This is a genomic window from Agrobacterium sp. LY4 (genome assembly GCF_001526585.1).
In the GTDB taxonomy this organism is placed as follows: domain Bacteria; phylum Pseudomonadota; class Alphaproteobacteria; order Rhizobiales; family Rhizobiaceae; genus Agrobacterium; species Agrobacterium leguminum.
The window spans coordinates 56,584-154,673 of sequence record NZ_ASYA01000010.1; the positions used below are offsets into that span (position 1 = coordinate 56,584).

Here is a 98,090-nt window from a genome sequence, read left to right on the forward strand (position 1 = left end):
GCCGTCGTTCTCGTTCCCGGCAAGATAAACCCGCGCGTTCTCGAACGCCTCGAAGGCAAGGTCGAGATCGTGGCAGTGCCTGCCGGTGCCGAGCCGGTTCTGCCTGAGGGTGCAGCCGAGCGCGTCAATGCCATCGCCGTTTCCGGCGTCGTCAACGCCAAATGGATCGATGCGCTGCCGAAGCTCGAGATCATTGCCAATTTCGGCGTGGGTTATGACGGCGTCGACGCCAGACATGCCGCCACGCGCAACATCGTGGTGACCAATACGCCTGACGTGCTGAACGACGAGGTGGCCGATACGACGATTGCGCTTTTGATCAACACCGTGCGCCGGCTCTATCAGGCCGAGACCTGGTTGCGCGATGGCAAATGGGTTGGCGAAGGTCCGTTCGCGCTGTCGCCGTTTTCGCTGCGCGGCCGCAAGGTGGGTCTCTTTGGCATGGGCCGCATCGGCCAGGAAATCGCCAAGCGGCTGGAGCCCTTCAAGGTGGAGATTGGTTATCACACCCGCAGCAAGCGCGATGGCCTCACTTACACCTATTACGGCTCGCTGAAGGAGATGGCGGAAGCCGTCGATATCCTGATCTGCATCGTGCCCGGCACGCCGGAAACACATAAGGCGATCAATACTGAAATTCTGACGGCGCTTGGGCCTGAGGGCGTGTTCATCAATGTCGGGCGCGGTTCCAGCGTCGATGAGGATGCGCTTTTGCAGGCGCTTAAGAGCGGTGCTGTGGGTGCTGCCGGTCTCGATGTGTTCTATGCCGAGCCGAAGGTGCCGGAAGCCTTCCTGTCGCTGCCGAATGTCTCGCTGCTGCCGCATGTCGCCTCCGCCTCGGTTCCGACGCGCAACGCCATGGCCGATCTGGTGGCTGACAATATTCTCGGCTGGTTCAGGGACGGCAAGGTGCTGACGCCGGTGCCGGAAACGCCGGTCAAGGGGTGAGGCCGGAACCTCCACGCACCGTCACCCCGGACTTGATCCGGGGTCCAGCATGATCAAGTCTTTGATCATAAAAGACTCTTCCACGGCGCAGACGCGCCGTGGCTGGATGCCGGATCAAGTCCGGCATGACGGAGGAGACGTTTTCGCCCTTTGTGGACGTTCTATTCCGCAATCTCCGCGCTTCCCACCCATCGCCCTTCGGCAAACGACCGGGCCATGGCGTGGATGCTGCGCTCGATCTTCAGCCCTTCCTCGAAATCGATGATATGCGCCTTTTTCCCCTCGATTGCCGCGATAAGCTCCCGGCATTCGATCACCTTCAGATCGTTGAAGCCGAGGCCGTGGCCGGGGGCGGGGATGAAGCGATCATAGGGCTTGTGATGCGGCGCGGTGAGGACTGTTCTGAAACCCTGCTCCTCCGGGCGTCCGTCCGTGGTGTAAAGCTGGAACTCGTTCATCCGCTCCTGATCGAACAGGATCGAGCCGGTGGAGCCGTAAATCTGGATGGCGATGCGGCCCTTGCGGCCCCAGGCGGAGCGGTTGGCGATGAGCACGGCGGAAATGCCGCCTTCGAGCTTCAGCAGCACGCTGGCGAGGTCATGTGTTTCGACGGCACGGTCGCCGCCGCCGGCAAGCGGGCGGGTCTCGTAAGGCTTCACCATGTCGGTGATGGCGCTTTCGGCATGACCGAAAAGGGCGAAGAGCAGCGACAGCGGGTGCACGGCAAAATCATCCAGCGCGCCGTAACCGGAGGAAGCTTCGCTCTTCCAGTAGAAGGGCTGGGTAGCATCCGCCATGAAGTCCTCGTCCATTTCGGCGCGGACATGATAGACCCTGCCGATGGCGCCTTCGTCGATCAGGCGGCGGATATGGCGGATGACAGGGTTCTGGATGTAGTTGTAGCCCATCGCCGCGGCCTTGCCGGAACGGCGGGCCGCATCGCGCATCTTCACGGCATCTGCAAAGGCAGGCGCCATTGGCTTTTCACACCAGACATGTTTGCCGGCTTCAAGGGCGGCAATCGCCATTTCCGGGTGGAAGGCATTTGGTGTGGTGACCGAGATGACGTCGATCTCGGGGTCGGACAGCAGGTCGCGCCAGTTGCCTGTCGAGCGGGCAAAGCCGAATTCGGCGGCTTTCTTCGCGGCAAGCTCGGGATTGACTTCCGCGAGCGTCACGAGGCGGGGGCGGTCCACATCGCCGAAGACGCTGGTGACATTGTTCCACGCCAGCGCGTGGCATTTGCCCATGTAACCGGTGCCGATAAGGCCCACGCCAAGAGCGGCCATGGTATTCTCCTCCCGAGAGTTTTTAAATTAATTCAATTGTTTGGATGCGTTGGTTCAGCTCCAACGCAGAGTCGAGACGTACCTCCGCAGACCCCTCATTCCTGTGCTTGTCACAGGAATCCAGCCGACGCGGCTCTCGCGCGACGGAAAGACTCCTTTCAGCCCAAGGATTTGGGCTGGCTGGATCCCTGTGACAAGCACAGGGATGAGGAGGCGGCGGTGTTTGCCTGAAATGCCTTACGGATTATCCCGTTTGAAAATCCAGTCGTGATCCGGGTGGTTCTTGAAGCGCCATTTGCGCATCGGCCCCGCCATCACGTTCAGATAATACATCTCATAACCATAGGGAGCGCCGCAGGGGTGGTGGCCCTTGGGCACCAGCACGACATCGCCGTCCGACACCGCCATGGTCTCATCCAGCGAACCGTCCTCGGTGAAGACACGCTGGAAACCGAAACCCTGCGCCGGGTTGAGGCGATGATAATAGGTCTCCTCCAGATAGGTCATGTCGGGATAGTTATCCTCATCATGCCGGTGCGGCGGATAGGAGGACCAGTTGCCCGACGGCGTGAAGACTTCCGTTACCAGCAGGCTGTCGGCCACGTCGCGTTCTTCCATGGCGATGGGGAAGATGTAACGCGTATTGGCGCCCTTGCCACGCTCCGTCAGCTGCACGCCATTGGGCCCGATCTGCTGCGCCTCGCGGCCGCTTTTTTCGCCGGGTGCGGTGCAGACGCCGACGGTGCAGTCGGTCGTGGCGCTCAGCGACCATTCGGAGCCGGCGGGGACGTAGACGCAATGCGGCGGCTTGCGCTCGAACACATTCATGCGGTCGCCGAGTTCACCGAAGTCCTTACCGCCTGCGGAAATCGTCGCCTTGCCTTCGACCAGCACGAGGATGACTTCCGTATCGCCGGTGTTTTCCGCCGCCGTCTCGCCCGGCTTCAGGCGGTAAAGGCCGAAACCGACATAACCCCAATCCGCGCTTTGGGGCGTGATATCGTGCACCTTGCCGCTGGTCGCGACCGGCTTGCGCAGAAGTGAGGTCATGGTGGTGTTCCTTTTTGGTCAGTCGTTCAATTTATCGGGCGGCTATTCCCGCGTTTCCCTCATCCCTGTGCTCGTCACAGGGATCCAGCCAGCCCAAGTCCTTGGGCTGAGAGGAGTCTTTCCGCCGCGCCGACGCGCGTCGGCTGGATTCCTGTGACAAGCACAGGAATGAGGGAGGAGGGGTTGCACCGGAACATACGATTCTAGGACGTATGGACGAATGCCCTCCGCTCAGCTCAAGCAGCCTGAGCCTTGTCCAGCCCCGCTTCGCGCGCAAAAGCCTTCAGCGATTTCAGCCCGAGGCTCTGATATTCGAACGGGTTGCGGACGTCAGGGTCCTGTTCCGCCTCGATCACCAGCCAGCCGCTGTAACCATGCTCGGCCGCCACCTTCAGCACCGGCGGGAAGTTCACGCCGCCTTCGCTGTCGCCGGGAACGGTGAACACGCCGCGGCGCACGCCTTCGAGGAAGGAGAGCCGCTCACCCCGAACCTGATCGGCAATGGCAGGGCGCACGTTCTTGGCATGGATATGGCCGACACGACCCATGTATTTCTGCGCGACGCGCACGGGATCGCCGCCGCCGAACAGGCAATGGCCGGTATCGAGCAGCAGATGCGTCTTCGGGCCGGTATGCTTCATCAGGAGATCGATTTCCTCTTCGCTCTCGACTACCGTTCCCATGTGGTGGTGATAAACGAGGGTGATACCCTGTTCGGCGGCAAAGGCGGCCAGCGCCTCGACGCCCGCGCCGAATTTCGCCCAGTCCCCGGCCGCAAGGCGCGGCCGGTCGACCAGCGCCTTGTTGTCATCGCCATGGATGGCATTGGAGGTCTCGCAGACGATGATGACCTTCGAGCCCATGGCTTTCAGCAGGTCAAGCGCCGGCTGCATCGCCTTCTTTTCGGATTCGATGTCGTCGGTCAGAAGGTTCAGCGAATGCCAGCCGGAGACGAAGGAGAGGCCGCGCGGCGAAAGCGCGCCCTTCAGGCCTTCCGGCTCCGTCGGGAATTTGTGGCCCTTCTCGATGCCGTCGAAACCGATCCTGGCGGTTTCATCGAGGCATTGTTCGAGGCTGATATGCGCGCCCAGCGTGCGGTCGTCGTCGTTGGACCAGGCAATCGGGTTGGTTCCGTAACGGATCATCTTACTGTCTTTCCTTGACATGGTTTTCATAACGGACGCGGGCCGGGCCGATTTCGGCGCGGTCGGAAACTTCAGGCACCGCGACATCCCACCAGTGACCGCCGGCCTGCGGCGTCGGGTAAGGGTCGGTATCGATGACGATGACGGTGGTGCGGCTGGAGGCGCGGGCCGCGGCAAGCGCCTCTTCCAGCTCGGTAATGGTGGAAACCTTGCGTGCATCCGCCCCCATCGAGCCGGCATGGGCCACGAAATCGATGGCGATCGGGTTGACGTTGGTGTGGGCGTAGAGATTGTTGAACTCCGCGCCGCCGGTTTCCATCTGCAGGCGGTTGATGCAGCCGTAACCTCTGTTGTCGGTGATGACGAGCGTGATTTTGACGCCCATGGCAACCGATGTCGCAAGCTCGGAATTCATCATCATGTAGGAGCCGTCGCCGACCATGACGATCACGTCCCGGTCCGGTTCCGCCATCTTGATGCCGAGGCCGCCGGCCACTTCATAACCCATGCAGGAGAAGCCGTATTCCATGTGATAGGAGAGCGGCAGCTTGGATTTCCACAGCTGGTGAAGCTCGCCCGGCATGGTGCCTGCGGCGCACATGACGACGGTATTGTCACGCGACTGGCGCTGCACCGCGCCGATGACCTGCATGTCGGTGGGCAGGCTGTTGGCATTGTCCTCGCCCGGCGCCGCCGTATCGGCATCGGCCTTTTTAAACCATGCCGCCTTGAGACCGGCATCCGGCGCTGCAAAACGGTGGCTGCCGAGGGCGGCCGACAATTTCTCTAGTCCGATCTTCGCATCCGCCGTCAGGCTGATCGCATCGTGCTTGGCGCTGTCATAGGGCTGAACGTTAAGCGCCAGGATTTTGCGGTTCGGGTTCTTGAACAGCGCCCAGGAGCCGGTGGTGAAATCCTGAAAACGGGTGCCGACGCCGAAAACGAGATCGGCCTTTTCGCTGATGATATTGGCGCTTTCCGCACCGGTGACGCCGACGGGACCGAAATTGAGATCGTGATCCCAGGCCAATGCCGATTTGCCGGCCTGCGTTTCGACGACGGGAATGGAGTGGGTTTCGGCAAAGCGCTTCAGCGTTTCGGTCGCGCCGGCAAAATGCACGCCGCCGCCGGCGACGATAATCGGGTTCTTCGCCGCCTTGAGCGTAGCGACGGCTTCATCGAATTCCACCACGTCGGGCTCGGGACGGCGCTGACGCCAGACACGCTTTTCGAAGAAACTCTCGGGGTAATCATAGGCTTCCGCCTGCACATCCTGGCAGAAGGCGAGCGTGACCGGGCCGCAATCGGCCGGGTCCGTCATGGTGCGCATGGCGCGGGGAAGCGCTGTCAGCAACTGTTCCGGCCGCATGATGCGGTCGAAATAACGGCTGACAGGGCGGAAGCAGTCATTCACCGTCATCGTGCCGTCGCCGAAATCTTCCAGCTGCTGCAGCACCGGGTCCGGGCCGCGATTGGCGAAGACGTCGCCGGGGATCAACAGCACGGGCAGGCGGTTGACATGCGCAAGGGCAGCCGCCGTTACCATATTGGCGGCACCCGGGCCGATGGAGGAGGTGACCGCCATGGCGCGTCTGCGGCGCAGCTGCTTCGAATAGGCAATGGCCGCATGGGCCATGGATTGCTCGTTCTGGCCGCGATAGGTCGGCAGTTCGTCGCGGATGCCATAAAGCGCCTCGCCGATGCCGGCGACATTGCCATGGCCGAAAATGGCCCACATGCCGGCGATATAGGTTTCGCCGTGTTCATTCATCTGCGCTGCCAGGTAACGAACCATGGCCTGCGCAGCCGTCAATCTGATTGTCTTCACGCTGCCTCTCCCTTTTTGGCGCGCGCCTCATCCCATATGCGGCACAGGCTGGTATAGCGCTGCGCCATATCCTTTACCGCTTCCTCATCGGTCATCTTGCCACCGAGCCAGCTGCGGGCGGCATCCGCGAAAATCGTGCGGCCGACGGCGAAACCTTTGACCAGATCGAAACCGGCGGCAAGGCGGAAGCTCTCCTCCAGTTCGCTTTGCGGTGCGTCGAGACCGAGAACGACGATGCCCCGCACGTAAGGATCGTTGCGATGCACCGCGTCGCAGGCGTTTTTCCACGCAGCACGGGTCTTCATCGGCTCCAGCTTCCACCAGTCGGGATAGACCCCGATCTCGTAAAAGCGCTCGATGATGCGGGCGGCGGTCAAATCGTCGGTCGGGCCGACCTTGGAGGGAATGACCTCCAGCAGCATTTCCAGCCGGTTGCGGCGTGTCGCCTGGAACAGGCGCATGACCGTCTCTTCCTGCGTGGCGCGCATCTCATCCGTATCGTCGGGATGATAGAAACACAGAACCTTGACGACATTTTCAAGCGGCCATTCCGAAAGCCCGCCAAAATCCTTGCCGAGATCGGGTTCCAGCGTCAGCGGGCGCGAACCCGGCCATTCCACCGGGCGGCCGATCCACAGGCCCGAGCCGCTGGCGGCAAACAGGGCGTCACGGCCGAGGCGGCCGTCGCAGAGAATACCGTAACCCGGCCTGTCGCCGGCAACCTGCTGCGCGGCCTGAAGGCAGAGTTTCTTGAAAGCGCCGATCTGCTCGTGCTTCACGCCAAGCTCGTCGGCGATGGCTTCCAGCTGCATGCGGTGGTCGAAGGCGAAGACGCGCATCGTGTCCCAGTCGCCCTTGCGGTTGGTCGACCAGTGCACCTGTTCCAGCGCCTCGTCCTTGCGCAGCGCCCTGTTGCGAATCCCGGCCTTGAAGAAATATTGCAGTTCTTCCCAGCTCGGATAGGCGGGCGTGCAGCCATGGCGGGAAACGGCGAAAGCGCCGCAGGCATTGGCGTATTTCAGCGTTGTCGGCCAGTCTTCGCCGCGCAGCCAGCCACGGAACAGCCCGGCCATGAAGCCATCGCCCGCACCGAGAACATTGAAGACCTCGATCGGGAAACCCTCGCCAGTTTCGCCATCATCGAGACTGGAAGGAATTTCACCGGCGAAAACCGAAGCACCCATCGGCCCGCGCTTGCACACCAGCGTCGCATTCGAGACCTTGCGCACGGCGTTCAGCGCCGTCAGCGTATCGGTGGAGCCGCCGGCAATGTGGAATTCCTCTTCCGTGCCGACGATGAGGTCGAAGAGATGCAGGGTGGATTGCAGCTTGGCGGTGACCTTCTGTGATTCGACGAAACGGCTCTCGCCATCGCCATGGCCGGCCACACCCCAGAGATTGGGGCGGTAATCGATATCGAGCGCGGTCTTCGCGCCATTTTCGCGGGCGAGTTTCAGCGCCTTCAGCACGGCCGCTTCCGTCTTCGGATGCGACAGATGCGTGCCGGTGGCGCAGACGCAGCCGGCTTCGGCAATGAAGGCGGGATCGATATCGTCTTCGCTGAGCGCCATGTCGGCGCAGTTTTCGCGATAGAAGATCAGCGGGAACTGGTTCTGGTCGCGAATGCCGAGCAGCACCAGCGCCGTCAGCCGCTCCGGATCGGTCTTTACGCCGCGCACGTCGACGCCTTCGCGCACCAGCTGTTCGCGGATGAAGCGGCCCATATGCTCATCACCAACGCGGGTGATGACGGCGCTGTTGAGCCCGAGGCGGGCAGCGCCGGCTGCGATATTGGTGGGAGAGCCGCCGATATATTTGGCAAAGGAGGCCATGTCCTCCAGACGGCCGCCGACCTGCGAGCCGTACAGATCGACAGACGAGCGCCCGATCGTGATGAGATCAAGTTTTTTCAAAAGGTTCCTCCTTAGCACCGCACCTCGGTACGGTCTGCCTCACATGTCTGGAGCAGCATTCAGGCGACGATCGCCCGCATCTTTCGCCATCCCGCTCCGATGAGCCTCCTCCGCTCATTTTCGTTCGTCACGAGACGGACGATTATGGAATGCCCGTTTCATGGATTTGGATCATAAATTCTATTTTTTCCGTTTTCAATAAAAATATTCAGGCTGTTTTGCGAGTTCCCACAGCCACGGCCAGCGTAATGGCCAGACAGAGCGTGGCGGAAAGCGAGCGGAACGCGCCGAAATCGATCTCGGTGACGGTCAGCAGCGTCGCGCCGGATTTGCGCAGCGGATTGACGGCGGAATCGGAAAGGGCGACGACCGGAATACCGTTGGCGCGGGCGTTTTCCGCCAGCTCCAGCGTTTCTGCGGAATAGGGAGAAAAGGTGATCGCTATCAGCGCATCGTCACGGGAAATGGCGCTGATATTGCCGAGCCCGCCGACCGCACTGTGCAGAACCGCCGGCACCTTCATCTTCTCGAAGGCGTAAGCGAGATAGCTGGCAATTGGGAAGGACCGCCGCAGACCGATGATATGCACGGTGCGCGCCTTCGCCAGCGCCGAAACCGCCTCGTCAAGCTGGCGGGTATCGACCGATTTCAGCAGCATTTCCAGTGAGGAACGGCCGGCCTCTACGAATTCGGCAAGCAGGCCGGATGCGCTTTCATCGCCCTTCTCCCGCAGATGGTCGAGCCGCGTGGCATAATCCGGCCGCCGCCGACATAGGAATCGCGGAACAGCCGCTGCATTTCCGAAAAGCCGGAAAAGCCCATGATCTGGCAAAAACGCATGAAGGCCGAGGGCTGCACGCCAGCCCCTTCCGCCATTTCAGCGACGGTGGAAACGGCGATGCGATCCTGATTGGAGGCGACATAATCGGCGCATTGCCGCAATCGTTTCGGCAAACCCTCCGCGACCTGGAGCAGCCGCTCCTCAAAAGCCTTTACGGATTCTGGCGCCTCGATTGCCGTCATTGTCGTTCCTTTGTGCAGACTGAAATCGTGTGCACTTTAACTGCAGTGGAATTTTTATTCCATTGGGTTTTTTAAGGTATGAGTGATGGACGGCATTTGGGGCAGTAATGGCCAGCATACTCTCCTCATCCCTGTTCCCCGGAACAAGCCCGAGGATGTCACAGGGATCCAGCCGCCGCGCGTCCGCGCGGCGAGGGGATTCCTTCCAGCCCAAGGACTTGGGCTGACTGGATTCCTGTGACGAGCACAGGAATGAGGGGAGCGCGGGTTTTCCCTTGTGAAGTAATCGAGAAAGATGCACGTTCATTTACATGAAGGGTTACGTTTATATTTTAGCATCCAAACGAAACGGCACGCTCTATACTGGTGTGACGAAGGATTTGCCGAACAGGATTTTCGAACATCAGAATGAACTAACACCCGGCTTTACTTCGCGATATGGCGTGAAGATGCTCGTGTGGTTCGAGGAATACGACCTGTTGACGAGCGCTATTACGCGCGAAAAAACAATCAAGAAATGGCCGCGGCAATGGAAGCTCAATCTGATCGAAAGCATGAACCCGGAGTGGGATGATATATCCGCTCATTTGCATGGCCTGTGACCCACGCACTATGATCAACCATTGACGGTCACCACACACTCACCTCATCCCTGTGCTTGTCACAGGGATCCAGCCGACGCGCGTCTGCGCGGCGAGAGACTCGTTCCAGCCCCAGGACTTGGGCTGGCTGGATTCCTGTGACAAGCATAGGAATGAGGGTGGTGGTGGGGACTCAATGCAACCCGCCAACGCCAAGATGCGTATCGATAATATCCGGGTTTTCCGCAAGGTCGCTGGATGGCCCCTCCCAGACGATGCGGCCGCGTTCCATGATGATGGCGTGGTCGGCGAAGTCGATGGCCATCTGGATGCGCTGTTCGACGAGGAGAATGGTCATTTCACCCGATTGCGCCAGTTTGGAGAAGGCGGCCATCAGCTCCTCGCAGATGACGGGGGCGAGGCCTTCCAGCGGTTCGTCGAGAAGCAGCACGCGCGGTTGGCCGAGAATCGTGCGGGCGGTGGAGAGCATTTGCTGTTCGCCGCCGGAAAGTTGCGAGCCGAGATTGCGGCGGCGCTCCTTCAGGCGCGGAAACAGCGTGTAGGCTTCCTCGATGGCCGATTTCGGCCGGGTCTTGAGGCCGACGAACAGGTTTTCCTCGACGGTGAGGGTGGGAAACACATCGCGGGTCTGCGGCACGTAGCCGAGGCCGGCTTTGGCGCGGGCAGCGCTTGGCAAAGCGGCGATGTCCTGCCCGCCGATGCGGATATCGCCGGCAAAGCGTTTCGTCTGGCCGGCCAGCGTGGCGAAGAGGCTGGTCTTGCCGACGCCGTTGCGGCCGAGCACGGCGAAACGCGAGCCCGACGGCACGGAAAGAGACAGGCCCTCGATGACGCGGGTGGGGCCATAACCGGCGGTGAGGTTGACGATTTCAAGCGGCGCTGCGGGCATCGGCGTAACTTCCCAGATAGGCTTGGCGGACTTCCGCATTGCTGGTGACGTCTTCCGGCGAACCGTCGAAGATGACGGCGCCGGCCGCCAGAACGACGACGCGTTTGGCGAAACGGAAGACCAGATCCATGTCGTGCTCGATCATCAATATGGCGAGATCGGCCGGCAGCCGGTCGAGCGCCTGTTCGATACGCGCGGTTTCCGTGGAAGGCACGCCGGCGGCCGGTTCGTCCAGCAGCAGGATTTTCGGGCGAAGCGCCATGGCAAGCGCGATCTCGATCAGCCGCTGCTGGCCATAGGCGATTTCGCGCACCTTTGTTTCGGCAAGTGCGAGAAGGCCAAGCGTGCCGAGAATGTCGCGGGCTTCGCTCATCACCGCAGGCATGGCGCGGTAACGGCCGAAAATCCGGCCAGTCTTGCCTTCGCGCTGGAGAATGGCAAGCGCTACGTGTTCCTCCGGGGTCATGTCCTGAAACAGCCTTGTGACCTGGAAGGACCGCACGAGGCCGCGCTTCACCCGCTGGCTGGCGCTGAGGCCGGTCACGTCTTCGCCAGCAATGCGCACCGTGCCGGCCGAGGGCTTGATATTGCCGGTGACGAGATTGACGAAGGTGGTCTTGCCGGCACCATTCGGGCCGATCAGCACCGTGCGGTCTCCCGGCGAAAGCGACAGCGAGACATTGTTGGTGACGACGAGGCCGCCGAAATTCTTCTTGAGGCCGGAGACTTCGAAAATGGCGCTCATTTGCGACCTCCACGGATGCGCGCAATGATCTGTTCACCCGCGCCATAAAGCCCGCGCGGCGCAAAAAGCACGACGGCAATCAGCAGCAGGCCGACAATGGTGAGCCAGTGGAACGGATTGGCGGCGGAAACGACATCTTCGAACCACATGAAGGTGACGGTGCCGATCAGCGCGCCGTAAAGCGAGCCCGCGCCGCCGAGCACCAGCATGACCAGTGCTTCGGCAGAAAGCGTGAAGCTGAGGCTGTCGAGGCCGACGACCTGGGTGGAAATGGCGTTGAGCGCACCGCCAATGCCGGCGACGATGCCCGATATGACGAACATCTTCAAAATCGTGCCGTTGACGGCGCCGCCCATGGCCTGAATGCGGATGCTGTCCTGCTTGACGCCACGGCACAACATGCCAAAGGGCGAGTTGACCACGACCCTGAGGGCGAGGAAGACGACGAGCAGCAGACAGACGCCATAAATATAGGCGGTGCGGCCGAAAAGATCGAATTCGAAGGTGCCGAACAGCGCGTCTGGGGAGACGCCGGCAAGACCGTCGCTGCCGCCCGTCCAGCCGGATGCCTTGTTGGCCGCCTCATGGAACAGGTGGATGACGGCGATGGAAAGAACGAGCTGCGGCAGGCCGTGGGCACGCAAGAGAACCGTGCCGGAGACCAGCCCGGCGACGCCGCCCGCAGCCGCGCCGATCACGGTCATCAGCAGCGGATCGGTGATCTCGAAATGGGCGGCGGCGATGCCGGCGGCATAGGCGCCCGCACCGAAGAGCGCGGCATGGCCAAGCGTGGCGACGCCGCAATAGCCGGTGACGAGATCGATCGACAGCACCAGGAGAGCAATAGCGATGATGCGGGTCAGAAGCGCCAGATTATCCGGAAACAGGTAATAACCGGCAATGGCGGCGATAATGATGAGGAGCGGTCCCGCAAGCGTGCGCAGCGGCGAGCGCGCCTTCGGGATTTCTGCCGTTTCAGTCACGTCGTTCATGAGCACCGCCATCTCATTTCGCCCTTCCGAGAAGGCCGCGCGGGAACAGCGTGATGATCACGATGACCGCCAGGTAAAAGAAGAATTCGCCATATTCCGGCGCGAGGTAACGCCCGGTCGTATCGATGGCGCCGAGCAGCAGACAGGCGATCAGCGCGCCGGGAATGGAGCCCGCGCCGCCGACCGAGACCACCACGAGGAAGGTCACCATGTAGCGCAGCGCATAATAGGGTTCGACCGGCAGCAATTCCGCGCCGATGACGCCGCCCATGGCGGCAAGGCCGACGGCGATGGCGAAGCTGACGGCATAGATAACCTCGGTGCGAACGCCGAGTGCGGCCGCCATGGCGGCATTATCGACAGCAGCGCGCAGCTTGATGCCGAAGGCGGTCTTTTCGAAGGTGAACCACAGCGCGCCGGCCACGGCGAGACCGCAGGCAATGGCGAAGATGCGATGCGTGGCGATGGTGCGGAAGCCAAGATCGGTGGGGCCGGCCAGCTGCTGCGGCAGGGGAATGGTCTTCAGCGTCGGCCCGAAGACGAAATTGGCGATGCCGATGATGCAGAACGTGATGCCGATGGTCATCAACACCTGCGTCAGCTCCGGCGCGCCATAGATGCGGCGATAGAGAAAACGCTCAAGCGGTATGGCGATGACGATGGTGCCGACGATGGCGACGAGGATCGCCACGGCATAACCGAGACCGAGGCCATGGGCGGCATAGGAGGCGAGATAACCGCCGATCATGGCGAAGGCGCCATGCGCCAGATTGACCACCCGCATCAGCCCCATCGTCACCGAAAGGCCGATGGAGATGATGAACAGGACCATGCCATAGGCAAGCGCATCGACAAGGATGCTGAAGACCGTCTGCATGCTGAAAAGCTCCTCCCGGTGCTGCAATACCCATCCGGGCCGGAACCGGGCCGCGACGGGCGGCCCGGAAAGTCTTTACAAACTGCCGTTATTTTGTGGCGGCGAGGCCCGTGTCGCCGGTTACTTCGCGGCGGCGAGGCCCGGATCGCCCTGTTTTTCGAAGGTCTGGACTTCCTTGTTGTAATAATTGCCGTTATCGCCCTTGGCCACTTCGCGCAGATAGATGTTCTGCGTGATGTGGCGGCTTTCCGGATCGATGCTGACAGGGCCGCGCGGGCTTGTCCAGGAAAGACCCTTCACCGCGTCCACCGCCTTTTCCGCATCCTGTTTGCCGCCGGTGGCCTCGATCATCTTGCTGATGACATACATGCCGTCAAAGGCGCCGACGGAAGGGAAGGAGAGTTCCTTCGGATTGCCGATGGCCTTGGCGGCGGCCTCCACGAAGGTCTTGTTCTCAGGCGAATCATGCGAGACGGCGTAATGGAAGGTCGTCTGCATGCCGAGCGCGGCTTCGCCGAGCGCCGGCAGGTCGGATTCCTGCGTCAGATCGCCCGGCGCGAAGAGCTTGACGCCTGCGGATTTCAGGCCGTTATCGTTGAAGGCCTTGACGAAGCCGAGCGTGGTCGGGCCCGACGGCAGGAAGGCGAAAACGCCTTGCGCGCCGGAATCCTTCACGCGCTGCATGATCGGGCTGAAATCATTGGTGGAAAGCGGCATGCGGATGCTTTCGACAACCTCGCCGCCGGCGGCGGTGAAGGCCGCCTTGAAGGCATTTTCGGCATCGACGCCCGGACCATAATCGCTGACCAGCGAGATGACCTTCTTCACGCCGCCATCAAAGGCCACCTTGGCGATGGGGGTGGAGGTTTGCCAGGTGGTGAACGAGGTGCGCACCACATAGGGGCTTTTCGTCACGATGGCCGATGTGGCGGCATTCATGATAACCATCGGCACATTGCCCTGCTTCAGCAAAGGCGTGACGGCCATGGCGTCGGGGGTGAAATAGAAGCCGGCGAGATATTGCACGCCTTCCTTGACCACCAGCTCCTGCGCCAGCGCCTTGGACTGCGCCGGATCGGCCTGCGGCACATCGCGATAGACGACCTCGACCGTATCGTCGCCGACCTTGTTGCCGTGAAGGGCGAACCAGGCATCGATGCCGGCCTTGAAGTTCTTGCCCTGCAGCGCGAAGGGGCCGGAGAACGGACCGACCACGCCCACCTTGATCGTATCGGCATAAGCGGCAGTACTGAAGCAGATGGCCGCGATGGCGGCGGTGATCCGTAATTTCATGATTTCCTCCCAATTGACCCGTGGCTCCCATCCACCGATCCAGACTGCCAGATTGATGAGTGCGGTGGCCAAAGTAAAATGAAATAAGGGGGGTGATAAATAACCTGACGGTTATCAATACCCGTCTCGCCGGGTTTGTCTCATGTAAGATCGCACAATAGTGATCATCCCGTGATTCTCAATGTATAGCGCCGCCGCAGCCATCACGACCGGTGTTTTCGCGGCACGTGGTATCGAAATGCTTCCTCATGAAAACCAGCTTTTGTGACATGTTTCGAAAATGACGGTCATACCCGCGCAAGCCTCGTGCCTTAACCAGTTCTAAGGGGATTGTTTGTAGCCTCGCGAAGCATATTGTGAACTTTATTTGGTGTCTGATGGGCGAATATCAAAATAGAGTTGTTGAGTTGATGCGAGATCGCGTTGGCGAAAGTATACTCAACAATAAGATCGAGCGCCGTGAAGCATTTCTTCGCAAGGCGCTGGCGCTGTATCACGTCATGGGCGGAGACGCGCAAGGCATGCATGCTGCGGTGGAGGATGTGGTCAACCTGCAAAAGCCGAGTGTCGATGTCGCTATTGGCGACGTGATGCATGAGCTGGCAGCAATCGGTCACGTTGCTGATCTCGATATTATTCAGGCCGGGTACAACAAGCTTGATGCCGCTAATCTGCATATTCTGAGCAAGGGCAAGAGGCTTTTGCAGAAGCAGCGGGACCAAAAACTCGCCGGCACGGCAGGAAAATAGGCCGCCCATCGAGGGCGGCCTGCAATATCAGGCCACTTCCCCGACAAGAATCTCCTGCCAGGCATCATAGGCGGAGAGAACCGTTTCCATCTGTGCGGTGTGGCCGGTGATGAAGTCGTTGCCGTAGATCGTCTCATCGGGATATTCGGTGATCAGCGTCATCGGCACGGTGTGGCGGTCGTCGACGGAGGACAGGCACGGGAAGCCGTTGATGATGCGGAAACCGGTTTCGCCGGCGTGGATTTCATAAAGAGCGATCTGTCGGTTGTTGTAATCGAGCAGGCCGGGAATGGCGCCGAGATGGCGCGTCACCCGGTCGAGCAGGGCTTCGGCCTGCCTTTCCCAGTCCGCATGGTGGCGGATGATGAGGAAGAAACCCTTCGGCAGCGTCCACATGGCGAAATTGCGCGGGACATAGCCGGAAAGCGGCCGGGTCCATTCATGCGATGGATAACCGTGCAGGTTCACATGCAGGCTGGCGCCGCTCATTTCCTGCGCCCTGAAACGGATTGCCTTCTCGTTGAGATGGACACCCGAATTCTCCCGCGTGCGATATTCGAGATCGTCGCCGAGCGCCGTGTAACGCGCCGCGTGATGCATGTGGCGCGGATTGTCGGCTCTCAACCGCTGATGCAGGGCGTAACCATCCGGATTTTCCAGCGGAGAAATGGTGAAATGTGCGCCCTTGCGCTCTGCGAGTTTGCGCGCGGCGCGGATGGCGCCGACGATGCCTGTCGTCTCGTTGGGATGCTGGCCGCCGCTGATCATCACCGCGGCATCGCTGCCGGCGACATAACGGGCGGCAAGAATGCGGCCGGAACGGGAGCGGGCCTCGAAGGCCTCGCCGCCGATTTCTTCAAGCAGCTTCGCGAGCTGGCCTGCCGCAACCGGTTCGCTGGCCGTATCGATCTGCTGTTCACGGCCATCGAGAAAAGCGGTGGTGAGCGTGCGGGCCTCGATGCGGACGGAGACTTCACCTTCGCTTTTCACGATTTCCGGTACGATCTGGCCGGGCTTCAGGCCCCGGTCACCCAGCGGCCGGCCGGATTTCTTCTGGAAGAACTCCAAAAGCGAGAAATAGAAATCCTCATGCAGGGCTTCGCGCAGGCTGACGACCTCATCGCCGAGGGAGAGCGGCAGATCTTCGGCCGGATGCGCGACGTGGATGTTCAGTTCCTCGAAATAGGGCTCTTCATCGCCCCAGCCATGGTTGGCGACGGCATGGATCGCCGCTTCGAAAAGCCGTTCGTAATCCGTTTCCAGCCGTTCACCCACAGCGTCGCCGGCAAGCCGGAACCAGCCCGTGGGTGAAACATTGGTTTCGCCGACGATATCGGTGTGCACCCGGTTTGGCGCCAGAATCTTCAGGGTTTCCTTCTTGCCGTTGCGGTTCAGGGTAACATCATAATGGAAGGCGTCATCTTTTCGGGCGACGAAGTCGATCTTCGCATCGCCCACCAGAGCCGCCAGCGGATAGGCTTCCAGCCGGAAACGATTGGCGGGCGCGTTGGTGTGCACCGGGTAACGCACCTCTATGGTGTCGACGCCATCCAGATTGATCTCTTCCAGAAAGGTGAAGAGAAGCGGCTTGTAGGCGCTGCGGATGCGGGCGCTGACGCCTTTTTTCTTCAGCCGGTTTTCGGCTTCGCGGCGGCTTTTGGCATCATCGAAGCTCCATGCCTCGAAGGACTGGCCGGGCTCGGCATTGGCGAGAAGCGCATCCAGCGTGCGTTCGAAAGTCTGGTCGAAAATCTGGCTCATCGCTGTTACCTCGAGGTTCTGCCGGTGGGGTCGAGGCTGTCGCGCAGCCAGTCGCCGAGAAGGTTGAGGCCAAGCACCGTCAGAAGGATAGCAAGACCCGGGAAGACGCTGACCCACCATGCCGTCTGCAAATAGGTCCGTCCATCCGCCAGCATGCCGCCCCAGCTCGGAATGGTCGGATCGACGCCGAGGCCGAGAAAGGTGAGGCTGCTTTCAAGCAGGATGTTGTTGGCGACATTGAGCGTCATCAGCACGATGACCGGGCCGATGAGGTTGGGCAGCAGATGCTGGAGAATGATGCGCCAGTCCTTCACGCCGATGGCGCGGGCGGAAAGGATGAACTCCCGCTCTCGCAGCGTCAGCACTGAGCCGCGCACGAGGCGGGCATATTGCACCCATTGCGAGACGATGAGGAGGATGATGGTGTTGGTGAGGCTGCCGCCGACAATGGCGATGAAGGTGATGGCAAGCAGAATGAAGGGCATGGCGAGCTGGATATCGGCAAAGCGCATGACCAGCATATCCCAGAAACCGCGATAATAACCGGCCACCAGTCCGACCGCGACGCCGAAGATGACCGCGCCGATGACCGAGGTGAAACCGACCAGCAGCGAAATCTTGCCGCCGGCGACGACACGGGCGAGCACGTCACGCCCCAGCGGATCGGTGCCGAGCGGATGGGCGGCATTGGCGAAGGGTTTGGCAAGGCGTGCCATCAGGTCGATCTTGTCCGCGCCGCCCGGAAACAGCACGTCGGAAAAGACGACGGCAAGGCAGATGACTGTCGTGAGGAACGCGCCGAGGACGAATTCGAGATTGGTGAAGCGCGCGAGACGCGAGGTTTTGGCAGCCATCGTCACTTACTCCGTGCGGATGCGCGGATCGACAAGCCCATAGGCGATATCGACCAGAAGGTTGATGCCGACGATCATCAGCGACAGCACGGTGATGACGGCCTGAAGCACGGGATAATCACGCGCGCCGACCGCATCGAAGGCCAGCGTGCCGAGGCCCGGCCAGTTGAAGACACGTTCGATGACGACGATGCCGCCGAGCAGCCCGCCGAATTGCAGGCCGAAATAGGTGATGAGCGGAATGGCGCAGTTGCGCAGCGCGTGTTTGTAGAGAACCTTGTTTTCGCTGAGACCCTTGGCGCGCGCCACCATAACATATTGCGAGCGCAGCGTATCGAGCATGGCCGTTCGGACAAGGCGGACATTGGTGGCGGTGAGGATGACGCCCATGGTGACGGCGGGCATGATGTAGCTGGCAAAACCACCCATGCCGCTTGGCGGCAGCCAGCCGAGCGTGATGGAGAATAAGAGCACCAGCATGGTGGCCAGCCAGAAATTCGGGAAGGACAGGCCGACAAGCGAGAAGATGCGGATCACCTGATCGGCCGCCTTGCCGCGCGAGGTCGCTGCCTTGATGCCGAGCGGGATGGAAAGCGCAATCGACACCGCCATGGAAATGAAGGCGAGCAAAAGCGTGGCGGGCAGGGCATCGGCGATGAGGCGCGAAACCGGCGTGCTGCCGGTGAAGCTGCGGCCGAAATCGAGCGTCACGAGGCCCTTCAGGAAGCTGAAATATTGCACGAAGAACGGCCGGTCGGTGCCCAGCGCCGCGCGAATGCGCGCCAGATCGTCTTCCGTCATGCTGCCGCCGCCCTGGAACATGGTGACAGCCGGATCGCCGGTGAGGCGAATGGCGAAAGAAACGAGAAGGGTGATGGCGATGACGACAAAAATCGCCTGCAGCAATCGCTTGATGAGGAAACCGGCCACGTTTTTTACCTTGCGAGGAAACGGGGGAAGAGAAATCCCGCCTTGCCCGCGAGAGGCGGACAAGGCGGCGTGTCAGAGGATCAACCCGCTTATTCGACGGTCACGTCGGTCAGCTTCAGGCGGTTATCCGGCGGTGCGACGAAACCCTTGACCCGCTTGTTGATGCCGTAAATGGCATTGGTGTTGTAAAGCGGGATTTCCAGCGCGCGGTCGGCGGTATAGCTGCCGATTTCCTTGAGGATTTTTTCGCGCTCGGCACGGTCGGTCAGCGGACGCTGGGATTCCAGCAGCTTGTCCAGCTTCTCGTCCTTGTCATAGGGGTTCCACTTTTCACCCGAGTGGTACATCGAATAGGCCGTGTTGTCGTAGTCGAAGGTCCAGCCGCCCCATTTCTGCTGGAACATCGCGCCGGTCTTGCCCTGCGGGATGATGTCGTTCAGCAGCACGTTGGTTTCATAGGGCTTGATGGTGGCGGTGATGCCGACCATGGAGAGGTAGCTGGAAATGACCTGCGCCACCTCGTTCATCGTCGCGTCATTGCCGCGGATATCGATCTGCAGCGCCGCGCCTGCCTTGACGCCGGCTTCCGCGAGCAGCTTCTTTGCACCTTCCGGATCGTAAGGCAGCGGCTTCAGTTCCGGGTCGTAACCGAAGGACAGCGCGCTCTGGAAGCTTGCGATTTCCGATGCCTGGCCGGCAAGGATCGACTTGACGATGGTGCCGCGGTCGACGGCCATGATGATCGCCTTGCGCACCTTCGGGTCGGCGGTGATGCCGTCACGGGTGTTGAAACGCAGCGCATCGACCGTCGGGCCGGGAACGCTGACGATCTCGAGCTTGGAATCGCCTTGGATAACCGGGATCATGCCGATCGGGATGGTGGGCGGAATGACGAGATCGACGCGGCCGGCCTGCAATTCGGCAACGGCGGTCGCCGGCTCGGCGATGAAGCGATATTCAAGCTCGGAAAGTTTTGGCGCGCCGCCCCAATAATCGGGGTTGGCTTCGAGCTTGATGTTGGTCTTCGGTGCGTAGGAAACGAATTTGAATGCACCGGTGCCGACGGGGTTGAGGTTGAAATTGTCCTCGCCCTTTTCCTGAATGTACTTCGGCGGAACGATCATGCCGCCATAACCGGCAAGCTTGGTCAGCAGCACGGGATCGGGCGCTTTCAACTTCATGTCGACGGTGTAATCGTCGATGACATCGACGCTTTCGATGGCGACATAGTTGGAGCGCTGCGGGCCCTTGGCGCCCTGTTCGCCGAGAAGGCGCTCGAAGGTGAACTTGACGGCGGCGGCGTTGAAGGGCTCGCCATTATGGAACTTGACGTTCTGGCGCAGCTTGAAGCGGATGCGCTTGCCCTCATCCAGCTCTTCCCAGGATTCGGCAAGGCCGGGCACGACCTTCAGGTCCGGGCCGCGATAGGTGAGGCCATCGAAGATGTTGGTGGCGACCGCCGCCCATTGCACGAGGAAGGTGTCGATCGGATCCCAGCTACCCGGGTCCTGCGGGCTGGAAATGGTCATCTTGCCGGCAGCAAGAGCCGGTGCGGCGGTAAAGGCCGTGGCGGCCATGGCAAGTGCGACGAACGTTGTCGTCATCCCCTTCTTGATCATTGTCATCTACCTGTTCCTCTTCAGATGGTTGTGGGTCTGGTTGTTATTCAGGCGCTCTTCGCGATGAAGTGGCCCGGATTGATTTCCTCATGGGCGAGAATGGCCGGCTCATCGCCGACACGGCGCACGGGATTGGGGATTTCGCCCTCGATCATGGCGATGCGGCGCTCGATGGTTGGATCGGCGACCGGCACGGCCGAAAGCAGGCGGCGGGTATAATCATGCGTCGGCGTTTCGAAGACCTGCCGGCGGCTGCCCATTTCCATGATCTGGCCGAGATAAAGCACGGCGACGCGGTGGCTCATCTTTTCCACCACCGCCATGTCATGGCTGATGAAGAGATAAGCGAGCCCGCGCTCGGCCTGCAAATCCATGAACAGATTGATGATCTGCGCCTGAATGGAGACGTCGAGCGCTGAGAGCGCCTCGTCCGCGATGATGAGCTTCGGATCGGAAGCCAGCGCACGGGCAATGCAGACGCGCTGGCGCTGGCCGCCGGAGAACTCATGCGGATACCGCGCGGCATGTTCGGAGCTGAGGCCCACACGCTCCAGCAATTCATCCACGCGCCGCTTTACGGCCTTCTGATCGTTGATCAAACCATGGGTGTTGATCGGCTCGGCAATCGAAAAACCGACCGTCTTGCGCGGATCGAGCGAGGCGAAGGGATCCTGGAAGATATATTGCACTTCCTGGCGCATGCGGAAGCGTTCCGCCGCCGACATCTGCGAATAGCTGCGACCATTGAAGGCAATTTCGCCTGATATGGCCGTCTGCAGTTGCTGGATGGTGCGGCCGATGGTGGATTTGCCGGAACCGGATTCGCCCACCAGCGCCAGCGTTTCGCCGGCGTGAATATCGAAGCTCACCTTCTGCACGGCGCTGCAACGGTGCGTCGCCTTGCCGAACAGGTTCTTGCGGATATCGAAACGCACGAACAGGTCCTTGACCGACAGAAGCGGCTTGGCGTCATATTTCGCGGTGTTTTGCACGCGCTCCTCGCCGACCACGACCGGCTGGCCGTCCTGCAACACGGTGAGCGGCAGGCGCTTGGGAAACTCTTCGCCTTCCATGCTGCCGAGGCGCGGAACGGCGGAAAGCAGGGCGCGCGTGTAAGGGTGCTGCGGATTGGCGAAGATATCCTTGACCGGACCTTCCTCGACCTTCTTGCCCTTCCACATGACGACGACGTCATCGGCCATTTCCGCCACCACGCCCATGTCATGGGTGATGAAGACCATACCCATGCCGAGCTTCTTCTGCAGGTCGCGCATGATGTTGAGGATCTGCGCCTGAATGGTGACGTCAAGCGCCGTCGTCGGTTCGTCGGCGATCAAAAGCTTCGGCCGGCAGGCGAGCGCCATGGCGATCATCACGCGCTGGCGCATGCCGCCGGAAAGCTGGTGCGGATACCGTTTCAGAAGTTCGGCCGCATCGGGCAGGCGCACCATTTCGAGCAGCTTCTGTGCTTCCGCCAGCGCTGCCTGCTTGCCCATCTTTTCATGCAGCACAAGCACTTCGCAGATCTGGTCGCCGATGGTGAAGACGGGGTTGAGCGAGGTCATCGGCTCCTGGAAGATCATGGCGATCTCCTTGCCGCGGATCGCGCGCATCTCTTTCTGAGATGCCTTCAGCAAGTCCTTGCCTTCAAAAAGGATTTTGCCGGTGGGGTAGGTCGCGCCCATCATATCGGCAAGGCGCATGGTGGAAAGCGAGGTGACCGATTTCCCCGATCCGGACTCGCCGACGATCGCGACCGTGCTGCCGGGCTCGACGCTGAAGGAGATATCGTCCACGACGCGGCTATTGCCGAACTCGACGCTCAGGCCTTCGACCGAGAGGAGGGCGTTTGCGGGTGCGGCAGTCATGTCAGCGTCTCCGGCGTGGCCTGCGCGGCAAAGCTGGCGCGGCCATGTGAAAATGAGGAAGGGAAAAATGTCTCGGGCAGGCGCGTGCTGGGCGACGCCATGGGCAAGGACGGGGATGTTGCGAAGAACTGCATGTCTTCAGGCCGCTTTATCGGCAAAATGCGCATTGGACGTCGCCCGCGGACACAGCACATTCGATGTCACCGAAGCGCCGCAGGCAACCTCATCGGTACCGGCCGGATGATTTGCGTCGGCCGCAGATTCGACGATGCGCATGTAACTCTAATTCCCCACCCTTGTTTTGCGAAAAAGCTAACAAAACCGAACAATCATGTCCAGAGTGTTGAACAATTTTTGTGTACTGCTCTACAAATGCGCAGCTGCACCGATTTTGAGCGCGCATTCCTGAAGAATGCTTCGCAATGATGCGTGTATTCCACGATTATTGTCGCTAAAAACCCTTGGGAAGAACGATGAGGAATGGGAATGCCGGGCATGAACAACAAGGCAGGTGCAGTCAGGCTGAGGGGCTTTTTACGGTGCTTGTCCAAGGATGATGTCGAACTGGTGCGACGCCACCTTCCCGAACATCTGCGTCTGACCAGAGCGGAACCCGGCTGTCTTTCCTTCGAGGTGTCCGAGACAGACGATCCCCTGATCTGGCAGGTAGATGAGCTTTTTGCCGACCGTGCCGCCTTCGATTTCCATCAGCAGCGGACACGGGCGTCCGAGTGGTTCACGGCGACCTCCGCCATTCCACGCGACTACGAGATAACGACATTGGCGTGAATGAGAACAGGCCGCAGCGGCATTCCTGCCGGCTGCGGCCTGATCGGGTTTCCCAGATCGTATTTCGGTGCCGGGATTTATTCCTTCGGCATGCCGACCGGCGGCGCAAGCCGTCTTTGCGCGGCGATGCGGAAGGGGGCGTTCATCGCGCCATAACCGCCATAGGCTCCGCGTCTTTCGATGATTTCGAAGAAGAAACCCTCGCCGAAGGTGCGGCTGTAGATCTGGAAATATTCGCCATTGTCGTCGCGGTCATAAAGAATGCTCGCGGCCCGGAGCGCGTCCGAAAACTCCGGCTCCAGCCCGAAACGGGCTTCCAGATCGTCGTAATAATTGCGCGAGATCGGCAGGGCGTGGAAACCGCGCGCCTGCAAGGCTTTTGCGGTGGCGAAGATATCGTCGGTGGCAAACGCGATGTGCTGGATGCTGGTGCCGAAGCCCTCGGCCAGAAATTTGCCGGCGAAAGTCTTGCGATTGTCCGCACCGTTCATTGTCAGGCGGAAATGCGGTGAGGGCATGCTTTCAATCGCCTGGCTGCGCACCAGCCCGCCCGGATCGACCACATCGACCATCGGCGTGCGCCGCGTCGCAAACAGCGAGGTGTAAAATAAAAGCCAGGTCAGCATTTCATCGTAATGCGTTGTTTGCGCAAGATGATCGATCCGCCTGAGGCCGGCGTCGCCTTCCGGCGTTCGGCCTTCCGTCGGCACGAATTCATTGTCCCATATGGAGGAAAGCTCTGGTGAAGCATCGAGGAAATAGATGACGCCGTTGCCCACGCCCTGAATGGCGGGAACGGCGACTTCGCCTGACTTGCGCGGTTCGGCGAAGGTTGGCGCACCCAATGCTTCGGCCCGCGCCAGTGCTGCTGCGGCATTATCCACCTTCAGCCCGAAGGCATAGGCATTGGTGCCGTGGATGGAATAGGAGGCTCCCGCGAAGCTGTCGCCGCCATCGCTTGTATTGATGACGATGCGAATATCGCCCTGCGTATAAAGATCGACATCGCGATTGCGGTGCCGGGCGGTGTTTTCAAAGCCGAGCGTGGCGAGAAGGGCTTCCAGATTGGGCTTTTCTTCCGGTGCTGTGGTGAATTCGACGAATTCCACGCCTTCCGTCTCCACCCGTTCCGGCATGGCGGGCACATCGATGCGGATATCGGGTTCGAGACGGCGCACCTGGTCCATCAGGTTGATGAGCGAGCGGTGGCCGTCTTCGGCCAGCAGCCGGGCCGAGCCGCCACGGAACTGGTCGTTGAAGATTTCGAGCGACAGCGGGCCGTTATAGCCGGTTGCGGCCACGGCGCGCATGAAATCCACCACCGGCAGATCGCCTTCGCCCGGCATGTTGCGGAAGTGGCGGCTCCAGTAAAGCAGGTCCATGTCGATCAGCGGCGCATCGGCAAGCTGCACGATGAAGATTTTGTCGCCAGGAATGGAGCGGATCGAATTCGGGTCGATCTTGCGCGACAGCGTGTGGAAACTATCGAGGATGATGCCGACATTGGCGTGATCGGCGCGGCGCACCACTTCCCAGGCGTCGCGGTGATCGCTGATATGGCGGCCCCAGGCCAGCGCCTCGTAACCGACGCGCACGCCATGTTTTGCCGCAAGCTCCCCGAGCTGATGGAAATCGGCGGCGGCGCGGTCGATGCCGCCGAGCGAGACCGGCGAGACATTCGAGCAGATCAGCATCAGGTCGGTGCCGAGTTCGCCCATGATGTCGAATTTGCGCTCGGCCCTTTCAAAAGCGCGGCTCCGGTGCGGCTCCGGCATGCCCTCGAAATCGCGGAACGGCTGGAAAAGGGTGATATCCAGCCCGTGATCGGCGGCCAGCGCTTTCACCTCGCGCGGCGAGGCGTCGTAGGTCAGGAAATCGTTTTCGAAAATCTCAACGCCGGAAAAGCCCGCTTTGGCGATGGCCGCCAGCTTTTCGGGGAATTCGCCGCTGATCGATACGGTTGCAATGGATGTGCGCATTGGCATGCCGTGTCTTATTGTGTCATAGCTCGCCATATTGCCTTCCTTTTCAGCCTTATGTACTGATTGGTTAATAAAGGGGACGCAGCCAGAGGCCAGCCCCGTCCAGGGAATGAAGCATGAGCAAAAGCACGACCTCCAAAGGCACCCGCGATACCCGGCAGGCGAAGCGCGATCCGGAAGGGGTGCGCCGGGATATTCTTTCCGTCGCGATGGAGGAATTTTCGCAGAATGGCCTGTCTGGCGCCCGCATCGATGAGATTGCGGCGCGCACGCGCACGTCCAAGCGCATGATCTATTATTATTTCGGCGACAAGGAAGGCCTTTACAAACGCGTGCTGGAGGAAGCCTATGCGCAGGTGCGCGGCGGCGAAGGTAGTCTTGAGCTGGATGATCTCGAGCCGGTCGCCGCACTTGAGAAGCTCTGTCGGTTTACCTTCGAGCACCACCGCCGCAACCCCGCTTTCGTGCGGATGGTGATGACGGAAAACATTCACCACGGCAGGCACATCAGGGTTTCCGAAGCGATCCGCAACGTCAACCGACCGGCCATTGAAATCATGCGCCGAATATTGAAGCGCGGGCAGGATGCCGGCGTGTTTCGGCCCGGACTGGACGCTCTTGAACTGCATTGGCAGATCAGTGCTTTGTCTTTTTATAACGTCTCGAACACCGAGACTTTTTCGTTCAATTTTGGCGACACGCTTTTTAGCGAGGCCGGCCAGGAAGCGCTGTCTGCGCATGTGGCGGAGATGTTGCTGCGCTATGTATTGATGCCCGAGCATATTACGCGGATCGGGAAAGGCGATTGATGAGGTGGCGCAGCGCCACCTCATAGCCATCGACGCCGAGGCCGGCGATTACGCCTTCGGCGCGGGTCGAGATATAGGAGTGGTGCCGGAAAACCTCGCGTTTGTGGATGTTGGAAATATGCACCTCGATCACCGGCCCCTCGAAGGCATTGAGCGCATCGAGGATCGCGACCGAGGTGTGGGTAAAGGCGCCGGGATTGATGACAATGCCCGCGGACTTGCCGCGGGCTTCGTGAATCCAGTCGATCAGCTCATATTCCCGGTTGCTCTGGGCAAAAAACAAATCGTGGCCCGCGCTTTCGGCGATCCCACGGCAATTGGCCTCGATATCGGCGAGCGTTTCATAACCATAGATTTCCGGCTGGCGCTGGCCGAGCAGGTTGAGGTTGGGACCGTTCAGAACAGTAAAAAGGCTCATGCGACGCCCTCCGCCATACAAAGCTCGGTGAAATGCGCCGTCATGCGCCCGGCATCCGGCTCGCGGCCGCAGAAGAGGCGGAATGCACCGACGGCCTGAAACACGGTCATGCCGCCGCCGGGCAGGGTGCGACAGCCCTTTTTCGCCGCCGTCGCCAGCAATTCGGTGACAAGCGGCATATAGACGATATCGGCCACCCAGTGCCGCCGTTCGATGAGATCGGCCGGAACCGGCATGCCGGGATGGGCCGGCATGCCCATCGGCGTGGCGTGGATCAGGCCATCGGCAAAGGGCAGGGAGGCGGCGGGGTCTTTGACGGCAAGCGCGCGGCCCTCGCCGAAGCGGGCATTGAGTTCCCGGGCCAGTTGCTCCGCCCTTGGGAAATCCCGGTCGAAAATGTCGAGGCGGGCGATATCGAGCTTCAATGCGGCATGGGCCACCGCAACGCCAGCGCCACCCGCGCCGACCAGAAGCGCCCGGTCACGCCGCGCATCCGGCAGGCCGCGCACGAAGCTTTCGTAAAAGCCGTACCAGTCGGTGTTGTGGCCGATGCGGCGTCCGTCCCGGAAGACGACCGTATTGACTGCGCCCAGCATGCGGGCATCGTCCGACAGTTCGTGCAGATGCGGAATAACGGCCTGCTTGAAGGGATGGGTGATGTTGGTGCCGGAAAAACCGCGCGCTTCCAGCTCGTCCAGCAGGTCGGGAAGGGCGCTCGACGGCAGCTTGCGGGCGGTGACATCCACCAGCTCGTAGGAATAATCGAGGCCGTGCGCCGCCCCTTCGCGCATGTGCAGCGCGGGCGATTTTGAAAGCTGTATATCGGCGCCAATCAGGCCGACCTTGAAGGAAGTTTTCTCTGTCATGATCACGTGTCGCTCATCGGACGGTGTGGGAGAGGCGGGATTATCCCCGCCTGTCTTAAGAGCGCGCGAACCTCAGTGGTGGGCGAGAATTTCGCCGAGGAACGTGCGCGTGCGCTGGTGCTTGGGATCGCGGAAGAATTCTTCCGGCGGGCCTTCCTCGATGATCTCGCCTTCCGACATGAAGATCACCCTGTCGGCCACCTGCCGTGCAAAGCCCATTTCATGGGTCACGCAGATCATCGTCATGCCGTCGCGGGCAAGGCCGATCATGGTGTCGAGCACTTCCTTCACCATTTCCGGGTCGAGCGCCGAGGTCGGCTCATCGAACAGCATGGCCTTCGGCTCCATGCACAGCGCCCGGGCGATGGCCGCGCGCTGCTGCTGGCCGCCGGAAAGCTGGGCCGGGTACTTGTCTGCCTGGTTGAGAATGCGCACGCGCTCCAGATATTTGCGCGCCGTCGCCTCCGCATCGGCTTTCGACAGGCCCTTCACCCGCATGGGCGCAAGCGTGCAGTTTTCCATGATGGTCTTGTGCGGGAAGAGATTGAAGCTCTGGAACACCATGCCCACCTCGCGGCGAACCGCATCGATGGCCCGGCTGGAATCCGACAGCGTCGTTCCCTCGACCGTGATCTTGCCCTCCTGGATTTCCTCCAGATGGTTGATACAGCGGATGAGCGTGGATTTGCCCGAACCGGACGGCCCGCAAAGAACGATTTTTTCGCCTTTGCGAACCGTCATGTTGACGTTTTTAAGCGCGTGGAAGGCTCCATACCACTTTCCCACCCCTTCAAGGGCGATCAGCGGAGCCTGAGCGGCGGATTGCGGCATGGAACTTTCCTTCATGCTTTGGCAGCAGTGTTAGTTGACGGTGTAGGGAATGTCGGGAAGCGAAGCCGGGAACTGCGGCACCGGGCGCTTCATCCATTTGGCGTAGACTTTTTCGAGGTCGCCATTGGCCTTGATCTTGTCCAGATAGGCGTTCAGCGCTTCGTTCCAGTCCTTTTCGCCGGGGCGTGTGGCGGCGCTGTTGTAGAGGGTCACGAGGTCGAACTTCACCTCGTAATCCTTGCCGCCGGCAGCCGCGAGACGGTCGCCATAGAACTGGTTACCGCCGATCGCCTCGATCTGGCCCGACAGGATCGCCTGAATGGTGGCGGCATCGTCATCGAAGCGAAGGATATTCGCCTTGGTGCCAGCCCCTGCGGTCAAGGCCGTATCCATCGGGCTGGATTTCGGTGCGCCGACGGTCATTCCGGTCAGATCGTCGAAACCGGCGATCTTCTTGTCCTTGGTGGCATAGACCGACATGACATTATGCGCGTAGGGCTGCGCATATTGCACGTTCTTCGCCCGCTCCGGCGTCATTCCCATCGATGCGAACAGCGCATCGACCTTGCCGGTGCGAAGCGAAGGGATGCGGTTGGCGACGGCAAGCGGCACAAATTCCACCTTCAGCCCCAGATAATCCGCAAATCCCTTTGCGAGATCGGCGTCATAACCCTCCTGAACGCCGGTGGAATTGATGAAACCCCAGGGCGCATTATCGCCCTGGATACCGATCACGACCTTGCCGCTGGCTTTTGCCTCGTCAAGCGTTCTCGCATCTGCCGCCACCGGCGTCAGAACCGGCAGCAAAGCTGCCGTCAGTCCCGCTGCAAGGGTTGCTCGCCAACCCGTCAGGGTTTTCAAGATTCTCATTGTTTGCTCCTCCCAAATCCAGACGGAACCCGCCGTTACTTCACGGTGAACGGGATGTCGGGCAGGCTGTCCGGGAAGGCCGGGACTTCGCGCTTCATCCACTTGTCGTAGATCTTGGCGAGCTGGCCGTCGGACTTGATCTTGTCGAGGAAGGCGTTGACGGTCTCGTTCCAGTCCTTTTCACCGGGGCGGGTACCGGCGCCGTTGTAAAGCGTCGTCAGGTCGAATTTCGGCTCATATTTGCCTTCGGCAGCCTTGTTCAGGCGGTCGCCGTAGAACTGGTTGCCGCCGACGACCTCGACCTGGCCGGAGATCAGCGCCTGAATATTGGCGGCGTCATCGTCGAAGCGCAGGATATTGGCCTTGGAACCTGCGCCGGCGGTGATCGCCGTATCCATGGCGCTGGACTTCGGAACGCCGACGGCGATACCGGTCAGATCGTCATAACCGCCGATCTTCTTGTCCTTGGGGCCGTAGACGGAAAGCACGTTGCCGGCATAGGGCTTGGAATATTGAATGGTCTTGGCGCGTTCGGCCGTCATGCCCATGGTTGCGAACAAGAGGTCGACCTTGCCGGTCAGCAAAGCGGGAATGCGGTTGGCCACGGCGAGCGGTACGAACTCAACCTTGACGCCGAGATAATCGGCAAAGGCCTTGCCGATATCCGCATCGAGGCCATCCTGCACACCGCTGGAATTGACGAAGCCCCACGGCGAGTTGTCACCCTGAATGCCGATGACGACCTTGCCCTTGGCCTTGGCCTCTTCCACCGTGCCGGCGAAAGCATCGACCGGTGCGACGAAGGGCAGGGCAACCGTTGCCGCGGCAAGCGCGAGCAGGGCGCGACGAGAGAATTTCATGCTGGTGGTTTTCATCTTTTGCTCCTCCTTACAAAGCTGATGAGGTCTTCATGGATTTAGCGGGTTGCGGTCTGCAGCCGCTTTTCAACGCTGGCGCCCCACAGGGAAAGCGGCCAGCAGATCAGGAAATAGATGACGCCGACGAGGGCGAAGACGGTGAGCGGGCGGAACGTCTGGTTGGAGACGATCTGGCCGGCGCGCGACAGCTCGACGAAGCCGACAATGGCCGCAAGCGAGGTGCCCTTGATAAGCTGCACGAGGAAACCGATGGTGGCCGGCAGCGAAATCTTGAAGGCCTGCGGCAGAACCACGTCCTTCATGCGCGAGATATAATGCAGGCCGAGCGCATTGGCGGCTTCCGTCTGGCCCTTCGGCACCGCCTGGATGCCGCCGCGCCAGATTTCGCCGAGGAAGGCGCTGGCATGCAGCGTAAAAGCGATGGCGACCGCAATCCAGGCATCGACATTGAGGCCCGCAAGCGCCACGCCGTAATAGACCACGAAAAGCTGCATCAGGAGCGGCGTGCCCTGAAAGACGGCGATGTAACCGGTGCTGGCGCGCTGGATTGCCGGGCTGTCCGCGACGCGGGCAAGCGCCACGCAAAGGCCGAAGACGCCGCCGCCGATAAAGCCGATGATGGTCAGCGCAAGCGTCCATTTCAGGCCTTGCAGCAGGAAGAAGAGTTCGTTGGGACCGATGGATGCCATTGTCTTTTCCTCACTTGACCGGATAGCTGAAGGATGCGCGGGAGATGAGCGAGAAAATGCCCATCATCAGCGAGGAAATGACCAGATAAAGCAGCGTGATCGAGAAATAGACCTCGAAGGACCGGAAGGTATCCGCCTCGATCTTCTGCGCCACCGAGGTCAGCTCGTAAGCGGCGATCGAGGTGCAGACCGAGGTGGTCAGCGTCAGCATGATGAACTGGCTGGTGAGCGAGGGATAGACCGCCCGCAGCGCCGGCTTCAGGATGATGTGCCGGAAGATCTGCGCACGGTGAAGGCCGAGCGCAAGCCCCGCCTCCACCTGGCCCTTGGGAATGGAATCGACCCCGCCGCGAATGATTTCAATCGCATAGGCGCCGCCGTTCAGAGCCAGCGCAATGATGGCCGTTACCGTCGGGTTGAGCTTGATGCCGATCTGCGGCAGGGCGAAGAAGATGAAGAATATCTGCACCAGAAACGGCGTGTTGCGGATTGTTTCCACAAAACCGATGACGAGGCCGCGCAGCAGCTTGAACCGCGAGCGGCGGGCGACGACGCCCAGAACGCCGATGACGGTGGCGAGCGACATGCCGGCAATCGCAAGGCCGATCGTCGCCAGACAGGCTAAAAGCAGCTCGGGAAGGCGCTCTATGACCGCCGAAAAATCGAGACTGTAAGACATTCTTCCTCCCAACCCGTTCGGGTCCGGACAGGCGTTTCGCCTTGTCCGCATCGCTTTGGAAACCTTGCGGCGCCAAAGCCCTCCATTTGTCGTTCACTGCCGCTGCAGGCTTCAAAACCCCTGTCGGCGGCAGGCTGTTAATCTTAATGTTTGTACCAGTTAGTTCATTTTTGTGTCAAGCGTCATGTCCGGTTAAAAAGCAGCTTTCATGCTGTTTTTTCATTTTCTGGATTTCTGAATAAAGTCTTTTTTATCAATGACTAATGCGGAAAAGCGCAAGCGCTTTCCACGCGTCGTCATGCTGCTTCCGGCCCGCCGTTCGGCAGTGCCCGAAAACCCTGTCTGCGCACGAAATCGACCGGCCCTGCGGCTGGAGTTTTTTCGCTTTTCTTCGAACCGCGAAAACACTCCACCTCTTTGTTTTGACGCATTTCCGGACGGAAAACCGGGCTCCACTTTTCCTGGAAATGCTCTAGTTTTCGCCTGTGCCCAGCCTGTCTATCTGCTCGGCCAATCGCTCGGCGATCAGCAGCGAGGCGCCCGTTGCTGTCACCATTTGCGGCAGCGACAGCCATTCCAGCATCCAGCCCGCGCCGGATCTTTCCTGTTCGTGCACGAGCGACTGGTGCAGGGCGGATATCTGCACGGCATTGAAGCGTGCGAGCGTCACCAGCGCTTCGGCATTGACCGGGTTCTGTTTGTGCGGCATGGCCGAGGAGCCGCCGCCGCCGGAGAGGCGGATTTCCGCACCGAGCTCGGCCATCAGCGCAATATCCTGCCCGAACTTGCCGAGCGCGCCGGTGATCAGCGAGAGCAGATTGGCGAATTCGGCGATGCCGTCGCGCTGGCTCTGCCATTGCGGCCTGTCGGCAAGGCCGAGCCGTTTTGCGAGATCGGCACGCACCGCTGCGGCATTGTCGCCAAGCTTTTCCAGCGTGCCGGCCGCCCCGCCGAATTGCAGGGCGAAGCCGCTCTGCGTAAAACTTTCGAGCCGCAGCAGGTGGCGTTCCAGCGGCGCAGTCCAGCTCGCCGCCCGGTCGGCGACGGTGATGCCGATGGCGGCCTGCATGCGGGTATAGCCCGTCAGCGGGTTGTGGCCGTCGCGGGAGGCAAGGTCTCCCAGCGTATCGATCAGGCGGCCGAGCCGGGCCGAGATGATTTCCGCCGCAGCCTTCAGCCGCAACATCAGGCTGGTATCGATGACATCCTGGCTGGTGGCGCCGAAATGCACGCTCTCCGCCGCCTGACCGGCGACCGCCGCGCGCATCTGCCGGATGAGTTCGGGAACCACGACGCCGTCCTTCGCGACGCCATGGCGAAGCGCCGTCATATCGGCGGCAAAATCCGAAAGCCGCGAAATGATCGCTTCCGCCGCCTCCTCGGGGATGATGCCGGCCTGCGCTTCCGCCTGCGCCAGCCCCGTCTCGAAACGGACCATGGCGTCGATATCCGCTCTTGCCGAAAACAGCTCGACGATCTCGCTGTCGCCGAAGAGGCCTGACAAAAACGGATGCTCGAAGGGGGAAAGGCTCATCTTCCGTCTCGCTTTCTTTTGCGCATATCGTCGTCGCAAAACCGCTGCACACTTTTGCGCGATATGCGTCAGATATCGAAAAACACGGTTTCGCCTTCGCCCTGAAGGCGGATATCGAAACGATAGACGTTGCCTTCCTCTTTTTTGGCGACAAGCGTGGCGATGCGGCTTTTCTGCTCGATGCGGGCAAGAACCGGGTCGGCGGCATTGGCCTCCTGTTCTTCCGGGAAATACATGCGGGTCTGCAAGCCGATATTGATGCCGCGGGCGACGATCCAGAAGGTGATATGCGGCGCCATCGGCCGGCCATCACGGAACGGCACTTTGCCCGGCTTGATGGTTTCGAAGACGAACTCGCCCGTATCCATGTCGCCGGGCGAACGGCCCCAGCCGATGAAATTCGGATCGGCCTTGCCCCGCGTTTCGCTGGGGCTGTTATAATAACCGTCGGTATCGGCCTGCCAGATTTCGATCAGCGCGTCCTTCAGCGCCATGCCCGCACCGTCATAGACCGTGCCGCGCACGCTGATGCGTTCGCCGCGGGCCTTGTCGCTATAAAGCGGACCGGAACCGAGATCCTTCTCGAACACGCCCTCGATACCGACGAAATTGGGCGTGCAGCCGATATGCACGTAAGGGCCGGCCGTCTGCGAGGCGGTTTCCTTGAGATAGTTGAGCGGCTGAACCATGGTCAGTTGCCCTCCATGCGGTTTTCGAAAAGGGTCGAGCGGCGGCCGCGCAGAACGATATCGAACTTGTAGGCCAGCATGTCCATCGGCAGCGTCGCATTCATGTCCAGCGGCGCGATCAGTCTTCTGATCGCATCCTCATCCGGAATGGTTTTGACGATCGGACATTTCCAGATCAGCGGATCGCCTTCGAAATACATCTGGGTGATGAGCCGCTGGGCGAACCCGTGGCCGAAGACCGAGAAATGGATATGGGCCGGCCGCCAGTCATTGACGCCGTTCGGCCAGGGATAAGCGCCGGGCTGGATGGTCTTGAACCAGTAATAGCCGTTCTCATCCGTGATGGTGCGGCCGACGCCGCCGAAATTCGGATCGATAGCGGCGAGGTAGCTTTCCTTCTTGTGGCGGTAACGGCCGCCGGCATTGGCCTGCCAGAATTCCACCAGCGCGCCATCCACGCCGCGGCCGCGCTCGTCCAGCACCCGGCCGTGCACCAGAATGCGCGGACCGACCGGCATTTCGCCGGGGCGGGCATAGTTGAGGATGAGGTCGTTATCCAGCGGGTTCAGCATTCCATGGCCGAAAACGGGGCCGGTGATCTCGCTTTTTGTGCCCTCAAGCGAAATCAGCGCGCGCTGCGGCGAACGCAGGATCGAGGTCTTGTAGCCGGGCGCATAGGCGAGCGGATGGATGTCGCGGTTGCGTGCGAAGAACGGTCCGGTTTCCGGCGGCTGATTGCTCATTTCGTCTCCTCCTCATCGCCAGAATTATAGGTGCCAGAATTATCAGGGGAACTATCGGCTTTCATGCTGGCCAGGGCAAGCTTGGCGATTTTGAAAGCGTGGTTGGCGGCGGGCACGCCGGCATAGATCGCCACATGCAGCAGCGCCTCGCGAATATCCGCCTCGGTGGCGCCGGTATTGGCGGTGGCGCGCACATGCATGGCCAGCTCTTCGTCCTGCCCGAGTGCTGCAAGCAGGGCGATGGTGACCATCGAGCGCTCGCGCTTCGTCCAGTGGTTGCCCGACCACACCGTGCCCCAGGCGGCTTCGGTGATGAGCTGCTGGAAAGGCTGGTCGAAACCGGACGTCATGGTTTGCGCCCGGTCGACATGGGCGTCGCCGAGCACGGAGCGGCGGGTCTTCATGCCCTGTTCGAATCTTGCGTTCTTGTCGATATGGTCCGCCATCGGTCAATGCTCCGGCAAGGTCTTGAGAAAAATGGAGGCTGCCTGCGCGTAGGCGAGCGGCTGTTCAAGGCAGGGAATGTGGCCGCAGCCGGCGATGGTGACGAGACGGCTTGCGGGAATGAGGTCCGCGAGCGACCGCACCAGTTCCGGTGGGGTGGAGCCATCCTGATCGCCCGCCACGCAAAGCGTCGGCACGGCGATGCGCCCGGCGGCTTCGGTAAAATCCGCATCGCGGATGGCGGCGCAGGTGCCGCTATAGCCGGCTTCCGGCTGTTGCGAGAGCATGTTGCGCGCGCCGGCATAGGCGGCATTGTCAGGCTTACGGAAGGCGGGTGTAAACCAGCGCTCCATCACGGGATCGACCAGCGAGACGAGGCCATCTGCGGCGATCTTGTCGATACGGGCGTTCCACATCTCGGCCGTGCCGATCCTGTGGGCGGTGTTGCTGAGCACCAGCGCGCGCACCAGATCGGGACGGCGGGCATAAAGCCCCTGCGCAATCAGGCCGCCGACCGACAGGCCCCAGATGATCGCGCTCTTCACGCCAAGATGGTCGAGGAGTGCGGTCAGATCGCCGGCATGATCGTCGATGGAATAGGGAGCGTGCCCGACATCCGAGAGCCCGTGGCCGCGCTTGTCGTGCAGCACATAGGCATAATCATCGCCGAGTGCTTCGATCACCGCATCCCAGATGCGGAAATCGGTGCCGAGCGAATTGATGAAGGCGATGACCGGCTTGCCTGTGTCCAATCCCTTGACGCGGTAATGGATCACGGTCTCGCCGCAGCGCAGAAAATGCATGATGTGCTCCTCCTGCCGGGGATATTGCAAGCGGGTTCCGGTTAAGTAAAATGACATTATCGATGAAAATCATAACCTGTGGATTATATGAGCGATGGTCGATCAGCGTATCAAGTTCCGCCACCTGCAAACTTTCGTGGAGGTGGCGCGGCAAAAGAGCGTCATCCGCGCTGCGGAAATCCTGCATGTCAGCCAGCCGGCGGTGACGAAGACGATCCGTGAACTGGAAGATATTCTCGGCGTCTCGCTGTTCGACCGGGAGGGGCGCGGCATCCGCATCAGCCGTTATGGCGAGGTGTTCCTGCGCCATGCCGGCGCGACGATGACGGCGCTCAGGCAGGCGGTCGATTCGGTATCGCAGGAGGCGGCGCGCGCCGGTCCGCCGGTGCGGGTTGGCGCGCTGCCCACGGTGTCTGTTCGCATCATGCCGAAGGCGATGGCCGGTTTTTTGGCCGAGAGAACCGGCAGCCCGGTGAAGATCGTGACGGGCGAAAACGCCGTGCTGCTGGAACAACTGCGTGTCGGCGATCTCGATCTTGTTGTCGGCCGTCTGGCCGCACCGCAGAAAATGGCAGGTTTTTCCTTCGAGCATCTCTATTCGGAAAAGGTGCGCTTCGTGGTGCGCGCCGGGCACCCGCTGTTGTCACCCGGCCTTTCGGTGTTCGATCACCTGCATGAATATCCCGTGCTGATGCCGACACGCCAATCGGTCATCGGCCCTGTCGTCGAGCAGTTTTTGATCGCCAACGGCGTGCCGGCCCTGCCGATCCGCATCGAAACCGTATCCGACGCCTTCGGCCGCGCCTTCCTGCGCACCAGCGATGCGATCTGGATCATCTCGGAAGGCGTGGTGGCGGCGGATGTGGCGGATGGCATCCTCGCGATCCTGCCGGTCGAGACCGGCGATACCAGCGGCCCGGTGGGGCTGACGGTGAGGACCGATATGCAGCCCTCACTGCCGCTTTCGCTGCTGATGCAGGCTATTCGCGAGGCGGCGGGTGAGTTGCTGGATGGTAGGGCGGAGGTTGGTTCTTGAGATGAGGGTGGGGGTCGGAAAAGTCTGAGAACCTCTCCTCCGTCATTCCGGCCTTGAGCCGGAATCCAGCCATGGTGCGTCTGCGCCGTGAAAAGAGTCTCTTGCGATCAATGACTTGATCGCGCTGGACCCCGGATCAGGTCCGGGGTGACGGATGGGGAAACGGTAGAGATAAAAGCCGCGTGTCTGGGGCAGCCCCTAATAGGGAAGCCCCACATAATTCTCCGCAAGCGCGGTGGAAGCGGCGCGCGATTGCACGAGGTAGTCCAGCTCCGCCTCCTGAATGCGCTGGCCGAAATCTCCCGTGTCAGGGAAGCGGTGCATCATCGTCGTCATCCACCACGAGAAACGCACGGCCTTCCAGACGCGGGAAAGCGCCTTCTGCGAATAGCCGTCGATGCCGGCCTCGGAACGGTCGCGATAAAATTCGATCAGCGCCTCGCTCAGATAATGCACATCGCTGGCGGCGAGGTTGAGGCCCTTGGCGCCCGTCGGCGGCACGATATGGGCGGCGTCTCCGGCCAGAAACAGCCTTCCGAACCGCATCGGTTCACAGACGAAGGACCGGAGCGGCGCGATGGATTTTTCAAAGGACGGGCCGGTTACCATCACATCCGCATGGTTTTCCGGCAGGCGACGGCGGATTTCGTCCCAGAAACGCTCGTCGCTCCAGTCCTCCGGCCGGTCCTCCAGCGAACACTGAATGTAATAACGGCTGCGGGTGTGCGAGCGCATGGAACAGAGCGCAAAACCGCGCGGGTGGTTGGCATAGATGAGTTCATGGTTGACGGGCGGCACATCGGCCAGAATGCCGAGCCAGCCGAAAGGATAGACCTTCTCGAATTCCTTGATGGCGCCTTGCGGCACCGATTTTCGGCTCACCCCGTGGAAGCCGTCGCAGCCGGCGATGAAATCGCAATCGATCCGGTGGGTTACGCCGTCTTTCTGATAGGTGACATAGGGGCTTGCGCCATCGAAATCATGCGGTTCGACATTGCCGGCGTCGTAGATGGTCACAAGGTTTGCCGCTTCGCGGACATCCATCAGGTCATGGGTCACCTCGGTCTGGCCATAGACCATCACATGGCTGCCGCCGGTCAGGTCGAAGAGATCGATACGGTGGTCGCGGCCGTCGAAGGTCAGCGAAAATCCGTCATGCGGCAGGCCTTCCCGGTGCAGGCGCTTGTCCGCACCGACCTTTTCCATGAGCTGCACCGTGCCTTCTTCCAGCACGCCGGCGCGGACACGGCCGAGAATGTAATCCTTGCTGACCCGGTCGAGAATGACGGTCTCGACGCCTTCTCTGGCCAGAAGCTGGCCAAGCAGAAGCCCCGAGGGGCCGGAGCCGATGATGACGACCTGGGTGCGCATTGTTTCCTCCCGAACTTGTCTCCTATCAAGAAATTGACCAAGGGATGCGGCAAGCTCAATGGACTTTCTGATCGGCAAATTGCACAATCCGACCATTGTGCGGAGGAGCGAAGGAACATGCGGCTTGCTGCGAGTGAGGGTTTGTATGGCGAAGAAGCGGTGCAAGGCACTGATTTCCGCTTTCATTGCGAGACGCTTTTTTCCAGAAGCAGCCTTCACCGCTTTGAAATCGGCCTGCATCGTCACGCTGCCTTTCAGCAAATCTTGTACATTTGGGGCGGCGAGGGCGATGCGCTGCTGGATGGTCGCATCGAGGCGATCCGCCCGCCGGTCGCCATTGTCGTGCCGCCGGGTTTCGAACATGGCTTCCGGTTTTCGCGCGATATTGGCGGGGTGATCGTTACCGTGCTGCCGGGCGCCCTGCCGGCATCGGTGCAGGCGCTGTTGCTGCGGAATTTCCACCGGCCTGTCCTGTTGCCGTTGCGGGATTTTGCCGATGGCGAACGCCTGCGCAGCGGGTTCGAACAGATTTCCGCAGAATATGAAACACGCGAGACAGGCCGGGATGCCATCATCGAAGGTCAGTTGGCCATCGTGACGGCGCTTCTGGCGCGGGCGGCGCGGCCGCTCCTGGAAGGAACCGGCGAAGGTCTGGCGGAACAGCGTTTCGAATTTTTGCTGTCACTGATTGCACGCCATATTCGCGAGCCGCAAAAGGCGGAGTTTTACGCGAAAAAGCTCGGTCTTTCCGAGACGCACCTCAACCGTCTGGTCCGTTCCGTTTCCGGCCTCAGCCTGCAGCGGCTGATCGCTAAGCGTCAGATCGAGATCGCCCAGCAGGAGCTGATCTTTACCGTTTCCAGCGTGCAGATGATTGCGGAGGGGCTGGGTTTTGCCGATCCGGCCTATTTCAACCGGTTCTTCAAGCGCGAGACCGGCATGACCCCGCGCGCCTGGCGGCTGGCGGAGCAGCGGAAAATGGGGGATTCCGGCGCGCGGCAGGTGCCCCTTCAGACCAGCATTCTTGCCAGTTCCCGCTGAACGGCAAGAAGGGCGGGCAGGTATCGCGCCACGAGGTCCTCCATCGAGGCGACCGAGGCGGCAAGCCCGACATTAAGGGCGGCCACTGTCTGGCCGCGCATGGTTTTCAGCGGCACTGCGATGGAGCGAAGGCCGATCTCTACCTCCTGATCGATCAGCGCATAACCGCGATGGCCGGTCGCCTCGATTTCGGCGAGCAGGGCGTCCATCCTGGTGATCGTCTTTTCCGTGCGCGCCACCAGCCGGGAGGCTTCGAGAATGTCGCGCTGCCGCTCGGCCGTCTGCGCCGAAAGAAGAACCCGGCCCATGGAGGTGCAATAGGCGGGCAGGCGCGAACCCGGCATCAGCGCAATCGACATGACCCGCTGCTGCGCAGCGCGGGCGACATAAACGATCTCGGTCTCATCCAGAATGGAAACGGAGGTGCTCTGGCCGATCTCTTCGGAAAGGCGGTCGAGCAGCGGCTGCACGATGCGCGGCAGCGGCATGGTGGCCAGACAGCCGGTGCCGAGGCGCAGCACCTTCGGCGTCACGGTAAAGAACTTGCCGTCATAAGCGGCATAACCGAGTTCCGAAAGCGTCAGCAGACAGCGCCGCGTCGTGGCGCGGTCCAGCCCGGCAATCTCGGCTGCATCGGAAATCGACAGGCGCGGCCGTTCGGCGCTGAAGGCCTCGATCACCCGCAATCCCTTGGCGAGACCGCCCATCATGTCTCTTTCGCTGACGGCCATGTCGAAGCTCCATTTGTGCGATATACGAACAAAAATTATATAACGCACAAAACCCTTGCCGTCGAGCCGGTTTCGGATTTACCTCACGGTCAGGCAGCCTTGCGGGTTCCATCCGTCCGGCTGGATGGAGGTTTTAATGGACAAGACAATCAAGAGCGCTAGAGAGGCGCTTTCCGGCATCGGTGACGGTGCGACGATCATGATCGGCGGTTTCGGCGGCTCCGGCGCGCCCATCGAGCTGATCCACGCACTGATCGACAAGGGCCCGAAGAACCTGACGGTCATCAACAACAATGCCGGCAACGGCCGCATCGGCATTGCCGCGATGATCGACGCTGGCATGGTCAGGAAGATGATCTGCTCCTTCCCGCGCTCTTCCGATCCGCGCGCTTTCACCGACCGGTATCTGGCCGGCGAAATCGAGCTTGAACTGGTGCCGCAGGGCACGCTTGCCGAGCGCATCCGCGCCGGCGGTGCCGGCATTCCGGCCTTCTACACCCCCACCGGCTTCGGCACGGAACTGGCCGAAGGCAAGGTCATCGCGGAATTCGACGGGCGGTCTTACGTGCAGGAACGCTGGCTGAAGGCGGATTTCGCCATCGTCAAGGCGGAGCTTGGCGACACCTATGGCAACCTCACCTACAACAAGGCAGGCCGCAATTTTAACCCGCTGATGTGCATGGCCGCGAAGACCACCATCGCGCAGGTCTCGAAGATCGTCGAAGCCGGCGAGATCGATCCGGAGCATGTCGTCACGCCAGGCATTTTCGTGAACGGCGTCGTGGAAATCCCCGATCCGCAACAGGAAGAAGTCCTCATTCGCGCGGGAGTAGCCTACGCATGACCACGACCATCGACACCCGCGAAGACATCAAGCTTTCCAACGCCCAGATCGCATGGCGCGCGGCGCAGGACATCGAGGATGGTGCTTACGTCAATCTCGGCATCGGATTTCCCGAAATGGTGGCGCGCTACCAGCCGCCCGGGCGTCAGGCGATCTTCCACACCGAAAACGGCATCCTGAATTTCGGCGAAGCGCCGCCGGAAGGCGAAGAGGACTGGAACCTCATCAATGCCGGCAAGAAGGCCGTCACATTGAAGCCGGGTGCGGCCTTCTTCCACCATGCCGACAGCTTCGCCATGGTGCGCGGCGGGCATCTGGATGTGGCGATCCTCGGGGCCTATCAGGTGGCGCAGAATGGCGATCTCGCCAATTGGCGTGTCGGCTCCAAGGGCGTGCCGGCCGTCGGCGGCGCCATGGATCTGGTGCATGGCGCCAAGCAGGTCTTCGTCATCACCGAACATGTGACCAAGAATGGCGAGCCGAAGCTCGTTGAAAAATGCGCCTTTCCGCTGACCGGCGTTGGCTGCGTCACCCGCATTTATACCAGCCATGCTGTCATCGACGTGGTGGATGGCCGTTTCGTGCTACGTGAAAAACTGCCGGCGATGACCTTCGATGAATTGCAGGCCATGACCGGAGCGCCTTTGGCGGTCGATGGCGAGGTCGCAGATCTCGTCGCCCCGGAACTTTGAGGAAAAACCGATGACCGACGCATTCATCTGCGACTATATCCGCACGCCCATCGGCCGCTTCGGCGGCGCGCTTTCTTCGGTGCGGGCCGACGATCTCGGCGCGGTGCCGCTGAAGGCGCTTGTCGAGCGCAACCCGTCCGTCGACTGGGAAGCGGTCGAAGATGTGATCTTCGGTTGCGCCAATCAGGCGGGCGAGGATAACCGCAACGTCGCACGCATGTCGCTGCTGCTCGCCGGCCTGCCGGTTTCGGTGACCGGAACGACGATCAACCGGCTGTGCGGTTCGGGCATGGATGCCCTCATCGCAGCCGCCCGCGCCGTGAAATCGGGCGAAGCGGAATTGATGATCGCCGGCGGCGTGGAAAGCATGAGCCGCGCGCCCTTCGTTCTGCCGAAGGCGGAGAGCGCCTTTTCGCGCAATGCCGAAATCTACGACACCACCATCGGCTGGCGTTTCGTCAACCCGCTGATGAAGGCGCAATATGGCGTCGATTCCATGCCGGAGACCGGCGATAACGTCGCCATTGACTATCAGGTCTCCCGTGAGGATCAGGACGCCTTCGCCGTTCGCAGCCAGCAGAGGCGGCCGATGCACAGGCCAATGGTCGCCTCGACAGGGAAATCGTGTCCGTGACCATCCCGCAGCGCAAGGGCGATCCGCTGGTGGTCTCGAAGGATGAACACCCGCGCGCGACGAGCCTTGAAGCGCTGGCGAAGCTGAAGCCTGTCAACAGGCGCGATGGCGCGACGGTGACGGCGGGCAATGCGTCAGGCGTCAATGACGGCGCGGCCGCACTCATCGTTGCATCGGCGAAGGCTGCGAAAAAATACGGGCTGACGCCGATTGCCCGCATTCTCGGCGGTGCCGCCGCCGGCGTGCCGCCGCGCGTCATGGGCATCGGCCCGGCCCCGGCCTCCGCGAAGCTGCTGGCCCGGCTCGGGCTGAAGCAGGAGCAGCTCGACGTAATCGAGCTGAACGAGGCTTTCGCCAGCCAGGGCCTTGCGACGCTGAGGCAGCTCGGCATTGCGGATGACGATGCGCGGGTGAATGCCAATGGCGGCGCCATTGCGCTCGGCCATCCGCTCGGCATGTCCGGTGCGCGCATTGCCGGCACGGCGGCGCTCGAACTTTCGCTGACCGGCAAACGTCTTGCGCTCGCCACCATGTGCATCGGCGTCGGGCAGGGTATTGCCGTGGCGCTGGAACGGGTCTGACGGGATAGCGGCTTCAGCATCGTGATAACGGTGCTAATGCCGCCGTAAAACGGTACGAATGCCCGCTGCCGCAGCTTCCTTACGTGTGACAGTTGCCATTCAGGTTACTCGGCAGGTGATTTTTTCGCTCTGACACATCCCAGCCCCCCTCATTCCTGTGCTTGTCACAGGAATCCAGCCGACGCGCGTCTGCGCGGCGGAAGGACTCCTTTCAGCCCAAGGACTTGGGCTGGCTGGATCTCTGTGACAAGCACAGAGATGAGGGGAGGAGGCGTGCTGGGCCAAGCAAGCCGGCCCTGCGATGCGGGCCCCGGTCGATTATTCCCTGATAAAGTACTCCACGCTCTTATCCCTCTGCACATGTTGGATTCCATCACGATCCGTGACATGTTTTGCGAGATATGACAGGAATCTTTCCGTCTACGGGGTGCCCGCATGAAACGTCCGACCATTACAGATGTTGCGACAGCCGCCGGCGTCAGCGTCGCCACCGTCGACCGGGTGCTGAACGGTCGCCTGCCGGTGCGGGAGGAAACCGCGCGGCGGGTGTTCGAGGCGGCGGAGAAGATCGGTTTTCACGCCACCAACATCATTCGCCAGCGCATGCTGGCCGATCTGCCGTCCTATAGTCTCGGCATCATCCTGCGCAAGGAACGGCACGCCTTCTACCAGACCTTTGCCGACGAGCTGGAGCTTGCGGCGCGCAACGTCCGGGATCGTCATCTCAATCTGCGCATCGAATTTGCCCAGTCGGGCGAGCCGAGCGAGCTTGCGACCCTTCTGACGGGCATGAAGGGCCGCGTGCAGGCCGTGGCGGCCACCGGGCCGGACCATCACGATGTCACCGCCGCCGTCGAGGCCCTGAAGGCGAAGGGCATTCCGACATTTTCGCTGCTTTCGGATTTCGCGCAGGGGGTGCGGGAAGCTTATCTCGGTGCCAACAACATGAAAGTCGGGCGCACGGCGGCCTGGATGATCTCGCGGCTGGCGCGCAGCAGGGGTAAGGTGCTTTTGCTGCTCGGCGGCCACCGTTTTCACGGTCATTCGCTGCGCGAAACCGGCTTTCGCAGCTATATGCGGGAATATGCGCCGGAATTCGAGGTGATGGACGCGCTGATCACGCTGGAAACCCGGCGGCTGACCTATGAGCTGGTGATGGATACCATCGCCAAGCACAAGGACCTGGTCGGCATCTATTGCATCGGCGGCGGCATGGAAGGCGTCATCGAGGCCCTGCAGCAGGAAAACCGGCAGGAGGCCATCGTCTGTCTTGTGAATGAACTGACGCCCGAATCCCGTCAGGCGCTGCTGGAAAAGCGTATCAGCGGCATATTCCAGACGCCGCTCCGTGAATTATGCACGGACCTCATCGCCACCATGGTTCACAGCATCGAACATGGCATGGCGGAAACGCCGGGACAGCGGTTTGTACCCGCCCATCTGTGGGTTCCTGAAAGCCTTTGATGGTTTGATAGATTCTATCATAAATTCCGCGTCTCTTTCTATCAGCCTTGATGGTTTCGGTTGCCGCTGACCCGTTGACGCCGGGCCGGGACTGGGAAATCTTGCCTGCGTGTGGAGCGGGCAGGAGGCTGATCCACGATAATAACGATGTTTCAGATTGCTTCAGGCCGCGGACTTGTCTTCGCGGCGACGGGTATTTTTGCCGGAAAACGGTGGCGGCGCGATGGGCGCTGGACCGTGCAACCGGTTCTTTTCAAGGGTTTTGGAGGAGAACGACATGAAAAGACATTTTGCGATTGCAGCGCTCGCCACCATGCTGGCGACGACCGCCTCGGCGGAAACCATCGGCGTTTCGATGGCCCTGTTCGACGATAATTTCCTGACCGTGCTGCGCAACGGCATGATCGATTATTCCAAGGGCATGAGCGGCGTTTCGCTGCAGATCGAGGATGCGCAGAACGATGTCGGCAAGCAGTTGAGCCAAGTGCAGAACTTCGTCGCCGCCGGCGTCGACGCCATCATCGTCAACCCGGTGGATACGGATGCGACCGTGGCGCTTTCGCAGGCTGCCGCTGCCGCCGGCATTCCGCTCGTTTATGTCAACCGCCAGCCGGTCAACCTCGACAGCCTGCCGGAAAAACAGGCTTTCGTTGCCTCCGATGAAAAGCAGTCCGGCACCCTGCAGACGCAGGAAGTCTGCCGCCTGCTGAAGGCCGCCGGCAAGGCGGAAGCGAAGGCGGTGGTGATGATGGGCGAGCTTTCCAACCAGGCGGCCCGCATGCGCACGCAGGATATCAAGGATGTGGTGGCGACGCCCGATTGCAGCTTCATCAAGCTTGTCGAGGAACAATCCGCCAACTGGTCGCGCACGCAAGGCTCGGACCTGATGACCAACTGGCTTTCGGCCGGGGTGCAGTTCGATGCGGTGATTTCCAACAATGACGAAATGGCCATCGGCGCGATACAGTCGCTGAAGGCGGCCGGCCGGTCGATGGATGACGTCATCGTCGCCGGCATCGACGCCACGCAGGACGCGCTTGCCGCCATGGCGGCGGGTGAGTTGGATGTGAGCGTTTTCCAGAATGCCGCCGGTCAGGGCAAGGGCGCGGTTGATACGGCCCTGAAACTGGCAAAGGGGGACGCGGTGGACAAGAAGGTTTTCGTACCCTTCGAACTGGTCACACCTGCAAACCTCAAGGACTATCAGGCCAAGAACTGAGACTGTTCGGGCCCGACAAGACGTGACAGACCGAAGACGCTGAAGGCGGGGGGAGGATATTCCGGCTTCAGCGATATCAGTGCGATTGAACCAGCGGAGGTTTTCCGCGGGAGGAAAGACTTTGAAAAACCTGTTGATGGCGACTGCGCTCTGCATTTTCGCAACGCCTGCCCTTGCCGAGACCCGTGTTGCGGTCTCCATGACATCGTTCGACAATCCGTTCCTTACGATTTTGCTGAACGGTATCAGGGCTGAGGCCGGGCGTGAGAAGAACATCGAGCTTCTGGTGGAGGACGCCCAGCTCGATCCTTCGAAACAGCTCAATCAGGTGCAGAATTTCATCGCCAACGGTGTCGATGCGATCATCGTCAACGCGGTCGATGGCGATGCCACCTCGGCGATCACCAAAGCCGCGTCCGCCGCAAAAATCCCGCTCGTTTATGTCAATCACCCGCCGGCAGAACTCGAAACCGGCCTGCCTGACGGCACGGCCTTCGTCGGTTCCAACGAGCTCGATTCCGGCACCATGGAGGCGGAAGCCGCCTGCAAGCTGATGGGCGGCAAGGGCAAGGCCGTGGTGCTGATGGGACCTCTGGAAAACCATGCGGCGCTGGTGCGCACCAAGGATGTGGAAACGGTGTTTGCCCGGCCGGACTGCAAGATCGAAATCCTCGAAAAGCAGACGGCGAACTGGAGCCGCACGCAGGCGCAGGATCTCGTTTCCTCCTGGCTGACGGCGGGCATCCAGTTCGATGCCGTCATCGCCAACAATGATGAAATGGCGATCGGCGCCGCGCAGGCGCTGAAGGCGGCGGGCGTTTCCATGAAAGATGTCGTCATCGCCGGTATCGACGCCACGCCGGACGGCCTTGCCGCCATGCAGGCCGGCGACGTCGATATCACCGTTTACCAGAATGCGACGAAGCAGGGCGAGGTCTCGGTTCAAACGGCGGTGAAGGCCGCTGCCGGGCAAAGCACTGAGAAGACGCTTTGGGTGCCCTTCGAACTCGTCACCCCGGAAAACATGACCGCCTACGCCAAATAAGCGGGGGCTTCGGCCCCGGCCCATCTATCACTCCACTGGAAACAGCCATGAAACATACGCTCGACCCCCACATGTTCCGGCACCTTTCGCTGGCCGAGACCTGCCGCAAGGTTGCCGATCTCGGCTATGATTACGTCGAACTTTCACCCCGTCCGGATTTCCTCTCCTGGTGGACCCGGCCGAAGGTCTATCCCGAACGCGTCGCCGAATTCAAAAAGGCGCTGAAGGACCATGGTGTCGGCCTTGCGACGCTGCAGCCCATGTATCGCTGGGCAAGTCCCTATCCGGACGAATGGGAGGTCGCGATCGACAACTGGAAACGCGCCATCGAGATTGCCGTTGAGATGGAATGCCCGATGTTCGTTTCGGAATTCGGCCGCGGCGGTTCGCCGGATCGCAGCCTTAACGACCGTTCCGGCCTGCATCGCCCGGAAACCTGCGAAGCGCAGTTCTTCCGCGCAATGGATATTCTCGTGCCGATCCTTGAACGGGAAGGTCTGGTGCTGTCGCTGGAGGCCCATCCAGAAGACTGGATCGAGGAGATCGCGCCTGCCATCGACATCATCAAGACCATCAATTCCAAGGCGGTAAAGGCCTCCTTCATCGCGCCGCACACGTTCTTTTACGGGCCGGACATGGTGGCTAACCTGCGTGCGACCGAGGGCCATCTGGTGCATGTGCGCCTTGCCGATACCTATGATCACAACAAGTCGTCGCAGCTGCGCTACATCGTTAATCCCCCCGGTTCCAAGGTCAGGGTGCACCAGCACACCGATTTCGGCCAGGGCGAGATCGACTGGGAGACCTTCTTTGCGACGCTCGCCGACATGAAATTCGACGGCGTGCTCTCGAACTGCGTGTTTGCCTGGGAAGATCGTGTCGATGAAAGCGCGCGGTTCATGCTCAGCGAAACCCGGCGATACGTCGCCAAATACTGGAAATGAGGTTTTTCAAATGACTGTCAGAATTGGTGTCGTCGGCACCGGCGCAATCGGGCGTGATCATGCCCGCCGTATCAACAAGGTTCTGGGCGGCGCGAAGATCGTTGCGCTGAGCGACGTCAACCGCGCCTCGGCCGAGGCGGTCAAAAACGACATCGCCCCGGATGCCGTCGTTTTCGCCACCGGTGAAGAGCTGATCGCATCGCCGGATGTGGATGCCGTGCTCGTCACCTCATGGGGCGCAACCCATGAGCAATATGTGCTGGCGGCAATCGCCGCCGGCAAGCCGTGTTTCTGCGAAAAGCCGCTCGCAACAACGGCGGAAGGCGCAAGACGCATCGTCGACGCCGAGGTGGCGCATGGCAGGCGGCTGGTTCAGGTGGGCTTCATGCGCCGATATGACGCCGGTTACGTGGCGCTGAAACAGGCCGTCGATAGCAGGATCGGCGCGCCGATCATGGTGCACGCCGCCCACCGCAACCCGGCGGTTCCGGAGCAATATGTCACCCCGATGGCGATCCATGACACGATGATCCATGAGATCGACGTGCTGCGCTGGCTGCTCGACGATGACTATGTTTCGGCGCGGGTTCTCTTTCCCCGTTCGGCGGCCAGAAGCCATGCGCGGCTGAAGGACCCGCAGATCGTCATTCTGGAGACGGCGAAGGGCACGATCATCGACGTCGAAATCTTCGTCAATTGCCATTATGGCTACGATATCCAGTGCCAGGTGGTGGGCGAGGACGGCATTGCCAGCCTGCCGGAGCCGATGTCGGTGCAGACCCGCCTTGGCGCCAAGCTGCAGAACGATATCCTGACCGACTGGAAAGACCGGTTCATCGCCAGCTACGATGTGGAATTGCAGGACTTCATCCATGCGGCGGCGAAGGGCACGGCATCGGGACCCAACTCCTGGGACGGCTACGTGGCCGCCATCACCTCCGACGCCTGCGTGGCCGCGCAGGAAACGGACGGGGCAGCAGTTGAAATCAAGCTTCCCACCCGTCCCGCCCTTTATCAGTGAGGTCTTTCATGCGTTTTGCCATCAACCACATTACCGCGCCGAAGCTTTCCCTTGAGGCGTTCTTTGCGACGGCCCGCGAACTCGGCCTTACCGAAGTCGAAATCCGCAACGACCTGCCTGATATCGTCGGCACGGTGGATCCGGCCGAGGTAAAGGCGGCGGCCGAAAAGGCCGGTGTGACGATTATCTCGATCAATGCGCTTTATCCCTTCAACGTCTGGTCGGGCGACCTGCCTGCGCGGGCCGTCGCCATGGCCGATTATGCGGCGGCCAGCGGCGCGAAAGCACTGGTGATGTGCCCGCTCAACGACGGTACGCCGGTGTCCTTTGACGATCTTGTCACGGCGCTGAAGGCCATGAAGCCGATCCTTAAGGAACGAGGCCTGATCGGTTTCGTCGAGCCGCTCGGTTTCCCGATCTCTTCGCTGCGCACCAAGGCCGAGGCGATCAGGGCCATCGATGCGGCCGGTGGCGGCGATGTCTACAGGCTGGTGCACGACACCTTCCACCATCATCTCGCAGGCGAGACGGAGTTCTTCCCGGAGCGAACGGGGCTGGTTCACATTTCCGGCGTGATCGATCCTGCGGTCTCCGTAGCCGACATGCTCGACGCTCACCGCGTTCTGGTGGATGGCGGCGACCGGCTGGAAAATATCGCCCAGATCAGGACGCTTGAGGTGGCCGGTTACAAGGGACCTTACAGCTTCGAACCCTTCGCGACGGAAGTGCACGAGCTGAAGGATCCGGCCGCTGCCGTAAAGAGCAGTATCGACCATATCTCCCAGGCGCTCTGACCGCCTTGCCGCCCGCGGTTCGCTGCGGGCGGCGTTTCTTGCGGGGGATTAAAAACCCAGAGAAATCAATTCCGCATTTACGGATGATGCTGTAGTCTTCGAGCGACGAGAGAGCAGCAAACAGGCACGGGTATTCTTCAGATCGACTGCGTGAGGCAGGCTTTCTGCCCGCACCGTCCGAAGTAGAGTGGTTGAATTTCCCCTTTATGAAAATAGACAGGAAAACGACGCTTAAGGACGTGGCGCGGGAAGCGAATGTTTCGCTGAGCACGGCTTCGCACGCCATCAATGGCACCGCACCCTTGACCACGCAGGTGCGCGAGCGGGTGCTGGAGGCGGCACGCGCACTCGGTTATCTCGAAAACCGGCGACAGAAGGCGACGATCGCCACTTTGCGTGTCGTGCTTCTGGCCATGACCAATGATGCCGCACCGCAGAGCGATCTCAACATGGTCAGCTGGACCATGCTGAACGGCTTCCGGCGCGAATGCGAGCGGCGCGGCATTCGCATTGTTCCCTATGTCAGCACAACGAGCCGGCTTGACCCGGTTGCGGTGGCGGCGGCGGCGGATGCCGACAATGTCGATGGTATCGTGATCCTGAACGATGACAGGCCGCAACTGGTCGAGGCGCTGTCTGCGCTTTCGCGGCCGGTGGTGCTGATCAATGGCGAGGACCCGGCCATGATCGTCGATACGGTGACGGCCGAGAACCGTTTTGGCGCGCGGCTCGGTATCGAACATCTGCTGTCGCTCGGGCATCGCAATATTCTGCACATCACCTGGAAAGGGCGCACGACGATCCGCCGCCGATATGACGGTTATAGCGACGCGTATCTCGCGGCGGGTCTCTCTATTCCCGCCGATATGGTCATCGAGGTGGAGAGCTATGAGCCGGAATGGGGTGAGGCCGCCACCCGCCGCCTGCTGGCCGAGGAAAAACCGCTCAGAAACGCCACGGCGATTTTCTGCGCCGCCGATAATCTGGCGCTCGGTTGCCTGAAGGCCCTGACAGAAGCCGGAATCCGGGTGCCCGACGATGTTTCGGTATTGGGGTTTGACGATATCATGCCGGCGGCCTTCAGTGCCCCGCCGCTCAGCACCATCCAGTTGCCCGCCGACAGGCTGGGCGGCGCGGCGCTCGCGCTGCTGGAGCAGCGGCTTGTGGCGGCCGATCCCACCCGCCCGGCGCACCGGCTGGAACTCGGTTGTCGCCTTGTGCTGAGGGGCAGCATCGCGCCGCCCCCGAAGTAGGATCATAGGTCGTCTCTGCGGGGTGGTGGCAGAGTGCCTGTTGGGCGGCTAATTTTCTCGCCGTCATGCCGGACTTGATCCGGCATCCAGCCGACGCGCGTCTGCGCGGCGGAGAGACCCTTTCAGCCCAAGGACTTGGGCTGGCTGGATACCGGCTCAAGGCCGGTATGACGGGGTGGAGAGGTCTCGGTACCACATCATCCAACAGTCGATGCGGCTATGCTTCAAAGCGAGCATCCTCAAACCCCACGTCACTTCATCCCCGTGCCGGCAATCCCTGTCGTGATATAGCGCTGCAGGAACAGGAACACGACGGTAACAGGTGCGAGGCTGAGGAAGGTCATGGCGAGGATATAGTGCCATTGCACCGAGAACTCGCCCTGGAAGGCGTTCAGCCCCACCTGCAGCGTGAAGTTTTCGCGGCTGCTGAGAACGATCAGCGGCCAGAGGAAGTCGTTCCAGCGCCAAAGCACCGAAAAGATGGCGAGAACCGCAAGCGCCGGCGCCGTCAGCGGCAGGATGATGCGCCAGAAGATACGGAATTCGCTTGCCGCATCGACGCGGGCCGCCTCGATCAGCTCGTCGGGTATGGTCAGCATATATTGCCGCAGCAGGAACACGCCGGTCGGCGTCGCAACTGTTGGGATGATGACGCCCCAGAGATTGTCGACGAGGCCGACCCCGACGATGACCAGATAGGCCGGCACCATCACGACGGTGAGCGGGATCATCAGGGTGGAGATGATCAGCACGAAGATCGCCTTCTCGCCGCGGAAGCGGTACTTCGACAGCGCAAAGGCGGCCATGGCATTGACGATCAGCGTCAGGACGGTTGCGACGAAGGTGACGAAGACCGAGTTCTTGAGGAAGGTCAGGAAGCTGAAGCGGGTGAGCGGATCGGTGAAGTTCTCCGTCGCGATAGTCAGTTTCTGGACGGGTGTTATTTCCCGCGTATCGACGCTGACCGGTGGGCCGGGATTGGCGGGATCGACCATCTGGGCTTTCAGCCCGATGCGGCGGACCATGGCCATTTCCCGCTCCATGCCGTCGATGGGGGCTTTCCAGAGGCTGAGAGGTTTGTCGTAACCCTGCACGTCCACCTGCACGGCGGCGCGGGGCAGAAGGCTGGGCGGAAACCGGGTGATTTCGGCCTCCGGTTTCAGCGATGACATGGCGGCCCAGACGACCGGGATGAGGACGGCGAGCGTGCCGCCGATGAGCCAGACCCATGACAGGATATCGGTGAGGCCGATCCGGCCGGGGCGGCGGGTGCGCGTGAGGAACGAGACGGCGTTGGACATGGTCAGGACTCCATCTTTTTGCCGAGGCGCAGTTGCACGAGCGTCAGCGCGAGAAGCACAAGGCCCATCAGAACCGATGCGGCGGACGCAAGGCCGAACAGCCTCAGATCGCTGCCGAAGGCCATCTGGTAGATATATTGCACCACGAATGTATTGGCCGTGCCCGGCCCGCCGCCATTGGTCAGAACCCATGCCTCGTCAAAGATTTGCACCGAGCGGATCATCAGGAGGATGAGCACGACGAGCAGGTTGGGCCCGAGCAGCGGCAGGGTGATGCGGAAAAGCGTGCGCCGGGGCGAGGCGGCGTCGATGGCGGCGGCTTCATAAAGGTCCTTCGGGATGGCCTGAAGGCCGGCCAGCAGGATCAGCGTATAAAAGCCCATGTGGAACCAGACCGAGACCACCACGACGAAGAAACGCGACCAGCCGACATCCAGCAGGAAGATTTCCGGCGGCACGCCGAGCATCTGGAAAAAGGCGTTGAGCAGGCCGTTGCGGTCGAGGAACCATTTCCAGATGAGGCCGATGACGACGGGCGACAGCAGCACCGGATAAAAGAACATGGCGCGGAAGAAACCGCGCGCGGCAATCGCCCGGTTGAGGATGAGGGCGGTGATGAGCGCGACCAGCAGCGTGGCGACGACGTTGAAGCCGACAAACCACAGCGTGTTCCAGATCGCGGTCCAGAACAGCGATTCCCGGCAGCTTCCGGGGTCCATGTAGCTCTGGCAATCCAGCAGCTTCCCGAAATTTTCCAGCCCGACGAAGGGGCGGTCGGTAATGAGAAGTTCGGTGCCGCCGGTGAAGGCGTAACCGACGGCAATGGCAATCGGCAGGAAGGTGAAAATGCCGAAGAGAACGAGGTTCGGCATCAGGAAAATGTAGGGCATGCGCCTTTTGCCGATCAGCCGCTCGATGAAGTTGAGCGGCACTTCGGCAATCGCCATCACGGCATCGAGCGCACGGTCGGACAGTCTCGCAAGCGTCGGATTGGCCATGCTAACTTCTCCCTTCGCTGTTCAGGCGCGGCAACGCCAGTTCGGTGGCGGGATCGAAGACATGCACCTTTTCCCGCGCCGGCATGATCTTCAGCACCGAGCCGGAAGCGGGGGCGAAATGGCCCGCCTGATGCACGATGATCTGCTCTTTCTCGCCCTGGAGATTGCCGTAGAGATAGGTCTCGGTGCCGAGACTTTCGTGATACTGCACCTCGAATGGCAAGCCGGCATTGTCGGAGATGGTGAAATGCGAGGGGCGGATGCCCGCGAGAACCGCCTGGCCGGGGCTGACGGCTGCCGGATCGACAAGGCAGGGCAGGGACACACCGTAGCCGGCGTCGATGGCGATGCTGCCGTCGCTGCCTTTGGTGATGGTACCCTTGAGGATGTTCATGCGCGGCGAGCCGAGGAAACCGGCGACGAAGAGATTGCGCGGATTGTCAAAAAGCTCGAGTGGGCTGCCCACCTGCTCGATACGCCCGGCGCGCAGCACCACGATCTTGTCGGCCATGGTCATGGCTTCCACCTGATCGTGGGTGACATAGATCATCGTCGTCTTGATATCGCGATGCAGGCGGGTGATTTCGGCACGCGTCTGCACGCGCAGCGCCGCATCGAGGTTGGAAAGGGGCTCATCGAACAGGAAGATATCCGGTTCGCGCACGATGGCGCGGCCGATGGCGACGCGCTGGCGCTGGCCGCCGGAAAGCTGTTTCGGCTTGCGGTCGAGATAGGGCTCGATGGCGAGCATCCGCGCCGCCTCATTGATGCGGCTTTCGATTTCCGCCCGCTTGAAACGCAGGTTTTCCAGGCCGAAGGCAAGGTTCTTGCGCACGCTCATATGCGGATAAAGCGCGTAGGACTGGAAGACCATGGCAATCTTGCGCTCGGCCGGGGACAGCGCGCTGACATCGCGGTTTCCGATGGCTATGCTGCCCGAGGTGACGTCCTCGAGACCGGCGATGATGCGCAGCAGCGTCGATTTTCCGCAGCCCGAAGGGCCGACGAAAACGACGAATTCGCCGTTCTCGATCTGAAGATCGATGTCATGCAGCACATGAACGGCGCCGAACGCCTTGTTGAGGTTTTCGAGTTTCAGACTTCCCATCACCTGCTCCCTTCGGGCAAGTTCGTCATCGCGACGATCTCTTGGCTGTTCCAGCCCTCGGGCAAGGGCGTCGTTCTTTTGATGGCGACATCGCGGGCCGCAAATCCTTCCACGCCGGCAAGATAGACCGCCGGCATTCCGCCGGGATAATCCTCCATTCCGACGATCCTGCCCTCAGCATCCTGCGTCCAGGCATTGGCGCGGCCGGCGGCATGGGGGCTTGGCGCAATATCCGCATTGGTTGGGCGCAGATCGTATTGCAGGCCGGTGCCGAGCTTGCCGGTTTGCTGCGACAGCGTGATGCGCTCCAGCCGGACATTGTGAATGCCGGCCTTCGATATGGCGACGAGGTTGATCGCCCCTTCCATGGAGCCGCTCAAGTCTTCCACGACCAGATTGTCGACGCTGCCGGCCTGACGCTCGGGGCGGCGGTCGACGACGGTCACGGTGACAGCCTCACCCGAACCCCAGAAGCCGCCCGGCGTTTCGTGGCATTCGGTCTCGATCCTTGAAAAGCGGATGTTGCGCATCGCGCCGCCATCGCGGGAAAACAGGCCGACGCCGCGATTGGACTCAACGATTTTGCAATCCTCGAACACGACATTGGTGAAATCGCCGAAGGATTCCGTGCCGAGCTTCAGCGCGCAGCTCATGCTGGAAACGGTGCAGCGGCGAACGGTGATATCGGCGCAGGCTCCAACGGCCTTGCCGTCCGGCCCGGCGCTGGTTTTCAGGCAGATGCCGTCATCGGCGGTCGAGATGAAGCAATCCTCGATCAGGGCGCGCCGGCAGGCATCGAGCACAATGCCATCGGTATTGGGCAGGCGGCGGTCGTTTTCGATGCGCAGATTGCGGAAATGAAGGTCTTCGCAATCGACCATGTGCAGCGTCCACATCGGCGAACCACTGACGGAGAGGTTTTCAAGGCGCACGTTGCGGCAGCTTTCCAGCACCATCACGCGTGGGCGTTTTTTCGCCGGGACATAGGTGCCCATGGCCTTGTCGTCGCCGACGATGAAGTTTTCACCGCCGGCCTCGATGCGGCCGGGGCCGGTGACGGCGATGTCATGCGCGCCGCTGGCGATGATCATGCCGCGATCGGAGTCTTCGGCAATCACCGAAACCCGGGTGAGGGCATAGGCGTCGTAATCGGAAACGGGGGCAAGCACCGCATCTTCGGCAAGGTGCAGTTCCACGCCGCTTTTGAGATGGAGGCCGGCGCTGACGTGACGCCCGGCCGAGAGAGACACGCGCCCGCCGCCTGCGGCTGACACGCTGTCGATAGCCTGCTGGATGGCCGCCGTGGCATCAAGGCCACCGGCCGCGACTGTGATGTCCTGACTGATGTTCATGATGCTCACGATGCCTTTGGCCTTTTCAGAAAAACGTCGATCAGAAGCAGCATGGTCAGCGCCTGCCCGTAGGGCGTGGGCAGATTGGGAATGCGGCGGTAGAAGTCGAGATCGTGGCCCATCGGCGTGCCGTCGGAGACGCCGTGGACGACGCCTTCATCGTCGATATTGCCAAGCACAGCCTTCAGCGCCCGTTCCGCATGCGGGCGATTTTCTTCGCCGAGAATGCCGGCCTCGATGCCGCGCAGGATGCCATAGGCGATGCCGGCCGTCGCCGATGTTTCCACCGGCGAGGTCGGGTCATCGAGCAGCGTGTGGAACATGCCGTCCTCGCGCTGATATTGCCTGAGCGACCGCACCTGGCTTGCCAGCACATTGGCGAGGAAACGCCTGTCCTTTTCGCCAAGCGTCGGCACCAGTTCGAAAAGTTCGGGAATGGCAACCGTGATCCAGGAATTGCCGCGTGCCCAGAAGGCGTCCGCGAAATTATGGCGTCCGTTGAAGGTCCAGCCGTGATACCAGAGCCCTGTGACGGGGTCCGACAGATAACGCGTATGGATCATGAACTGATAGACCGCCTCGTCGATCCAGTCCTGACGTTTGCAGACGACGCCGGCGCGGGCGAGGAACAGACATGCCATGAACAGCGTGTCGTCCCAGAGTTCGCCCTCATTCAGCCGCTCCTTGACGACATGCTGGAAGCCGCCATCTTCGGTTTTCGGCAATTGATGCACCAGCCAGTCGGCCCAATCTTCCACCAACGCCCGGAAATCCGGCCGGTCGACATGTTCGGTGAGGATGACAAGCGGCAGCATCGGAGCGGAACTGTTGATCTGGCGCGGCGGCAGGCCACGTTCGATCTGCCAGCCATACCATGTCACGAGGTCGTCAAGAGCCTTCCGGTCGTTGGCGGCGAGCGCCCGGCGCAGGAAGCCGTAAAGGCCCACACCCACTTCCCAGTCCCACTCATCGAACTGGATCTTGCCATCGGAACTGCCGCTGACCAGACCTTCCTGAATGCCCTTGAGGCGGCTGAAGGCGGCGGCGACATTGTCGATCGTCGTCCTGAGAGTGTCTTTTTCCATGCTTGGCTGGTTCATCTGTCAATCCCGCTTAGGAGTAGAATGGTTGTGCCGCGCCGCCCGATGCGGGGTCGGCACTGTCGAAGGTGATTTCCGGCTGGGGCTGGTCGTGGTCGAAGGCCATAGCCTGCCCGCCAATGGTGAATGCGCCGTCCCAGGTCAGGGTAAGCTCAGCTCCGCCCGGCGGCGTGACCGAGAGCAGCCGGCTTTCGGCATCGAAGGTGATCTGCGTCGCGAGGATTTTTTCCCGAAAACGGGCAAACTCCGCGACATCCCCGCAGCCGATGATGCCGACCCAGCCGGCACGGCGGCCGGGCGATCTGATCTCGCGATTGGCGGTGGCGCCGGCGGTAATGGGCTGAAGCCCGTTCGTCGCATAAAGCGCGGCAAAGCCACGGCCCGAGCGGGTGATGAGCCAGTTGCCCTCCACCAGCACCTCGTCCAGCCCGTCGCGGCCGAGATAGGCATGGGTCCAGTCGTTGCGGTGATCTTGCGTATCGAAGATCAGCATCGCCAGATCGCGATGCTGCGCCACACGCGGCAGGATGCCGCTTCCCGCCCAATAGGAGGGGCGCTGGGTGCCCCACGGATCGTCTTCGCCCGGATGGTTGACCCAAAGCCGCGCCATCGGGTGGCCGGCAAGCTTGATGTCCATGACGTGCTGCTGATGGCCCTTGCGACCGGTCTTGTGATCGACAACGGTGGAAAGCTGGGCGGCCTCGTTCTTGAACAGCACGAGCTTGCCGGGCTCCAGCCCCTGCGCATACCGCGCCTCGACCATACGGCCGCTTGTCAGCTGGGAAAGGGCGGTTAGATGCGCCGGCGGCAGGTAATCGCCGCAGCAGAACATCGGCAGCGAGGCAACGCCATTGTTCAGCCAGCCCTGACCGAAGGCGACCTGCGCAAAGGGCGCCAGTTCCGTCAGCGGCCCGGCGCGCAGCTCCTTGTCATAAGCCCGCCCTTGCGAACCGGAGGGAACGCCGCCGAGCGTGTGCAATGCGATCATTTCGAAGATGAGATCGATCTGATAGCGCGCGCGTGCTGCAAGCTCCGGTCCCGCCCAATGTTCGATGGCGAGAAGGCCGATGAAATCCACCGGATAATAGGCAGCGGAGTTCCACTCGGCCAGCCCATGCGCCTCGACGCTGTCGAACCATCGCTCCAGCCGGTCGGCGGCCAGCGCCGCCTGTTCTCTGCCGGTGCGGCAGGAGGCGGTGAAGACGGCATCCGGCAGATACTCGCCGGCCAGAAGTTGGCTTGTGTGGAAGCAGAGAACATGGTTCTCGCTCCAGAACCACATGACGTCATTGCCCGGTTCGTCCACCCAGTAACGATAGCCGAGGATCGAGGCATCGATCCGCGCCCGCATCTCGGCCGGCAGGCGGTCACCATAGGCGCGCACCAGCCACAGAAGCGGGATCATGACGAAATCGGAGCAGTCTTCCCGCCGATCGATGGAATGCAGCGTCGCATCGACGATACCGCCGATCGTCTCGATGTCATCGCTGCCGGTGGCGACCATCGCCAGCGCGCGGCCGATGCGCCAGGCGCCGAAGCGGGCGCTGAAGGAGAGGGCGGCCTTTTTTCGCTCGTTGATATCGCCGCTGGATGCTTCCGGCGCGATGTCATGCATGAAAGCGGCGTCGATGACGCGGGTTACCGTTCCTGCTCCCGAACCCATGGTGATTTTGACACCGTGATATCCGTCCGAAATGCCTGTCGTTCCAGGGATCGTCAGTGAGGATTGCCCGGCCTTCAGCACGGTATCCACTTCCGCAAGCGAAGCGCGCTCATGCCCGTGGCTTTTGAGGGCAATGTGCACGGGCAGGTCGCTCGCAGGCGCCGCCCCGAAGACCAGTTCGAGGGCTGTGCCGGAAAACACGTCCCGCGCCGGGCGAACATCGCGCACCAGCGCGGCGAGACGCTTCGTCTCCTCCCGGTCGAGCGGCACGGGCAGCACGACGGTCAGCGGTGTGGCGTCGACGACCTCAAGCTCGAAGAACCAGATGATGTCGCGTTCCGCCAGATCCTCGCAGAGCAGCAGCACCTCGTTATCGCCGGCTCCGAGATCGAGCGTGATGTCACGGCTGCTTTCGACATTGCGGATGAAAGGTTCGAAACGGACCTGTTCGACGCCGCCTACCCAGATGCGGACGCCGCCGCAGGTGCGCAGCCGAAAATGCGCCTGTCTTGCCGCATCGCTACGGAAGGTGCCCTTCAGCCAGCGCTGCACATGTGTGGGAACGTGCCAGAAACCCGTGAATTCGACGCGGCGATTGGAGCCCGGCAGATTGAGGTGCGATACCGGCCAGCTGGTATCGGGTGCGATATCGCGGCCGATCATGGTCTGCTGGAAAGCCTTGCGGCAGGGCAGGTCGCCCACATCCACGAAACCGTTGATGAAGCGATAGTTCACGCGGTCTTCGGCGGGGGCTGCGGTGCCGGGAAACGACGTCTCCACCAGATCGGAGACGATCCAGGCGGTCACCGTTTCGCCGTTTGCGACGGTATATGTCGGCTGCGACGCGTTGGCCGCAAATGGTCCATCCGTCATAATGGATCGCCTCCCGTCGATCTTTATGAAATTATTTTCACAAACCGATTTTCGCTTTTCTGCGTCGATTTGTGCGATTTATGCAAAACAAACAGCTTGACGTTTATTCTGTCAAGCCGCAAAACATTATAAATCGAATTAAGCAGAGGAGCTTCCGTTCGATTTATGAAAATATTTTCATTGGGAGGATGAGCATGATGAAATTGTTTTCGGGCGTCAGCGCCCTTGTGGTGGCCTCTGTCGCCGGTCTTGCGACGGCCCAGGCCGAGACCCGCACGATTACTTTCCTTTTTACGGATGACGACCAGGGTTATGTGCAGCGCATGTCGGAACTCAGCAAGGAGTTCGAGACGGCCAATCCGGGTGTGAAGATCAATTTCGTGTCTTCGGGTTATGACGCGGTTTCCAAGCAACTGCCGGTGCAGCTGGCGGTGGGCGAAGGTCCTGATATAGCCAAGATCACCGACTGGCAGCTTGCGCCCTATTATCTCGACATGCGCCCTTATATGAAGGATGCGGAAGCCTTCGCGAAGCTGCACGGTTCCAGCCTCAACCAGCTTCGCCTGCCGAATGTCAACGATCCGCAGTCGATCAACGGTTACATGGCGTCGCAGACGCTGAACCTGCCCTTCGTCAACAAGACGCTGTTCGAGCAGGCGGGCGAACCCTTGCCCGGCCCGACTGCGAAATTCAGCGAGATCGTCGAGGCTTCCGCCCGTGTCGCCAAGGCGACGGGCGTGCAGATTCCCTTCACCATGGACCGTTCCGGCCACCGCTTCTCCGGCGGCGCCTTTGCTTATGGCGCGACCTATGTGAAGGACGGCAAGTTCAGCTTCCCGGACGATGCGGCGAAAAAATACATCGCCGATATCTATTCATGGACGCAGAATGGCAGCTTCCCCAAAGAGATGTGGGGTGCGGCCGGCGGTTCGCAGTACAAGAACATGGGTGACGAATTCGTCAACGGCAATGTCGTGACCTATCTGGCCGGCAACTGGATGGTGAATCCGTTCCAGAACAAGATCGGCGACAGTTTCGAATGGACGGCGATCAATGCGCCCTGCGGTGAGGCCGGATGCTACGCCATGCCCGGCGGCACCGCCATTGTCGGCTTCAAGCGCACCAAATATCCGGAAGATGTTGCGCACTTCATCGAATTCCTCGGCTCCGAAAAGGTGCAGCGGGAAATTGCCGAGAACTACGTCATCCTGACCGGCGCGGAGATCGTCGATCCGCAATACAAGCTGAAGAGCGAAGACGCCAAGGCGGCGATGAAGGTGTTCCTCGACAACAAGAAGAACGTGCCGCAGGCCGCCCGTGAGTTCGAACGCGCCAAGGGCGGCAGCGCCATGTATCAGCAGATCGTGCAGCGCATGAGCCAGCTCATCGTCGGTGAGTTGACGCTCGACCAGACCTACAAGGTTCTGGAAGATGACGTCGCCAAGATCAACGAGGCTGTCGCGGTCAAGAAATAACGGCCCGACCGTCCGCCTCCGGCGGAACGATGAAGTTCTCGAAGGATATGCCCGGAGTGGCGCTCCGGGCATATCGCGCCGTTTCTTTCCGAAGACGGCGCATTTTCGCTGAAGGAATTGCCGCAGGCAGCCGTTCCCGGCAACCCATCGAAAAACTGAAATACGCTCCGTTTAAACCTGACGATGAGGCGCGCGGAACGCCGCGCCGCCTGTTTTCGTCACGCGTCACTCGCTGAAAATCATAGGATTCGTCATGGCCAGACTGAAGATGTCGTCTTTTGTTTCCGCACGCTCGAGCCTGCTCGCCTCCGTCGCATTGTTGGTTCTGGTTCCGGGCGCGCAGGCGTTCGATCGCGCCGGCCCGGCAGGTGAGGGTTATGCGATTACGGTGCCGGAACCGGCGGCAACATATCCGCTGCCGCTTGCCGACAATTATCGCAACCAGACCGGCAAGAATGAGAAGGGCGAGGCGGTTCGCGCCTATGATGACCGGGACAACCCGATCATCGAAATCCTCTCCGGTTTCAACCGCATCTGGACGCTTGGCGATGAAAAATGGGCGGATGGCGGCGCCAATGGCGATGGTCCGGCGGATTTCAGCCATGTGAAGATCGTCGATCCCGCCGTCTGGCAGGAAAACATGCGTTACGTGCTGTCCGTCACCGGTGAAAACCGCACCCGCGCTGCCGCTTTCGAAGCCTATATGAATGATCGCCGTTCGCAGGGTTACAGCGTCATCGACGGCATGGGGCCGCTTGCCGACTGGTATCGCGAAGGGGCGGGCGCAACGACGACGATCAATCATACGCTCGCTGATTTCGACCCGAACGAGGTCATCACCCGCAAGGAAGACGACAAGGGCACCGAGGCAGGTACCGCCGATAGCGAACTGAAGGATTTCGTCGCCTTCATGAAGGTGATCCGCGGCCCGGAGGGCACGACGTCGCCGGCGAAGTATTTCTATTCCTCACCGCGGCCCTGGCGCATGAACGACAAAGGCGAAGTGATCGAGACCGGCAAGGAGACGATTGGCGACCGCAGCTTCGAAAGCCATGACAGCGATCCGGGCGTCATCGTGCCGGCGCTGAAATATGCGCGGGAAAATCGCGGGCGCGGCAAGGATGGCGGTTTTCCGAGCGGGCACACTAATGCCGCCTATCTGGCCGCCATTGCCTATGCCTATGCGGTGCCGGAGCGCTTTTCCGAATTGCTGACGGCGGCTTCCGAACTCGGCGAGAGCCGCATCGTCGCCGGCATGCATTCGCCGCTCGACGTGATCGGCGGCCGCATCACCGCAACCGCCATGGCCGCCGCCATGTTGCAGGACCCGAAAAATGCCGAGGTGAAGAAGGCCGCGCATGCGGCCTTGCAGGCCTATTTCGCCAAACGTCTGCCGCAGGGCCAGTCGCTCATCGATTTCGCCCATGGCGCAAAGCCGGATGTCGACCAATTTGCCGACACGGCGAAGAACGGGGCGGATTATCGCAGGCGCATGACCTATTCCTTCAGCCGCGACAGGGCCGCAGGCGATGCGCCGATGGCGGTGCCGAAGGGGGCGGAGGTCCTGCTGGAGACACGTTTGCCCTATCTCGATGCCGCCCAGCGCCGCGCCGTGCTGTTTTCCACCGGCATCGAGGCCGGTTATCCGCTGCTGGATGACAGCAATGGCTGGGGCCGCATCAATCTGGTCGCCGCCGCCAGCGGTTACGGCGCGTTTGACGGCGATGTCGAGGTGACGATGGACGCTGCCGCCGGCGGGTTCAATGCGGCGGACAGATGGACGAACGATATTGCCGGGGCAGGGCGTCTCGTCAAATCCGGCAGCGGAGCGCTGACGCTTGGCGGCCATAACAGCTATGGCGGCGGCACCATTCTCAGGGAGGGAACGCTGGTGGCATCGTCCGCCGATGCGCTTGGAACCGGCGGCGTGCTGGTCAGCGGCGGCACGCTTTCGCTCGGCGGAGAGACGGATCTTGTCATCGGCGGCGATTATACGCAGTCGGGCGGCACGCTGGCGGTCGATCCGCAGAAGGCTGCGCTTCGGATCAAGGGCAATGCGGTGCTGGACGGCGCGACGCTGAAGCTCGCTTTCGATGGCGACGCGCCAGCCACCGGCACGCGGTTCGACGTGATTTCCGCCAACGGTCTGACCGGGACATTCGCCACGATAGATGCGGGCAATGTGAAGCTGCGGCCGGTCTATACCGGTTCGGCACTGTCGGTGGTGGTCGAATAGGCCGATGCAAGAGGCCTGCCGGGCGCGGTTTAAGCCGCCGCGCCCGGAGGTTCGGTTCAAGAGTCCTGCCGCCGCATCAGCAGGAAGATGACCGGTGCGGCGAGCACCGAAACGATGGCGGCAATGATGAAGGACGCCTGATAGCCGAATTTTTCGGCAATCGCGCCTGCGCCCAACCCGCCGACCATGCCGACAACGCCATCCATGCACTGGAACAGGGTGAAATCGACCCCGGCCTGCCGGGGGTCGGACCAACCCATGAAGCAGGCGTAAAGCGCGACGAAGCCGATGGACATGATGCCCGACGAGCTTGCCACCGCAACCGCCATGACGACCCATTGCGAAATATCGCGATGAACGCTGAAATAGGCGAAAAGGCACAACAGCGCCGTCTGCACGAAGATAGCGATGAGCAGGATTCGTGACGCCCCGTAGAGGCGTACCAGCGTTCCGCCGAGCAGCGCGCCGGCGAAACCGACGATCATGCTGCCCACGCCATTCAGCGCGCCGATGGTGGCGAGATCGAAACCGTAATCGACCAGAAACGGGCCGAGCATTGCCAGACCCCATTTCTGCGCGGCGACATAAACGGCCGCGACCAGAAGGCCGGTGCGGACTTCCCGTCGCCTGAGCGCGTTTTTGATCGATGGCAGGTGGTCCCGTGTTTGCGTGACCGTTCTTGCCGCCGGGCCGAACAGGAAGGGGAGCGCGAGCAGGATGACGAGCGCGGCCATGACCAGCGTGGCGCTCGTCCAGCCGGCGCGCTCCACCAGCACCAGAAACAGGCCGGCGCCGATGGCGGAGCCGAGATAGGAGCCGCCCACCTGTGCGGCATTGCCCCATCCATGATGCTCTTCCGCCAGCGTTTCGACCGCGTAGCCGTCGCAGGCGATGTCGACGGTCGCCGTCACTAGCGCTATTACCGACAGGATGGCGATTGCGACGGAAACCGGCGACGGGCCGGTGAAAGCAAGAACAGCGAGGCCGCAGGCGCAGGCGGCGATGCCCGTGCCGACGATCACCCGCGACCGGTTCCTGCCGACGGGCGGCAGCCGGTAACGCTCCACATGCGGCGACCAGAGGAATTTCAGCGCCCAGGGCAGAACGACGAGATAAAGCAGGCCGATCTGGTCCAGCGGCAGCCCGGCGGTTCTGAGCACCGCCGGCAGGCCGAGAAAGGTCAGCCCGCCAATCACGCTCTGGCCGACATAAAGCCCGCCGACCGCCACGAAGACGGCGGCCGGCGACGGCTTGGTTGTGGCAGGGTTCTGCTGCAGCATCAGAAGCGATACCGGATGCTGCCGACGACCTTGCGGCCTTCGTCATAATAGCAGAAGCCCGTGGTGCAGACCTGTTTCACCTCGTCGAGAAGGTTGGTGGCGTTGATCTGCAGTTTCACGCCTTCCAGCGAGGGCAGGGCCTTTCCGAGATCGTAGCGCAGCGAGGCATCGACGAAGGTGCGGGCCTCATTGTCGAGAATGGGCGTGTGCTGGTTGTCGCCGAAGCTCGATCCGACATAACGAACGCCCGCGCCGATGCCGAGGCCTTCAAGCGCACCGCTCTGAAACTCGTAATCGGCCCACAGCGAGAAGGTGTGATAGGGCGAGGAATTGAGCTGCTTGCCCACCGTTTCCGACGTCAGTTTGGTGATTTCAACGTCATTATAGGAATAGGAGCCGATGAGGCTCCAGCCATTGTCGAGCGAGGCCGTGGCTTCGAGTTCCACGCCGCGCGAGCGCAGGTCGAGCTGGCGCAGCAGGTTGATGCCGGACGAGGTCTCATAGACCGTCGCATTGTCCTGATCGAGATTGAAGAAGGCGGCGCTCAGCAGGGCGTTATATTGCGGCAGGGCATATTTCACGCCGAGTTCATATTGCTTGCCGACCGTCGGCTGCGCCTGGCCCGTAACCGTTCCCGTAGTGATGATGACGCCCGGATTGGCGACGAAGGAGGTGCCGTAGCTGACATAGGGCATCACGCCGCTGTCAAAGACATAACCGAGGCTGGCGCGGCCGGTCGTCTTGGTTTCATCGCCGTCATAGGTGGGAGCCGTTGCGTCTCCGACGGTCTGGGCCTGATATTCGGTATCCAGCCAGTCGTGACGAATGCCGGCCGTCAGGCGCCAGCGGTCGATTTCGACCTGATCCTGCGCATAGATGCCGAGCGTGTTCATCCGCTGGGTCAATATCAGCGATACATCCGGCGTATAGGTATAGGTGTCGGTGAACAGGCCCGGCCCGCTGCCCTGTTTCGAGGTGTAGGACATGTGGCTGAAGTCGATACCGGTCAGCAGCGTATGTTTCGCCGGGCCGGTGTCGAATTCTGTCTTCAGGTAATTGTCGGCGGAGACGCCTTCATTGTCCTCGATGGTGATGCCGGGATAATTGGCGAAGACCCATTGCTGGTCGGCCGAAAGGGCCGAATAACGCGCCTTGCTGTAAAAGGTGACGTTGTCGTTGATTTCATGCTCGAACTCATAGCCGATACGCCATTGTTTCTGCTCGAAATCATTAAAACGGGAATCGCCGCCATAAACCGGCGTCGCGCCGATCGACTTGCCGTCGCTGCCGTAATTGTTGATGTATCCCCAGGTGCCGCCGGTGGTGCTGTCCATATATTCGCCGAGCAGCGTCAACTTGGTGCCGGCATCCGGCTGGAAGGTGAAGGCCGGCGCGATGAACAGCCGGTCGTCCTTGATGGCGCTGATTTCGTTGCGGCCGTCGCGGGCCACCCCGGTCAGGCGGTAAAGCATGGTCTTCTCGTCATCGACGGCGCCGGAAAGATCGAAAGCGCCCTGCACGCGTCCGAAGGAGCCATATTGCAGCTCCACCTCGCGCAGCGTCTCTTCGGTGGGGCGTTTCGAGATGATATCGACGATGCCGCCGGAGCTGCTGGCGCCATAGATGGAGGCGGCCGGGCCGCGCAGGATGGAAACCGCTTCCACGCCATAGGGCTCAAGCCGGGCGCTGCCGTTCTGGCTGCTGACCTGCCGCAGGCCGTCGCGGAAAATGCCGGTGGTGCTGAGATCGGTGCCGCGCACCTTGAAGGCGTCGAAACGCGGCTCCGCGCCATATTGGCCGATGCGCGCGCCGGGCGTGTAGTTCAGCGCTTCCGAGAGGTTCTGCGGTTTCAGGTCATCGAGCTGCTTGCGGCTGACGGTGGTGATCGACTGGGCGGTTTCGGCAACCGGCGTATCGGTCTTGGTGGCGGTGCGGCCGGATTTGCCGACATAGCCATTGCTCTCGATGATGCCCCTTGCGCCTTCAAGGCCGGTGCCCTGCACGGTGATCGGCGCAAGCAGGGTGCTGCCAGCGGCAGCCGAACCGCCGCTTTCGCCGGTCTGGCTGGCGGGATCGAAAATGCGGACGGTATTGCCGCCGGCCAATGCATAGTTCAGTCCCGATCCGGCCAGAAGCCCGCTGACGGCCGCCGATACGCTGAGTGTGCCCTTGACGCCGGCCGTGCTGCGGCCCCTGGTGATCGCGGAGGGGTAGACCATGCGCAGATTGGCCTGACGGCCGAAGCTGAGAATGGCGTTTTCCAGCGGCCCTGCGGGAATGGAGACGGTGACGGTGGCGGGTGCGCCGCTTGCGGCGGGCGGTGTCTGCGCGCTGGCGGTCGTGGCGCCCGGACCTGCCGAGACGATGCCCCCGATGATCGCCGTCGTCGTCAGCCAGAACCAGCCGCGTGCCTGCTTGCCCAAATTCATGTCATTCCCTCTCACTCGTGATCTCATGCCCCCGCTTAAACGGGTCCTGTTTGCCTAGAGTGAAAAGGCGGGCCGACTCCTGACGTCGGATCTGCGAAAAAAGTTATTTTATCGCGAGCGGACGAAAACCAGCATTCCGGAAAGCCGCGATACCGAAACGGGAAGGCTCTCTTCGAGAATGGTGAGGGCCTGATCCGTGTCCTTGAGGTCGAAGATGCCGGAGACGTGCTGCCTCGCCGCCGCCTCATCGAGGATGACGATACGGCCCCGGCGATATTGCGAGAGAATATCGAGAACCTCGCGCAGCGGCTGGCCGGAAAAGACGAGCTTGCCTTCGCGCCAGGCCATGCTGTTGGCGACATCCTTGCGGGCGCGCACCAGCCTGCCGTCGCCACCAAGGGTCACGGCCTCTCCGGGTGTCAGCACGGCGATCTCGGCGCCTGTGGTCACTTCCACCCGGCCTTCCTCCACCTGCACCTCCTGCGGCAGCGAGCCATTGCCGGTGCGCACCGAATAATGGGTGCCGAGCGCCTTTGCCGTCAGCGCTCCATCCTCGACGATGAAGGGCCGCTCCGGGTTTTTGGCGACATCGAAATAAGCTTCGCCGCGAAGAAGGGTGATACGCCGTTCCTTTCGCGAATAATGAACCGCAATCGCCGTGTCGGTGTTCAGGCTGATGCGGCTGCCGTCTTCCAGCGAAAGCATGCGTGTTTCGCCGATTTCGGTGTAATAATCCGCCTGCCAGCGATCCTTCAATCCGCTTTTCTCCGCAAACAGCGCCGCAAACCCGATGAGGCAGAGACCGGCAACACCCGCCAGCATTGCCCCGCGAGGTCCGCGCCGTTTTCGCTGCTGGACCGGCGCAAGCTCGATATCGCCAAGCTCGCCCCAGAGGCTCTGCATGTCCTCATAGGCGCCAGCATGGGCGGCATCGGCCCGCAGCCAGACATGAAACGCCTCGCGCTCCGCTTCCGTCGCGTCTGCCGATTGCATGCGCGCCACCCACAGCGCGGCCTCTTCGGCCAGAGCCTCATCGGTCAAGCCGTTATCCTTCAGACCGTCCGGGCGCTTGTTCATGTCCTGATCTGCCGTTTGTTGCGTGCTGAGATGTGGTCCTTTTCCCTTATAGAGTGAAAAAGGATGCGAACACCTGATGCCGGTCTACATTTTTATTTGCGCGCGGACCTGACGGCAGTGCAGCAGCGCCTTGATGATATGTTTTTCCACCATGTTGCGGGAAATGCCGAGACGGGCGGCGATTTCGCCATTGGAATGGCCATGCAGGCGGCTGAGCACGAAGACCTGCTGGCAACGCTTGGGCAGGGCCTCGATGGCCCGCGCCATTAAAATAAGGTGCTGCCGCCCGGCGACGATCCGCTCCTGCCCCGGCTCTTCGCAGGCAACGGCAAAACCCGCTTCGTAAGGTGCAAATAGCGGCCGCTCGCGCGACTGGCGAATGGCGGTCAGGCGGGCGACGGAACGGGCGATCTGGAAGAGATAGGCCTGTGGATTGTCGATCAGCGTCGCATGAGAAACCTCCAGCGCCCGCAGCAGGGTTTCCTGCATGGCGTCGGCGGCGTCTTCCCGGTTCTGCAAGCGCCGGCGGAAAAACCGCATCAGGCGGCTTTCCTCCTCGGCATCGAGAACCTGTAACAGGGCTTTGCTCATCAATCGACCCGGTGACGTATTGGCTTGGCGCATGAAGCAGCCGGATATGCTGCGTCATGTCGCGATAAACATGATAGTTGTAATCATATTTATCGCCTTCGGATGCAAGCTGCCAACCAGTAAAAAACCGGGGGCGAAATCAGGCTCACGTTTCCGTGATGATTGTTGCGGGATTACATCAGCTTGTCTGGTCCGCCCCTTGAAGGAAGTACCGCACCCTGAGCGGCAGCAGCGCAGCACCGATGGCGGATGGATCGCCCTTTGTTTGGCTGAGAACCAGCTTCGCCTCCTTCGGGCCGACACCGTAACGATGTTCGCGCCGGGAGGGCATGTGCGCACGTTCGATCATCATCCGGCCAAGTGCGCGCGGCAATTGCCCGCCAAAGACGATGGCCTGCGGATCGATAACGGCGATCAGGCTCGCCACCAGCCTGTCCACCTGCGGCATCGTCTCGGCCAGCCATTCCTCGACGCCGGGCCAGGAGGGGTCGAACTGCTGATAAAGCGCTTCGACCGACTGGATGTCGACGCCGTTTTTCTGCAACGTCGCGATCAGATATTGCAGCGCCGGGCGCCTGGGCGATTCATCCGGGCTGTATATGCGGCTGAATTCGCCGGCATTGCCGTGAAAACCGTGAAAGGGCTGGCCGCCGAGGATCAGCCCGCCGCCGAAACCGTAATTGAAGGACAGATAGGCAAAGGTCTGGCACCAGGAGCCGACACCGCGAAGGCTTTCTCCGATCGCCCCGGTGGTGGCGTTGTTTTCCAGCCAGACCGGCAGGCGGAACCTTTCTTCGAGGATCGGCTTCAGGTCCATCAGCGACCAGTCGCGCAGGGGCTCCGGCGCGTTGAAGGCGCGGTTTTCCGATACGAAGAAGCCGGACATGGAAAAACCGAGGCCCAGCAGGCGCTCGCGCGGGATGCCATGTTCCGAGAGCAGCCGTTCGAGGGCCTGCGACAAGGCCGCAAGCGTCTCCTCCCGGTCCTCCGGAAGCATATTCAGTTTTTCCTCGACAATCACATCGCAGCGGAAATCGGCGATACAGATCACCACCGAGTCGGTGTTGATGGAAATGCCGAGCGAATAGGCTGCCTCCGGCACCAGTTCGATGGTGGGGCTCGGCTGGCCGCGCGTGCCCTTGAGCGGCGCCCCGGTTTGCAAAAGCCCGCGCTCCAGCAGGCCTTCGATCAGCCGGTGGACGGATTGCTGCCTCAGGTTGGTGTGGCCGGTGATAGATGCGCGGGCGATGGGGCCGTGGCGGCGGATGATATCGAGAACGAGGCGCTCATTCTCGCTGGCAAGCGGATGGCGGTCGAAACTCTGGGGCTGGGTCTGATCCATGGTCATCGCTCTGGATAATGGCTGTGCGGGACGGCTGCAATGCGGACCACCATGGCTGAAATGACTTTTCATGGATTCTGTTATAAATATTACACTATGAGTGTATTAAATCCAGACGGTCAACAACCGGTTCGCAGGAGCCGCCTCGGCCGTGGGCATGGGGAAAGTCTGACCCCGGCAACCAGCGCCGGTAAACACAACGTCTGAAAGTGAAAATCATGCATCAAACCCTTGCCGCCTCCCGAAATACCTCCAGCCCCTGCAATGTCCTTGCGCTCTGCTCGCGCGACAATCCGGCCATCCTGACCGTTGCCCATCGCGGTTTCTGGACCGCCACCGCCGAAAATTCGCTGGCTTCCGTCCGTGCCGCGGTTGCGGCGGGGGTAGAGATGATCGAGATCGACACGCAGGCGACGGCCGATGGCCGGCTGGTCGTCATTCACGACGGGACACTCGACCGCACGACGACGGGGAAGGGTGTCGTGAATGCGCTGCCCTTCGAGGTGGTCCGCGCCGCGAGACTGAAGGCCGGTGCGGGTGGCGATACGGCCGACGTGACCGATGAATGTGTGCCGACGCTGGAAGAATTGCTGGAGGAGGCGCGTGGCAGGATCACCGTCAATATCGACACCAAATTCGCCCGCGATCTGCCGCGGGTCATGGAAACCGTGTTGCGGCTCGATATTCAGGATCAGGTACTGGTGAAGACCGATATCGACCCGGAAGCCGCCCGTTTCGAGGTGCTGGATGCGCACTGGTTCGGCAATATCCCGCATATGCCGATGTTCCCGGTGCGGAAGGGCAAGTTTGCGGAGGATTTGCGCCGTATCGAGGCGTTGCGTGCGCCGATGATCGAGGTGAAATTCACCGATATAGCCGATCTGGCCGAAGGTCGTGCGGAGATGGAGCGCCAGAACATCCGTCTCTGGATCAACACGCTCGACGTCGCCCATTGCCTCGATTTCAATGACACGCGCGCGCTGGCGGACCCTGAAGCCGTGTGGGGCGCTCTCGCCGAGGCCGGCGTCGGAGCGATCCAGACGGATGAGGTCGAAGCTTTCACCGGCTGGCTGAAGACGGCCCCCGGCGCGACGGGTAGAGCATGGGCAAGATGAGCAAGCGTCTCGAAGCGCCGTTGCCATCGTTCTGGTAAAGTCGATCGCAGATGTGTTGAAACATCTGCCATCTTCATATCGCCGGCTGAAACGCCGCAACCGAGCAATGTCCGGTCAGGCCGCTATCGGTCGTCAGTTCGCCCGAGACAGCGCAATTGCATCAGGACCGGCGGGAAAACGAAGCTGGCCGGATAGGTCATGGACGGCGCTCCAGATCGCTTCGGCAACATCGTCTTCGCTGGTCGTCATGGCCGGTTTGGCGAATCCTTCAAGAATTGGTCCTGCAAAGTCCATGTAGTCTTCCGGCAGCAGTTGCTCCAGCGGCAGGATGGCGTTTGTCGTGAAGCGGGTGGTCGGTGCATAGCCCGGTTCCACCAGCTTCACCCGGATGTTGAAATGACCGAGCTCATGCGCAAGCGAACCGGAGAAACCCTGGATTGCCTGCTTGCTGGCGGTGTAGGCGGCGGCGAGCGGGAAGGAGGCGAGCGTGGCGCTGGATGTGACGTTGATGATGGTGCCGGATCGGCGCTTTCGCATCTGCGGGATTATCGCCTGCGTCATTGCCATCGCACCGAAGCTATTGGTGTCGAAGATCGTGCGGATCGCCGACATTGGCGTCGCTTCAAAAGCGCCGACCATGCCGATGCCGGCATTGTTGACCAGCACATCGACCGGACCTGCCGCATCGATCAGAGTCGCGATGCTTTGTTCGTCGGTCACATCCAGCGGCAGGACGCGCAACCGGTCGGTGTCGCCAACGAAGCGGTTGGGATCCGGATGCCGCATGGTCGCAACGACATTCCAGCCACGCGAAAGGAAGAACTCGGCGGTTGCCTTGCCATAACCCGATGAGGTGCCGGTGATGAGGATCGTTCTGGTCATCATAATCTCCATTGTTCGATATGACCGGAGATAGACGATGTGTTCTGGATGATATATGCTTTAAAAGCCATAATTTATTATTGATCGTCCAGACAATGGATCCTCTTAGCGATATCATCGATCTTTTGCGACCGAGCGCCGCCGTTTCGAAACCGATTTCCGGACGAGGCCGATGGGGCGTGCGTTATCGCGCCTATGACGCCCCGGGTTTTGCAGTCGTGCTGGCTGGTGCGGCGTGGGTCATGATCGATGGCCGGGAACCGCTGCGGCTGGCGCGTGGCGATTTTCTGCTTTTGCCCTCCACGCCCGCCTTCTCGCTTTGCAGCGATACCGACGTCGACTGCATTCCGGTCGAGCCGCAAGATCAGGCGGTGCGGCATGGGGAACAGCAAGGGGAACCCGATTTCATTGCGCTCGGAGGAAGTTTCACGTTCGAGCGGGTCAATGCGGCGCTGCTGCTTTCGTTGATGCCCGAGCTGATCCATGTGCCGGCGGGTGAGGGCGGAGCATCCCGGCTGGCGCGTCTGATCGAATTGCTGGCGGAAGAATGCACGCGCGAGGATGCGGGCAAGGAACTGATCATCCGGCGCATGCTGGAGGTTTTGCTGGTTGAAGTGCTGCGGCGGCCGAACGCGGGCAACGAGGCAATTCCGGCGGGACTGGTAAAGGGAATGCGTTTGCCGGGGCTTGCCCGCGCATTGTCCGCCATGCACGCCAATATCCGCGCGAACTGGACTGTCGCCGAACTGGCCGGCATCGCCGGCATGTCGCGCTCGGCCTTCGCGGCGCGTTTTCATGAAATGCTCGGCTGCGCGCCGATTGAATATCTGGCCCGCTGGCGGATGGCGCTTGCCAGGGACGCGCTGATGCGCGGGGTAAAGTCGCTCGACGATATAGCCGATGAGATCGGTTATGAATCCGCCAGCGCATTCAGCACCGCTTTCCGCAGGAGAACGGGTGTCGCTCCGGGCAGCTTTGCCCGTGCGAATAATGACAGGCACTGACTGCGAGGATTTTCTCCAGCCGTGCAGGTCACGGCGACCGCGGGAGCCTTTTCCGACCATCTAGAGGGAGTGACGTTGGATCCGTGCCGGTATAGGCGCGTTCGCTCCAGAGCAGGGCTTTGCGCGGCCGATCCGACATCGCTTCGGTTATGGCGCCCACGAACAGAATATGGTCTGCGGCATCGATGGAACCGACAAGTTCGCAGTCCATGGACAGAAGCGCATCGGCAAGTCTGGGGTTTCCTGACGGCCAGGCATCCCAGTCTCCGACGCTGAACCGGTCCGGGTGATTTCCCTTGCCCGCAAAGACATCGGCAATCTCCTCCTGTCCTCTGGCCAGTGCCGCAACGGAGAAGCGTCGGCTCGCTGCGATGAGATCGACCATGCGGCTGCTGGCGTCGATGGAAATCATCAGAAGCGGCGGTTCTGCGCTGAGCGGCATGAAGGAGGTGATTGTGCGCCCAACCCGCTCGCCGGCGTGGCAGGCAGCGGCCACCGCCACGGTAAAGGTTAGGCCGGCCATTGAATCCTTGAATTCACGCGGGCAGATCATCGGAGAGGCGCAAGCTTTCAGCGGAACATGCGCATGATTGACCACACCGCCATCGATCAGCCTGAGATTATGAGACATGATGTGCCGGGCTAACCGCCCGCTCCCGGATTTTTCGAAAAAATGGACATCTTCGTTGCAGCGCCATTCATGATGTCGGCATTGTCAGGCGGTGACTTTTTCTGATGCACTCTTGGCCAGATGCCGGAATAGTGGCGATTGAGGTCAAGCCAGACATGTAGCCCCGCTTCGGTATCCGGCCGGATCGCGGCGGCGGGACATTCGCCCTCGCAAATCCCGCAGTCGATACATTGATCGGGGTGAATGACGAGCATGTTCTCGCCTTCATAAAAACATTCGACCGGACAGACTTCCACGCAGTCCATGTATTTGCAGGCGATGCAGTTTTCGGTGACGACATAGGGCATTGAGACGCTCGAAGGGAGTTGCAGCCGGACGGCGGCTGTCCGGCTGCGCCTGATCCGGCCGGCCGCCCAGGGCAGCGGGACCGGCCGGATCGGTGGGGCTCAAATCAAAGGCGGGCGGCGACCGCCTGCCAGTTCACCAGATTGTCGAGGAAGTTTTCGAGGTAAGCGGGGCGCTTGTTGCGGAAATCGATGTAATAGCTGTGTTCCCACACATCGCAGCCAAGAAGCGCCTTCTGCCCGAAGCAGAGCGGATTGGCCCCGTTTTCGGTGCGGGTGATCTTCAGCGAACCGTCGGTATCCACCACCAGCCACGCCCAGCCCGAACCGAACTGGGAGGCGCCGGAGAGGGCGAAATTCTGCTTAAACAGCGCGACCGAGCCGAAGGACTGCGTCAGCGCATCTTCCAGCACCTTGGGGATCGCATGATTCTCCGGCCCCATGATTTCCCAGAAGAGATTGTGGTTCCAGTGCTGGGAGGCATTGTTGAAGATGCCGGATTGCGCCACCGCACCCTTCTCATAGGTGCCCCGGACGATCTCTTCGAGGCTCCTGTTTTCCCATTCGGTGCCGACGATCGCCTTGTTGAGATTATCGACATAGGCCTTGTGGTGAAGATCGTGATGGAACTTCAGCGTCTCCTCTGACATGCCCGAGGGGGCGAGCGCATCATGGGCATAGGGGAGGTCGGGAAGCTGGAAAGCCATGGGGTATCCTTTGTCAACTGTTCGCTCAAGAGCATGGAAAGAGCCTTGCGAAAACAAGGTGACAGTACTTCTAGGACCTCAACCATGGTTCAGGTCAAGAGGTTTTTTCGCGCTGTGTCGTGCGCGTCAGTCGGAGTAACGGATGGATGTTTCGGAGTGCCAAAGCTCACCTTTCGCGATTTGAGACCGGCGTAATCAATGGTCCTGCCTGATATTGCCGGTGCGGCGGCGCAACATGGTGTCCGTTCTCGCAAAGCGGGAGGAATTCATGGCCAGAGCCGTTGGAATTGGCGGCGTATTCTTCAGAGCAGCAGATGCCTCCGGTCTGGCTGAATGGTATGAGAAACATCTCGGCATCGACAATATGCATAAATAGGTATGGCAGCAGGACGCCGGAATGACGGTTTTTGGGCCTTTCGCCAGGGACAGCGATTATTTCGGCCGTGCTGAATAGCAATGGATGATCAATTTCCGGGTGGATGATCTCGATGCCCTCATCCGAAGCTCACGGCGGAAGGTGTAGAGGTTGAAACTCGGGCCGAATGGGATTCGGAGGTTGGACGTTTCGTCAGGATACACGACCCGGAAGGCAATCCCGTGGAATTGTGGGAGCCCGCCCGAACCTGAAGACGTTTGCGCTCCGCAAGGCTCGGACCGGGGGTGAGGAGGCTAAAACAGTCCCTTTGTTAGTCCGCAACCGCAATGGTTGACCATTGGATGAATTCCGAATTCGGCGATCGAGATCGAGCCATCTCATTGCCCAAATATGTCGCCGGCTGCGAAGCAATTTTAGTTTTCCTTAACTTTGGTACCTGTGAGGGGCTTGCAGGGTGATACGTATTGCAATAACTTCTGGTTGTTATTTGAATCAAAGGACCGTAGCGGGGAAATTCGGCGGATTGTCGTGAAAAATCACGGATGAAAAATGATAATCTCGCCATCGTGTTGGTAAGATTGGGTGTTACGTGATTTTTTAGCTGCCACGTTCTTTTGAGTAAATGACTTGCGACTATCGTTTCGTAATAAAATATACCACTTTAACGCTTCTTGGATCAGATGATCTGATCTATTAACCCGGTAGGGATCGACAGCAAGGACAGCTGCAGAATGAAGCATGAGCGGCATTGCCGCGACCAACTTCATTTCAAATGCAGGCCTCCTAAACATGCCCCTCGCTGCTTTCATTACTGGTTTCCGATCGCCACTTCCTCCTGATTTTTGTCTCGCAATTGTGACGGCGGTTCGAGTTTCCGCTTATTCCCCGATCGCTATGCAGGCAGAGCGGAATACCTTCGGTAATTCGAGGGCCGCGCCCAACAGTTCCAAATGGGCAGTCACCACCCTGCTTTTCGCAGGCCTGCTCGCGGCGGAGCCAGCAAGTGCCCAGTCGCCCGCCGATGATTTTTCCCGCCAACAGGATCAGCAACAGCAGTTGCAGCGGCTTGAAAACCTGAAACAGATAACCCCTGATAGTGTCATTGGCCGCAAGGACGGTGCACCGCGACGCGACGTGAAGCCCGATGATTTATGCTTCGATATCTCCCGTGTGGAGATCGAAGGTGCGGCGAACCTTTCTGCCGCTACGCTTGGAACACTGACGCAGCCTTTCAACGATCGTTGCGTCGGCGTTGCCGACATCACCTCCCTCCTCAAGGCGATCACCGACATCTATCTAGACAAGGGATTTGTGACGTCACGCGCCTATGTTCCGCCGCAGGATATTGTCGGAACAGGATTGCTGAGATTGGTCGTTGTCGAAGGCACGATCGCGGATATCTACCTCAATGGTCAACCGGCCGAGCAGAACGGTTCATTCGCCACGGCCTTTCCCGGCATGAAAGGAAAGGTTGCCAACATTCGTGATGTTGAGCAGGGGCTGGACCAGATCAACCGTCTGTCGTCCAATAACGCCAAGACTTCGATGTTGCCGGGAAAAACGGATGGTACATCCATTCTCAACGTCGAGAACAAGCCGGGCAAACCCTGGTACGTGAGCATTTCCAATAATAGTCTCGGCCAGCAAAGCACCGGCTACTCCCAAAGCAATATTTCCCTGGGTTTCGATGACCTCTTGGGTCTCAATGATCAGTTGGGGCTATCTTATGGGCGTAGCGGCCCGGACTACCCCTGGGATGATGACGGTCGCGGGCGCAGTAACAGTTATTCGGTCAATACAAGTATACCCTATGGCTACTGGACATTTTCGGCGAACGGTTCCTGGTACGAATATGACAGCACCATTCCCGGTAATTTCGGGCCGATCGAAACTTCGGGTGATTCCGGTCAGATTGGATTTGGCATTGATCGCGTTATCCGGCGAGACAAGGACTCGATCACGACGCTCAGAGGCGGCCTCACCTACAAGCAGACCAACAATTTTCTTCTCGGCAACCGGATTGAGGTTGGAAGCCGCCGATACACGATAGGCACTCTGGGCTTGTCGCGTTCACAAAGAATACTGGGTGGCGTCATCGCCCTCGATTTTGCCCTTGATAAGGGTCTCGATCTCTTTGACGCTGCGGAGGCCGGAGAGCCAGGGGCCGGCACGGCCGATCCCCGGTTCCTGAAACTCAACACGACCGTCAGCGCGACGCGGCCGTTCGAAGCAGCTGGCCAGCGGTTCGAGTTAACCACACTCGTCAATGCGCAATATTCGCCAGATAACATGTTTGGCGCAGAGCAGATCGGGCTTGGTGGCTTCAGCAATGTACGCGGCCTGAGGGAAAGCGTCATATTCGGTAATAATGGGTTCTTCAGCCACAACGAATTGGCATGGCGAACAATGCCATGGGACGGCACAGGTCTGGCGCCCGTTCTGGGCGAGCTACGCCCCTACCTCGGTCTCGATTACGGCCGCGTGTTCTCGCAGGATCGCTTCGACATTCCCGGCGGCTATCTCGCGAGTTGGACCGTTGGTGCGAAACTCGTGGGGGGAAACATCAGCGCCGATTTTGGCTACTCCCAGGCATTTTCCAGCAGCGTCAATAACGGACGCGGAAATCTCATTTTCGCCAGCGTGACGGCACGCTGGTAGGCTTCAAAAGAGAATATTATGATCAACTCTTCTTTTCACACCCCCAAATTATCTCTCGTCTCCGCCCTGGTGGCGACAGCCATTGTCGTTTCCGGTTGCGGTGGCCGGGCGGCACATCCGGTGTCTTCGACCAACCCGACCGACAGTGCTTTCGACTGCGCCGGCATAAAGCGCGAGTTCGAGGCCAATGAGCGGCAGGTGCTGGCGACGGTGAAAGAACGATCCGACGCGCAGGGTAAAAACGTGATCCTTGGTGCGACAGGTGTTCTTCTGTTCTGGCCGGCCCTTTTTTTCATGGATCCGAAATCGCCGGAAAAACTGGAGATCGACGCCTTGCGTAACCGCAATCAGGTCCTTGCCGAGATTGCCAGAAGCAAAAAATGCCCAGCTCCGCAATCGAAGCTGGCGGATGTCTACAAGAAACTCGACACCAAGCCCTCCCAGGCCGACACGAGCAGAAAAGACCGCTAAGCCCCAAATTCCTTCTGCCACGAGAGGCGAACAACAATGACATTCCAGTTCAAGCGTCTTCCACGCAAAGCAACCGACCTCGCGTTGTTCGCCAATGCCGGAGCGCTGGCTCAAAAAATCATTGCCACCGTTGTTAGTTTTACGCTCGTGCTTCAGCCTGTGCTCCTTCACGCACAGGACATATCGCCGGAAGCTGGAGGATCCTCTGCAAATCGCCCCGGGATAGGGGCTGCCCCGAACGGTGTACCGCTCATCGATATCGTCGGTCCCAACAGCCAGGGTCTGTCGCACAACAAATACAACAATTTCAACGTCGGCACACCGGGGGTCATTCTCAACAACTTCAATGGTGAGATCGGTACGTCGAAACTGGGTGGTGTTACGCCCGGCAATCCAAACCTGCAAGGCAAAAGCCCTGCATCGGTCATCCTCAATGAGGTGACCTCGCAGAACCGCAGTTCTCTCGTGGGGCCGACCGAGGTGTTCGGCGGCAGGGCCGATGTCATCATTGCCAATCCGAACGGGATCACCTGCGACGGCTGCGGTTTCATCAACACGCCACGCGCCACGCTGACGACGGGTGTACCTGACATCGGCACCGATGGACGTCTCAATGGATTCACGGTCAACGCAGGAGATGTCACCTTCGGTCCTAGCAGTGGGAATTTTGCGCTTGGTGATGGCGCAGTCAGTCTGTTCGATGTCGTGTCCCGTACCATCCAGATCGACGGAACGATCTATGGCGAGGACCTGCGCCTGACAGCCGGGAAGAGCAAATTCGATTATGCCACGGGTGAGGCAACAGCGCTCGATGCCACCTCCGGGACACCTGAATACGCAATCGATGGCTCAGCACTTGGGGCCATGCAGGCTGGCCGCATCAAGATGGTCGTCACGGAGAAGGGCGCTGGCGTTCGCATGCGCGGCGACATGGCTGCCAACACAGGCGAGCTTTCGCTATCGGCAGACGGCAAGATTTCGATCGGCAATGCGTCCGGCAATAAAGGTGTCAGCGTCTCCTCGAAGGGGAGTGTCTCGACCGGTCGTCTGACCTCGAAGAAATCAGTGTCGGTCAAGGCGGGGAAGGACACCAAGATCGCTTCGATCGGCGCGGAAGAGGATATCCTTGTCAATGGCGGGGCAGGCTTCATCGATGTCGCCGGTACTCTCGGGGCGAGTGGTGCACTCAACCTTCTGGCAGACGGGCGTATTGCCTTGGCCGACGCGTCGGCTGCCGGACCTGTTTCGCTATGGTCGGGGGCTGGCTCCATTGCCATCAGCGGCACGGCCCAGTCCGGCGCGGCGATGTCACTTACGGCGGCCTCAGGAGCGATCACGGCGGGCTCACTCCTTTCGAAAGGTGATTTGGCTCTGCTCTCCGGCCTTGATCTGGGGATTTCGGGGCTAATACTTGCTGAAGGGAGTTTGCAGGCCTCCGCTGGCGGCAACATCCGCTATGGCAGTCTGGAAGCCAATGGCAACGTCTCGCTATCTTCAGCCGGCGGTGTAATCAGCCTCGATAAACGCACAGCCGCCGGTGGCGACATCAGGATCAGGCAGCAACATGCCGACCTTTCCAATAACAGGAGCGGACTTGCAACATCGGGTACACTCTACATTGATGCTAGTAATATCAATCTGGCCAATAGCACGCTGACGTTCGGCGGTATCGATCTTGCGTCCTCCGGGGCGACAGATTTGACCGGTACGCGGCTCAACGCAGTGACCTCAGGCAGCGCAGCCAGTGCTACACACGGCTCCGGCGATGTCGCCATTACCGCAGGCAGCCTTACCGCCAACGGCGCCAGCAATATTCTGGCTGCCCATGACCTGACACTTTCGCTGTCACAACTCACCAACGCCGGCCAGCTCGCCGCAGGCAATAATCTTACCGTCAATGTCACCGGCAATCTGACCAACACTGCCACTGGCCTGATATATGCCGGCAATGACGCGGCGCTTTTCGTGGGCGGCGTGCTTGCCAACGAGCAGGGGGCGATTGTCGCCGGTCATGATCTCACGATTGCGGGAAACGCTCATGGCGGGCGTGATGCGGCCATTGTCAACAGTTCCGGCTTCATCTCAGCCGGTCACAACATGTCGATCATTACTGCAAATCTGCGCAACGAAAGAACAATTGCACCTACCTACACAACACAGTTCCTCTCTAACGCGCTCGTTTCTGCGTATGACATATATTATGCGAGAGAGTGCGGGGATTGTTCGTCGCCCATCGAATTTTATAACCGGTCATTCGTCATCGGTAGCCCCATCCATCGCGTTTACCGGGACGTCGTCGAGGATCAGCTCATATCCGCAGGTAGTCCCGCAGCGCTGATCAAGGCGGGCAACACACTTTCTGTCGACACGGTCGATCTTACCAATGCCTATAGTGCAATCGAAGCCGGCTCCGGCATGACGCTGAATGGCTCGGGCACGCTGACCAATCTCGGGCTGCAATTGCAGCGCACGACTTCGCTCAATTGCAACCAGCACGGCGGCTGCCAGTATTATCCGGATGTCATTTACGAATGGACGGAAACGAAAACGACCGGCGACACAGGTGGCCATGAAGGTTCATGGCAGGTCGCCGTGCCTGGCCCCAGCCCCTTCGGAACGCGGGATGCGTCAAAGGATATCGGGCCTGGACGAACCGTGGAAAGCGTTGAGGCGATCGGTGGCGTTACTGCGACGATCCGCTCTGGCGGGGCGCTTGGTATCACCGGTTTTGCCGCCGTCAACAATACTGCTTCGGCCGGAACAATCGCCGACCATGCCGCCGTTGCTACACCTCAGCCTTCTAGCGATCCGACGGCGTTGCTGGCCGGCTTAACAGCGAGCGGAGCGCTATTCACGCTTGGCGCCGTCGCCACCCCACAGTCCGGCGGCTTTGGCGGCACCATTCCCGGCCAGACGTTCCTCTATGAAACCCGCGCCGCCTTCCTCGACGTCTCGAAATTCTATGGCTCCAGCTATTTCCTTGGCCGCATCGGTTACCAGCCGGATCGCCAAATCCAGTTCCTTGGTGACGCCTATTTCGAGAACCAATATATTGAGCAGCAGCTCAGACTGGCGACAGGCTCCGGTTTTACCGGGCAGGATTCGATTACCCAGATAAAACAGCTGCTTGACAACGGAGCCGCCTATCTGGGAGCGAACCAGCGCCAGCTCGGCCAACCGCTGACGGCTGAAGAGATCGCCAGCCTCACCGAATCCGTCGTTGTTTATGAGTGGCAGACGGTGAACGGCACGACCGTTCTTGCGCCGGTGCTGCATCTTGCCGCTGACGACAGGGAAAGATTGAACTCCGCTGGCGCGCTGATCGCGGGCAATCAGGTAACGATCGACACTGGCTTGCTTGCAACATCAGGGATGATTGCATCGACTGGCGATCTTACCGTTTCCGGTTCATCGATTGCGGCAATCGGCGGCTCCTTCAGCGCAGGCGGTAATGCTTCAATCAAGGGCGACGAGGGCATTCTGCTCGCCAACGCAAAGGTGACGGCCGGCGGCAATCTCGGACTGACGTCGAATGGAGACATCAATATCTCCGTTACCGAGAGGTCGACAACCAGCACCTTACGTGACAAGCGCAGCACGACGACGGTTGTGAGAACCACAAGTCAGGGTTCCGAGATCACCGCGGGCGGATCGATCACCGCCAATGCGGGTGGCAGCCTCAACCTCATCGGCAGCACGATTGCCGCTGATGGGACGGTCGGTCTGAAAGCGACCGGTGACGTGACAATTGCCGAAGCTGTCGACACCACCACGATCGATTACACCTACAGGAAAAAGGGCGGTCTGTTCGGCGGAAGCAAACAGACGACGAGCCACACGCAAACCGAGACTGCCGTCGGATCATCGGTCAGTGGTGGGAAGGGCGTGTCCATCATCTCAGGTGGAGATACCGTCGTCTCCGCGTCGAAGGTGATGGCTGGCGATGAGACCAACAAAGCCGATATCAACGTCAGTGCCGGTGGTGATCTGCTGATCACGTCGGGCAAGAATACGGCGGAGTTCGAGCAGACTTCCTCCAGCAAGGGTTTCCTCTCGAAAAAAAGCTCGACGCAGTACAACTACGACGAAGCGACAGTAGGCTCCGAGCTTTCCGCCTCCGGCAACATCAAGCTGGATGCTGGCGGCAACGCCGTCATAGCGGGTTCGAACATAACGGCCGGGGATGCGATCAGCGTCGCGGGCGACGGCGTCGCCATCATCGGGGCGGAGGAGCAGCACGCGCTGGAGAGCAGCAGCAAGAAATCCGGTCTGTTCGCCGGTTCCGGCGGTGGTTTCCTCTCGCTATGGGGCAAGGAGCAGAAAGAAAAGAGCCAATCGTCCAGTCTTAACGTTGGCTCCGGGCTGAGCGCTGGAACCGATGTCACTCTTACGGCGCGCGAAAACGACGTCAATGTGATCGGCTCTTCCATCATGGCCGGCCGCGACATCGCGCTGGAGGCAGCCCGCGACGTCAATATCACTCCCGGGGCTGAAAGTTCCTCATCGCAGGAGAAGGAAAAACGCTCGGGCTTCGGCATTCAGGTGAAATCTGGCAACGGCAGCGCATCGATCGGTATCGGCTACGGCAAGTCGGTCGATCAGACCAGCCAGTCATCAGAGACTAACGCCAGATCCATCCTGTTTGCCGGTCGTGACCTCACGATATCAGCAGGTCGTGATGCTAACCTGCAGGCGGCTGAGGTGTCCGCAGAGCGTGATGTTGCCATCCTCGCAGACCGTAACGTCAACCTTCTCTCGGCGCAGGACAAGTCCAACTACGAACACATGCATGAGGAGATGTTTGCCGGCGTGACGCTATCAGTCTCGACCTCGCTGGTCAGCGCTGTCGACAGCGTCAGTAATGCGGCGCATAAGCTTACAACCATAAACGACGGCTACTCCGCCGCCAATGCTGCCTTTGCATCGCTCAAGGCCTATGATGCGCTCGACACCGTCGTCAACGGGAATGTCGCTTCGGCCTCGCTCACCGCCGGCTTCACCTATACAAAAGACAAGGCGGCGGGGACGGGCTCTGTTCCCGTTCTCACCGAAATCAATGCCGGCCGCTCGGTAACGATCGAAGCCGCATCCGGCGATATCACCGGCCATGGCGTGCAAATCTCGGCCGGCTATGATGCTTATGGCCTGCCGGTCGACAGCGCCGACGACAAGGCCGGCAATATCACGCTTTCGGCCGGCAATGATATTACCCTTAAAAGCGCCGAGGCGACGCGGAGTTCGTCGTCCAGCAGCACGTCCGCCGGCGCCAGTATCGGCATTGGCGGCGGCGTCAGCCTATCGGGTGGCGTCGGCGTCGGGCTGACAGGCGGCGCCAGTGCGTCCACGGCCAAGGCGAACGCCAACGGAACTACCCAGGTCAAGAGCCACGTCAGCGGTACCGGCGACATCGTCATCCAGTCCGGCAACAACACGACGCTCGCCGGTGCGCTCGTTGCCGGTGAGACAGTGACGGCCGACATCGGCGGCGATCTCACCATCGTCTCCGTTCCCGATACCGGCGAAACCACGAACAAATCCACCTCTGGCGGCTTTAGCCTCGGCGGGGGGAAGAGCCTCATCTCCGGTATTCAGATCGGTGGCGGTGCGGGGTCCGGGTCGACGAACTGGGTTTCCGAGCAGTCTGGTCTCGTTTCCGCGGACACGATGAATGTCACCGTCGGCGGCAATACCCATCTCGGTGCCGGCAAGATCGTCTCCGGTTCGGGCGATCTCACTCTCGACACAGGCACGCTTACCCATGAAAACTTCGAGGGCCAGAAGCAGTATGAGGGCTTCAGCGCCAATCTCGGCCTCGATCTCACCGGCGGCAAAGGAACCGATGTCAATCCGGTCGGCAACAGCACGCTCGAAGGCAGCTATCAGCTCGATGATACCCGCCAGAGCGTCCGCGCCACCGTCGGCCCTGGGGACATCGTCGTTCGCAATCCCGACCAGCAGGCAGCACTTGAGCACGACGGTGAAACAAATCCTCTCTCCGAACTCAACCGTGATCCGGGCAAGGCTCATGAGATCACAAAGGACAAACATGTCGGCATCGATTTCTATCTTTCAACCAACAGCCTGAAGGCTGCGGCAGAGGGGATCAACGTCGTCGGCAAGGCTCTTGGCGACGCCTTCGAGGCGCTGGGGACGAAGCTTGCGGCTTCCGGTGATCTGACGCCGGATGAATTGGCGACAGCCCGTAAAGTCGCCAAAGCGCTGGATTCCGGCACACTCGATATCGCAGCGCTTGCGACCTGCGCGGGCCGGCAAGGCTTCAATCTCCTCGATCTTTTGTTCACGCCGGCCTATGCATCTGGATGCGTCCTATTCGACAAAAACGGCAAGGAGATCGCTGAACTGACGGCGAATGAGCGTGAAGCCTGCATACAGATGCTGGCGACGCTGATGGAGACCTATACCGAGAAATATGTGACCGGTGCGGCTGGCAAGGGTGAACTGCCGGGCAGCGTCAAAATACTTGCGGCACAGTTACGCAAGGTGGGTTCGGACGAACAGCTGGTCGCGGGTTTCCAGGCGATCGGTATGTCGGCCTCGTTCATCCGGGATGTCACGATAAGGCTGACGCTCGGTGAGGAAGGCTACAAGGAATACAAGGCAGCGTTCGAGCCGCTTGCGGCAGCCGGCACGTTGGGCAAGGAGGCCAGCGAGCGGGCGATTGCCGACATTGCTGCCAAACACGGTCTTTCCTTTGAGGATACCAAAGACCTCAAACTCCTCGTCGGGGTCACTACCGCAGCGATCATTGGTGTCGTGGGTATCAAGGCAGGCGGCTCGCTCAGCAGCAAAGAAATCGAAATTGTTTCGAAACAAATTGCTGATGGTCACGCATTCCAAAAGCATATACTTGAAAAAGGCGAACTGGCTGGTATGGGCATACGAACTAGGGCGCAACTTGCCGACTTTATCAGCGAAACAATGAGGAAACCTTCAGATGTAAAGGCATTGGGTGGTGGTAGAACGGCATACTGGAACGACGAGTATCAATCGGTAATTATACACAACCCCAAAGCAGGAGACGGTGGGACTATTTTCCAACCAAAGAACGGAAAATTGTATTTTGACAACATGAGGTAAGGACAATGAACCCTTCGGAAACGCCAATTAAGAACGCTAAAATCAGCATCGAATTTAGTAGAAAAGAATTAACTATTCTGTCGTCTTCCTTAAATGAAGTGCTGAATGGCATAGGTGCATTTGAATTCGAGACAAGAATTGGAGGCGAAAATTCGGAAGTAATAAAGCTTCTGGAGATGCTCAATTTTTACATAGATAATTTTGATAAATCTGAACAGCCTCCATTTTCGACCGGACATTAAAACTTATCCACGCTAGGTCGTGTTGACAAAGTGGATTCCCAAATCGGCTGAAGCGTGATTCAAGACTGCTTTTTTAGGAGGCGGTATTGGCGCGAGGCGATTTGAGTGACGAGGAATGGCGTGTAGTCGAGCCGTTCCTACCCAGAGAACGGGGACGCAAATCGCGGCCCGCTCACGATAATCGGCGCTTTTTGAACGGGATGCTGCATGTCCTGCGCGTTGGTTGCCCGTGGCGCGACACGCACGAACGTTACGGCAAATGGAACTCTGTCTATGTCCGTTTCCGACGGTGGGCTGAGCAAGGCGTCTGGGACGCTCTGCTTGAGACCCTTGTGGAGCTTGGCTTAACCGACGACTGGCAGCATATGATCGACAGCACGACCGTTCGCGGTCATTCGCAGGCTGCTGGCGCAAAAGGGGGACTGATAAGGAGGCTTTTGGTCGATCACGCGGCGGCTTTACGACAAAAATCCACGCCCGAGCAGACGGTCAGGGACGCCCTCTCGGCTTTGTCCTGACCGGCGGTGAGGCATCAGATTACAAGGCGGTTCCCCAACTTTTTGCTATTCCCGTCAGCAGGCCGCGCAAAATGCTGGCGGACAAGGGATATGATGCGGATGCAATCCGCGAAGAACTCCTGCTGCATGGCACTCGTCCTGTCATACCATCGCGCTCGACGCGGAAGCGCCCACCTCCTTGCGATTACGTTGCATACAAAGACCGGAACCGCATCGAGCGCATGTTCAATAAGCTGAAGCAGTTCAGGCGCATCGCTACGCGCTATGACAAGACGAGGATGTCGTTTGCTGGCTTCCTGGCGTTGGCCTCAGCCAAACTCTGGTTGTCCTTCATTTGCGCACAGGCTTAGGGCGCTCTTTCTCCGCTCCCCAGAAAGAAAGCCGCGCGTCTGGCGCTTCCTTGTGAACCGCAATCTGCATATGAGCCCGAAGCTCCTTGCGGAAACGTGAGGCGTTGCGTGCTCCCCATACGCCGACGAAGCAATCTCCGGACGCATCGTTCTTGAAGACTGCCGCCCCGCCAAAGGCCGAAGACAGGCCACCTTCGCCAATGACACCTCCGTTACCGTAAACTGCGACAACGCAATCCAGCGGCGCAACGCTGACCACTGTATCGCCGGATGGGGCGAAACCTGCGCTTCTGAAAAGGTAGACAGGACAAGGAGAAGTCATCATTCCCTGAGCATATCTCCGTCATCGGAGACCACAAGCGCCTGATGTAACTTTGTCAACACGACCTAACAGGTATCAAATGATCAAAGATCCAGAGAAACGCCAAGCATGTGGTGTTTTCATGAACCAGAGGTTCATAGCGGTAAACACAATGTCGGGCTGGCGGCTTCTTATCGCTGACCCAAAGGGTTTACGTTGTCGTTTGCCACCTGACACAAGCGATTTTGAAATAGGTTCTGTCGTATTGTCAGCTTTGGCCAAGAGCAGGCTTGTCCATCCCGACGAAGATATTGAATTATCAAAAAACTCAAAAATTGAGGAGCGCTACGTCGCCTGGGTGGCGGATTTAATGCAGACTTATGGCTACAAGACCAAAAGCGCGCTATTTAAAGGCATGCTGCACTGCGATGTCGAGGTCAAGGCCGGCGAGATGACGATTCGTCCTACAAAGCGCGAGCGGGGCGACGGGTTCGGTCCAACCCTTCGGCGAGAGAAGGACTATGTACACTTGTCCGCAGACAGCTCACCTGAAGAGGTAGGCGCAGGTGTGCGGCTGGCACTGAGCCGTTCCATCGGCTAGAGGGGCAGGCATTTAATCTAATGAAGATGATATCCAGAATGTAAGCGACAAGCTGAGGCCGTTCAGGCCTTGTAGCTTCACGGCCTGAGAGCAGCAGGTAGGCCAAAGGCTCGACGCCGTAAGCCCGACAAATCAGCGATCGTTCCGTGCCCCTACTATCGGCTCAATCCAAGCCCGCGAGACCGATTGAGCTGCCGTCTCAGCGTGTGGTCATGGCTGAGTTCTGCATGGCGTGTTCGATGCACCATGCGGGCGATTGTCTGGATCTGCTCGGCCTGCCTTGCGAACTCCGGGCGTGCTGCAAGCTCTTCGGCAATCCTGCGAGGATCGGAGCTTCCGAACCGCTGGGTGAGCGCTTCGGCCACCAGCTTTGCCTCATCGAGCGCGGCTCGGCCCTCAGGTAACGATCGCAGCTCTTTGATGAACTTGCTTCGCCTCTCGACCGGCATCTTCTCCATCTTCGCAAGGATTTCGGCACCGCGGGGCGTGAGGCCGGGCACCTCGATCACGTCACGCTTTTCGCGTTGCCATTGTTCGCTCGCGCGTTCTTCGCCAAGCCGGCGCTCCCATGCTTCGGAGACATAGCCGATATGGGCAGAGAGAGACCTGGCATATTGCAGCGCCTCTTTCCGCTCCTTGTTGTTTCCGAACATCCCCGACTTGCCACGTAGCTCCCCGAAGCGTTCTGGCTGCTCTGCCATGGCCTTCGCCATGATATTGCCGTTGCCTTCCTTCTCGGTCATCGCGGTGCGCAGTCTCGCTGAGACCTCGGCCGGATCACGGAACACGCGCCGCACCAGAGATTCGACTGTATCGAACCTCTGATCGATCACGGATATCGCCCTTTTCCGGGCTATTTGTTCGATGCTGCGGTCGTATCGGGTGATCGCTGGCACCAGCGGACCGGGCTTACCGGCTTCCAGCGGCGAGTGCTGGCCGACGACCTCTGTCGGGGCAGGGGCGGCGCCGTCTTGCGACATGAGATCGGACCACCGGATGCGGCGATAATCTTGCCTCGTCGCTCTCTGGCCGTCCGGCTGATCGTGATTAATATCCGGAACGAGATCATTGCGACGATCTTCGCGGCGAACAGGACCGGCGAGATCGCCGACACGTTCCTCGTAAACCTGCTGACGCTCTGATGGCCGGCCCTGTTGTTCCCGCACCGGATGGGCCGCGCGGGACAGGACCTCTTGACGCTCATCTCGGGCGGAAGCAAGTTCGATCTCGCTTTTGACCCCGAGCTTCTCCGCGATGCCCCGCCGCTCGGCAAAGTCCCTGACATAGTCCAGCGTGGTTTCCTTCGCGCCGGAACGCGACAGGCGGTTTTCTAACTGCTGGTAGGCCAGTTCATCACCCGTAACGACGCGCCACGCATTTCGTTGGACCTGCGTACCGTCCGGAAGCGTGACAGGCGTGGCGCCTTCATGCTGCAGTCCGATCCTGTCCCCGATCTTTGGCGATGCCTCCTGCATGGCCCGCTTGAGATCGACGCCCCACACCGTTCGCTGTTCGCCCCAGTCATTCTCCAGCGTCACAAAATAGTTTTCTCGCGCCCGGCGATTATGCTCATAGGGAGCCGCGCCATGGTCGACCAGCCGGCCGGCCTTCGTGAACTCCTGGCTGTCGGCATAGAGCTGCACGCTGTCGCGATGTCTGGTCATGGCAACATAGGTCAGATGCCGGTCCATGGTGCGGGACGCCAGCACAAAAGAGCGATCGACCGTCGCGCCCTGGTTTTTATGGATCGTCGTCGCATAGCCGTGGTCGATCGCCTGGTAGCTGTCTGTTGGAATGCTGACACTGTCGCCGCCTCGACCATCGAGCCGGGCGATGATCTTGCCCTTTTCGACATGCTCGACCGTGCCAAGCATGCCGTTTTTCACGCGGAGGTCGCGGTTGTTTTCGAGGAAGATGATCCGGTCACCGGCGGCGAAGGCGCGTTTGCCGTTATTGGTCTGGAACACGCGTTCTCCGCCGTCCTCACCATCCCCACGGTCCCCACCGGCGCTCGACCCGTGGCTGCGCTCCAGCCTTTGTCGGTTCTGAAGCTCGGAACGGATGGCGGCATTGAGGGCGCGCACATCGGCACGGCGATGCGCCATGGCAATCCGGGTGCCATCGGCACGCTTCTCACTGTCGGCGACATAATCACGCACGATCTTTGCCATTGCCGCGTCGCGGCTTTCCGCAAAGTGGATGTCGCCGTGATCGCGATAGGCGGCGAGGCCCTCGGCCGTCTTATGGGTCGCAAAGGCAACCGATGCCTGTCTCTGCCAATCATGGCGCTGGCGGCGAATGTCGGAAAGTTCGACATGGCCAATCTGCTCGGCAATCGCCCTGAAGGGTGCTCCGGCCCCGATTGCCTGCAGCTGCTCATGGTCGCCGACAAGAACGATCTTTGTACCGCGCGCTTCAGCCTCGCCGATGAACCGGGCAAGCTGGCGGCTCCCGACCATACCGGCCTCGTCGATGACGAACACGTCTCCTCGGCCGATCAGATCCCGGCCATGGTCCCAACTGTAAGACCATGACGCCAAGGTGCGGCTCGGGATGCCAGAGCTTTCTTCAAGACCCTCGGCTGCCTTTCCGGCCAGCGCCGCCCCATGGACCTGATAACCTTGAGCCTCCCACGCCGCCCGCGCGGCTGCCAGCATGGTGGATTTTCCAGCACCGGCAAACCCGACCACAGCCGCGATGCCTTCAGGTCCGATAATATGCTCGATCGCATGACGCTGTTCGTCCGACAATCCTGCTGGTGGATCGCTCGCAGCCACCATTCCGCCGGAGCTTTTCCGAAGAGAGCTATCCTGCCTTTCCATTGCGCGCGCGACATGGCGGGGACCAACCCGATGGCAATGTGCCTGATGCAATCGCTTCGCTGACCGCGCCATCGCGAGTTCCAGATCGATCATCTCCCGCGTCGAATAGCGCGCATTGGAAACGTCACCTGTTTCAGGATCGATGCGCTCAGCCTGAAGCTCGACGAGCGCTGGTGATGCCATAACAGCCGCAAAAGTGTTCCGGAATGTCTGTGCGTCATCGTTGATATAGCGATGCAGGGTCTTGGCAATGTCGTGCCGATCGAACACGCTCTTCTCATTGCTGATCAGCAACAAAACCTGTTCCGGTTTTTGGCGGATCAGCTCGGCATTTCGCCGTGCTGCCTTGTCATCCAGCCGGCCGCGCTCGACTGCCATTCCTCGCCGTTCCATCTGCGAGGCATGCACGCCCATATGCCCGGTCGGCGACAACTCAAGACCGCGCTGCGCATGGGAGCGATGATCGATGCGGATATCCAGGCCTTCGTGTTGAAGCTGACGGATGGCGATGCCTTCCCATGATTGCCTGATATCTTGAAGCTGCATGTCGGTCGTCGCCATACCGTTTGCCAACAGCCGTGCGTTCTTGTGCTCCAGAAAAGTTTTCTCGCCAAGGCGGGTTCTGCCAACCTGTCGCGTCGTCATCAGCACATGCGCATGGTAGTTCCGGATGTCACCATGCTCGCCTGGCGAATGGATGGCAAAATCCACGGCCGCGCCATAGCGGTTTGCCAGATCCTGGGCAAAGGCGCGTGCAGCCTTCAGTCGCCCCTCTGGCGAAAGCTCACGCGGAAGCGCGATTTCGAATTCGCGGGCAACGCGGGCATCCTTGCGCTTTTCTGCAAACTCGGCAGCGTTCCACAAAGCCGACCGATCCAAGGCCCAATCGGCAGAAAGACCTTCCGGCAGCACGATCTCGATGTGCTCCACTCCTTCTTTCCGGGTAAAATCATGCACGAGACCATCGCGGTGATTGGTGAGAAGAACCGCGCAACGATAGGCGGCAGATGCCACAGCGCTGCGGCCGGATGAGCGCGAGACAGGTTTGGTGCTGAGATAATAAATCGCCAACCGAAATCTCCGATCCGCAAACGGGGAAATTCAGGGCTCAACTGCGGTGCAAGTCGTAAGTGCGCCCTTGTCTGTTTACTGGTGGCGACGCTAGCAACATCGAATGGGCATTTCGACTACTAAAAGTAGTAGTCGCCAACCGGTCATTGCTCGTGTTTGAATAGGGACACAAACGCATCAATTCGGGGCGGGCGATATGTGCAGGCTGATCGCACGGCGGACAAGGGGCAATGCGCATGTGGATAGTAGGGGAGACAGGCATTCGATTGGCGGCCGCCAAAAATCGGAGTTTCAAAGAAGTTTACAATGGCCCATACAGGATACCGTCCAGAAACGGAGCAGACATGAAGACCAGCCTTGAACATTTGCCGGAACGAAAGCAACGCGAGCTCGCGCGCATCGTCGGAATTATTCAGGAAGAGTTTGCTGATCTGGTGGAGCGCTCGAAGTCTGACGCCAAAAAAGACGGCCGGATTTTTAAGATCATCCTGTTCGGTTCTTACGCACGTGGCAACTGGGTGGATGAGCCGCATACGTCGAAAGGCTACCGATCGGATTTCGATATTCTCGTCATCGTCAGCAACAAGGAACTGGCCGATCCCAAATACTGGGACAAGACAACAGACCGGCTGATGTGGGACAAGGAGATCGAGACGCCCGTGGGGCTTATCGTGCATGGCGCTCGCGAAATCAGCAATTTTTTGCAGGACGGCCAGTACTTCTTCGTCGACCTCGCCCGCGAAGGTGTTGTTCTTTACAAATTCGACGACCGGCCGCTGGCTGAAGCGAAACCGCTCAGCCCTGCCGATGCACTTAGGGTTGCCGAGGAGCATTTCAGCAGACATTTTCCTGATGCACAAACTTTCATTAAGTTGGCTGGCTATGCCCTGAAGGATAACAATGCCAACATTGCCGCCTTCCAACTGCATCAGGCAGTCGAGACGGCTTACAACTGCTATCTCCTGACACTGACAAATTATTCGCCTGCGTCGCACAACCTCAAATTCCTGCGTGGACTTTCCGAAGGCCGTGATCACCGTTTGATCGACATCTGGCCGCGCGATCGTCAGCGATTTACCACGTGGTACAACATCCTGAATGAGGCCTACGTCAAGGCGCGTTATTCGAAGCGTTTCGAGGTTTCCGAAGAGGCACTGACATGGCTTCAGGAGCGGACGGCGAAACTTCACAAGCTGGTTGAGATGCTTTGCCGTGAGCACATCGAAAAGCTCAAACAGGCCACGGGACAAGCCGCAAATTCCAGCGACTGAGCTTCACTGGTGGCACAACAATCCTGAACTCAGGTAGCAGCCATCGCAGCGTCATGAACCACAGGGTCCAACCTCCTCTTACAATCGCTATGTCGATCTCCTCATAGAAACAGGTCTGTCTTCCAGGAACGCAGCCGTGCTCAGCAGCGGCCGCTCCGGTGCGACCACAATCGAAAGGAACAATCGTGGCAAGGAAAACCATCGAACAGCGCCTGGCTGAACTGGACGCGCAACGCTTCGCGCTCAAGGCCCGGCTTTCAAAAACCGAGCGCAACAACGATATGCGTCGCAAGGTCCTGATCGGCTCACTCGTTCTGCATCATATGGAGACCTCGAATGATCAGGAGTTCAGCGCGCAGCTCGGTACATGGCTGCGCCGCGAACTGCCGGGTTTTCTGACACGCGACAATGACAAGGCGCTGTTTGCCGATCTGATCGAACAAGCGCAGCCCGGCACAGGTGAGAATGATAACAGCGGGCAGGGTGCTCCATGAACCGATTGCGACTTGTCCGGGACGCATTCGAAAACATGATGCGCGCCGCCGCGCGTGATCCGCTTTGGGCATTTCTGGCTTTGATTGCCATGCCGTTCCGGATCTGGAAACCGCTTCTCGGATTTGTCGTCATCCTCATCATCGTCGCGTTTGTGATCGGCATGGGCGGCCGTCATTTCCTCGAGCAAATGGGTTTCGGGCGGGGCTCGCTTGTCTTCATTATCGCCGATTTCCTCACCTTGCTGGCGCTTGCCGCTATCACCTTCCGGTTCATCACCAACACGCTGATTTTGCATTTCGGGGATAGCGACATCGAGACCCACGGCTCCGCCCGCTTTGCGACAGACAAGGAGATCGCCGCTATCACCGCATCCGGCTCCGGCCTCCTGATCGGTCGTGATACGAAAACGGCCAAGCCCCTGCGCTACGATGGCCCGGCCCATCTCCTGACGATGGCGCCGACGCGTACCGGCAAGGGCGTGGGCACGATCATTCCAAACCTGCTGACCGCCGACCGTTCCGTGATCTGCGTCGATCCAAAAGGCGAGAATGCAAGGATCACCGGCCGTGCGCGCCAGAAGTTTGGTCCGGTTCATGTGCTCGATCCTTTCGGGATCACCGGCAGACCCTCGGCAGCCTTCAATCCCTTGGCCACGCTCGATCCCCACAGCCCTGATGTCGCAGAAGATGCCAGTGCGCTTGCCGACGCTCTTGTATTCGACGAACCGGGAATGGCGGGGGAGGCGCATTGGAACGAGGAGGCAAAAGCACTGATCGCCGGATTGCTGCTCGAGATCGTTGCGGGGGAGCCTTTGAGACGCAGGCACCTTGCAACACTTCGAGAGTATCTCACCCTTGCTCCTGAACAGTTCGCGGCACTGCTCAAGCGTATGCAGAACAGCGGTGCGGCAAGCGGTCTTGTCGCGCGCGCCGCAAACCGCCACCTTGGAAAATCCGATCGCGAAGCCGCAGGCGTTCTGTCGGCCGCCCAACGCCATACGCATTTTCTTGATTCACCGCGCATGACGGACGTGCTCAACCGCTCGGATTTCCGGTTTGCCGATCTCAAGCGCAGCAATGTGACGGTGTTCCTCGTCCTTCCCCCTGATCGTCTCTCGACCTATTCGCGCTGGCTGCGCCTGCTTGTCTCGCAAAGCCTGCTCGAAATGGCCCGCGATCCGACAAAGCCGGTTGCACCGGTTCTCTATCTGCTCGATGAGTTTGCATCCCTTGGGCATTTGGCACCAGTCGAACGCGCGATGGGTCTGATGGCAGGCTATGGTGTCCAGCTTTGGCCCATCCTCCAGGACATCCATCAGCTACGTGCCACATACGGTCACCGCGCCGGACCCTTCCTGTCAAACGCCGGCGTGCTGCAGGTCTTCGGCGTCAACGATCATGACAGCGCCCGTCTCATCTCTGATTTGCTTGGACAGGAGACCGTCGTGTTCCAGACAATGGCGAGAGCGCTCGATTCCGATAAGACGGGGATTTCCTATAACCAACAGCACACAGGCCGGCCGCTACTCACCCCTGATGAGGTGCGCAATCTGCCAGCAAAAGGACAATTGCTGTTCCTGGCCGGACAACGACCAATATTTGCTGAAAAGCTTGCCTACTTTGTTGATCCGGAGTTCAGGGAGATGTTCGACCCGGCCTAACGGCAAGCACGACGAAAAAGCAGTCCGGCATCTGCATCGGACCTTGTATGCGCGGCCTCGGGCTCTCTTCGGCGCAACGGGAAGCGGGTAGATGAGCTCGTCCAAATTGCAGCCCTGCGGCAACGGCGGTATCGCGGCCGAGGGATCGTTTTCGATCGCGAGGTCTAGCAACGGAGTAATGACCTTGACAGGGCACCATAGGAGTCTAGACGAGGTTTCATAATCATCTCGGGAGTATGGAAATGAAAACACTGGCAGCCGTTTCGGCTTTTGTAGGCAAGACCTTTGCCGCCTGGGTCATCCTGTTTGCCGTGCTCGGCTTCTTTTTTCCGGATACGTTCAAGCAGATTGCGCCGTGGATCGTCACGCTTCTGTCGATCATCATGTTCGGGATGGGGCTCACACTTTCGGTCGATGACTTCAGGGAGGTCGTAAAAAGACCATTCGATGTGACGATCGGCGTGCTCGGCCAGTTTCTCATCATGCCGCTTCTGGCGGTGCTGCTTACCCGCATCATTCCCATGCCGCCGGAAGTCGCGGCGGGCGTCATTCTGGTCGGCTGCTGCCCGGGCGGCACCTCTTCCAATGTCATGACCTATCTCTCCAAGGGCGATGTCGCCTTGTCCGTTGCCTGCACCTCGGTCACCACGCTTGCCGCGCCACTGGTGACGCCATTCCTCGTCTGGCTGTTTGCGAGCCAGTTCCTGCCGGTTGACGGCTGGGCCATGTTCCTCAGCATCGTCAAGGTCGTTCTGGTTCCGCTCGCTCTCGGCGCCGCCCTGCAGAAGCTGCTTCCCGGTCTCGTCAAGACCGCCGTTCCGGCATTGCCGCTGGTAAGCGTCATCGGCATCGTCCTCATCGTTTCGGCGGTGGTGGGAGGATCCAAGGCGTCCATCGCCCAGTCTGGATTGATGATTTTTGCCGTCGTCGTGCTGCACAACGGGCTTGGCTATCTCCTCGGCTACCTCGCGGCAAAGGCAACGGGCCTGTCGCTTGCCAAGCGCAAGGCCATTGCGATTGAGGTGGGCATGCAGAATTCGGGCCTTGGCGCGGCACTTGCAACGGCCTATTTCTCGCCTCTCGCCGCGGTTCCGAGCGCCATTTTCAGCGTCTGGCACAATATTTCCGGTGCAATCCTGGCAAACTGGTTTTCGGGCCGGGTGGATGCAGGCTCCGCCAACAAAACCGCCTGAAGCTCCGCATCTGTCAGGCCGCCTGGAGTTCAGGCGGCCTGACCCTGCCTTAGAACGGCATAGTTTGACGTGCTACGGCCGGTGGATTAAGCCGGGCAAAGCCCTCCTGGCGCTGATACGGGAAATGCGGATAGGGAGCAGTCGTCTCGCTGGCCTCGTCCAGCTTCGCTACCTGTGCGGACGTCAGTTCCCATCCCACGGCATCGAGGTTCTGGCGAAGCTGTTCCTCATTGCGCGCGCCGATGATGACCGTGGAAACAGTCGGGCGTCGGAGCAGCCAGTTGAGGGCGACCTGCGGCACCGTCCTGCCGGTTTCTTCCGCGACAGCGTCGAGCGCATCGATCACGCGGTAGAGATGTTCATCATTAACCGGCGGGCCGAAGCTGGCGGTCTCATGCAGGCGACTACCTTCGGGCAGCCGCGCGCCGCGGCGGATCTTTCCCGTCAACCGCCCCCAGCCAAGCGGGCTCCAGACCATTGCGCCAAGACCCTGATCCGCGCCGAGCGGCATCAGATCCCACTCGTAATCTCGGCCAATCAGGGAATAATAGACCTGATTGACCACATAACGCGGCCAGCCATATCGATCCGCGACGGCAAGCGATTTCATGATCTGCCAGCCGGAAAAATTCGAGACGCCGGTATATCGCACCTTGCCGGAGCGGACGAGCGCATCGAGCGTCGACAGCACTTCCTCAACCGGCGTGAAGGCATCGAAGGCATGAAGCTGGAGGATGTCGATATAGTCGGTCTTTAGGCGGCGCAGGGCGTCATCCACCGCGCGCAGCAGCCGGAAGCGGGACGACCCGGCCTCGTTCGGCCCGTCGCCCATCGGCAGGCTGGTCTTGGTTGAGATCAGAACGCTGTCGCGCCTTCCCTTGACGGCTTCGCCGAGCACTTCCTCAGATGCGCCATTGGAATAGACATCGGCGGTATCGAACAGGTTGACGCCGGCTTCCAGGCAAATATCGATCAGGCGCCGGGCTTCCGTGGCGTCTGAACTGCCCCAGTTGCTGAAGAGCGGGCCGGAGCCGCCGAAGGTTCCGGTGCCGAAACTCAAGACCGGCACTTTCAGGCCGGATTGGCCGAGATGACGATATTCCATGGGGGCGTTCCTTTGTTGCTTCGAAATGGTCGCGGGCGGGGCTCTGGCAGCGCCGCGCTCTGTCCATCCCGTCATGATCTGGCAGATGAAGATTGCGATGCGTTTTAATCGCCGTCTGAAGATAGACGCTCGCTCTTCAATGAAATAGAATGCCGAAAATACTATCACTTGTGAGATGAAGTCATCATGGCGCGACTGGAGATCAACCGGGCAGGGGAGATGGAAATCTTCGTGCGGGTCGTCGAACTCGGCGGTTTTTCCCGCGCGGCCGCGGCGGCGAACATGACGCCTTCTGCAGTGAGCAAGCTGATCGCACGGCTGGAAAGCCGCCTGGGCGCGCGCCTGCTCAACCGTTCCACCCGGCAGCTTCAGATAACGCCGGAGGGCTGCGCCTTCTATGAAAGGGCCACCCGCATCCTCGCCGATCTCGAAGAGGCCGAACGCGCCGCGGGTGAGGGCGAGCAGCCTGTCGGCCGCGTGCGGATCAACACCAGCGCTTCTTATGCAACGCATATTCTCGCGCCCATCCTGCCACGGTTTCTGGCGCTTCATCCGGGCATCACGCTCGATATCGTCCAGACGGATATGGTGGTTGACCTTCTTGCGGAACGCATGGATGTGGCGGTGCGCGCCGGGCCGCTCAAGAGCTCAACTCTCGTTGCCCGGAAACTCGGTGAGACAGGGATGATCATCGCCGCCGCCCCGGCTTATCTGCAGCGCTGCGGCGTGCCGCAAACCATCGCCGATCTGGAAGATCACAATCGGCTCGGATTCGGTTACGCGCGGTCAGTCGACGGGTGGCCGTTGCGGGACGCCGGAAAGACCGTTGTCATTCCGGCGACGGGGCGCGTGCAGGTCAGCGACGGCGAGGGCCTTCGCCGTCTTGCCCTTGCCGGTGTCGGGCTGATCCGCCTTGCCGCCTTCACCGTGCGGGAGGATATCGCCGCCGGCCGGCTTGTCTCCGTGCTCGATCACCTCGATACGGGTGAGACGGAGATGTTTCATGCCGTTTATGTCGGCCAGCGCGGTCCGCTTCCCGCCCGCATCCGGGCCTTGCTCGATTTTCTCGGCGAGCACGGGCGGGTGAAATGACCTTTCGATGGCATCGGAAGTCACGGCGGGGATGAAGACGGCAGGCGGCTGAAAAAAAGAGTATCCGGCTGACCGGACGCCTATGGTCTCGGACCGGACAACGTGAAGGCGCCAGCCGATTTCAGCGAAATGTGTGTCTCGCCGGCAAGTGTGCTTGGTATCGCGCCGCAAAGGCTGCCAGTCGTCACGACATTGCCCGCCTTAAGCATCTCGCCGGTGTTGAATGCCGCATTGGCAAAGGCGACCAGCGGCGCGAGCGGATCGCCATTCGGATGTTTTACCCCGGCATCGAACAGCGATACCGACCCCTCGGTAACGGTGAGTTGCGGCAGGTTCTCGCCATTTCCGGCAAAGACGTCCACGATGTCCTTATCGACTTCCGGGCCGATGACGAAGCCGTGGTTGGCGAGACGATCCGCGAGAAAAAGCGGAAACGGCACCAGATTTTTCTCCACCAGCCTGTAGCGGAGAAGTTCAGCGCCAAGGTGAACCTTGTCGATAAATCCTATCAGGTCGGCTCTCGTCAGTGGCCCCGCCGCCGCCGCAGGAATATCTGCCGAAAGTGTAAAGCAGATCTCAACCTCGATGCCTTCGGTGCCGTCATGGGGAAAAGAAGCGGCATTGGCTTCACCGACCCGCACACAATCGAACATGGGCGCCCCGATGGCCTCGCCATCCGCGCGGATAGCCAGTTTCCAGCCGGCAACCGGTTCCGCCCGGCTTTCAGCAAAAGCCCGCTGGGCCGCCATAGCCTCTCCAAGCGTAGCAGGAATGAGACCCTCAGCCTGCACCGCCGCCAGAGAAATCTTCGCCCTCTCGCGGCTCGCTGTGATGAAGCTTTTCGCCAGTTTTTCGATTGCCACCATTGCGTCCATGGTCCCCGTTGTTCTCGAACGCCAAAATGTTGTCATGATTTGACGCTCACTGCCAAGGCCATCGATGCCGGGTTTGACCACATTGCCGAATTTAAGGACGTGCGGCGAGGGGCATTGCAGGGCCAGTACACTGCCTCGCGTGCCGTAGGCTTTATGAGAGAGCAAATGATAGTGTTTGTGGTTGACAGCGTCACAAAACATAAATTCAAGCGTTTGCTTCTGGGTTCCCTTAGCGTATTCGTGCCTACCAAAACGTAGAACAGAGAGTTGACGCATGACATTGCAATTTCCGAGCATCGCGCAGACGCTTGCCG

General features: G+C 60.4%; 79 protein-coding genes and 4 pseudogenes (1 of these 83 running past the window's edge). 33 read left to right on the forward strand and 50 right to left on the reverse strand.

Annotated elements, in window-relative coordinates:
• Positions 1-948 carry the 3' portion of a 2-hydroxyacid dehydrogenase gene (locus tag L904_RS09885; RefSeq protein WP_035263257.1) on the forward strand. 15 nt of this gene lie to the left of the window's left edge, so 948 of the gene's 963 nt are visible here — the last part of the coding sequence; its start codon lies beyond the left edge, outside the window; it ends in the stop codon at positions 946-948.
• Between the two features lie 161 nt (positions 949-1,109).
• Here the strand turns inward: L904_RS09885 and L904_RS09890 are convergent, their stop codons facing one another.
• The 6 genes and pseudogenes from L904_RS09890 to L904_RS09915 all read right to left on the reverse strand — a co-directional run bounded on the left by L904_RS09890 (position 1,110) and on the right by L904_RS09915 (position 9,196).
• A complete protein-coding gene (locus L904_RS09890; protein ID WP_020809635.1) occupies positions 1,110-2,237 on the reverse strand; it encodes a Gfo/Idh/MocA family protein in 1,128 nt (375 codons plus the stop codon).
• Between the two features lie 237 nt (positions 2,238-2,474).
• Positions 2,475-3,287, reverse strand: a complete 813-nt coding sequence (iolB, locus tag L904_RS09895; protein ID WP_020809636.1) for a 5-deoxy-glucuronate isomerase — start codon at positions 3,285-3,287, stop codon at positions 2,475-2,477.
• 236 nt (positions 3,288-3,523) lie between these two features.
• Positions 3,524-4,432, reverse strand: coding sequence for a myo-inosose-2 dehydratase (gene iolE / locus L904_RS09900; protein ID WP_020809637.1), 909 nt, complete (start codon positions 4,430-4,432; stop codon positions 3,524-3,526).
• Position 4,433: 1 nt separating this feature from the next.
• Entirely contained in the window at positions 4,434-6,260 is a 1,827-nt protein-coding gene (gene iolD, locus L904_RS09905; protein WP_035263259.1) for a 3D-(3,5/4)-trihydroxycyclohexane-1,2-dione acylhydrolase (decyclizing), read from the reverse strand.
• Positions 6,257-8,173 (reverse strand): 5-dehydro-2-deoxygluconokinase, encoded by a 1,917-nt coding sequence (gene iolC / locus L904_RS09910; RefSeq protein ID WP_020809639.1) that lies wholly within the window; start codon positions 8,171-8,173, stop codon positions 6,257-6,259. The genes iolD and iolC overlap by 4 nt, the downstream gene beginning before the upstream one ends.
• Positions 8,174-8,381: 208 nt before the next feature.
• Positions 8,382-9,196 (reverse strand): annotated as a pseudogene (locus tag L904_RS09915) (MurR/RpiR family transcriptional regulator).
• Positions 9,197-9,507: 311 nt separating this feature from the next.
• On the opposite strand from L904_RS09915, the gene L904_RS09920 reads away from it, so the two are divergent.
• Positions 9,508-9,798 (forward strand): GIY-YIG nuclease family protein, encoded by a 291-nt coding sequence (locus L904_RS09920; protein ID WP_020809641.1) that lies wholly within the window; start codon positions 9,508-9,510, stop codon positions 9,796-9,798.
• Positions 9,799-9,970: 172 nt separating this feature from the next.
• Here L904_RS09920 and L904_RS09925 read toward each other — a convergent pair whose 3' ends face one another.
• The 5 genes from L904_RS09925 to L904_RS09945 all read right to left on the reverse strand — a co-directional run bounded on the left by L904_RS09925 (position 9,971) and on the right by L904_RS09945 (position 14,594).
• Positions 9,971-10,687, reverse strand: a complete 717-nt coding sequence (locus tag L904_RS09925; protein ID WP_020809642.1) for an ABC transporter ATP-binding protein — start codon at positions 10,685-10,687, stop codon at positions 9,971-9,973.
• Complete coding sequence (locus tag L904_RS09930) at positions 10,668-11,432, reverse strand: ABC transporter ATP-binding protein (protein ID WP_020809643.1); 765 nt, start codon at positions 11,430-11,432, stop codon at positions 10,668-10,670. The genes L904_RS09925 and L904_RS09930 overlap by 20 nt, the downstream gene beginning before the upstream one ends.
• Entirely contained in the window at positions 11,429-12,436 is a 1,008-nt protein-coding gene (locus L904_RS09935) for a branched-chain amino acid ABC transporter permease (protein ID WP_020809644.1), read from the reverse strand. The genes L904_RS09930 and L904_RS09935 overlap by 4 nt, the downstream gene beginning before the upstream one ends.
• Position 12,437: 1 nt before the next feature.
• On the reverse strand, positions 12,438-13,301 hold the full coding sequence (locus L904_RS09940) for a branched-chain amino acid ABC transporter permease (RefSeq protein ID WP_003519826.1): 864 nt from the start codon (positions 13,299-13,301) through the stop codon (positions 12,438-12,440).
• A gap of 120 nt (positions 13,302-13,421) precedes the next feature.
• Positions 13,422-14,594, reverse strand: coding sequence for an ABC transporter substrate-binding protein (locus L904_RS09945; protein WP_031233687.1), 1,173 nt, complete (start codon positions 14,592-14,594; stop codon positions 13,422-13,424).
• Positions 14,595-14,971: 377 nt separating this feature from the next.
• Here L904_RS09945 and L904_RS09950 point away from each other — a divergent pair, with 377 nt between their 5' ends.
• Positions 14,972-15,343 carry a hypothetical protein gene (locus tag L904_RS09950; protein ID WP_035263262.1) on the forward strand — a complete coding sequence of 124 codons (372 nt, stop codon included), beginning with the start codon at positions 14,972-14,974 and terminating at the stop codon, positions 15,341-15,343.
• Positions 15,344-15,370: 27 nt separating this feature from the next.
• On the opposite strand, the gene L904_RS09955 is transcribed toward L904_RS09950, so the two are convergent.
• From L904_RS09955 to L904_RS28100, 6 genes are all read right to left on the reverse strand, one after another.
• Entirely contained in the window at positions 15,371-17,104 is a 1,734-nt protein-coding gene (locus L904_RS09955) for a M14 family metallopeptidase (protein ID WP_035263264.1), read from the reverse strand.
• A 5-nt stretch (positions 17,105-17,109) separates the two neighbouring features.
• Positions 17,110-17,958 carry an ABC transporter permease gene (locus tag L904_RS09960; protein ID WP_020811984.1) on the reverse strand — a complete coding sequence of 283 codons (849 nt, stop codon included), beginning with the start codon at positions 17,956-17,958 and terminating at the stop codon, positions 17,110-17,112.
• 6 nt (positions 17,959-17,964) lie between these two features.
• A complete protein-coding gene (locus L904_RS09965; protein WP_035263266.1) occupies positions 17,965-18,888 on the reverse strand; it encodes an ABC transporter permease in 924 nt (307 codons plus the stop codon).
• 89 nt (positions 18,889-18,977) lie between these two features.
• A complete protein-coding gene (locus L904_RS09970; protein WP_035263269.1) occupies positions 18,978-20,513 on the reverse strand; it encodes an ABC transporter substrate-binding protein in 1,536 nt (511 codons plus the stop codon).
• Positions 20,514-20,554: 41 nt separating this feature from the next.
• Complete coding sequence (locus tag L904_RS09975) at positions 20,555-22,375, reverse strand: ABC transporter ATP-binding protein (protein ID WP_035263271.1); 1,821 nt, start codon at positions 22,373-22,375, stop codon at positions 20,555-20,557.
• Between the two features lie 138 nt (positions 22,376-22,513).
• Complete coding sequence (locus tag L904_RS28100; protein ID WP_157086935.1) at positions 22,514-22,651, reverse strand: hypothetical protein; 138 nt, start codon at positions 22,649-22,651, stop codon at positions 22,514-22,516.
• 210 nt (positions 22,652-22,861) lie between these two features.
• On the opposite strand from L904_RS28100, the gene L904_RS09980 reads away from it, so the two are divergent.
• Positions 22,862-23,164 carry a putative quinol monooxygenase gene (locus tag L904_RS09980; protein ID WP_080657539.1) on the forward strand — a complete coding sequence of 101 codons (303 nt, stop codon included), beginning with the start codon at positions 22,862-22,864 and terminating at the stop codon, positions 23,162-23,164.
• A 77-nt stretch (positions 23,165-23,241) separates the two neighbouring features.
• Here L904_RS09980 and L904_RS09985 read toward each other — a convergent pair whose 3' ends face one another.
• Positions 23,242-25,143 carry a bifunctional sugar phosphate isomerase/epimerase/4-hydroxyphenylpyruvate dioxygenase family protein gene (locus L904_RS09985; RefSeq protein ID WP_031233940.1) on the reverse strand — a complete coding sequence of 634 codons (1,902 nt, stop codon included), beginning with the start codon at positions 25,141-25,143 and terminating at the stop codon, positions 23,242-23,244.
• Between the two features lie 119 nt (positions 25,144-25,262).
• Between L904_RS09985 and L904_RS09990 the strand changes: the two genes are divergently transcribed.
• Positions 25,263-25,955 (forward strand): TetR/AcrR family transcriptional regulator, encoded by a 693-nt coding sequence (locus L904_RS09990; protein WP_020810447.1) that lies wholly within the window; start codon positions 25,263-25,265, stop codon positions 25,953-25,955.
• On the opposite strand, the gene aroQ is transcribed toward L904_RS09990, so the two are convergent.
• The 12 genes from aroQ to pcaD all read right to left on the reverse strand — a co-directional run bounded on the left by aroQ (position 25,930) and on the right by pcaD (position 35,399).
• Positions 25,930-26,373, reverse strand: a complete 444-nt coding sequence (gene aroQ / locus L904_RS09995) for a type II 3-dehydroquinate dehydratase (RefSeq protein ID WP_020810446.1) — start codon at positions 26,371-26,373, stop codon at positions 25,930-25,932. The two genes, L904_RS09990 and aroQ, sit on opposite strands and share 26 nt — an antisense overlap.
• The gene (locus L904_RS10000) at positions 26,370-27,239 is read right to left on the reverse strand and encodes a shikimate dehydrogenase (RefSeq protein WP_031233939.1); all 870 of its coding nucleotides are present in this window, start codon (positions 27,237-27,239) and stop codon (positions 26,370-26,372) included. Before L904_RS10000 ends, aroQ begins: the two co-directional genes overlap by 4 nt.
• Before the next feature lie 72 nt (positions 27,240-27,311).
• Entirely contained in the window at positions 27,312-28,070 is a 759-nt protein-coding gene (locus L904_RS10005) for an amino acid ABC transporter ATP-binding protein (protein ID WP_003505500.1), read from the reverse strand.
• A gap of 30 nt (positions 28,071-28,100) precedes the next feature.
• On the reverse strand, positions 28,101-28,940 hold the full coding sequence (locus L904_RS10010; protein ID WP_020810444.1) for a transporter substrate-binding domain-containing protein: 840 nt from the start codon (positions 28,938-28,940) through the stop codon (positions 28,101-28,103).
• 35 nt (positions 28,941-28,975) lie between these two features.
• The gene (locus L904_RS10015) at positions 28,976-29,815 is read right to left on the reverse strand and encodes a transporter substrate-binding domain-containing protein (RefSeq protein WP_020810443.1); all 840 of its coding nucleotides are present in this window, start codon (positions 29,813-29,815) and stop codon (positions 28,976-28,978) included.
• A 41-nt stretch (positions 29,816-29,856) separates the two neighbouring features.
• A complete protein-coding gene (locus L904_RS10020) occupies positions 29,857-30,507 on the reverse strand; it encodes an amino acid ABC transporter permease (RefSeq protein ID WP_035262651.1) in 651 nt (216 codons plus the stop codon).
• A 10-nt stretch (positions 30,508-30,517) separates the two neighbouring features.
• On the reverse strand, positions 30,518-31,186 hold the full coding sequence (locus tag L904_RS10025; protein ID WP_020811502.1) for an amino acid ABC transporter permease: 669 nt from the start codon (positions 31,184-31,186) through the stop codon (positions 30,518-30,520).
• A 472-nt stretch (positions 31,187-31,658) separates the two neighbouring features.
• Positions 31,659-32,720: a 3-carboxy-cis,cis-muconate cycloisomerase gene (locus L904_RS10030; RefSeq protein WP_020811504.1), complete on the reverse strand. Its 1,062-nt coding sequence runs from the start codon at positions 32,718-32,720 to the stop codon at positions 31,659-31,661.
• Positions 32,721-32,788: 68 nt separating this feature from the next.
• Positions 32,789-33,409 carry a protocatechuate 3,4-dioxygenase subunit alpha gene (gene pcaG / locus L904_RS10035; protein WP_020811505.1) on the reverse strand — a complete coding sequence of 207 codons (621 nt, stop codon included), beginning with the start codon at positions 33,407-33,409 and terminating at the stop codon, positions 32,789-32,791.
• Positions 33,410-33,411: 2 nt separating this feature from the next.
• Positions 33,412-34,152: a protocatechuate 3,4-dioxygenase subunit beta gene (pcaH, locus tag L904_RS10040; RefSeq protein ID WP_003505508.1), complete on the reverse strand. Its 741-nt coding sequence runs from the start codon at positions 34,150-34,152 to the stop codon at positions 33,412-33,414.
• The gene (gene pcaC, locus L904_RS10045) at positions 34,149-34,598 is read right to left on the reverse strand and encodes a 4-carboxymuconolactone decarboxylase (protein WP_020811506.1); all 450 of its coding nucleotides are present in this window, start codon (positions 34,596-34,598) and stop codon (positions 34,149-34,151) included. The genes pcaH and pcaC overlap by 4 nt, the downstream gene beginning before the upstream one ends.
• Positions 34,599-34,601: 3 nt before the next feature.
• Positions 34,602-35,399, reverse strand: a complete 798-nt coding sequence (gene pcaD, locus L904_RS10050) for a 3-oxoadipate enol-lactonase (RefSeq protein WP_035262648.1) — start codon at positions 35,397-35,399, stop codon at positions 34,602-34,604.
• 94 nt (positions 35,400-35,493) lie between these two features.
• Here pcaD and pcaQ point away from each other — a divergent pair, with 94 nt between their 5' ends.
• Entirely contained in the window at positions 35,494-36,435 is a 942-nt protein-coding gene (gene pcaQ / locus L904_RS10055) for a pca operon transcription factor PcaQ (RefSeq protein WP_035262646.1), read from the forward strand.
• A gap of 198 nt (positions 36,436-36,633) precedes the next feature.
• On the opposite strand, the gene pobA is transcribed toward pcaQ, so the two are convergent.
• The gene (gene pobA, locus L904_RS10060) at positions 36,634-37,806 is read right to left on the reverse strand and encodes a 4-hydroxybenzoate 3-monooxygenase (protein WP_020808858.1); all 1,173 of its coding nucleotides are present in this window, start codon (positions 37,804-37,806) and stop codon (positions 36,634-36,636) included.
• 117 nt (positions 37,807-37,923) lie between these two features.
• Here pobA and L904_RS10065 point away from each other — a divergent pair, with 117 nt between their 5' ends.
• Entirely contained in the window at positions 37,924-38,847 is a 924-nt protein-coding gene (locus L904_RS10065; protein WP_020808857.1) for a helix-turn-helix domain-containing protein, read from the forward strand.
• Here the strand turns inward: L904_RS10065 and L904_RS10070 are convergent.
• The gene (locus L904_RS10070) at positions 38,817-39,578 is read right to left on the reverse strand and encodes an IclR family transcriptional regulator (RefSeq protein WP_020808856.1); all 762 of its coding nucleotides are present in this window, start codon (positions 39,576-39,578) and stop codon (positions 38,817-38,819) included. The two genes, L904_RS10065 and L904_RS10070, sit on opposite strands and share 31 nt — an antisense overlap.
• A gap of 136 nt (positions 39,579-39,714) precedes the next feature.
• On the opposite strand from L904_RS10070, the gene L904_RS10075 reads away from it, so the two are divergent.
• From L904_RS10075 to L904_RS10120, 10 genes and pseudogenes are all read left to right on the forward strand, one after another.
• Positions 39,715-40,422, forward strand: a complete 708-nt coding sequence (locus L904_RS10075) for a 3-oxoacid CoA-transferase subunit A (protein ID WP_020808855.1) — start codon at positions 39,715-39,717, stop codon at positions 40,420-40,422.
• Positions 40,419-41,114 carry a CoA transferase subunit B gene (locus L904_RS10080; RefSeq protein ID WP_020808854.1) on the forward strand — a complete coding sequence of 232 codons (696 nt, stop codon included), beginning with the start codon at positions 40,419-40,421 and terminating at the stop codon, positions 41,112-41,114. The genes L904_RS10075 and L904_RS10080 overlap by 4 nt, the downstream gene beginning before the upstream one ends.
• Before the next feature lie 10 nt (positions 41,115-41,124).
• Positions 41,125-42,329, forward strand: a pseudogene (pcaF, locus tag L904_RS10085) (3-oxoadipyl-CoA thiolase).
• A gap of 435 nt (positions 42,330-42,764) precedes the next feature.
• On the forward strand, positions 42,765-43,793 hold the full coding sequence (locus tag L904_RS10090) for a LacI family DNA-binding transcriptional regulator (protein WP_020808852.1): 1,029 nt from the start codon (positions 42,765-42,767) through the stop codon (positions 43,791-43,793).
• Positions 43,794-44,070: 277 nt separating this feature from the next.
• Positions 44,071-45,012, forward strand: coding sequence for a sugar ABC transporter substrate-binding protein (locus tag L904_RS10095; RefSeq protein ID WP_020808850.1), 942 nt, complete (start codon positions 44,071-44,073; stop codon positions 45,010-45,012).
• Between the two features lie 136 nt (positions 45,013-45,148).
• Positions 45,149-46,057, forward strand: coding sequence for a sugar ABC transporter substrate-binding protein (locus L904_RS10100; protein ID WP_020808849.1), 909 nt, complete (start codon positions 45,149-45,151; stop codon positions 46,055-46,057).
• Between the two features lie 47 nt (positions 46,058-46,104).
• Positions 46,105-47,001 carry a sugar phosphate isomerase/epimerase family protein gene (locus L904_RS10105; protein WP_020808848.1) on the forward strand — a complete coding sequence of 299 codons (897 nt, stop codon included), beginning with the start codon at positions 46,105-46,107 and terminating at the stop codon, positions 46,999-47,001.
• Between the two features lie 10 nt (positions 47,002-47,011).
• Complete coding sequence (locus L904_RS10110) at positions 47,012-48,022, forward strand: Gfo/Idh/MocA family protein (RefSeq protein ID WP_020808847.1); 1,011 nt, start codon at positions 47,012-47,014, stop codon at positions 48,020-48,022.
• An 8-nt stretch (positions 48,023-48,030) separates the two neighbouring features.
• Positions 48,031-48,816, forward strand: a complete 786-nt coding sequence (locus L904_RS10115) for a TIM barrel protein (RefSeq protein WP_020808846.1) — start codon at positions 48,031-48,033, stop codon at positions 48,814-48,816.
• 206 nt (positions 48,817-49,022) lie between these two features.
• Positions 49,023-50,069 (forward strand): LacI family DNA-binding transcriptional regulator, encoded by a 1,047-nt coding sequence (locus L904_RS10120; protein WP_020808845.1) that lies wholly within the window; start codon positions 49,023-49,025, stop codon positions 50,067-50,069.
• A gap of 251 nt (positions 50,070-50,320) precedes the next feature.
• Here the strand turns inward: L904_RS10120 and L904_RS10125 are convergent, their stop codons facing one another.
• Genes L904_RS10125 through L904_RS10150 form a run of 6 tightly spaced genes read right to left on the reverse strand, consistent with a single transcriptional unit; the run spans position 50,321 to position 58,464 of the window.
• Positions 50,321-51,370 (reverse strand): carbohydrate ABC transporter permease, encoded by a 1,050-nt coding sequence (locus tag L904_RS10125; protein ID WP_020808844.1) that lies wholly within the window; start codon positions 51,368-51,370, stop codon positions 50,321-50,323.
• Positions 51,371-51,372: 2 nt separating this feature from the next.
• Positions 51,373-52,368: a carbohydrate ABC transporter permease gene (locus tag L904_RS10130; protein WP_020808843.1), complete on the reverse strand. Its 996-nt coding sequence runs from the start codon at positions 52,366-52,368 to the stop codon at positions 51,373-51,375.
• 1 nt (position 52,369) lies between these two features.
• On the reverse strand, positions 52,370-53,476 hold the full coding sequence (locus L904_RS10135; RefSeq protein WP_020808842.1) for an ABC transporter ATP-binding protein: 1,107 nt from the start codon (positions 53,474-53,476) through the stop codon (positions 52,370-52,372).
• Entirely contained in the window at positions 53,476-54,828 is a 1,353-nt protein-coding gene (locus L904_RS10140) for a glycoside hydrolase family 28 protein (RefSeq protein ID WP_031233413.1), read from the reverse strand. Before L904_RS10140 ends, L904_RS10135 begins: the two co-directional genes overlap by 1 nt.
• A gap of 5 nt (positions 54,829-54,833) precedes the next feature.
• The gene (locus L904_RS10145; RefSeq protein ID WP_004433483.1) at positions 54,834-55,928 is read right to left on the reverse strand and encodes a glycoside hydrolase family 88 protein; all 1,095 of its coding nucleotides are present in this window, start codon (positions 55,926-55,928) and stop codon (positions 54,834-54,836) included.
• Between the two features lie 13 nt (positions 55,929-55,941).
• A complete protein-coding gene (locus L904_RS10150) occupies positions 55,942-58,464 on the reverse strand; it encodes a hypothetical protein (protein WP_020808840.1) in 2,523 nt (840 codons plus the stop codon).
• Positions 58,465-58,658: 194 nt separating this feature from the next.
• Here L904_RS10150 and L904_RS10155 point away from each other — a divergent pair, with 194 nt between their 5' ends.
• Both L904_RS10155 and L904_RS10160 read left to right on the forward strand, forming a co-directional pair.
• Positions 58,659-59,939: an ABC transporter substrate-binding protein gene (locus L904_RS10155; protein WP_031233411.1), complete on the forward strand. Its 1,281-nt coding sequence runs from the start codon at positions 58,659-58,661 to the stop codon at positions 59,937-59,939.
• Between the two features lie 253 nt (positions 59,940-60,192).
• Positions 60,193-62,175 (forward strand): phosphatase PAP2 family protein, encoded by a 1,983-nt coding sequence (locus L904_RS10160; protein ID WP_020808838.1) that lies wholly within the window; start codon positions 60,193-60,195, stop codon positions 62,173-62,175.
• A 56-nt stretch (positions 62,176-62,231) separates the two neighbouring features.
• Here the strand turns inward: L904_RS10160 and L904_RS10165 are convergent, their stop codons facing one another.
• The 5 genes from L904_RS10165 to L904_RS10185 form a co-directional block, all read right to left on the reverse strand.
• Positions 62,232-63,455: an MFS transporter gene (locus L904_RS10165; RefSeq protein ID WP_020808837.1), complete on the reverse strand. Its 1,224-nt coding sequence runs from the start codon at positions 63,453-63,455 to the stop codon at positions 62,232-62,234.
• Entirely contained in the window at positions 63,455-65,884 is a 2,430-nt protein-coding gene (locus tag L904_RS10170) for a TonB-dependent siderophore receptor (RefSeq protein ID WP_059762513.1), read from the reverse strand. The genes L904_RS10165 and L904_RS10170 overlap by 1 nt, the downstream gene beginning before the upstream one ends.
• A gap of 108 nt (positions 65,885-65,992) precedes the next feature.
• Positions 65,993-66,961, reverse strand: a complete 969-nt coding sequence (locus tag L904_RS10175) for a FecR family protein (protein WP_020808835.1) — start codon at positions 66,959-66,961, stop codon at positions 65,993-65,995.
• Positions 66,962-67,045: 84 nt separating this feature from the next.
• Complete coding sequence (locus tag L904_RS10180; protein ID WP_020808834.1) at positions 67,046-67,552, reverse strand: sigma-70 family RNA polymerase sigma factor; 507 nt, start codon at positions 67,550-67,552, stop codon at positions 67,046-67,048.
• Between the two features lie 178 nt (positions 67,553-67,730).
• Positions 67,731-68,900: an ROK family protein gene (locus tag L904_RS10185; protein ID WP_031233409.1), complete on the reverse strand. Its 1,170-nt coding sequence runs from the start codon at positions 68,898-68,900 to the stop codon at positions 67,731-67,733.
• 212 nt (positions 68,901-69,112) lie between these two features.
• Here L904_RS10185 and L904_RS10190 point away from each other — a divergent pair, with 212 nt between their 5' ends.
• Positions 69,113-70,009, forward strand: coding sequence for a glycerophosphodiester phosphodiesterase family protein (locus tag L904_RS10190; protein ID WP_020808832.1), 897 nt, complete (start codon positions 69,113-69,115; stop codon positions 70,007-70,009).
• A 132-nt stretch (positions 70,010-70,141) separates the two neighbouring features.
• On the opposite strand, the gene L904_RS10195 is transcribed toward L904_RS10190, so the two are convergent.
• Complete coding sequence (locus L904_RS10195) at positions 70,142-70,891, reverse strand: SDR family oxidoreductase (protein ID WP_020808831.1); 750 nt, start codon at positions 70,889-70,891, stop codon at positions 70,142-70,144.
• A 95-nt stretch (positions 70,892-70,986) separates the two neighbouring features.
• Here L904_RS10195 and L904_RS10200 point away from each other — a divergent pair, with 95 nt between their 5' ends.
• Complete coding sequence (locus L904_RS10200; protein ID WP_020808830.1) at positions 70,987-71,895, forward strand: AraC family transcriptional regulator; 909 nt, start codon at positions 70,987-70,989, stop codon at positions 71,893-71,895.
• A 28-nt stretch (positions 71,896-71,923) separates the two neighbouring features.
• Here the strand turns inward: L904_RS10200 and L904_RS10205 are convergent, their stop codons facing one another.
• The 3 genes from L904_RS10205 to L904_RS10215 all read right to left on the reverse strand — a co-directional run bounded on the left by L904_RS10205 (position 71,924) and on the right by L904_RS10215 (position 73,577).
• Positions 71,924-72,526, reverse strand: coding sequence for a flavin reductase family protein (locus L904_RS10205; RefSeq protein WP_020808829.1), 603 nt, complete (start codon positions 72,524-72,526; stop codon positions 71,924-71,926).
• A gap of 11 nt (positions 72,527-72,537) precedes the next feature.
• Entirely contained in the window at positions 72,538-72,873 is a 336-nt protein-coding gene (gene fdxA, locus L904_RS10210; RefSeq protein ID WP_020808828.1) for a ferredoxin FdxA, read from the reverse strand.
• Between the two features lie 104 nt (positions 72,874-72,977).
• Entirely contained in the window at positions 72,978-73,577 is a 600-nt protein-coding gene (locus L904_RS10215) for a superoxide dismutase (RefSeq protein ID WP_020808827.1), read from the reverse strand.
• Between the two features lie 268 nt (positions 73,578-73,845).
• Here L904_RS10215 and L904_RS10220 point away from each other — a divergent pair.
• From L904_RS10220 to L904_RS10255, 7 genes and pseudogenes are all read left to right on the forward strand, one after another.
• A pseudogene (locus L904_RS10220) lies at positions 73,846-74,204 on the forward strand (VOC family protein).
• Between the two features lie 487 nt (positions 74,205-74,691).
• Positions 74,692-76,611: a ShlB/FhaC/HecB family hemolysin secretion/activation protein gene (locus L904_RS10230; RefSeq protein WP_020808825.1), complete on the forward strand. Its 1,920-nt coding sequence runs from the start codon at positions 74,692-74,694 to the stop codon at positions 76,609-76,611.
• Between the two features lie 18 nt (positions 76,612-76,629).
• On the forward strand, positions 76,630-77,082 hold the full coding sequence (locus L904_RS10235) for a hypothetical protein (protein ID WP_020808824.1): 453 nt from the start codon (positions 76,630-76,632) through the stop codon (positions 77,080-77,082).
• Positions 77,083-77,118: 36 nt separating this feature from the next.
• Positions 77,119-84,180 (forward strand): hemagglutinin repeat-containing protein, encoded by a 7,062-nt coding sequence (locus L904_RS10240; protein WP_020808823.1) that lies wholly within the window; start codon positions 77,119-77,121, stop codon positions 84,178-84,180.
• A 5-nt stretch (positions 84,181-84,185) separates the two neighbouring features.
• Complete coding sequence (locus L904_RS27745; protein ID WP_155246237.1) at positions 84,186-84,422, forward strand: hypothetical protein; 237 nt, start codon at positions 84,186-84,188, stop codon at positions 84,420-84,422.
• Between the two features lie 101 nt (positions 84,423-84,523).
• Positions 84,524-85,290: pseudogene (locus tag L904_RS26915) on the forward strand (IS5 family transposase).
• A gap of 401 nt (positions 85,291-85,691) precedes the next feature.
• On the forward strand, positions 85,692-86,192 hold the full coding sequence (locus tag L904_RS10255; RefSeq protein ID WP_031233402.1) for a contact-dependent growth inhibition system immunity protein: 501 nt from the start codon (positions 85,692-85,694) through the stop codon (positions 86,190-86,192).
• Positions 86,193-86,347: 155 nt separating this feature from the next.
• Here L904_RS10255 and traA read toward each other — a convergent pair whose 3' ends face one another.
• Positions 86,348-90,085 carry a Ti-type conjugative transfer relaxase TraA gene (traA, locus tag L904_RS10260; RefSeq protein WP_020808818.1) on the reverse strand — a complete coding sequence of 1,246 codons (3,738 nt, stop codon included), beginning with the start codon at positions 90,083-90,085 and terminating at the stop codon, positions 86,348-86,350.
• Between the two features lie 344 nt (positions 90,086-90,429).
• Here traA and L904_RS10265 point away from each other — a divergent pair, with 344 nt between their 5' ends.
• The 4 genes from L904_RS10265 to L904_RS10280 all read left to right on the forward strand — a co-directional run bounded on the left by L904_RS10265 (position 90,430) and on the right by L904_RS10280 (position 94,704).
• Positions 90,430-91,356 carry a nucleotidyltransferase and HEPN domain-containing protein gene (locus tag L904_RS10265; RefSeq protein ID WP_020808817.1) on the forward strand — a complete coding sequence of 309 codons (927 nt, stop codon included), beginning with the start codon at positions 90,430-90,432 and terminating at the stop codon, positions 91,354-91,356.
• 185 nt (positions 91,357-91,541) lie between these two features.
• Positions 91,542-91,850 carry a hypothetical protein gene (locus tag L904_RS10270; protein WP_020808816.1) on the forward strand — a complete coding sequence of 103 codons (309 nt, stop codon included), beginning with the start codon at positions 91,542-91,544 and terminating at the stop codon, positions 91,848-91,850.
• A complete protein-coding gene (locus L904_RS10275; protein ID WP_020808815.1) occupies positions 91,847-93,511 on the forward strand; it encodes a type IV secretory system conjugative DNA transfer family protein in 1,665 nt (554 codons plus the stop codon). The genes L904_RS10270 and L904_RS10275 overlap by 4 nt, the downstream gene beginning before the upstream one ends.
• A 242-nt stretch (positions 93,512-93,753) precedes the next feature.
• Complete coding sequence (locus L904_RS10280) at positions 93,754-94,704, forward strand: bile acid:sodium symporter family protein (RefSeq protein WP_020808814.1); 951 nt, start codon at positions 93,754-93,756, stop codon at positions 94,702-94,704.
• A 49-nt stretch (positions 94,705-94,753) separates the two neighbouring features.
• On the opposite strand, the gene L904_RS10285 is transcribed toward L904_RS10280, so the two are convergent.
• Positions 94,754-95,809 (reverse strand): aldo/keto reductase, encoded by a 1,056-nt coding sequence (locus tag L904_RS10285; protein WP_020808813.1) that lies wholly within the window; start codon positions 95,807-95,809, stop codon positions 94,754-94,756.
• Between the two features lie 186 nt (positions 95,810-95,995).
• On the opposite strand from L904_RS10285, the gene L904_RS10290 reads away from it, so the two are divergent.
• On the forward strand, positions 95,996-96,901 hold the full coding sequence (locus L904_RS10290) for a LysR family transcriptional regulator (protein ID WP_020808811.1): 906 nt from the start codon (positions 95,996-95,998) through the stop codon (positions 96,899-96,901).
• A gap of 80 nt (positions 96,902-96,981) precedes the next feature.
• Here L904_RS10290 and L904_RS10295 read toward each other — a convergent pair whose 3' ends face one another.
• Entirely contained in the window at positions 96,982-97,767 is a 786-nt protein-coding gene (locus L904_RS10295) for a 2-keto-4-pentenoate hydratase (RefSeq protein ID WP_031233399.1), read from the reverse strand.
• Between the last annotated feature and the right edge of the window lie 323 nt (positions 97,768-98,090).

Excerpts from the sequence above, each read along its gene's own strand:
- L904_RS10010 (WP_020810444.1), bottom strand. The coding sequence starts at position 28,940 with ATGAGAATCTTGAAAACCCTGACGGGTTGGCGAGCAACCCTTGCAGCG.
- L904_RS09970 (WP_035263269.1), bottom strand. The coding sequence starts at position 20,513 with ATGACAATGATCAAGAAGGGGATGACGACAACGTTCGTCGCACTTGCC.
- L904_RS10240 (WP_020808823.1), top strand. The coding sequence starts at position 77,119 with ATGACATTCCAGTTCAAGCGTCTTCCACGCAAAGCAACCGACCTCGCG.
- L904_RS10150 (WP_020808840.1), bottom strand. The coding sequence starts at position 58,464 with ATGACGGATGGACCATTTGCGGCCAACGCGTCGCAGCCGACATATACC.
- L904_RS10005 (WP_003505500.1), bottom strand. The coding sequence starts at position 28,070 with ATGCCGCAATCCGCCGCTCAGGCTCCGCTGATCGCCCTTGAAGGGGTG.
- L904_RS10230 (WP_020808825.1), top strand. The coding sequence starts at position 74,692 with ATGAGCGGCATTGCCGCGACCAACTTCATTTCAAATGCAGGCCTCCTA.
- L904_RS10110 (WP_020808847.1), top strand. The coding sequence starts at position 47,012 with ATGACTGTCAGAATTGGTGTCGTCGGCACCGGCGCAATCGGGCGTGAT.
- L904_RS10180 (WP_020808834.1), bottom strand. The coding sequence starts at position 67,552 with ATGAGCAAAGCCCTGTTACAGGTTCTCGATGCCGAGGAGGAAAGCCGC.
- L904_RS09930 (WP_020809643.1), bottom strand. The coding sequence starts at position 11,432 with ATGAGCGCCATTTTCGAAGTCTCCGGCCTCAAGAAGAATTTCGGCGGC.
- L904_RS09975 (WP_035263271.1), bottom strand. The coding sequence starts at position 22,375 with ATGACTGCCGCACCCGCAAACGCCCTCCTCTCGGTCGAAGGCCTGAGC.
- pcaC (WP_020811506.1), bottom strand. The coding sequence starts at position 34,598 with ATGGCGGACCATATCGACAAGAACGCAAGATTCGAACAGGGCATGAAG.
- L904_RS10095 (WP_020808850.1), top strand. The coding sequence starts at position 44,071 with ATGAAAAGACATTTTGCGATTGCAGCGCTCGCCACCATGCTGGCGACG.
- L904_RS10265 (WP_020808817.1), top strand. The coding sequence starts at position 90,430 with ATGAAGACCAGCCTTGAACATTTGCCGGAACGAAAGCAACGCGAGCTC.
- L904_RS10195 (WP_020808831.1), bottom strand. The coding sequence starts at position 70,891 with ATGACCAGAACGATCCTCATCACCGGCACCTCATCGGGTTATGGCAAG.
- L904_RS10015 (WP_020810443.1), bottom strand. The coding sequence starts at position 29,815 with ATGAAAACCACCAGCATGAAATTCTCTCGTCGCGCCCTGCTCGCGCTT.
- L904_RS10165 (WP_020808837.1), bottom strand. The coding sequence starts at position 63,455 with ATGCTGCAGCAGAACCCTGCCACAACCAAGCCGTCGCCGGCCGCCGTC.
- pcaQ (WP_035262646.1), top strand. The coding sequence starts at position 35,494 with ATGGTCGATCAGCGTATCAAGTTCCGCCACCTGCAAACTTTCGTGGAG.
- L904_RS10280 (WP_020808814.1), top strand. The coding sequence starts at position 93,754 with ATGAAAACACTGGCAGCCGTTTCGGCTTTTGTAGGCAAGACCTTTGCC.
- aroQ (WP_020810446.1), bottom strand. The coding sequence starts at position 26,373 with ATGAGCCTTTTTACTGTTCTGAACGGTCCCAACCTCAACCTGCTCGGC.
- L904_RS09980 (WP_080657539.1), top strand. The coding sequence starts at position 22,862 with ATGCCGGGCATGAACAACAAGGCAGGTGCAGTCAGGCTGAGGGGCTTT.
- L904_RS10080 (WP_020808854.1), top strand. The coding sequence starts at position 40,419 with ATGACCACGACCATCGACACCCGCGAAGACATCAAGCTTTCCAACGCC.
- L904_RS10175 (WP_020808835.1), bottom strand. The coding sequence starts at position 66,961 with ATGAACAAGCGCCCGGACGGTCTGAAGGATAACGGCTTGACCGATGAG.
- L904_RS09935 (WP_020809644.1), bottom strand. The coding sequence starts at position 12,436 with ATGGCGGTGCTCATGAACGACGTGACTGAAACGGCAGAAATCCCGAAG.
- L904_RS10105 (WP_020808848.1), top strand. The coding sequence starts at position 46,105 with ATGAAACATACGCTCGACCCCCACATGTTCCGGCACCTTTCGCTGGCC.
- L904_RS28100 (WP_157086935.1), bottom strand. The coding sequence starts at position 22,651 with ATGCGCATCGTCGAATCTGCGGCCGACGCAAATCATCCGGCCGGTACC.
- L904_RS10190 (WP_020808832.1), top strand. The coding sequence starts at position 69,113 with ATGCATCAAACCCTTGCCGCCTCCCGAAATACCTCCAGCCCCTGCAAT.
- L904_RS10200 (WP_020808830.1), top strand. The coding sequence starts at position 70,987 with ATGGATCCTCTTAGCGATATCATCGATCTTTTGCGACCGAGCGCCGCC.
- L904_RS10025 (WP_020811502.1), bottom strand. The coding sequence starts at position 31,186 with ATGTCTTACAGTCTCGATTTTTCGGCGGTCATAGAGCGCCTTCCCGAG.
- L904_RS10125 (WP_020808844.1), bottom strand. The coding sequence starts at position 51,370 with ATGTCCAACGCCGTCTCGTTCCTCACGCGCACCCGCCGCCCCGGCCGG.
- L904_RS10120 (WP_020808845.1), top strand. The coding sequence starts at position 49,023 with ATGAAAATAGACAGGAAAACGACGCTTAAGGACGTGGCGCGGGAAGCG.
- pcaH (WP_003505508.1), bottom strand. The coding sequence starts at position 34,152 with ATGAGCAATCAGCCGCCGGAAACCGGACCGTTCTTCGCACGCAACCGC.
- L904_RS10030 (WP_020811504.1), bottom strand. The coding sequence starts at position 32,720 with ATGAGCCTTTCCCCCTTCGAGCATCCGTTTTTGTCAGGCCTCTTCGGC.
- iolE (WP_020809637.1), bottom strand. The coding sequence starts at position 4,432 with ATGATCCGTTACGGAACCAACCCGATTGCCTGGTCCAACGACGACGAC.
- L904_RS10140 (WP_031233413.1), bottom strand. The coding sequence starts at position 54,828 with ATGAACATCAGTCAGGACATCACAGTCGCGGCCGGTGGCCTTGATGCC.
- L904_RS09990 (WP_020810447.1), top strand. The coding sequence starts at position 25,263 with ATGAGCAAAAGCACGACCTCCAAAGGCACCCGCGATACCCGGCAGGCG.
- L904_RS10255 (WP_031233402.1), top strand. The coding sequence starts at position 85,692 with ATGATCAAAGATCCAGAGAAACGCCAAGCATGTGGTGTTTTCATGAAC.
- L904_RS10000 (WP_031233939.1), bottom strand. The coding sequence starts at position 27,239 with ATGACAGAGAAAACTTCCTTCAAGGTCGGCCTGATTGGCGCCGATATA.
- L904_RS09945 (WP_031233687.1), bottom strand. The coding sequence starts at position 14,594 with ATGAAATTACGGATCACCGCCGCCATCGCGGCCATCTGCTTCAGTACT.
- L904_RS09920 (WP_020809641.1), top strand. The coding sequence starts at position 9,508 with ATGAAGGGTTACGTTTATATTTTAGCATCCAAACGAAACGGCACGCTC.
- L904_RS10160 (WP_020808838.1), top strand. The coding sequence starts at position 60,193 with ATGGCCAGACTGAAGATGTCGTCTTTTGTTTCCGCACGCTCGAGCCTG.
- pobA (WP_020808858.1), bottom strand. The coding sequence starts at position 37,806 with ATGCGCACCCAGGTCGTCATCATCGGCTCCGGCCCCTCGGGGCTTCTG.
- L904_RS10155 (WP_031233411.1), top strand. The coding sequence starts at position 58,659 with ATGATGAAATTGTTTTCGGGCGTCAGCGCCCTTGTGGTGGCCTCTGTC.
- L904_RS10205 (WP_020808829.1), bottom strand. The coding sequence starts at position 72,526 with ATGTCTCATAATCTCAGGCTGATCGATGGCGGTGTGGTCAATCATGCG.
- pcaG (WP_020811505.1), bottom strand. The coding sequence starts at position 33,409 with ATGGTTCAGCCGCTCAACTATCTCAAGGAAACCGCCTCGCAGACGGCC.
- L904_RS09925 (WP_020809642.1), bottom strand. The coding sequence starts at position 10,687 with ATGCCCGCAGCGCCGCTTGAAATCGTCAACCTCACCGCCGGTTATGGC.
- L904_RS10075 (WP_020808855.1), top strand. The coding sequence starts at position 39,715 with ATGGACAAGACAATCAAGAGCGCTAGAGAGGCGCTTTCCGGCATCGGT.
- L904_RS27745 (WP_155246237.1), top strand. The coding sequence starts at position 84,186 with ATGAACCCTTCGGAAACGCCAATTAAGAACGCTAAAATCAGCATCGAA.
- L904_RS10070 (WP_020808856.1), bottom strand. The coding sequence starts at position 39,578 with ATGGCCGTCAGCGAAAGAGACATGATGGGCGGTCTCGCCAAGGGATTG.
- L904_RS09960 (WP_020811984.1), bottom strand. The coding sequence starts at position 17,958 with ATGGCTGCCAAAACCTCGCGTCTCGCGCGCTTCACCAATCTCGAATTC.
- L904_RS10100 (WP_020808849.1), top strand. The coding sequence starts at position 45,149 with ATGGCGACTGCGCTCTGCATTTTCGCAACGCCTGCCCTTGCCGAGACC.
- L904_RS09955 (WP_035263264.1), bottom strand. The coding sequence starts at position 17,104 with ATGAGCCAGATTTTCGACCAGACTTTCGAACGCACGCTGGATGCGCTT.
- L904_RS10215 (WP_020808827.1), bottom strand. The coding sequence starts at position 73,577 with ATGGCTTTCCAGCTTCCCGACCTCCCCTATGCCCATGATGCGCTCGCC.
- L904_RS10145 (WP_004433483.1), bottom strand. The coding sequence starts at position 55,928 with ATGAACCAGCCAAGCATGGAAAAAGACACTCTCAGGACGACGATCGAC.
- L904_RS10295 (WP_031233399.1), bottom strand. The coding sequence starts at position 97,767 with ATGGTGGCAATCGAAAAACTGGCGAAAAGCTTCATCACAGCGAGCCGC.
- L904_RS10090 (WP_020808852.1), top strand. The coding sequence starts at position 42,765 with ATGAAACGTCCGACCATTACAGATGTTGCGACAGCCGCCGGCGTCAGC.
- iolB (WP_020809636.1), bottom strand. The coding sequence starts at position 3,287 with ATGACCTCACTTCTGCGCAAGCCGGTCGCGACCAGCGGCAAGGTGCAC.
- L904_RS09890 (WP_020809635.1), bottom strand. The coding sequence starts at position 2,237 with ATGGCCGCTCTTGGCGTGGGCCTTATCGGCACCGGTTACATGGGCAAA.
- L904_RS09950 (WP_035263262.1), top strand. The coding sequence starts at position 14,972 with ATGGGCGAATATCAAAATAGAGTTGTTGAGTTGATGCGAGATCGCGTT.
- L904_RS10115 (WP_020808846.1), top strand. The coding sequence starts at position 48,031 with ATGCGTTTTGCCATCAACCACATTACCGCGCCGAAGCTTTCCCTTGAG.
- L904_RS10020 (WP_035262651.1), bottom strand. The coding sequence starts at position 30,507 with ATGGCATCCATCGGTCCCAACGAACTCTTCTTCCTGCTGCAAGGCCTG.
- L904_RS10135 (WP_020808842.1), bottom strand. The coding sequence starts at position 53,476 with ATGGGAAGTCTGAAACTCGAAAACCTCAACAAGGCGTTCGGCGCCGTT.
- L904_RS10235 (WP_020808824.1), top strand. The coding sequence starts at position 76,630 with ATGATCAACTCTTCTTTTCACACCCCCAAATTATCTCTCGTCTCCGCC.
- fdxA (WP_020808828.1), bottom strand. The coding sequence starts at position 72,873 with ATGCCCTATGTCGTCACCGAAAACTGCATCGCCTGCAAATACATGGAC.
- L904_RS09940 (WP_003519826.1), bottom strand. The coding sequence starts at position 13,301 with ATGCAGACGGTCTTCAGCATCCTTGTCGATGCGCTTGCCTATGGCATG.
- L904_RS10290 (WP_020808811.1), top strand. The coding sequence starts at position 95,996 with ATGGCGCGACTGGAGATCAACCGGGCAGGGGAGATGGAAATCTTCGTG.
- L904_RS10285 (WP_020808813.1), bottom strand. The coding sequence starts at position 95,809 with ATGGAATATCGTCATCTCGGCCAATCCGGCCTGAAAGTGCCGGTCTTG.
- L904_RS10130 (WP_020808843.1), bottom strand. The coding sequence starts at position 52,368 with ATGGCCAATCCGACGCTTGCGAGACTGTCCGACCGTGCGCTCGATGCC.
- L904_RS10170 (WP_059762513.1), bottom strand. The coding sequence starts at position 65,884 with ATGAATTTGGGCAAGCAGGCACGCGGCTGGTTCTGGCTGACGACGACG.
- L904_RS09985 (WP_031233940.1), bottom strand. The coding sequence starts at position 25,143 with ATGCGCACATCCATTGCAACCGTATCGATCAGCGGCGAATTCCCCGAA.
- L904_RS10065 (WP_020808857.1), top strand. The coding sequence starts at position 37,924 with ATGCGGCTTGCTGCGAGTGAGGGTTTGTATGGCGAAGAAGCGGTGCAA.
- L904_RS10275 (WP_020808815.1), top strand. The coding sequence starts at position 91,847 with ATGAACCGATTGCGACTTGTCCGGGACGCATTCGAAAACATGATGCGC.
- pcaD (WP_035262648.1), bottom strand. The coding sequence starts at position 35,399 with ATGCATTTTCTGCGCTGCGGCGAGACCGTGATCCATTACCGCGTCAAG.
- L904_RS10185 (WP_031233409.1), bottom strand. The coding sequence starts at position 68,900 with ATGACCATGGATCAGACCCAGCCCCAGAGTTTCGACCGCCATCCGCTT.